91 protein-coding genes, 1 tRNA gene and 3 rRNA genes (2 of these 95 running past the window's edge) are annotated in these 115,343 nt (G+C 59.1%); 37 read left to right on the top strand and 58 right to left on the bottom strand.

Annotated features, from left to right (window positions below; genetic code table 11):
- A protein-coding gene (locus D3Z90_RS01055) for a dihydrofolate reductase (RefSeq protein ID WP_136474013.1) crosses the window boundary here: on the bottom strand, nt 1–335 show its 5' portion. The gene continues 184 nt to the left of window position 1, outside the view; only the first 335 of its 519 coding nucleotides appear in the window; the start codon lies at nt 333–335; the stop codon falls past the left edge of the window.
- A gap of 63 nt (nt 336–398) precedes the next feature.
- On the opposite strand from D3Z90_RS01055, the gene D3Z90_RS01050 reads away from it, so the two are divergent.
- Together D3Z90_RS01050 and D3Z90_RS01045 are read left to right on the top strand one after the other, a co-directional pair.
- The gene (locus D3Z90_RS01050; RefSeq protein WP_136474012.1) at nt 399–1,790 is read left to right on the top strand and encodes a DUF2868 domain-containing protein; all 1,392 of its coding nucleotides are present in this window, start codon (nt 399–401) and stop codon (nt 1,788–1,790) included.
- Nucleotides 1,783–3,147, top strand: a complete 1,365-nt coding sequence (locus D3Z90_RS01045) for a GTPase/DUF3482 domain-containing protein (protein WP_136474011.1) — start codon at nt 1,783–1,785, stop codon at nt 3,145–3,147. Before D3Z90_RS01050 ends, D3Z90_RS01045 begins: the two co-directional genes overlap by 8 nt.
- 65 nt (nt 3,148–3,212) lie before the next feature.
- Here D3Z90_RS01045 and D3Z90_RS01040 read toward each other — a convergent pair whose 3' ends face one another.
- The 7 genes from D3Z90_RS01040 to D3Z90_RS01010 all read right to left on the bottom strand — a co-directional run bounded on the left by D3Z90_RS01040 (nt 3,213) and on the right by D3Z90_RS01010 (nt 12,129).
- Nucleotides 3,213–3,767 carry a phosphonate degradation HD-domain oxygenase gene (locus tag D3Z90_RS01040; RefSeq protein ID WP_136474010.1) on the bottom strand — a complete coding sequence of 185 codons (555 nt, stop codon included), beginning with the start codon at nt 3,765–3,767 and terminating at the stop codon, nt 3,213–3,215.
- A gap of 10 nt (nt 3,768–3,777) precedes the next feature.
- Nucleotides 3,778–4,905, bottom strand: a complete 1,128-nt coding sequence (locus D3Z90_RS01035; protein WP_136474009.1) for a TIGR03364 family FAD-dependent oxidoreductase — start codon at nt 4,903–4,905, stop codon at nt 3,778–3,780.
- Nucleotides 4,906–4,991: 86 nt separating this feature from the next.
- Nucleotides 4,992–6,017, bottom strand: a complete 1,026-nt coding sequence (locus D3Z90_RS01030; RefSeq protein WP_136474008.1) for a putative 2-aminoethylphosphonate ABC transporter substrate-binding protein — start codon at nt 6,015–6,017, stop codon at nt 4,992–4,994.
- A gap of 41 nt (nt 6,018–6,058) precedes the next feature.
- The gene (locus D3Z90_RS01025; protein ID WP_136474007.1) at nt 6,059–7,783 is read right to left on the bottom strand and encodes a putative 2-aminoethylphosphonate ABC transporter permease subunit; all 1,725 of its coding nucleotides are present in this window, start codon (nt 7,781–7,783) and stop codon (nt 6,059–6,061) included.
- A gap of 1 nt (nt 7,784) precedes the next feature.
- Nucleotides 7,785–8,849 (bottom strand): putative 2-aminoethylphosphonate ABC transporter ATP-binding protein, encoded by a 1,065-nt coding sequence (locus D3Z90_RS01020; protein WP_136474006.1) that lies wholly within the window; start codon nt 8,847–8,849, stop codon nt 7,785–7,787.
- A 144-nt stretch (nt 8,850–8,993) separates the two neighbouring features.
- Entirely contained in the window at nt 8,994–9,878 is an 885-nt protein-coding gene (locus D3Z90_RS01015; RefSeq protein WP_136474005.1) for a LysR family transcriptional regulator, read from the bottom strand.
- 7 nt (nt 9,879–9,885) lie between these two features.
- Nucleotides 9,886–12,129, bottom strand: coding sequence for a heavy metal translocating P-type ATPase (locus D3Z90_RS01010; protein WP_136474004.1), 2,244 nt, complete (start codon nt 12,127–12,129; stop codon nt 9,886–9,888).
- A gap of 82 nt (nt 12,130–12,211) precedes the next feature.
- Between D3Z90_RS01010 and cadR the strand changes: the two genes are divergently transcribed.
- Nucleotides 12,212–12,655 (top strand): Cd(II)/Pb(II)-responsive transcriptional regulator, encoded by a 444-nt coding sequence (cadR, locus tag D3Z90_RS01005; RefSeq protein WP_136474003.1) that lies wholly within the window; start codon nt 12,212–12,214, stop codon nt 12,653–12,655.
- A 95-nt stretch (nt 12,656–12,750) separates the two neighbouring features.
- Here cadR and D3Z90_RS01000 read toward each other — a convergent pair whose 3' ends face one another.
- From D3Z90_RS01000 to D3Z90_RS00990, 3 genes are read right to left on the bottom strand one after another with little or no spacing between them, the layout of a single operon-like run.
- The gene (locus D3Z90_RS01000; protein WP_136474002.1) at nt 12,751–13,722 is read right to left on the bottom strand and encodes a thymidylate synthase; all 972 of its coding nucleotides are present in this window, start codon (nt 13,720–13,722) and stop codon (nt 12,751–12,753) included.
- A 47-nt stretch (nt 13,723–13,769) separates the two neighbouring features.
- Nucleotides 13,770–14,579, bottom strand: a complete 810-nt coding sequence (gene lgt, locus D3Z90_RS00995) for a prolipoprotein diacylglyceryl transferase (RefSeq protein WP_136474001.1) — start codon at nt 14,577–14,579, stop codon at nt 13,770–13,772.
- Nucleotides 14,580–14,593: 14 nt separating this feature from the next.
- A complete protein-coding gene (locus D3Z90_RS00990) occupies nt 14,594–15,376 on the bottom strand; it encodes a sulfite exporter TauE/SafE family protein (protein ID WP_136474000.1) in 783 nt (260 codons plus the stop codon).
- A gap of 129 nt (nt 15,377–15,505) precedes the next feature.
- Here D3Z90_RS00990 and D3Z90_RS00985 point away from each other — a divergent pair, with 129 nt between their 5' ends.
- Nucleotides 15,506–16,252 carry an NRDE family protein gene (locus tag D3Z90_RS00985; protein WP_136473999.1) on the top strand — a complete coding sequence of 249 codons (747 nt, stop codon included), beginning with the start codon at nt 15,506–15,508 and terminating at the stop codon, nt 16,250–16,252.
- A gap of 32 nt (nt 16,253–16,284) precedes the next feature.
- Here the strand turns inward: D3Z90_RS00985 and ptsP are convergent, their stop codons facing one another.
- Together ptsP and D3Z90_RS00975 are read right to left on the bottom strand one after the other, a co-directional pair.
- On the bottom strand, nt 16,285–18,564 hold the full coding sequence (gene ptsP / locus D3Z90_RS00980) for a phosphoenolpyruvate--protein phosphotransferase (RefSeq protein ID WP_136473998.1): 2,280 nt from the start codon (nt 18,562–18,564) through the stop codon (nt 16,285–16,287).
- Nucleotides 18,565–18,586: 22 nt separating this feature from the next.
- Nucleotides 18,587–19,066: an RNA pyrophosphohydrolase gene (locus D3Z90_RS00975; protein WP_010222140.1), complete on the bottom strand. Its 480-nt coding sequence runs from the start codon at nt 19,064–19,066 to the stop codon at nt 18,587–18,589.
- Between the two features lie 140 nt (nt 19,067–19,206).
- Between D3Z90_RS00975 and D3Z90_RS00970 the strand changes: the two genes are divergently transcribed.
- A complete protein-coding gene (locus D3Z90_RS00970) occupies nt 19,207–19,863 on the top strand; it encodes an HAD family phosphatase (protein ID WP_136473997.1) in 657 nt (218 codons plus the stop codon).
- Nucleotides 19,864–19,952: 89 nt separating this feature from the next.
- On the opposite strand, the gene D3Z90_RS00965 is transcribed toward D3Z90_RS00970, so the two are convergent.
- Nucleotides 19,953–20,381, bottom strand: coding sequence for a DUF2269 family protein (locus D3Z90_RS00965; protein ID WP_136473996.1), 429 nt, complete (start codon nt 20,379–20,381; stop codon nt 19,953–19,955).
- A gap of 38 nt (nt 20,382–20,419) precedes the next feature.
- Entirely contained in the window at nt 20,420–21,934 is a 1,515-nt protein-coding gene (ilvA, locus tag D3Z90_RS00960) for a threonine ammonia-lyase, biosynthetic (protein WP_136473995.1), read from the bottom strand.
- A gap of 136 nt (nt 21,935–22,070) precedes the next feature.
- On the opposite strand from ilvA, the gene rpiA reads away from it, so the two are divergent.
- On the top strand, nt 22,071–22,742 hold the full coding sequence (rpiA, locus tag D3Z90_RS00955) for a ribose-5-phosphate isomerase RpiA (protein WP_136473994.1): 672 nt from the start codon (nt 22,071–22,073) through the stop codon (nt 22,740–22,742).
- Nucleotides 22,743–22,761: 19 nt separating this feature from the next.
- Here rpiA and D3Z90_RS00950 read toward each other — a convergent pair whose 3' ends face one another.
- The 4 genes from D3Z90_RS00950 to D3Z90_RS00935 all read right to left on the bottom strand — a co-directional run bounded on the left by D3Z90_RS00950 (nt 22,762) and on the right by D3Z90_RS00935 (nt 26,928).
- Nucleotides 22,762–23,673: an SdiA-regulated domain-containing protein gene (locus D3Z90_RS00950; protein WP_136473993.1), complete on the bottom strand. Its 912-nt coding sequence runs from the start codon at nt 23,671–23,673 to the stop codon at nt 22,762–22,764.
- A gap of 68 nt (nt 23,674–23,741) precedes the next feature.
- Nucleotides 23,742–24,674 (bottom strand): SdiA-regulated domain-containing protein, encoded by a 933-nt coding sequence (locus tag D3Z90_RS00945; RefSeq protein WP_136473992.1) that lies wholly within the window; start codon nt 24,672–24,674, stop codon nt 23,742–23,744.
- A gap of 148 nt (nt 24,675–24,822) precedes the next feature.
- On the bottom strand, nt 24,823–25,488 hold the full coding sequence (locus tag D3Z90_RS00940; RefSeq protein WP_136473991.1) for a fumarylacetoacetate hydrolase family protein: 666 nt from the start codon (nt 25,486–25,488) through the stop codon (nt 24,823–24,825).
- Nucleotides 25,489–25,530: 42 nt separating this feature from the next.
- Nucleotides 25,531–26,928, bottom strand: a complete 1,398-nt coding sequence (locus tag D3Z90_RS00935; RefSeq protein ID WP_136473990.1) for an FAD-binding oxidoreductase — start codon at nt 26,926–26,928, stop codon at nt 25,531–25,533.
- 172 nt (nt 26,929–27,100) lie between these two features.
- Here D3Z90_RS00935 and serA point away from each other — a divergent pair, with 172 nt between their 5' ends.
- Nucleotides 27,101–28,330, top strand: a complete 1,230-nt coding sequence (serA, locus tag D3Z90_RS00930) for a phosphoglycerate dehydrogenase (protein ID WP_136473989.1) — start codon at nt 27,101–27,103, stop codon at nt 28,328–28,330.
- Nucleotides 28,331–28,421: 91 nt separating this feature from the next.
- Here serA and D3Z90_RS00925 read toward each other — a convergent pair whose 3' ends face one another.
- Nucleotides 28,422–28,898 (bottom strand): DUF4399 domain-containing protein, encoded by a 477-nt coding sequence (locus tag D3Z90_RS00925; protein ID WP_136473988.1) that lies wholly within the window; start codon nt 28,896–28,898, stop codon nt 28,422–28,424.
- 239 nt (nt 28,899–29,137) lie between these two features.
- On the opposite strand from D3Z90_RS00925, the gene D3Z90_RS00920 reads away from it, so the two are divergent.
- The gene (locus D3Z90_RS00920; protein ID WP_136473987.1) at nt 29,138–29,905 is read left to right on the top strand and encodes a transporter substrate-binding domain-containing protein; all 768 of its coding nucleotides are present in this window, start codon (nt 29,138–29,140) and stop codon (nt 29,903–29,905) included.
- Nucleotides 29,906–29,967: 62 nt separating this feature from the next.
- Here D3Z90_RS00920 and D3Z90_RS00915 read toward each other — a convergent pair whose 3' ends face one another.
- Nucleotides 29,968–30,465, bottom strand: a complete 498-nt coding sequence (locus D3Z90_RS00915; RefSeq protein WP_136473986.1) for a DUF523 domain-containing protein — start codon at nt 30,463–30,465, stop codon at nt 29,968–29,970.
- Nucleotides 30,452–31,087 (bottom strand): 2OG-Fe(II) oxygenase, encoded by a 636-nt coding sequence (locus D3Z90_RS00910; protein WP_136478859.1) that lies wholly within the window; start codon nt 31,085–31,087, stop codon nt 30,452–30,454. Before D3Z90_RS00910 ends, D3Z90_RS00915 begins: the two co-directional genes overlap by 14 nt.
- A gap of 113 nt (nt 31,088–31,200) precedes the next feature.
- On the opposite strand from D3Z90_RS00910, the gene D3Z90_RS00905 reads away from it, so the two are divergent.
- Entirely contained in the window at nt 31,201–31,950 is a 750-nt protein-coding gene (locus D3Z90_RS00905; protein ID WP_136473985.1) for a DUF2059 domain-containing protein, read from the top strand.
- Here D3Z90_RS00905 and D3Z90_RS00900 read toward each other — a convergent pair whose 3' ends face one another.
- Nucleotides 31,951–32,892: an alpha/beta hydrolase gene (locus tag D3Z90_RS00900; protein ID WP_136473984.1), complete on the bottom strand. Its 942-nt coding sequence runs from the start codon at nt 32,890–32,892 to the stop codon at nt 31,951–31,953.
- A 99-nt stretch (nt 32,893–32,991) separates the two neighbouring features.
- Between D3Z90_RS00900 and D3Z90_RS00895 the strand changes: the two genes are divergently transcribed.
- Nucleotides 32,992–33,561, top strand: a complete 570-nt coding sequence (locus D3Z90_RS00895) for a DUF6436 domain-containing protein (protein ID WP_136473983.1) — start codon at nt 32,992–32,994, stop codon at nt 33,559–33,561.
- On the opposite strand, the gene D3Z90_RS00890 is transcribed toward D3Z90_RS00895, so the two are convergent.
- On the bottom strand, nt 33,558–34,106 hold the full coding sequence (locus D3Z90_RS00890) for a sugar O-acetyltransferase (RefSeq protein ID WP_136473982.1): 549 nt from the start codon (nt 34,104–34,106) through the stop codon (nt 33,558–33,560). The two genes, D3Z90_RS00895 and D3Z90_RS00890, sit on opposite strands and share 4 nt — an antisense overlap.
- Nucleotides 34,107–34,190: 84 nt before the next feature.
- Between D3Z90_RS00890 and D3Z90_RS00885 the strand changes: the two genes are divergently transcribed.
- The gene (locus D3Z90_RS00885) at nt 34,191–36,560 is read left to right on the top strand and encodes a penicillin acylase family protein (RefSeq protein WP_136473981.1); all 2,370 of its coding nucleotides are present in this window, start codon (nt 34,191–34,193) and stop codon (nt 36,558–36,560) included.
- Nucleotides 36,561–36,704: 144 nt separating this feature from the next.
- Here D3Z90_RS00885 and D3Z90_RS00880 read toward each other — a convergent pair whose 3' ends face one another.
- The 13 genes from D3Z90_RS00880 to dibA all read right to left on the bottom strand — a co-directional run bounded on the left by D3Z90_RS00880 (nt 36,705) and on the right by dibA (nt 50,438).
- Nucleotides 36,705–37,490: a MetQ/NlpA family ABC transporter substrate-binding protein gene (locus D3Z90_RS00880; protein ID WP_136473980.1), complete on the bottom strand. Its 786-nt coding sequence runs from the start codon at nt 37,488–37,490 to the stop codon at nt 36,705–36,707.
- Nucleotides 37,491–37,664: 174 nt separating this feature from the next.
- On the bottom strand, nt 37,665–38,606 hold the full coding sequence (locus D3Z90_RS00875) for a sigma 54-interacting transcriptional regulator (RefSeq protein WP_136473979.1): 942 nt from the start codon (nt 38,604–38,606) through the stop codon (nt 37,665–37,667).
- Nucleotides 38,607–38,671: 65 nt separating this feature from the next.
- Nucleotides 38,672–39,253, bottom strand: a complete 582-nt coding sequence (locus tag D3Z90_RS00870; protein WP_136473978.1) for an alpha/beta hydrolase — start codon at nt 39,251–39,253, stop codon at nt 38,672–38,674.
- 201 nt (nt 39,254–39,454) lie between these two features.
- Nucleotides 39,455–39,856 (bottom strand): biopolymer transporter ExbD, encoded by a 402-nt coding sequence (locus D3Z90_RS00865; protein WP_136473977.1) that lies wholly within the window; start codon nt 39,854–39,856, stop codon nt 39,455–39,457.
- A 1-nt stretch (nt 39,857) separates the two neighbouring features.
- Nucleotides 39,858–40,580 carry a MotA/TolQ/ExbB proton channel family protein gene (locus D3Z90_RS00860; protein ID WP_136473976.1) on the bottom strand — a complete coding sequence of 241 codons (723 nt, stop codon included), beginning with the start codon at nt 40,578–40,580 and terminating at the stop codon, nt 39,858–39,860.
- Between the two features lie 28 nt (nt 40,581–40,608).
- Entirely contained in the window at nt 40,609–41,403 is a 795-nt protein-coding gene (locus D3Z90_RS00855; RefSeq protein WP_136473975.1) for an energy transducer TonB, read from the bottom strand.
- Between the two features lie 244 nt (nt 41,404–41,647).
- A complete protein-coding gene (locus D3Z90_RS00850; RefSeq protein ID WP_136473974.1) occupies nt 41,648–43,990 on the bottom strand; it encodes a TonB-dependent receptor in 2,343 nt (780 codons plus the stop codon).
- A gap of 331 nt (nt 43,991–44,321) precedes the next feature.
- A complete protein-coding gene (locus tag D3Z90_RS00845; protein ID WP_136473973.1) occupies nt 44,322–45,311 on the bottom strand; it encodes a sulfate/molybdate ABC transporter ATP-binding protein in 990 nt (329 codons plus the stop codon).
- Between the two features lie 3 nt (nt 45,312–45,314).
- On the bottom strand, nt 45,315–46,187 hold the full coding sequence (gene cysW, locus D3Z90_RS00840) for a sulfate ABC transporter permease subunit CysW (protein ID WP_136473972.1): 873 nt from the start codon (nt 46,185–46,187) through the stop codon (nt 45,315–45,317).
- Nucleotides 46,188–46,201: 14 nt separating this feature from the next.
- The gene (gene cysT, locus D3Z90_RS00835; protein WP_136473971.1) at nt 46,202–47,020 is read right to left on the bottom strand and encodes a sulfate ABC transporter permease subunit CysT; all 819 of its coding nucleotides are present in this window, start codon (nt 47,018–47,020) and stop codon (nt 46,202–46,204) included.
- Nucleotides 47,021–47,107: 87 nt separating this feature from the next.
- Entirely contained in the window at nt 47,108–48,115 is a 1,008-nt protein-coding gene (locus D3Z90_RS00830) for a sulfate ABC transporter substrate-binding protein (RefSeq protein WP_136473970.1), read from the bottom strand.
- Between the two features lie 75 nt (nt 48,116–48,190).
- Nucleotides 48,191–48,373 carry a sulfur starvation response protein OscA gene (gene oscA, locus D3Z90_RS00825; RefSeq protein WP_007941032.1) on the bottom strand — a complete coding sequence of 61 codons (183 nt, stop codon included), beginning with the start codon at nt 48,371–48,373 and terminating at the stop codon, nt 48,191–48,193.
- 169 nt (nt 48,374–48,542) lie between these two features.
- Entirely contained in the window at nt 48,543–50,438 is a 1,896-nt protein-coding gene (gene dibA / locus D3Z90_RS00820; RefSeq protein ID WP_136473969.1) for a phosphodiesterase DibA, read from the bottom strand.
- 148 nt (nt 50,439–50,586) lie between these two features.
- Here dibA and desA point away from each other — a divergent pair, with 148 nt between their 5' ends.
- Both desA and D3Z90_RS00810 read left to right on the top strand, forming a co-directional pair.
- Nucleotides 50,587–51,771, top strand: coding sequence for a delta-9 fatty acid desaturase DesA (gene desA, locus D3Z90_RS00815; protein WP_136473968.1), 1,185 nt, complete (start codon nt 50,587–50,589; stop codon nt 51,769–51,771).
- A gap of 96 nt (nt 51,772–51,867) precedes the next feature.
- On the top strand, nt 51,868–52,896 hold the full coding sequence (locus D3Z90_RS00810; protein ID WP_371922237.1) for a diguanylate cyclase: 1,029 nt from the start codon (nt 51,868–51,870) through the stop codon (nt 52,894–52,896).
- Between the two features lie 39 nt (nt 52,897–52,935).
- On the opposite strand, the gene D3Z90_RS00805 is transcribed toward D3Z90_RS00810, so the two are convergent.
- The 3 genes from D3Z90_RS00805 to gabD all read right to left on the bottom strand — a co-directional run bounded on the left by D3Z90_RS00805 (nt 52,936) and on the right by gabD (nt 57,191).
- The gene (locus tag D3Z90_RS00805) at nt 52,936–54,144 is read right to left on the bottom strand and encodes a response regulator (protein WP_136473966.1); all 1,209 of its coding nucleotides are present in this window, start codon (nt 54,142–54,144) and stop codon (nt 52,936–52,938) included.
- Between the two features lie 140 nt (nt 54,145–54,284).
- Complete coding sequence (gabT, locus tag D3Z90_RS00800) at nt 54,285–55,565, bottom strand: 4-aminobutyrate--2-oxoglutarate transaminase (RefSeq protein WP_136473965.1); 1,281 nt, start codon at nt 55,563–55,565, stop codon at nt 54,285–54,287.
- A gap of 183 nt (nt 55,566–55,748) precedes the next feature.
- A complete protein-coding gene (gene gabD / locus D3Z90_RS00795) occupies nt 55,749–57,191 on the bottom strand; it encodes an NADP-dependent succinate-semialdehyde dehydrogenase (protein ID WP_136473964.1) in 1,443 nt (480 codons plus the stop codon).
- A 261-nt stretch (nt 57,192–57,452) separates the two neighbouring features.
- Here gabD and D3Z90_RS00790 point away from each other — a divergent pair.
- Both D3Z90_RS00790 and D3Z90_RS00780 read left to right on the top strand, forming a co-directional pair.
- A tRNA-Arg gene (locus tag D3Z90_RS00790) sits at nt 57,453–57,529 on the top strand.
- 366 nt (nt 57,530–57,895) lie between these two features.
- Nucleotides 57,896–58,234 (top strand): hypothetical protein, encoded by a 339-nt coding sequence (locus D3Z90_RS00780; RefSeq protein ID WP_136473963.1) that lies wholly within the window; start codon nt 57,896–57,898, stop codon nt 58,232–58,234.
- A 256-nt stretch (nt 58,235–58,490) separates the two neighbouring features.
- Here the strand turns inward: D3Z90_RS00780 and D3Z90_RS00775 are convergent, their stop codons facing one another.
- Nucleotides 58,491–59,402, bottom strand: a complete 912-nt coding sequence (locus tag D3Z90_RS00775; protein ID WP_136473962.1) for a hypothetical protein — start codon at nt 59,400–59,402, stop codon at nt 58,491–58,493.
- A 413-nt stretch (nt 59,403–59,815) separates the two neighbouring features.
- Between D3Z90_RS00775 and D3Z90_RS00770 the strand changes: the two genes are divergently transcribed.
- From D3Z90_RS00770 to D3Z90_RS00695, 16 genes are all read left to right on the top strand, one after another.
- Nucleotides 59,816–60,133: a DUF3077 domain-containing protein gene (locus tag D3Z90_RS00770; protein WP_136473961.1), complete on the top strand. Its 318-nt coding sequence runs from the start codon at nt 59,816–59,818 to the stop codon at nt 60,131–60,133.
- Between the two features lie 270 nt (nt 60,134–60,403).
- Nucleotides 60,404–61,858: an SrfA family protein gene (locus D3Z90_RS00765; RefSeq protein WP_136473960.1), complete on the top strand. Its 1,455-nt coding sequence runs from the start codon at nt 60,404–60,406 to the stop codon at nt 61,856–61,858.
- Nucleotides 61,859–61,875: 17 nt separating this feature from the next.
- On the top strand, nt 61,876–64,953 hold the full coding sequence (locus tag D3Z90_RS00760) for a virulence factor SrfB (protein WP_136473959.1): 3,078 nt from the start codon (nt 61,876–61,878) through the stop codon (nt 64,951–64,953).
- On the top strand, nt 64,950–67,646 hold the full coding sequence (locus tag D3Z90_RS00755) for a virulence factor SrfC family protein (protein WP_136473958.1): 2,697 nt from the start codon (nt 64,950–64,952) through the stop codon (nt 67,644–67,646). The genes D3Z90_RS00760 and D3Z90_RS00755 overlap by 4 nt, the downstream gene beginning before the upstream one ends.
- 4 nt (nt 67,647–67,650) lie before the next feature.
- Nucleotides 67,651–68,679, top strand: a complete 1,029-nt coding sequence (locus D3Z90_RS00750) for a hypothetical protein (RefSeq protein WP_136473957.1) — start codon at nt 67,651–67,653, stop codon at nt 68,677–68,679.
- On the top strand, nt 68,679–70,634 hold the full coding sequence (locus D3Z90_RS00745; RefSeq protein ID WP_136473956.1) for a vWA domain-containing protein: 1,956 nt from the start codon (nt 68,679–68,681) through the stop codon (nt 70,632–70,634). The genes D3Z90_RS00750 and D3Z90_RS00745 overlap by 1 nt, the downstream gene beginning before the upstream one ends.
- A 5-nt stretch (nt 70,635–70,639) precedes the next feature.
- The gene (locus D3Z90_RS00740) at nt 70,640–71,338 is read left to right on the top strand and encodes an ABC transporter ATP-binding protein (protein WP_136473955.1); all 699 of its coding nucleotides are present in this window, start codon (nt 70,640–70,642) and stop codon (nt 71,336–71,338) included.
- Complete coding sequence (locus D3Z90_RS00735; protein ID WP_178084168.1) at nt 71,322–72,545, top strand: ABC transporter permease; 1,224 nt, start codon at nt 71,322–71,324, stop codon at nt 72,543–72,545. Before D3Z90_RS00740 ends, D3Z90_RS00735 begins: the two co-directional genes overlap by 17 nt.
- Nucleotides 72,546–72,636: 91 nt before the next feature.
- The gene (locus tag D3Z90_RS00730; protein ID WP_136478857.1) at nt 72,637–74,085 is read left to right on the top strand and encodes an SUMF1/EgtB/PvdO family nonheme iron enzyme; all 1,449 of its coding nucleotides are present in this window, start codon (nt 72,637–72,639) and stop codon (nt 74,083–74,085) included.
- Between the two features lie 70 nt (nt 74,086–74,155).
- Complete coding sequence (locus D3Z90_RS00725; RefSeq protein ID WP_136478856.1) at nt 74,156–74,842, top strand: hypothetical protein; 687 nt, start codon at nt 74,156–74,158, stop codon at nt 74,840–74,842.
- A gap of 9 nt (nt 74,843–74,851) precedes the next feature.
- On the top strand, nt 74,852–75,355 hold the full coding sequence (locus tag D3Z90_RS00720) for a hypothetical protein (RefSeq protein ID WP_136473954.1): 504 nt from the start codon (nt 74,852–74,854) through the stop codon (nt 75,353–75,355).
- 45 nt (nt 75,356–75,400) lie between these two features.
- Nucleotides 75,401–76,828: a VWA domain-containing protein gene (locus D3Z90_RS00715; protein WP_136473953.1), complete on the top strand. Its 1,428-nt coding sequence runs from the start codon at nt 75,401–75,403 to the stop codon at nt 76,826–76,828.
- Between the two features lie 12 nt (nt 76,829–76,840).
- A complete protein-coding gene (locus D3Z90_RS00710; protein WP_136473952.1) occupies nt 76,841–78,106 on the top strand; it encodes a VWA domain-containing protein in 1,266 nt (421 codons plus the stop codon).
- Between the two features lie 107 nt (nt 78,107–78,213).
- The gene (locus D3Z90_RS00705; RefSeq protein ID WP_136473951.1) at nt 78,214–78,567 is read left to right on the top strand and encodes a DUF4190 domain-containing protein; all 354 of its coding nucleotides are present in this window, start codon (nt 78,214–78,216) and stop codon (nt 78,565–78,567) included.
- A 15-nt stretch (nt 78,568–78,582) separates the two neighbouring features.
- A complete protein-coding gene (locus D3Z90_RS00700; RefSeq protein WP_136473950.1) occupies nt 78,583–79,047 on the top strand; it encodes a DUF805 domain-containing protein in 465 nt (154 codons plus the stop codon).
- Nucleotides 79,048–79,227: 180 nt separating this feature from the next.
- Entirely contained in the window at nt 79,228–79,668 is a 441-nt protein-coding gene (locus tag D3Z90_RS00695; RefSeq protein ID WP_136473949.1) for a CBS domain-containing protein, read from the top strand.
- Between the two features lie 16 nt (nt 79,669–79,684).
- Here D3Z90_RS00695 and D3Z90_RS00690 read toward each other — a convergent pair whose 3' ends face one another.
- From D3Z90_RS00690 to D3Z90_RS00680, 3 genes are all read right to left on the bottom strand, one after another.
- Nucleotides 79,685–80,323 (bottom strand): NADH:ubiquinone oxidoreductase subunit N, encoded by a 639-nt coding sequence (locus tag D3Z90_RS00690; RefSeq protein WP_136473948.1) that lies wholly within the window; start codon nt 80,321–80,323, stop codon nt 79,685–79,687.
- 71 nt (nt 80,324–80,394) lie between these two features.
- Nucleotides 80,395–80,637 (bottom strand): DUF2789 domain-containing protein, encoded by a 243-nt coding sequence (locus D3Z90_RS00685; protein ID WP_136473947.1) that lies wholly within the window; start codon nt 80,635–80,637, stop codon nt 80,395–80,397.
- A 61-nt stretch (nt 80,638–80,698) separates the two neighbouring features.
- Nucleotides 80,699–81,157, bottom strand: coding sequence for an aminoacyl-tRNA deacylase (locus D3Z90_RS00680; RefSeq protein WP_136473946.1), 459 nt, complete (start codon nt 81,155–81,157; stop codon nt 80,699–80,701).
- Between the two features lie 102 nt (nt 81,158–81,259).
- On the opposite strand from D3Z90_RS00680, the gene D3Z90_RS00675 reads away from it, so the two are divergent.
- Nucleotides 81,260–82,645 (top strand): nodulation protein NfeD, encoded by a 1,386-nt coding sequence (locus tag D3Z90_RS00675; RefSeq protein WP_136473945.1) that lies wholly within the window; start codon nt 81,260–81,262, stop codon nt 82,643–82,645.
- A gap of 2 nt (nt 82,646–82,647) precedes the next feature.
- Nucleotides 82,648–83,400, top strand: coding sequence for a slipin family protein (locus tag D3Z90_RS00670; RefSeq protein WP_136473944.1), 753 nt, complete (start codon nt 82,648–82,650; stop codon nt 83,398–83,400).
- Between the two features lie 34 nt (nt 83,401–83,434).
- On the opposite strand, the gene D3Z90_RS00665 is transcribed toward D3Z90_RS00670, so the two are convergent.
- The 6 genes from D3Z90_RS00665 to D3Z90_RS00640 all read right to left on the bottom strand — a co-directional run bounded on the left by D3Z90_RS00665 (nt 83,435) and on the right by D3Z90_RS00640 (nt 89,382).
- A complete protein-coding gene (locus D3Z90_RS00665) occupies nt 83,435–84,853 on the bottom strand; it encodes an efflux transporter outer membrane subunit (RefSeq protein WP_136473943.1) in 1,419 nt (472 codons plus the stop codon).
- Entirely contained in the window at nt 84,850–85,725 is an 876-nt protein-coding gene (locus D3Z90_RS00660) for an HlyD family secretion protein (protein WP_136473942.1), read from the bottom strand. The genes D3Z90_RS00665 and D3Z90_RS00660 overlap by 4 nt, the downstream gene beginning before the upstream one ends.
- Nucleotides 85,722–85,934, bottom strand: a complete 213-nt coding sequence (locus D3Z90_RS00655; protein WP_136473941.1) for a DUF1656 domain-containing protein — start codon at nt 85,932–85,934, stop codon at nt 85,722–85,724. Before D3Z90_RS00655 ends, D3Z90_RS00660 begins: the two co-directional genes overlap by 4 nt.
- Nucleotides 85,931–88,021 (bottom strand): FUSC family protein, encoded by a 2,091-nt coding sequence (locus D3Z90_RS00650; protein WP_136473940.1) that lies wholly within the window; start codon nt 88,019–88,021, stop codon nt 85,931–85,933. Before D3Z90_RS00650 ends, D3Z90_RS00655 begins: the two co-directional genes overlap by 4 nt.
- A complete protein-coding gene (locus D3Z90_RS00645) occupies nt 88,018–88,470 on the bottom strand; it encodes a MarR family winged helix-turn-helix transcriptional regulator (RefSeq protein ID WP_136473939.1) in 453 nt (150 codons plus the stop codon). The genes D3Z90_RS00650 and D3Z90_RS00645 overlap by 4 nt, the downstream gene beginning before the upstream one ends.
- Before the next feature lie 87 nt (nt 88,471–88,557).
- Nucleotides 88,558–89,382 carry a tetratricopeptide repeat protein gene (locus tag D3Z90_RS00640; protein ID WP_136473938.1) on the bottom strand — a complete coding sequence of 275 codons (825 nt, stop codon included), beginning with the start codon at nt 89,380–89,382 and terminating at the stop codon, nt 88,558–88,560.
- A 206-nt stretch (nt 89,383–89,588) separates the two neighbouring features.
- Here D3Z90_RS00640 and D3Z90_RS00635 point away from each other — a divergent pair, with 206 nt between their 5' ends.
- Complete coding sequence (locus tag D3Z90_RS00635) at nt 89,589–90,608, top strand: YafY family protein (protein ID WP_136473937.1); 1,020 nt, start codon at nt 89,589–89,591, stop codon at nt 90,606–90,608.
- 51 nt (nt 90,609–90,659) lie between these two features.
- Here D3Z90_RS00635 and D3Z90_RS00630 read toward each other — a convergent pair whose 3' ends face one another.
- From D3Z90_RS00630 to D3Z90_RS00620, 3 genes are read right to left on the bottom strand one after another with little or no spacing between them, the layout of a single operon-like run.
- The gene (locus tag D3Z90_RS00630; protein ID WP_371922302.1) at nt 90,660–92,021 is read right to left on the bottom strand and encodes an HlyD family type I secretion periplasmic adaptor subunit; all 1,362 of its coding nucleotides are present in this window, start codon (nt 92,019–92,021) and stop codon (nt 90,660–90,662) included.
- Between the two features lies 1 nt (nt 92,022).
- On the bottom strand, nt 92,023–94,179 hold the full coding sequence (locus D3Z90_RS00625; RefSeq protein WP_136473935.1) for a type I secretion system permease/ATPase: 2,157 nt from the start codon (nt 94,177–94,179) through the stop codon (nt 92,023–92,025).
- A gap of 40 nt (nt 94,180–94,219) precedes the next feature.
- Entirely contained in the window at nt 94,220–95,557 is a 1,338-nt protein-coding gene (locus D3Z90_RS00620; RefSeq protein ID WP_136473934.1) for a TolC family outer membrane protein, read from the bottom strand.
- 344 nt (nt 95,558–95,901) lie between these two features.
- Here D3Z90_RS00620 and D3Z90_RS00615 point away from each other — a divergent pair, with 344 nt between their 5' ends.
- On the top strand, nt 95,902–110,127 hold the full coding sequence (locus D3Z90_RS00615; RefSeq protein WP_136473933.1) for a retention module-containing protein: 14,226 nt from the start codon (nt 95,902–95,904) through the stop codon (nt 110,125–110,127).
- Between the two features lie 159 nt (nt 110,128–110,286).
- Nucleotides 110,287–110,628 carry a tryptophan synthase subunit beta gene (locus D3Z90_RS00610; protein ID WP_136473932.1) on the top strand — a complete coding sequence of 114 codons (342 nt, stop codon included), beginning with the start codon at nt 110,287–110,289 and terminating at the stop codon, nt 110,626–110,628.
- 38 nt (nt 110,629–110,666) lie between these two features.
- On the opposite strand, the gene lapD is transcribed toward D3Z90_RS00610, so the two are convergent.
- Both lapD and lapG read right to left on the bottom strand, forming a co-directional pair.
- Entirely contained in the window at nt 110,667–112,613 is a 1,947-nt protein-coding gene (gene lapD / locus D3Z90_RS00605; RefSeq protein ID WP_136473931.1) for a cyclic di-GMP receptor LapD, read from the bottom strand.
- A 10-nt stretch (nt 112,614–112,623) separates the two neighbouring features.
- Nucleotides 112,624–113,316 carry a cysteine protease LapG gene (gene lapG / locus D3Z90_RS00600; protein WP_136473930.1) on the bottom strand — a complete coding sequence of 231 codons (693 nt, stop codon included), beginning with the start codon at nt 113,314–113,316 and terminating at the stop codon, nt 112,624–112,626.
- Nucleotides 113,317–113,622: 306 nt separating this feature from the next.
- Between lapG and D3Z90_RS00595 the strand changes: the two genes are divergently transcribed.
- The gene (locus tag D3Z90_RS00595; RefSeq protein WP_256658297.1) at nt 113,623–114,312 is read left to right on the top strand and encodes a GntR family transcriptional regulator; all 690 of its coding nucleotides are present in this window, start codon (nt 113,623–113,625) and stop codon (nt 114,310–114,312) included.
- 76 nt (nt 114,313–114,388) lie between these two features.
- Here the strand turns inward: D3Z90_RS00595 and rrf (D3Z90_RS00590) are convergent.
- The 3 genes from rrf (D3Z90_RS00590) to D3Z90_RS00580 all read right to left on the bottom strand — a co-directional run.
- Nucleotides 114,389–114,504: ribosomal RNA gene (gene rrf / locus D3Z90_RS00590) — 5S ribosomal RNA — on the bottom strand.
- A gap of 108 nt (nt 114,505–114,612) precedes the next feature.
- Nucleotides 114,613–114,728: ribosomal RNA gene (gene rrf, locus D3Z90_RS00585) — 5S ribosomal RNA — on the bottom strand.
- 138 nt (nt 114,729–114,866) lie between these two features.
- Nucleotides 114,867–115,343: ribosomal RNA gene (locus D3Z90_RS00580) — 23S ribosomal RNA — on the bottom strand; it runs 2,413 nt beyond the window's last position.

The following is a 115,343-nucleotide window of genomic DNA, read 5'->3' as shown; positions in this document are numbered from 1 at the left end:
TAGAGTTGCGCGCCGCCAATCAGCATCAGCTCATCCACGCCCTGTTCCAGCGCCCATTGCTCGGCCCGCAGCATGGCCGCGTCGAGTGAGTCGAACACCTGTGCGCCTTCGAGCTGCAGCCCTGGCTGGCGGCTGACCACCAGGTTCAAACGTCCAGGCAACGGCCGGCCGAGCGAATCCCAGGTCTTGCGCCCCATGATGATTGGCTTGCCCAGGGTGGTAGCTTTGAAATACTTGAAGTCCCCCGGCAGGTGCCAGGGCATGCTGTTGTCGATGCCGATCACACGGTTCTCGGCGAGCGCCGCGATCAGGCTGAGGGGAAGTGATGTTTTCATGTCCGCGAGGATAGCAAAGCCCGTTCTTCCGCGCCTGGGTTATGCTTTGGGCTGACTTGATCAATGGAAGACCGCGTGACTGCACTGACTGACCTGGACAAACGCTGGCTCACTGAAGCAGTACGCCTGCGTGAGGAACATGCAGGCCTTCTGGACGACCAGGAAGCCAACCGCCACGCCCGCCAAGCGGGCGGTGACCTGCCAACACGCATTGAGCATCGAGCCTTGTGGCTGGCCGAGCGCGATGGCATGCGCAGCGCCCTGCAACGCTGGAAGCAAGGTGCCCGCTTGGCACTGGCGCTGTTGCTGCTGCTGGCGATACTCAGCGGTGCCGGCCTGGCCCTGGCCGCCCTGGGCGATAGCCAGCGCCCGGTGAATGTGTTCTGGGCGCTGGGTAGCCTGCTGGGCTTGAACCTTCTGTTGCTGGGCGGATGGGCGCTCGGCTTCTTCTTCGCTGGGGAACAAGGGGCAACCCTGGGCAGGCTGTGGCTGTGGCTCAGTGAAAAATTTGCCCGTGATGCCCAGGCGGTACATTTGGCTCCCGCCCTGTTGGTATTACTGCAGCGGCAAAAACTCAATCGCTGGTTGCTGGGGCTGTTGGTCCATGGCCTGTGGCTGGTGGCCCTGGGCACGGCCCTGGTGATGCTGCTGATTCTGCTCGCCACTCGGCGCTACGGTTTCGTTTGGGAAACGACCATTCTCGGTGCCGATACCTTCGTAGCCCTGACCCAAGCCCTCGGCGCCTTGCCTGCCCTGCTCGGTTTCAACGTACCGGACATTGCCATGATCCGCGCCAGTGGCGACAGCCAACCCGCCGTGGAACTGGCCCGTCAGGCCTGGGCTAGCTGGTTGCTCGGCGTGTTGTTGGTGTTCGGTATTGCGCCACGGCTGCTGCTGGCCGCGCTGTGCCTGTGGCGTTGGCGCAGTGGCCGCAAGCGTTTGAGCCTGGACATCAACCTCCCAGGCTATAGCCAATTACGTGAAGCGCTGATGCCCAGCAGCGAGCGCCTTGGCGTCAACGACGCGGCCCCGGATGCCCTGCCGCAGATTGTCCGTGGTGTGGGTGACGAGCACACCGACGGTGCCTTGCTGGTTGGCCTGGAGCTCGACGACCAACGGCCGTGGCCACCCGCCCTGCCCGCCACCGTCAACAATGCCGGAATACTCGACAGCCGTGAGTCGCGCAACAAGTTGCTTGAGCAACTGAGCCGCTTTCCCCCGGCACGCCTGGTCATTGCCTGTGACCCGCGGCGCTCGCCGGATCGTGGCAGCCTGGCGTTGCTCGCCGAACTGGCCCGCAATGCCGGTGCTACACGCATATGGTTGCTGCAAGCGCTGCCTGGGCAGGCGTTGGATGCCGATCGCCTCGGCGATTGGCATCAGGCGCTGGACCAACTGGGGCTTGTGCATTCCGACAGCGCCCCGCTGAACTGGCTGGAGCATGGCCATGACTAAGCCGCTGAAACTGGCCGTGGTTGGCCACACCAACGTCGGCAAGACGTCGTTGTTGCGTACCCTCACCCGTGATGTCGGCTTTGGCGAAGTATCCCATCGGCCCAGCACTACTCGCCATGTGGAAGGTGCGCGACTATCGGTGGGCGGCGAACCGTTACTGGAGCTTTACGACACCCCAGGGCTGGAAGACGCTATCGCCCTGCTCGACTACCTCGAACGCCTGGAGCGTCCTGGCGAGCGCCTGGACGGCCCGGCGCGGCTGGAACGCTTTCTTCAGGGCAGTGAAGCGCGCCAACGCTTTGAGCAAGAAGCCAAGGTGGTACGCCAACTGCTCGCCAGTGATGCCGGCCTGTATGTAATCGATGCACGTGAACCGGTGTTGGCCAAGTACCGCGACGAGTTGGAAGTGCTTGCCAGCTGCGGCAAACCGCTACTGCCGGTGCTCAATTTTGTCGCCAGTAGCGACCATCGCGAGCCCGCCTGGCGTGAAGCACTGGCTCGGCTTGGTTTGCATGCGCTGGTGCGTTTCGACAGCGTCGCGCCACCGGAAGATGGCGAGCGGCGGCTTTATGAAAGCCTGGCACTGATGCTGGAGAAATCTCGCCCCGCGCTGCAACGCCTGATCGACGATCAGCACGCCCAGCGCCTGGCCCGTCAGCACAGCGCCAAACGCCTGATTGCCGAACTGTTGATAGATTGTGCCGCGTGCCGCCGTAGCGTGGTGGCCGAACCTGGCGCGCAAGGCGTGGCGATCGAGGCGTTGCGCAAGGATGTTCGCCAACGTGAACAACGTTGCGTCGAGGCCTTGCTCAAGCTGTATGCCTTTCGCAAGGACGATGCCAGCGCCAGCGATTTGCCGCTGCTCGACGGACGCTGGGGCGATGACCTGTTCAACCCCGAGACCCTCAAACTTCTGGGCGTGCGCCTGGGCAGTGGCGTGGCCGCAGGGGCTGCTGCCGGTGCCGGCGTCGATCTGCTGGTAGGCGGTTTGACCTTGGGCGCCGCAGCGCTGGCCGGTGCCATTGCCGGTGGCGCTTTACAGACTGCGCGTAGCTACGGCTCACGCTTGCTGGGTAAGCTTAAGGGACAGCGCGAATTGACGGTCGATGACAGTGTTCTGCGCTTGTTGGCGTTGCGCCAGCACCAACTGATCCAAGCCCTGGATAGCCGCGGTCATGCCGCGATGGAAAGGATCAAGTTGAGCACACCACAAGAGCAGAGCTGGCGTGAGGGCAAGTTGCCGGAGGCCTTGAGCAAAGCGCGAGCGCATCCACAATGGTCGTCATTGAATCCAGGGGCGCGAATCAATCAGCCTGAGCGCCAGGAGCAGATCGACAGCTTGGTCCAAGAGCTTTAGGACCCTATCGCGGAGCAAGCCAGCTGCCACTGGGATAGTGGTCATCAAGCTTGCCCCACGATGTATCAATGCAACAGCGCCAATGCCTTGGACTTGAGCATATTCAAGTCAATCACTGGCACATGCATCTCCTTGGCCAACTCATCCCACTCGCGCATGCGCAGGCTTACCTTGCACAACGGGTCACGCTCGAATGCATCCGCCTCGGCCTCGCTCATTACCCCACCCTGATACTCCAGGGTACGGCGGCTGGCCTCACTCAATCGCTGGTAGTAGCCCGGCTTGCGCAATGTAAGGTAGCGCTTGGCTTCAACGTGGTATTGCACCAGCTTCGTCAGGCGCTCGCTGAACCCACAGTTGCGCAGGTAATTGGCGCCCACCTGTTCATGGCTGACCACGCCATAGCCGCCCATATTGCCCTCGGCACCACCGCAGATATGACCGATGTCGTGGAAGAACGCTGCCAGCACCACTTCATCATCAAATCCCTCGTCCAGCGCCAATTGAGCGGCCTGGGACATGTGCTCCAACTGCGACACCGGCTCGCCGATGTAGTCCTCATCGCCATGCTGCTGATACAGGGCGAAAATCTGGCTGACAACCTGTTCGGCTGTTCTCATCGTCATCCCCTCAAACGGTTTCGTTGAACAGCCGAGCGATATGTCGCTCGGCCAACGCCGGCCCAACGCTCATGCCGACACCGCTGTGCATAAGCGCGGCATTGACCCCTGGCGCCACCTGCAGCAACGAAAATGGTCCCGGCCCGCCAGAACCATAGACGCCCTGCCAGCGTTCGACCACTTCGATACGACCACCGAGGGTGTGCTCTGCCAGTTCGATCATCCAATCATCGATTTGCTCTGCATTGAACGGCGAGGCATCGCTGCCGTAGGCATGCGAGTCACCAATGATCAGCTCACCATGGGGTGTGGGGCTGATCAGCAAGTGAATACCGTGCTCCATCAGGTGCGGGCTATCGGCCTGCAATTGTGCCTTCAGCGCCGGGGCCTGGGGCAGATCGGCAAAGGCACCGTAGTGCACACAGCTCAGTCCAGTGAGCAAGGCATGCTGCAGGTCGAGACTGAAACGTGGGCGGGCTCGCAGCATCTGCAACCGACAGATCTGCGGTTGCAATTTGGCAATGGGTTCAGCCAGCAAGGTCTGGTAGTCGTGCCCGGAACACACCACGATTTGAGCGGCGCTGAACTCCCCGGCAGTGGTCGACACCTTTCCAGGCTGGATATCGCGCACTAGGGTGGAGAAGTGGAATGTCACTCCCAGCTCGTGCGCCAGGAAGCGGATCAGCGCGGGAATCGCTTCGCGGGAGTACAACTGCTGATCTTCCAACCCGCGCAAGGCTGCACGGTGATGACGAAAGCGACCGTCGTACAGATCGTTGAGGGCCGCGCCCGACAACAACTCGACCTGATAACCCTGATCCACCGCGCGCTCGGCGCAGAAGGCTTCCAGCAATTCTTGTTCAAGCGCCGTGCGCGCAAACAGCAGCGAACCATTGCTCCTTACTTCAAAACCGGCGTGACGCGACCAGTGTTTCCAGAGACCGCGACTGGCTTTGGCCAACTCGAGCATTTCACCCGGAGGTTGGCCCGTTACCAGCGCCTGGCCGAAGTTACGCACCGAGGCGCCCAAAGGCGTGGCGGTGCGCTCGAAAACCGTGACCTTGAGACCGCGGCGCGCGGCAGCATAGGCGTGGGACAGGCCGAGTATGCCGGCGCCGACAATCAGTAGATCGGTCATTGCTATCTCCTTGAGGATCGCCGGCCAAGCCCACCCCAACAGGTTTGCTTTCACCCCAAAGGATGGGCCTGTCCCGCGATAAGGTATTACTGCTGCGCAACCTTCTCCGACTTGCCGTCATAGCGCTTGCGCCATTCCGCCAGGATGGCGTCACGGTTTTTCGAAGCCCAGGCAAAGTCGTTCTTGATCAAACGCTGTTCGTAGTCAGCGGGCAGTTCGGTCTGTGGCTTGGCGATCCCCGGCTGGGCGAGTACGGCAAAGTTTTCCTTGTACAGTTCCATGGCCGCAGGGCTTGCCGAGAAGTCGGCCAGGCGCTTGGCGGCGTCTTCATGCTTGCTGCCCTTGAGTACGGCAGTCGCTTCGATTTCCCAGCCCAGGCCTTCCTTCGGCAGCACGATGTCCAGCGGTGCGCCCTGACGCTTGAGCTGTACAGCCGGGTACTCGAACGAAATACCGATCGGGAATTCACCTGCCGCAGCCAACTTGCATGGCTTGGATCCGGAGTGAACATACTGGCCGATGTTCTGGTGCAGGCCGTCCATGTAAGCCCAGCCTTGCGCTTCACCGAAGGTCTGCAGCCAGGCGCTGACATCCAGGAAACCAGTGCCGGAAGACGCCGGGTTAGGCATCACGATCTTGCCCTTGTACTCGGGCTTGGTCAGGTCCTGCCAGCTCACCGGCTTGGTCAGGCCCTGCTTTTCGGCTTCGATGGTGTTGAAGCAGATAGTCGCCGCCCAGACATCCATGCCAACCCAGGCCGGTGGGTTGGCAGCGTCGCGGTAGTTGCCGCCGATCTTGTCCAGATCCTTGGGTGCGTAGCTTTGCAGCATGCCTTGTTGATCGAGGATCGCCAGGCTGGAAGCGGCCAATCCCCACACTGCGTCTGCCTGTGGACGGTCTTTTTCAGCCAGCAACTTGGCGGTGATGATGCCGGTTGAATCACGTACCCACTTGATCTCGATATCCGGGTTGGCTTTTTCGAAGGCCTGCTTGTAGCTCTTCAGTTGTTCAGCTTCGAGTGCGGTGTAGACCGTCAGCTGAGTCTCGGCAGCAGTCGCCTGCAGGCTGAACGCAGTGAGGACGGCAGCGGCAAGAGCAAGTGGCTTGAACATGATGCGGTTCCTTTGAACGGTACGAGGGTTGGGTAGGGCAATCAATTACCTGGGGCACGCTGGCGCCAGGCTTGTGAACGTTGCAGCAGGCCACGCGAAGCCCAGGCCAGCAGCAGTGATACGGTGGCGCTGGTGAGCAGGATCAGGGTCGACATAGCGGCGGCGCCGCCAACATTGCCGGCATCGTCCATGTTCAACACGGCGACGGCGGCGAGAATGGTGTCCGGGCTGTAGAGGAAGATCGCCGCCGACACGGTGGTCATCCCCGAGACAAACAGATAGCGAACGATATCCAGCAGTGCCGGCAGACAGATCGGTACCGTCACCCGCAGAAAGTGCCGGTACAGCGGCGCCTTGAGTGACAGCGCAGCGGCTTCGAACTCGCCGTCGAGCTGGCGCAACGCAGTGGTCGCGGTCATCTGTGCAGTGGTCAAATAGTGAGCAATAGTGCACACCACCAGCAGCGCCATGCTGCCGTAGAACACATGCAGGGGGTTGCTGGCCAGGTTGAAGAAAAACACATAGCCCAGGCCCAGAACCAAACCCGGCACCGCCATCGGAATAAAGCTGAGCAAGCGCAGCACCAGATTCAGCGCGCGTTGGCCCTTGGTTTTCTCCATCAGGTAGGCGCCAGTGAAAATCACCGCACTGCCGATCAATGCTGTGGCCAGTGCCATGGTCAGGCTGTTGCGGTACGCCAGCCATCCTCCACCTGCGGTTTCATCGAACTGATAGTGTTTGAGCGACAAGGTCATGTTGTACGGCCAGAAGGTGACCAGCGACGAGTACACCGCCATGCCCACCACCAGCAAAAGCACGGCGCAGACCACTACCACCACCGCCAGGAACCAGGCATCACGTCGACGCGACGGCTGCGGCACAAACACTTGGGCACGGCCACTCATCGAATCGCCCTGACGACGGCGCAACCAGGCATCGACGCCAAAGCTGAGCAGGGCCGGTACCAACAGGACCATGCCAATCAACGCACCGCGACCGAATTGCTGCTGGCCGACCACGGCCTTGTAGGCTTCCAGAGCCAGTACCTGGTAGTCACCGCCGACGACGACCGGCACGCCAAAGTCGGTGATAGTCAGGGTGAACACCAGACAGAAAGCGGCGAACACAGCCTGGCGCGTGGCGGGCCAGGTGATGCTGTGGAAGGCGCGCCACGGCCCCGCCCCCATGCTTGAAGCAGCATCGAACAGACGGGCATCGGCTAGCGACAATGCCGACAGCAAGATCATCAAGGCGTGCGGAAAGGTGTAGATGGCTTCACCCAGGACGATGCCCCAGAAACCGTAGATGTTGTCGCTGAGCAGCCCGCGCAACAGGCCCTGGTTGCCGAACAGGTACACAAGGGCAATGGCCGGCAGCATGGAGGGCGCGAGTAAAGGTAGCAAGGAGATGCCGCGCCAGATGCGCTTGCCAGGAATCAGCGTGCGCTGCAGGGCATAGGCAAACAGATAAGCCAAGGGTACGACGATGGCCGCGACGCTCACCGACACTTTCAGGCTATTGCCCAGCAGCCAGTGAAAGTTGGCACTGGCAAACAGCTCACGTGCAGCGACCAGCCCGCCACCCTGCCCGGCATCACCGCTGAAGCCGCGCCAGAAGATCGCCAGCAGCGGCATCAACACCGCAATGCTCAGCAGAAGCAGCAACAGCCATTTGCCGCCCACTACAAACAGTCGATCACCCAGGGATGCGCCGGAGCGCTGTGCTGCCTTCGCCTGCGCGACCGGCATGGCCATTGGCGCGGCCATCTCAGGCAAACACCTGCAGGCTGCGCGGCGGCAACGCTACCCAGATATCCTGCGAGCCCAGGCGCGGCATCGACTCAGGCGCGACTTCAGCGAGCAATGCATGACCGGGCAACGCGTTGAGCTCGAAACTCATCCGGCAGCGATTACCCAGAAAAGTGATTTCACGTACCCGCGCCGGAAACAGGTTTTCTTCATGCACCGGCGGGTTGACGCTGATGGCTTCCGGACGGCAGAACAAGCGTCCGCTGTACGCCTGGCTGGCACCCTCGGCCAGACGCATGTTCAGGGCACCGACCTGAGCATGACTGGCGCTTTGACGCTGGAACGGCAACCAGTTGCCCTGCCCCACGAACTCAGCCACGAACGGGGTAGCCGGCTTGTCGTAGATTTCCTGAGGCGTCGCATACTGCTCGACCTGCCCGTTGTTCATCACGGCGATACGGTCGGCCATGAGCATGGCCTCGTCCTGATTGTGGGTCACCATCAGGGTGGTGATGCCCAGCTGGCGTTGCAGCTGGCGCAGCTCGGTACACAGATGCTCGCGCACCCGCGCATCGAGGGCCGACATGGGTTCATCGAGCAGCAGCAACGAGGGCGCCGGGGCCAAGGCGCGAGCCAGGGCCACCCGCTGCTGCTGACCGCCGGAAAGCTGACCCGGGTATTTCTTTTCACTGCCGGCCAAGCCCACCAGCTCAAGCATCTGGTTTACACGCTGACGCACTTCCTCGCGCCCGCTGCCTGCCAGGCCGTAGGCAATGTTGGCTTCGACGGTGAGATTCGGGAACAACGCATAGGACTGAAACAGAATGCCGTAGTCGCGAGCCTGCGGCGGCAATTCGGAGATATCACGATCGCCGATATACAACGTGCCGCGATCCTGTCGCTCCAGGCCTGCGATGCACCGCAGCAACGTGGTCTTGCCACAACCGGAAGGGCCCAACAGACACACCAACTCGCCGGCGGCGATGTCGAGCGAAACATCCTGCAGGGCGGTGAAGGCACCAAAGCGCTTGTGGATGCCGCGCACTTTCATTTGTGCGCCTGGGGTTGCGACTGGAGTGTTCATGGCAAGACCTCATTGAACGAATGAGGGCCATGCTAGGGGCGCAATGCGAAGGTTCTGTGGCGGCTAAGCAAAAGATGGTGATAGTGATATAGGCAAATTTTGGTGTTGCGCCAGCGGGCTTGCCCTGCGATTGCAGCCTGGCGGTTATCCCCCGTCGCGGGACAAGCCGGCGCCGACCGCTTCCTGCGCCAATCCCAGGAACGCCGCAGGCAAGCGCGCCTGGCGCCGCTCTTTCAAGCAATACAGGTACTCATGCATGACCGGGGCATTCTCCAGGCTCAACACCCGCAGCTCAGGGTTATGCGGTACTTCATGACGGGCAATGATGCTGATGCCGATATTGCGCAACACCGCTTCACGAATCGACTCGCGACTGCCTATTTCCAACATCGAACCGACCTTGATCCCAGCCTCGACAAGCATCTGCTCGGTCAGTTTACGTGTGCTCGACCCCTGTTCGCGTACCAGCAAACAGTGCCCGGCCAAGGCCGACAGCGGCAGTGACTCACGGCTGGCCAGGGGGTGGTTACGGTGTACAGCCACCACCAGCGGGTCAGTGCCCAGCACCCGTCGCACTAGTCGTGCGTCTTCGAGCAGTTGCGAGGACGCGGCAAGATCAACCCGGTAGTCCTCCAGCAGTTCCAGCACTTGCTGGGAGTTGCCAATTTCTACCGACACCTCGACCTGTGGCAGACGCTCGCGGAAAATCTTCACCAGATCGAGAATGTAGTACGGCGCCGTCGCCGCGATCCGCAGGCTGCCCTGGCCTTGGCCACTGTTGCGCAGGAAGAACTCGATATCGGCCTCTTGCTGCAACAGTGTCTTTACCATCGGCAGCAGACGCGCGCCGTCATCGCTAAGTGTCAGGCGCCGGCCGCCGCGAAAAAAAAGCTCGACTGAATACTGGCTTTCCAGGTTACGGATCTGCGTCGTCACCGTCGGTTGGCTGAGCCCGAGTTTCTTTGCCGCCAGGGTAATGCTGCCCAGGCGGGCGACCATGTAGAAGGCTTTCAACTCGGAACTCAACATACATCCTCTATTTTCTCAACAGACGCAGGCCGTTGAAGACCACCAACAAACTTACGCCCATGTCGGCGAACACCGCCATCCACATGGTTGCCATACCGGCGAAAGTAATCGCCAGAAAGATCGCCTTGATCGCCAGGGCCAGCACAATGTTCTGGGTGAGGATCGCCGCGGTCTGACGTGAGAGCCTGACGAAGGCTGGAATTTTGCGCAAGTCGTCATCCATCAACGCAACGTCGGCAGTTTCGATGGCCGTGTCGGTACCGGCGGCGGCCATGGCAAAACCAATCTCCGAGCGCGCCAAGGCTGGGGCGTCGTTGATGCCGTCACCAACCATGCCGACCCGGTGCCCTTTGGCGTACAGCTCTTCAATGGTCTTGAGCTTGTCGGCGGGCAACAGATTGCCATAGGCCTTATCGATACCCACCTGGGCGGCAATGGCTCGCGCGGTGTGAGGATTGTCCCCAGTGAGCATGACAGTCTTGATACCCAGCTCATGCAACTCGGCGATCGCTTCGCGGCTGCTGTCCTTGACGGTATCGGCCACGGCAAACAGGGCCAGCGGACCAGACTTGTCGAGCAACAGCACCACGGTCTTACCCTGACGCTCAAGCGCATCGAGTTGCGCCTCAAGCTGCGGCGAGCACAGGCCAAGCTCTTCGACCAGACGGTGGTTGCCCAGGTGATACAACTCGCCCTCGATTTCGCCACGTACACCACGCCCGCCCAAGGCTTCGAACGCCGCTACATCCTTCAGGGCCAGCTGCTTTTCAGCGGCGTAGACGGCAATGGCACGCGACACCGGGTGATCGGAGCGGTCACCAAGACTGGCAGCCAGTGCTTGCGCGCGGCCCTCGAACAATGGATCGAGCACGACATGATCGGTCTGTACCGGCTTGCCGTGGGTAATGGTGCCGGTCTTGTCCAGTGCCAGGAAGTCGAGCTTGCGTCCACCCTCAAGGTAAACCCCACCCTTGACCAGAATGCCTTTGCGCGCAGCTGCAGCCAGGCCACTAACAATCGTCACCGGGGTGGAAATCACCAGCGCACAAGGACACGCAACCACCAGCAGCACCAGGGCGCGATAGATCCAGTCGAACCAGGCGCCGGCCATGAACAGCGGCGGAATCACCGCCACCGCCAGAGCAATGGCAAACACAGCCGGGGTGTAGATCCGCGAAAACTGGTCGACGAAACGCTGGGTCGGCGCACGGGCGCCTTGCGCCTCCTCCACCGCCTTGATGATGCGCGCCAGAGTCGATTGCCCGGCCGCCGCCGTCACCCGATACTCGAGGGCACCCGCCTGGTTGATGGTGCCAGCGAAGACCTTGTCGCCCGGACCTTTCTCCACCGGCAGACTTTCACCAGTAATCGGTGCCTGGTCGATGCTCGACTGGCCACTGACCACTTCGCCATCCAGACCAATGCGCTCACCGGGACGCACCCGCACCAGCGCACCCAGCGCCACCTGCTTGACCTCGACTTCGTGCCATTGACCATCGGCTTGTTGCACCGTGGCCATGTCCGGGCTCAGTTGCATCAAGCCGCCAATGGCGTTGCGCGCGCGATCCAGCGAGCGTGCCTCGATCAGCTCAGCGACCGTAAAGAGGAACATCACCATGGCCGCTTCCGGCCATTGGCCAATCAGCACCGCACCCGTCACGGCGATACTCATCAGCGCGTTGATGTTCAGGTTGCGGTTCTTCAGGGCGATCCAGCCTTTTTTGTAGGTGCCCAGGCCACAGCTCAGAATCGATACCAACGCCACTAATGCTACAACCCAGTCCGGACCCAGCGCGGCAAAGTGAATGCCCTCGGCAGCCAATGCCGCGACACCCGACAGCGCCAACGGCCACCAGTGCTTCTTGGCCGGCGCCGGTGCGACCGCCGCTTCCTCGCTGGAGTCGGTTAGCGGCTCGGCCTGCATCCCCAGCGAGGCTACCGCCTGCTCGATGGCCGAGGTGTCGGCATGGGTGTGGCGAACCCCGAGGATGCGGTTGATCAGGTTGAATTCCAGTTGCTCGACACCCGCAAGCTTGCCCAGCTTGTTCTGGATAAGGGTTTGCTCGGTCGGGCAATCCATTGCGTCGATCCGAAAACGACTCAGGCGCGCATCGTCGCTGGCCGCTTCACTCAGTTGCACCAGAGACGGGGCCACCTCATGGGAGCAGCAGCTATGAGCGTGTTCGGCATGGTCATGGCTGGCGTGATCATGGGTGTCTTCACCCGGCTTGTGGCTTACAGGCTGGTTCATGGGCTCATCCTTAAATGTCCTGTTGCCAAGTGAACACCCTGTAGCCACTATAGGGTCAAGCAACCTGCCGAGGTATTTTCAGATGAAGATCGGAGAACTGGCCAAAGCCACCGACTGCGCGGTAGAGACCATCCGCTATTACGAGCGGGAAAACTTGCTGCCAGAGCCTGCGCGCAGCGAAGGCAACTACCGGATGTACACCCAGGCCCACGTCGAGCGCCTGACCTTCATCCGCAACTGCCGCACCCTGGACATGACCCTCGAAGAGATCCGTAGCCTGCTGCGCCTGCGCGACAGCCCGGACGACCAGTGCGAAAGCGTCAACGCCCTGATCGACGAACATATCCAGCATGTCAGTGCACGTATCGAAGGCCTGCAGGCTTTGCAGGCCCAACTGCTGGACCTGCGCCAGCATTGCCTACCCAAGGAAGTGCAATGCTCGATCCTGCAGCATCTGGAGGTCAATGGCGCGGTGACTGCTCCGGAAGCGGAGCACTCACATGTCGGCAGGAGCCACGGTCACTGAGTCACCGGGATTAACGGGCGCGGAGCTGCAGATCGTGGGGCAAGCAAGGCCCGCCGCCGTAGTTTTCATCGCGCTGCGCCCGCCAACAATGCCGATCAGACCGCCATCGGCGCAGTCATTGGCGCGTGGTGTTCGTAGCCTTCAAGGGTGAAGTCGCTCGGTTCGACCTTCTCCAGCCACTCCGGCTCATACACGCCAGTCTTGGCGTATTCCGGTACGCGGTCATTGATCACCAGCTTCGGCGCGGCCAACGGCTCGCGCTTGAGCTGCTCGTTGAGCATGTCCAGATGGTTCTCGTAGACGTGCGCATCGCCGATGAAGTAGGTGAACCAGCGCGGTGTGTAGCCCGTCAGGCGGCCAACCAGCGACAGCAATGCAGCGCCTTCGGTCAGGTTGAAAGGCGTGCCCAGGCCCAGGTCGTTGGAACGAATGTAGAGGGTCAGGGAAATTTCCTTGGTCTCCACGTTCGGGTGGAACTGGTACAGCAAGTGGCACGGCGGCAAGGCCATTTCATCCAGCTGGGCGCAGTTCCAGCCGTGGAACAGAATGCGGCGGCTGCCTGGGTCCTTATGGATGGTGTCGATGCACTGGCGAATCTGGTCGATGGCCTTGTACAGCACCACAAAGGCTTCGCCATCTTCTTCAGATTCGGCGATTTTCTCGAAGCCCTGGCTCTGCGCCAGTTCGATTGCTGCAGGGTTGCTCAGCGGGATACGCTTGTAGGCCGGCCATTGGCGCCATTGCACACCGTAGATCTCGCCAAGGTCGTCATGCCCCTGGCGGAACGGGTTGGCCAACCATTGGGCGTTTTCGTTGGCGTTCTGGTCCCAGACCTTGCAGCCCAGTTCACGGAACTCACCAGCATTCTTCACGCCACGCAGGAAGCCGACCATTTCACCGACCGCCGACTTGAATGCCAGCTTGCGGGTGGTAATAGCCGGAAAGCCTTTCTGCAGGTCGAAGCGCAGCATGGCGCCGGGCAGGCTGATGGTGCGGATACCGGTACGGTTACCCTGCAGGGTGCCGTTTTCGATCACGTCGCGGACCAGATCTAGATACTGTTTCATGGCTTACCTGTAGCAAAGACGGCAGGGGATTGCCCTGCCGTGGAAAATCAAACGGCGGCCTTGGCCGAGGGTTTACGGTTGTAGGCCCACCAGATCAGGAAGATGCCACCGACAATCATCGGCACGCAGAGCAACTGACCCATGGTCAACCAGCCGAAGGCAATGTAGCCAAGCTGGGCATCGGGTACCCGCACGAACTCCACGATGAAGCGGAAGATCCCGTAGAACAGCGCGAACATGCCGGATACGGCCATGGTCGGGCGCGGCTTGCGCGAGTACAGCCAAAGAATCAGGAATAATGCCACACCTTCCAGGGCGAACTGGTAGAGCTGCGACGGGTGACGCGGCAACTGCGCCGGATCACTGAATGGCGGAAAGACCATGGCCCACGGCACATCGGTAGCCTTGCCCCACAGCTCGGCGTTGATGAAGTTGCCGATACGCCCTGCTCCAAGGCCAATCGGCACCAGCGGTGCGACGAAGTCCATGAGTTCGAAAAACGACTTGTTGTTGCGCTTGCCGAACCACAAGGCCGCAAGCATCACCCCGATAAAGCCGCCGTGGAACGACATGCCGCCCTTCCACACTTCAAAGATCAGTGTCGGATTGGCGAGGTAGGCATGCAGGTCATAGAACAACACATAGCCCAGGCGCCCACCAACGATCACACCCATGGACAGCCAGAACACCAGGTCCGAAAGCTTTTCACGGCTCCAGGTTGGATCGAAACGGTTCAACCGACGCGAGGCCAGCAGCCAGGCGCCGCCGATGCCGATCAGGTACATCAACCCATACCAATGGATTTTCAGCGGTCCCAGGGCAACGGCCACGGGATCAATCTGCGGGTAAGGCAGCATGGTGACTCCTCTCGTTAAAGCAAAAAGCTTAAGCCGACGCAGAACAGCAGCGCAGCGAACAGCCGCTTGAGCAAGCGTGGCGACAGTTTGTGCGCCAGACGCGCGCCGAAGCGGGCAAAAAACATACTGGTCAGGGCGATCCCGAGCAGTGCGGGCAGGTAGACAAAGCCCACGCTATGCGCGGGCAAGTGCGGGTCGTGCCAGCCCAGCCAGATAAAACTCAGGGCGCTGGCCGCTGCAATCGGAAAACCACAGGCCGACGAGGTTGCCACAGCTTGCTGCATGGGCAGGCTTCGCCAAGTGAGAAACGGCACGGTCAATGAACCACCGCCAATACCGAAAATAGCCGACGCCCAGCCCACCACGCTACCGGCGGCGGTCAGTCCGACCTTGCCGGGAACACCGCGGCTGGCTTTGGGTTTGAGGTCCAGGGCCATTTGCACGGCGATCACCAGGGCAAACACACCAATGATCTTCTGCAACATCGGTCCCTGGATCAGCGAAGCTGTCTTGGCGCCGATACCGGCGCCGACCAGGATTCCCAGTGTCATCCAGACAAAAATCGGCCACTGCACCGCACCCTTGCGATGATGCTCGCGGATGGCATTGATCGAGGTAAAGACAATGGTTGCCAGCGACGTACCCACCGCCAGGTGAGTCAGCACCGAGGCATCGAAACCCTGCAGCGTGAAACTGAACACCAGCACCGGCACGATGATGATGCCGCCACCCACCCCAAATAGCCCGGCCAACACGCCCGCACAGGCTCCCAGCAGTAAATAGAGTACGAATTCCATTGTCGCCCCCGTCAATTCAGTCCGGCATGGTAACGGAAGGGAGGCCTATGGCTCTAGTGAAGACACATTTGGAAGATGGATCAGCGCTGGCGCTATCGGTAGAGTGAACAAAAACACAGAGGACAACCTATGTGCTTGATCGTCTTCGCCTGGCGGCCTGGGCATGCCCAGCCGCTGATTGTCGCGGCCAACCGCGATGAGTTCTACGCCCGCCCCAGCCGCATGCTGGCCGCCTGGGACGATGCGCCAGGGGTGTATGCCGGGCGCGATCTGGAAGCCGGCGGTACCTGGCTGGGCGTCGGTCCATCCGGGCGGTTTGCCGCGCTGACCAATATTCGCGACCCGCAGGCCGCCCTGGGCACACGCTCGAGGGGAGAACTGGTGGCTGCCTTCCTGCGCGGTGAGCTGGGTGTTGCGGCCTACCTGGATCAGGTGGCCAGCCGCAGCCAGCAATACTCGGGGTTCAACCTGCTGGTCGGCGATAACACCACACTGGGCTACCTCAATGCCCGTGAGGCGCAGGTACAACTGCTGGAGGCCGGCGTCTACGGTTTGTCCAACGCCGGGCTGGACACGGCCTGGCCGAAGCTGGTCAAGGCGCGTGCCGGCCTGCAGCAGCACCTTGCAGATCCACAACCGGAGCCACTGCTGGGATTGCTCGGCGACAACGTGCAAGCAACAGACGGTGACCTGCCTGAAACCGGTGTAGGGCTCGGCACCGAGCGTTTACTGTCGAGCGTGTTTATTGCCAGTCAGAACTACGGGACGCGGGCCAGCACGGTGTTGATCGTCGAGGCGGACGGTCGACGGCGCCTGGTGGAGCGCAGTTTCGGGCCGTTTGGAGGGCATTTGGGAGAGGTGGATCTGCAGGTGTAATGCTATCGCGGGACTTGCCCCGCGCTAGCATCTCAAAGGCTCTTCGCCGACCCCGGATTGATCATCCGCGCCAGCCCCAGGTTTTTCAGGGCCAGTTGCAATGAGCTGTGGATAACTTGCGGGTTGTCGATACCCATGGCCTGGGCCAGCAATTCCCTGGATTTGCTCAGGCTCACCTGGCGCAGCATCCACTTGACCTTCGGCAGGTTGGTGGCGTTCATCGACAAGCTGTCAAAGCCCATCGCCATGAGCAGCACTGCAGCCGCCGGATCACCGGCCATTTCGCCACAGATGCTCACAGGCTTGCCTTCGGCATGAGCATCGCGCACCACAGACTGCAAGGCTTGTAGCACAGCCGGATGCAGATAGTCGTAGAGGTCGGCAACACGCGGGTTGTTGCGATCGACCGCCAGCAGGTACTGGGTCAGGTCGTTGGAGCCGACGGAGAGGAAATCCACCTGGCGGGCCAGCTCACGGGTCTGATACACCGCAGCCGGAATTTCGATCATCACCCCAACAGGCGGCATTGGCACGTCAGTGCCTTCATCACGCACTTCACCCCAGGCGCGGTGGATAAGGTGCAGGGCTTCTTCGAGTTCATGAATACCGGAAATCATCGGCAGCAGAATGCGCAGGTTGTTCAAGCCTTCACTGGCCTTGAGCATGGCGCGGGTCTGCACCAGGAAGATTTCCGGGTGATCCAGGGTTACCCGGATACCCCGCCAGCCAAGGAAGGGGTTGTCTTCCTTGATAGGGAAATAGGAAAGTGCCTTGTCGCCACCGATGTCCAGGCTACGCATGGTCACCGGCAAAGGATGGAAGGCCGCGAGTTGCTCGCGGTAAATCGCCAGCTGCTCCTTTTCACTGGGGAAGCGCTGGTTGATCATGAACGGCACTTCGGTACGGTACAGGCCGACGCCCTCGGCGCCACGCTGCTGAGCGCGGGCCACATCGGCGAGCAGGCCAGTGTTCACCCAAAGCGGCATGCGGTGCCCATCGAGGGTAATGCACGGCAGTTCGCGCAAGGCATCAAGACCCTGGGCAAGCTGGCGTTCTTCTTCGACGACTTCAGCATACTGCTTGCGCAGCACGTCGCTGGGGTTGGTGTAGACATCGCCCTTGTAGCCATCGACGATCATGTCGATGCCGTCGACCTTCGAATACGGCAGATCGACCAAGCCCATTACGGTGGGGATACCCATGGCCCGAGCCAGGATCGCCACATGGGAGTTACCCGAACCCAGAACCGAAACCAGACCCACCAGCTTGCCTTCCGGCACTTCGCCAAGCATCGCCGGGGTCAGTTCTTCACTGATAAGAATGGTGTTGTCGGGATAGACCAGCGTCTGCTGCCTTGCTTCCTGGAGGTAGGCCAGCAGACGCCGGCCCAGATCCTTCACATCGGAAGCCCTCTCGCGCAGGTAGGCGTCATCCATCAATTCGAAACGGTTGACGTGCTCGCCCACCACCTGGCGCAAAGCGCCCTGGGCCCATTGGCCGGTCTTGATCACCTGCACCACTTCGCCGCCCAGGGCCGCGTCTTCGAGCATCATCAGGTAGACGTCGAACAGCGCACGCTCTTCGGGGCGCAACTGTGTGGCAAGTTTGGCGGAGAGGTTGCGCATATCGGCGCGCACCCCTTCCAGGGCGTTATTGAAGAGCTTGAGTTCGGCGTCGATATCTTCGACGGTTTTGTCCGGCACCACGTCCAGATCGGCCGGTGGCAGCATGACCACCGCCTTCCCTACGGCGGCGCCGGGCGAACCGGGCACACCGACAAACTTTGCTTCCTGAATACCCTTGCCCTGACGACCCAGGCCGCGGATAGAGCCGGTAGCTTCGGCATGGGCAATTACCCCGGCCAACTGCGCGCTCATGGTTACCAGGAAGGCTTCTTCGCCCTCATCGAACTGACGCCGCTCTTTTTGCTGAATGACCAGAACCCCAACCACACGCCGGTGGTGGATGATCGGTGCACCAAGAAACGAGGCAAACCGCTCTTCACCGGTTTCGGCGAAGTAGCGGTAACGCGGGTGGTCGGCGGCGTTCTCCAGGTTGAGCGGCTCTTCGCGCGTGCCGACCAGACCGACCAGACCCTCGTTGGGGGCCATGCTGACCTTGCCGATGGAGCGCTTGTTCAAGCCCTCGGTTGCCATCAACACGAAACGATTGGTTTCGGGGTCGAGCAGGTACACCGAACAGACCTGACTACCCATGGCTTCTTTGACGCGTAACACAATGATCCCCAACGCCGTCTTGAGATCCTTGGCGGAGTTAACTTCCTGGACGATCTTGCGCAGCGTATTGAGCATGGCTCGGGGTCGAACTCCGTGGTCAGTCGCGCGCCAACAGGCGCGGGGCAAGCTCTTTGAGAGCGCGGCGGTAAACCTCGCGCTTGAATGTCACCACCTGGCCCAGCGGATACCAATAGCTGACCCAGCGCCAGCCATCGAACTCCGGCTTCCCGGTCAGGTCCATCCGCACCCGCTGCTCATTGGAGACCAGGCGCAGGAGAAACCATTTCTGCTTCTGGCCAATACACAGCGGTTGGCTGTGAGTACGGACCAGACGTTGGGGTAAACGATAACGCAACCAGCCGCGGGTGCAGGCAAGAATTTCAACATCATCTCGCTCAAGCCCTACTTCTTCGTTCAGCTCGCGGTACAAGGCATCTTCCGGCGTCTCTTCAGGGTTGATTCCACCCTGGGGAAACTGCCAGGCATCCTGGTTGATCCGCCGAGCCCATAGCACCTGTCCAAGATCATTCGTCAGAATGATCCCGACATTGGGGCGAAAACCATCGGGGTCGATCACGGCAGCAACCTCGTAAACGCATGTCACGGCATTGTTCCACAAAGGTCACAAGGCCAGCAACGCGCCTGTTTACCTTATGTGCACCGATGTGAAAAGTCCGTATTCTGTGGGACTTTTCAGATGTTATGCGAGTGACTTAAATGCGCCTGGCTTTATTCGATCTGGACAACACCCTACTTGGCGGCGACAGCGACCACGCCTGGGGCGACTATCTGTGCGAGCGCGGCATTCTCGACCCGGTGGCCTACAAGAATCGTAATGACGAGTTCTATCAGGACTACCTGGCCGGCAAGCTGGACCTCAATGCCTACCTGGAATTTACCCTGGAGATCCTGGCCAATACCGAAATGGCCCAACTCGACGAATGGCATCGCGACTTCATGCGCGACTGCGTCGAGCCAATCGTCCAGCCCAAAGCCCTGGCCCTGCTGAAAAAGCACCGTGATGCAGGCGACAAGCTGGTCATCATCACCGCCACCAACCGTTTCATTACCGGGCCGATTGCCAAACGCCTGGACGTGGAAACCCTGCTGGCAACCGAATGTGAGATGGCAGACGGTCGCTACACAGGCCGCAGCACCGACGTGCCGTGCTTCCGTGAAGGCAAGGTTACCCGGCTCAATCGCTGGCTGAAGGAAAATGACCTGAACCTTGAGGGCAGCTACTTCTACAGCGACTCGATGAACGACCTGCCGCTACTGGAGCAGGTCGCCAACCCGGTTGCCGTCGATCCAGATCCCAACCTGCGCGCAGAAGCCGAAAAACGCGGATGGCCGGTGATCAGCCTGCGCGATTGATCACACCGCAGAAGCAGGCTTGCCCCGCGATGTGTTCAGGCAGTGAAAGCCTTTTCGCGCGGCAAGCCTGTGTCTACAGGGTTACCTGATCAGACCGGCTTGGCGCCCATCAGACCGGCGATGGCAATGAAGCAAACACCGCTGAACACTGCCAAGGCTACGGTGAACTTCGGGTTACCCGCAGTTGGCGCAGTGCGCAGGCGATTGACCCGGGCCAGCAGCCAGAACCAGCTGAAGGCGCCGAAGGTATAGATCACGCTGGAGCCCAGTACCCAGGTCTGGCCCAATGGCCAGCCGATCAGGTGAACCAGCCACCAGCCAGTGAACGGCATGTTCACCAGGCAGATGCCCATCAACAGCCAGACAAACACCAGCGGGCGCTGCATCAGCCGGCTCGCGGCTGCGGTGTCGCCTTTTCGGCGCGCAAGCCACGTCCATATCGCCAAGCCAAGGGCACTGCCCAGCAGCAGCACGGTGGCCGCGACGTGCAGGGCCTTGAGAGTCGTCAGGTATTCCATGTCATTGCTTCCTTGTGGGCTGTTCTGAGCGTAGCCGCTCAGCCCAGGAACAGCCGGTACGCAGGGTTATCAGTTTCGTCCCAATACGGGTAGCCGATCTTGGCCAGGGCGGCTGGGACCAGGTGGCGCTCATCATCCGGAACTTGCAGGCCGGCGACCACGCGACCATCGGCCGCGCCATGGTTGCGATAATGGAACATCGAAATATTCCAGCGCCCGCCCAGCTTGTTGAGGAAGTTAAACAAGGCGCCTGGGCGCTCAGGGAACTCGAAACGCAGTACCAGTTCATCACTGACCCGCGCCGCATGGCCACCGACCATATGGCGGATATGCAGTTTAGCCAGTTCGTTATCGGTCAGGTCGAGTACCGGGAAGCCTTGCTCGGTCAGGCTTTGGATCAGGGCGCTGCGCGGGTCGGTGTCTGGGTGGGTTTGCACGCCGACAAAGATGTGCGCCTCGCCATCGGCGTGGTAACGGTAGTTGAATTCGGTGATCTGGCGCTTGCCGATGGCCTCGCAGAACGCCTTGAAACTGCCCGGCTGCTCGGGGATGGTCACCGCAATGATCGCTTCGCGACCTTCCCCCAACTCGGCACGCTCGGCGACATGACGCAAGCGATCGAAGTTGACGTTGGCGCCGGAGTCGATCGCCACCAGGGTCTGGCCAGTGCTGCCGTTGAGCTCGACGTATTTTTTGATCCCAGCCACGCCCAAAGCACCGGCAGGTTCGGTGATCGAGCGGGTATCGTCGTAGATATCCTTGATGGCGGCGCAGATCTCGTCTGTGCTGACAGTGATTACTTCATCGACATAGGATTTGCAGATGTCGAAGGTGTGCTGACCGATCTGGGCCACCGCCACGCCATCGGCAAACAGCCCGACCTGCGGCAGAATTACGCGCTCACCGGAAGCCATGGCGGCTTGCAGGCAGTTGGAATCATCTGGCTCGACACCGATGACTTTGATTTCAGGACGCAGGTATTTCACATAAGCGGCAATACCGGCAATCAAGCCGCCGCCGCCTACCGGAACGAAGATCGCATCCAGTTGGCCTGGGTGCTGGCGCAGGATTTCCATGGCCACCGTACCCTGGCCGGCAATGGTGTGCGGGTCGTCATAGGGATGGATGTAGACAAAGCCCTTCTCGTCCACCAGCTTGAGCGAGTAAGCCAGCGCCTCAGGGAACGAGTCGCCATGCAGCACTACCTTGCCACCGCGGGAACGGACGCCTTCGATCTTGATCTCAGGGGTGGTCTTGGGCATGACGATGGTCGCTTTGATCCCCAACTCCCGCGCCGCGAGGGCTACACCCTGGGCGTGATTGCCAGCCGAAGCGGTGACCACACCACGGGCCAGCTCTTCAGGAGAAAGCTGCGCCAGCTTGTTGTAAGCACCCCGAATCTTGAACGAGAACACTGGCTGCAAGTCTTCGCGCTTGAGCAATATGTTGTTGCCCAGACGCTTGCTCAGTTGGCCGGCGGTGTGCAATGGGGTTTCGACGGCAACGTCGTAAACGCGCGAGGTGAGGATCTTCTTGACGTACTGTTCGAGCATCGGGAAAGCATCACTGGGCGGTTGGGCGGGGTTTGCGAGTCTACCCCAGCGCCCTGTCGGGCGACCACAGCAAGTCCGGGGTTTTAGCCGCTATACTACGCGCCTTCACGATACTCCTCCCCGCTTCGGAGCCCGCATGACCCAGGACCAACTCAAACAGGCTGTCGCCCAGGCCGCTGTCGATTTCATTTTGCCCAAGCTCGACGACAAGAGCGTCGTCGGCGTTGGCACTGGCTCGACCGCCAATTGCTTCATCGACGCCCTGGCCAAACACAAGACAGCCTTCGATGGTGCGGTTGCCAGTTCCGAAGCCACCGCCGCGCGCCTGAAGGGCCATGGTATTCCGGTCTACGAGCTGAACACGGTCAGCGACCTGGAGTTCTATGTCGACGGCGCTGACGAGAGCGACGAGCACCTGAACCTGATCAAGGGCGGCGGCGCGGCCCTGACCCGCGAGAAAATCGTCGCGGCAGTGGCCAAGACCTTCATCTGCATCGCCGACGCCAGTAAGCTGGTACCGGTACTTGGCGCTTTCCCGCTGCCGGTCGAGGTCATCCCAATGGCCCGCAGCCATGTGGCGCGCCAGTTGGTCAAGCTGGGGGGGGACCCGGTGTATCGCGAAGGTGTAGTCACCGATAACGGCAACATCATTCTCGACGTCTTTAACATGCAGATCACCAACCCGGTAGAGCTGGAAAGCCAGATCAACGCCATTGTCGGCGTGGTCACCAACGGCTTGTTCGCCGCCCGCCCAGCCGACCTGCTGCTGCTCGGCACCGCAGAAGGCGTCAAGACCCTCAAAGCCTGAGGGTCAGCTCAAAGATTCGTTACTCGGTCGGCTTCTTGAACACGTAAAACAGGTTCGGTTCGCTGACCAGGTAAATGGTCCCGGCATCGTCCATGGCGATACCTTCGGCTTGCGGCACGCTGCGTTTCAAGCCCTGGAAGCCCTTGCGCAACGACAGTGTGCTCAAGGGTTTACCCTTCACATCGAGCTCCAGCACCAACTGCGACTCATCCGACAGCGCCAGCAAATGCCCGCTGCGCTCGTCGAACTGCAGGCTCGACAGGTCGCGCACAAACAGCCGCGAGTCCCGTTTCTGGTCCTGCACTACATGCACGGCGTAAGGCTGCTCCGGGTTGTCATGGGGGAATCCATGCACCTCGTAGATCAACATCGGGTCGCGTTCCTTGGCTACGAACAGACGCTTGCCCGCCGAGTCGTAGGCCAGCCCCTCGAATCCTTTATTACCGTTCAGGCCGATACCCAACGTGAGTTGCTCGGCATCCTTGGCATCCAGAAACAAGGTGTTCTCGCTCAGATGGACGCGTATCAGGCGCTGCTCACGCTCATCCGTGATCACGTAACTGCCGGGGCCGACATATTCCACCGCCTCCGGATCACCAAAACCGGTCAACGGCACACGGCGCAGAATGCGCCCGTCGAGCGACAGCTCGATCAGCTCTGAACGCTTGTTGGTTACGGTAAACAGGCTTTTGCGGTCGGGATCGAAGGTCAGTGCGGAAATATCGTCATCCAGACCTTCAACGGTCTGTGCTTCGATGGTCACGCGGTACTGGTCCAGGCCAATACTCTGCTCGAATGGCTGCCACCAGGTCTTGAGGTTGAACCAGCCACGTTCGAACAAACGGTACTGTTGGCCCGCAAGCGCAAGCACGAGCAAGGCCAACAGACTGGCAACCAGGAAAATCAGCGGTAGACGGATGTAGCGGCGCATTCAGGGGGACTCTGTAGATGACTGCCTGAATCTAACCACATGCAACTGAAGCCAAGCTTAAATCCTGATCAGGGCTTCTTGAAACGATAGAACAAGTCTGGCTCGCTGACGATGTACAGAGTGCCATGCTCGTCCATGGCCACGCCTTCAGCGCGCGGAATACGCTTGTTCAGACCATTGAAACCACCCAGCAGGGTCATGAAGCTGACTTGCTCGCCCGCCTCGTTCAATTCCAACAGCATATTGGAGTCGGCAGACAGCACCAGCATGTGCCCGGTACGCGGATCAATGCCCAGGGCCGAAAGGTTGCGCAGGTCTAACTCGTCGTTTGGCAGCGGCTTCTTATCCCCCGTTAACGGGCTGTGTCCGTCGCTGTTCCAGGTAAACAAGGCAGGCGGGCGCTCTTCACCAAGCACAATGCGCTGCTGGCGCGGGTCCCAGGCCACTGCCTCGAAAGCCTTGTTCTGGTCTTCCGACGGCCCCAGGTCATATTGCGGGAAATCAGCAATATTCAGCGAACGGGTATCGGCGTTCAAGGTAACGACGGTCATTTTGTGATCACGTTCGTCGACAATCGCCAAGCGCCCACCCTCGAGCGCAGCAACACCTTCGGGATTGCTCCAGCCAACCAACGGTATTTTGCGCAGTACATCGCCGTCGAGGGTCAGTTCGACCAGGAAGGGGTTCTTGCCCATCACCGCGAACAAGGTCTTGCTGACCGGGTTATAGGTCAGATCGGAAGCTTCATCATCTTCCATGCCAGGCAACACCTTGGCATCGATGTCGACCTTATAGTCCGGTAACCAAATGCTGGCTTTTTGCTCGACAGGACTCTCGAAACCTTCTTGCAACCACAGCAGCCCGCGATCATCCCAGTGCATGGCAATTGCCACGCCGTAGCCAATGACGGCTGCCGCAGCCAACCAGGTCGACCAACGCAAGGCGAGCCCGCGCTTTCGTGCAGACGGCACCGATTTACCGGAAGGGAGGGGAGTGGCCATGGGATCTATGCTCTTTTTTTGCCAGTTAATATCACATTACTGGCACTTCGTAGAGCCAGACCGGCGAGCATTATCCGGATTGATTGTGAAAAAAATGCCAAAAGCTGACAGAGCGTGGGCAGCCAGCGTGACTGGCTGCCGCGAAGGACTACAACACTTTGCTTTCGAAGCGGCACGCATCCGGCAGTTCCAGGACCAGTTCGTCGCCCGGATTGAGGGGGCCAACGCCAACTGGCGTACCGGTGAGAATCACATCTCCCGCCTGCAGGCTGAACTGCGAGGCCATATGCTGAATCATAGGCACGATCGGGTTAAGCATCAGGGCACTGTTCCCATCCTGACGCACCTCACCGTTAATGGTCAGGCGAATACCGACGTCAGCGAGGTCTTCGAAGGTACTGCCAGAAACGAAAGGCGGCAGCACACAAGCACCGTCAAAACACTTGGCGCGCTCCCACGGCAGCCCCTTGGCTTTGAGTTCGGCCTGGAGGTCGCGCAGGGTCAAGTCGAGTGCCGGGGCGAAACCGGAAATGGCGTCGAGTACTTCTTCTTCGCTAGGGTCGGGAGACAACGACTTGCCCAGCAACACGGCGATTTCCGCCTCGTAGTGCACCGAGCCACGCTCGGTGGGAATTTTAAAACCGCCCTCCAGCGGCACCACGCAGCTGCCTGGCTTGATGAACAGCAGCGGCTCGCTGGGGATTGGATTGTCCAACTCTTTGGCGTGCTCGGCATAGTTGCGCCCGATGCACACCACCTTGCCCAGGGGAAAGTGAATACGCGTGCCGTCTACATACTGGTGCTGATAGCTCATTACCGACTCCTGGCGCTATTGGAAGCTCTTATTGCCTTTGACTTACTCGACAGCGAAAATTTTGCCCGGGTTCATGATCCCGTTCGGATCGAACACCGCCTTCACCGCTTTCATGTATTGAATTTCCACAGGCGAACGGCTGTAGGTGAGGTAATCACGTTTGGTCATGCCTACACCATGCTCGGCGGAAATCGAACCGTTATACCGCTGGACGATCTCAAACACCCATTTGTTCACCGTAGCGCACTTGGCAAAGAACTCATCCTTGCTCAAGGTATCGGGCTTGAGAATGTTCAGGTGCAGGTTACCGTCACCAATGTGGCCGTACCAGACCACTTCAAAGTCTGGGTAGTTTTCTTCGACGATCGCATCGATATCCCGTAGAAATGCCGGCACTTTCGATACAGTGACCGAAATATCGTTCTTGTACGGTGTCCAGTGCGAGATGGTTTCGGATATGTACTCGCGCAGCTTCCAAAGGTTCTGCAACTGCTGCTCGCTCTGGCTCATCACCCCATCCAGCACCCAGCCCTGCTCCACGCAGTGCTCGAAGGTGGCCAAGGCAGCGTTGGCGACCTCTTCAGTGCTGGCTTCAAACTCCAACAGTGCGTAGAACGGACAGGGTGTGTCGAACGGCGCGGGAACATCGCCGCGACCCATGATCTTGGCCAGCGCCTTGTCGGAAAAGAACTCGAAAGCAGTCAGGTCGAGCTTGTCACGGAAGGCATGCAGTACCGGCATGATCGAATCGAAGTCCGGGGTGCCCAGCACCATGGCCGTGAGGTTGTTCGGAGCGCGATCCAGACGCATGGTCGCTTCGACCACCAGGCCCAGTGTTCCTTCGGCACCGATGAACAACTGGCGCAGGTCATAGCCGGTAGCGTTCTTGATCAGGTCTTTGTTCAGTTCCAGCACGTCACCGGCACCGGTTACAACCTTCAGGCCCGCGACCCAGTTACGGGTCATGCCGTAGCGAATCACCTTGATTCCGCCGGCATTGGTGCCGATATTGCCGCCAATCTGGCTGGAACCTGCCGAGGCGAAGTCCACTGGATAGTACAAGCCCTTGTCTTCGGCGAAATTCTGCAATTGCTCGGTAATCACCCCCGGCTGGCAAACCACAGTGCGGTCGAACTCATCGAAAGCCAGGATCTGGTTCATATAGTCGAAAGACACGACTACTTCGCCGTTGGCTGCCACCGCTGCCGCCGAGAGTCCCGTACGCCCGCCCGAAGGCACCAGCGCAACCTTGTGCTGGTTGGCCCAGCGGACAATGGCCTGAACCTGCTCGATACTCTTGGGGAACACGATTGCCCGCGGCGCCGGGGCGAAATGCTTGGTCCAATCCTTACCGTACGTCTCGAGGGATGCGGCATCGGTCAACACCTTGCCAGGCGCTACCAGGGTCACCAGCTCATCAAGCAATGCAGAATCGGTCATCGACAGAACTCTCGAACAATTCATAGTCACCCTGAGCACACTTCACGTGCCAGGGGCTGGGCGTATAAGGGGGTACTCATGCTAGCATACGCCCCCGCTGATCGTGCTTTAGGCCGATGCTGCGAGAGCTTCACTTCCCTGCCATTTTTCTCCGGGACACAGGTTTACGCAGATGAGCAAGACTTCTCTCGATAAGAGCAAGATCAAGTTCCTTCTACTCGAAGGCGTCCACCAATCCGCCGTGGACGTCCTCAAGGCCGCCGGGTATACCAACATCGAGTACCTCACCGGTTCTCTGCCCGACGCCGAACTGAAAGAAAAGATCGCTGATGCCCACTTCATCGGCATCCGCTCGCGCACCCAACTGACCGAAGAGGTTTTCGACTGCGCCAAGAAACTGGTCGCTGTCGGCTGTTTCTGCATCGGTACCAACCAGGTCGACCTGGACGCGGCCCGCGAGCGCGGCATTGCCGTGTTCAACGCCCCGTACTCCAACACCCGTTCGGTTGCCGAACTGGTACTGGCCGAAGCGATCCTGCTGCTGCGCGGCATCCCGGAGAAAAACGCTTCCTGCCATCGTGGTGGCTGGATCAAGAGCGCGGCCAACTCCTTCGAGATTCGCGGCAAGAAACTGGGCATCGTCGGCTACGGCTCGATCGGTACTCAACTGTCGGTCCTGGCTGAAAGCCTGGGCATGCAGGTGTTTTTCTACGATCCACTGACCAAGCTGCCGCTGGGCAACGCCACCCAGGTCACCAGCCTGAACGAACTGTTGGGAATGGCCGACATCGTTTCGCTGCACGTGCCTGAGCTGCCGTCCACTCAATGGATGATCGGTGAGAAAGAAATTCGCGCGATGAAGAAGGGCTCGATCCTGATCAACGCCGCTCGCGGCACTGTGGTAGAGCTGGATCACCTGGCCGCCGCGATCAAGGACAAGCACCTGATCGGCGCCGCCATCGACGTGTTCCCGGTAGAGCCTCGCTCCAACGACGAACAGTTCGAAAGCCCGCTGCGCGGCCTGGACAACGTGATCCTGACACCGCACATCGGTGGTTCCACCGCCGAAGCGCAGGCCAACATCGGTCTGGAAGTTGCCGAGAAACTGGTCAAGTACAGCGACAATGGTACGTCCGTATCGTCGGTCAACTTCCCTGAAGTTGCCCTGCCGGCGCACCCAGGCAAACACCGCCTGCTGCACATCCACGAAAACATTCCTGGCGTGCTCAGCGAAATCAACAAAGTCTTCGCCGAAAACGGTATCAACATCTCCGGTCAGTTCCTGCAGACCAACGAGAAAGTTGGTTATGTGGTAATCGACGTTGACGCCGAGTACTCGGACCTGGCGCAAGAGAAACTGCAACACGTCAAGGGCACTATCCGTTCTCGCGTACTGTTCTAAGTTCCTCTAGCGTGACATCGCGGGGCAAGCCCGCTTCCACAGGTTGGTTAAACCTTGTGGGAGCGGGCTCGCCCCGCGATCGTTTCAGCCCTTACTTGACAGTAACGGTGATTTTCTTCGATTCGACGCTTGGCTTGAATGGCACATGGAACTTGTCGCCCAGTACCAGTTGCAAGGTGTGTTTGCCTGGGGTCAGGGTCAGCTCAACTTCGGTTTGAGCCTTGCCAAAGTGCAGCACTTGCGGACCGGCAGGCAATGCGCCCTTGTTTTCCGGCAGCAGGCTGGTTGGCAGGACTTGGTCTGCAGCAGGCTCTTTGTCCACATCTACCAGCAAGTGGTGATGACCGCTATGCGGGGTCTGATCACCCGCAGGCTTGAGCGCCATGCCCTCGATGCCGAATTTGACGGTAAACGTCTTGTCGACCGTTGCGCCATCAGCCGGGGAAACGATGTAGACCTTGGCGTCTTTCGGCGGCTCCTGGCTCTTCAGGCCTTCGGCTGCTGCGGCGAACGCCGAAACTCCCATCAACAGGCCGACAACGGCTGCACGCGATACTAGGCTTTTCATTCACTTCTCCTGTGATTCTTTTCTTCAGTAGCTTTTAATAACCTTTGCCAGTGAAACAAAAGGCAATGGCTTGTAACCATAGATCAATTGATTCAGGACATATCCGAAATTTCGCACAGAAATTTTTTATCCGCGGGCCTAACATCCAAGCGCCGATGCTGTCCTAAGCTGCGTTCGACCGTGGCATCATCATAAAGCTCCGGCGATTTTTTCACTGCCAATGAATTCAAGGGATTTAAATGCGTTTAACCATAGGGATACTAGTTGCCGCCCTGTTCAGCCCCTGGGCACACGCTGAACTGATCGATGATGTGAACGACCGTGGCGAACTTCGCATTGCCGTTGAAGCCAACATGCCGCCATTCAACTTCAAAGATGACGGCAAGCTCGCGGGCTTTGAAATCGAACTTGGCCAGGCCTTGGCAAGTGAACTGGATATTCGCGCAGAATTTGTGGTGACCACTCGCGACGACTTGCTCCAAGGTGTCGAAAGCGGCAAGTACGACATTGCCATGAACCAGATTGCCGCCACTCCCGAGCTCAAGGATCGCCTGGATTTCAGCGAGCCCTATAGTTATTCCAGCGCGCAACTGATCGTGCGCAAGGAAGAGAAACGCCCGTTAAGCAACCTCGAAGCGCTCAAGGGGCACAGCCTGGGCGTAGTTCAGGGCAGTCAGTTCGCCGAACAAGCCCGTGGGGTCGAGGGCGTTGACCTGCGCAGCTATCCAGATGCCACCCAGCCAATCAAGGACGTGGCCAACGACCAGATCGATGCTGCCATCAGCGACCGCCTGCTAGTGCCATATGCCATCCGCGACAGTCAGCAAGCCGTTACCGAAGGTGCAACTGTCGGGCCGATCCTGAGCTTGGCAATCCCTTTCCAGAAAGGCAATCCCGCATTCCACAGCGCCGTGGACAACGCCCTGCAACGCATCAAGGCTGATGGCCGGCTTGCTGCGATGTCGCAGAAATGGTTTGGCCTGGACGCCAGCAAGCCGCCGAAGTGATTTTCCCGGGGCAAGGCCTGGTAAACCTGTGGGAGCAGGCTTGTCCCGCGAAAACTCAAGCCTCAGAGCTGCTTCAATGCCAGCTCTGCCGCCTCAAGTTCAAGCTCGCTGAATACCAGCACGCCTTCGCGTCGTAAAAGCGCTGTGGTCACCCCTTCACCGCTCACTTTGCTACCACTGAACGTGCCATCGTAGGTCTGCACATTCCCGCACGACGGGCTTCCCGACTTGAGCACGGCGATGCCTATGCGGTGACGACGAACCAGTTCCAGCGCCCGCTGTGCACCGGCCAGAAATTGCGCACTGACATTTTCGCCATCGACCGTGATTACCTGCGTGTCGCCATCGAGCACGGCACTGCCTTGACCACCGGGAATTTCAGCCGGCGCTCGTGGTGTTGCTAGACCACCTGCCACTTCCGGGCACAAAGGCACGACGCGGCCTTCGCTCTGCCAACGCAGCAGCAGGTCCGGGTGACCGCTGCTGCGGCCGTCATAGCGTACCGGCTGGCCCAGCAGGCAAGCGCTGACCAAAACCTTGGGCACTTCAGAACGGCTCATTGCCACGACGGCGAAACCACCCGGTGACCGACAAGCGCTCGCGCCGGGCCGGCAGCACTTCATGCGGAATGTCACCCGAGAGGAACACCACCAGGCAACCACCGATGGGCTGCACATCGTGTTCCTCGCCGCCCTTGAGACTCATGCGCAACTGACCGCCATCGTCGGGCGTCCAATCTTCGGCATTCAAATAGATGACCGCCGATACCGTGCGTCTATCGTCATCTCGGAAGCGGTCCAGGTGCTTGCGGTAAAACGCGCCTGGCGGGTACAGGGCAAAGTGACATTCGAAATCCTCAAGGCCCAGGAACAACCCACGATTGAGGGCTTCGCGCAGGCCATCCATCAGTTCCAGGTACTGGTCGCACGACTCGGCCTGACCCGGTTCCAGCCACTGGATATGATCGCCTCGAATTCCCTCGCGAACCTCCTGGGTAGCCCCTCGCCCTACCGCTGCAGGTGCCAACTCGCCCTCCGCAGCGCGGGCACGACATTCAGCCGCCAGCGCCAGGGTCAGGGACGCTGGAAGAAAGATGTCCTGCTGAGACCAGCCATGGGTGGCCAGGTCGTCGACAATGCGCAACAGCAGCGGGTGTTCAGGAGATAGAGGCATGCCGCGCATAGTATCCATCTGCTGCGAAAACCGACAGCGCCACTTAGCTGAGAGTATGCAATGGCTTCTCGACAAAGCCCGGCAACGCCAAGACAATAGCGCCCTGCCGACAGGAGTCCTGAATGCGCCGTTTGTTTTTTCTGCTTGTAATGATCAGCACCACGCCTGTCTGGGCAGACAGCCTCGACCAACTCTACAAGGTCGCCGGCTGGCCCGAGCAGCGCGCCCACTTTACCGATGCCCTCGATGCCGCCCAGCAGCGCTATCGCAATAGCCTGCCGCCTGCCGTTTACCAAGCCTTGGTCAACAATAGCAACCAGCGCTTCCAGGCCCAGGCGGTGGACAAGCGTGCGCAGACTCAACTGCGCGCCAACCTCAGCAACCCCTCCCCGGCGCTGGCGTTCTTCCAGTCGCCACTGGGACGCAAGATCGTCGCCGCCGAGCTGTTGGCCACTCGCCGCGATCAATTGGCCAAAAATGCCAAGGGCTTGCCCAAGATCGAAGCCAGCGACAATCGCCTGCTGATCATTGGCCACCTCGCCCAGGCCCTGCCTGCCCGTGAAGCGGGTGCCGAAGTCAGCCTGGCGATTGCCGGGGTGGCGGCAGACAGCCTCAGCCAGATGATCCCCGGTCTGCTCGGCGGTGGCCAGGCGCAAGGGCTGCTGGATGGTCAACGCCAGCGCTTGATGCAACAGATCGGCAGCGAGCTGAACAATACTCTGCTGTATGTGTATCGCGACCTGTCGGATGAAGAGCTGGACGAGTTCGCCACCTTTGCCGAATCGGCTGAGGGCCAGGCTTACTACAAAGCCGCGCTGGCTGCCATTCGTGCGGGCCTGGCGGTCGGCCAGAGCACCTCCGAACTGAAGTGATCAGCCCAGGCGCTGATCGATAAAGTCGAAATAGCGTTGGCGGATTGCTGGCAACTCGTTGACCAGATGATGGCGCGCTTCAGGAATCAGCAGAATCTGCGGCGCGGCGAATTTCTCCTGGAGTACCTTGAGGTTGTGCGGCCAGTCCACGGTCATGTCTGACTGCCCCTGGATAATCAACGGACAACGCATACTGGCCGGCGCCGCTTCTATACGTTTTACCCACTCCACCAACGCCCCCACCCATGCCGTTGGCAAACGCCGTGGCTGCAACGGGTCCGCCTGTAAAAATGGCAAGAAGGTCGGATCGTTGCTGTTTTCACTGAAGCGCCGGGCGATGCCGTTGACGAACGGGCGCAACAGTCGATAACTGAGTTTCGACCACCGCCAGGCGCGAGGCCGCACCAAAGGTGCCAGCAGAATCACCTTGCCTTGAGCCGGGCTTTGCCCTCCGCCGTAAAGCAGATGATCAATGACAATCGCCCCACCCGTGCTTTGCCCACATAGATGCCAAGGTTGCGGCAGATCAAGCGCACGCCCCTGCTCGAACAGTGCCAGCAGCACCTGTTGATAATCTGCGAAATCACCGATGCTGGCGCGCTCGCCGCCAGACAGACCATGCCCAGGCAGGTCACAGGCAATGACCGCGTAGTCCTGATCCAGGGCCCAGTCGATTACGTGACGGTACAAACCCATGTGGTCGTAGAAACCATGCAGCAACACCAGTGTTGCCACCGGCGCCGCTGGCTGCCAGACCTGCCCCACCAGCTCGTAACCGGCGGCCTCGAAGCGGCCAAGCCAGCGCTGCGGTGCCTCCTTGCGAGCAGGCAGATCCAACCCATAGAAACGCTGATAGGCCTGAGCCTGGGTCGACAACGGCTGGCGCGCACTCAGCGGGAGCAGGCTGGCGCGTAACGAGTCGGGTTGAAATGACGCAGGCATAGTGAATTTCCAGACAGCAGAGGCGGGATATTGACCTGTGATATTCAGCTGTCGCCAGCGGCATGGCAAGCTAGGCGACTTCTTCTGGAACCTGACCTCATGCGCGCCGCCCGAAAACGCACACTGCTCAGCCTGATAATCGCGGCGATCTGCGCCGCTGGTTTGTGGTGGGCCTACGACAACTTCCAGAGTCGCTACCTGCGCACCTTCGACAACCACACCGCACTGTTTTCTGGCGACCGCCTGCAGCTACCCCCGGCCATCGCCGGGCCTGGCGCAATCCGCCTGGTGCATTTCTGGGACCCGTCCTGCCCGTGCAACGTCGGTAATCAGCAGCACCTGGCCGAATTGATCGAGCACTTTGCGGCGCAGGGTGTGGAGTTCTATGCGGTACAGAAGCCCGGCAGTCGTGGACAGTTACCGAGCACACTGAGTGCACTCAAGCCCCTGACAGCACTGCCTGGAGCCGAGCACTTGCCTGCCAGCCCCGCCGTTGCAATCTGGGACCGCCAGGGCAACCTTGCCTATTTTGGCCCGTACAGCGAGGGGGCCACCTGCAATTCGAGCAACAGCTTCATCGAGCCGATTCTGCTGGCCTTGAGCCAAGGCCGGGCGGTCAGCGCCACCCATACCCTGGCAGTGGGTTGCTACTGCCCGTGGAGCAATTAGCGCAAGCGCGCCGGGTTACCCACCACCGTTGCCCTGGCGGGTACATCGCGCGTCACCACGCTACCCGCACCGATCACAGCGTTGTCGCCGACAGTCACCCCGGGCAGGATGATCGCCCCGCCACCAATCCACACATTGTTGCCGATCTTCACCGCACGCCCACTCTCCAGGCCGCTACGGCGGACCTTGGGGTCTAGTGGGTGATCGGCGGCATAGATCTGCACTGCCGGACCAATCTGGCAATCATCACCGATGCTGATCGGGCAAACGTCGAGCACAACACAGTTGAAGTTCATGAACACGTTACTGCCAATACTGATGTTGTAGCCGTAGTCGCAATAGAACGGTGGACGAATCACCACACCTTCGCCGACCACGTTGAAATGCTCCTCCAACAATGCATGGCGCTGTTCGTTGAGTAGATCGACGCTGGTGTTGTAGCGCTGCATCCAGTGCTTGTTGGCAACCTGTTCGGCCTGCAGCTCTGGACAATTTGCGTGATAGAGCTGACCGGTGAGCATCTTCTGTTTTTCGCTGAGCTTCATCTTGCCTCCTTTCGGGCTATCTTCTGTCCAGGTTTACCCCGATGATCGGACCACAAAATCCGCTAAAAAGTACAAGGAGTTCTGATGAAACGCAGCCTGACTGTTCTCGCTGTGGTCATTGCCGCGGTAGCTGGCGGTGGTTACTGGTATGTGCACGGCAAGATGCCGCAGCGCGATGGCCAGGTGACCCTGGCCAGCCTGCAAGCCCCGGTCAGTGTGCGTTACGACACCCGCGGCGTACCGCATATCCAGGCCGCCAACGAAATCGACATGTATCGCGCCCTGGGCTACGTACATGCTCAGGATCGGCTGTTCCAGATGGAAATCATCCGCCGCCTTGCGCGTGGCGAGCTGGCCGAAGTGCTCGGCAGCAAACTACTGCCCACCGACACGCTGTTCCGTAGCTTGCGTATTCGCGAACAAGCCGAACGCTATGTCGAGCGCCAGGACAAACAAGCACCTGCCTGGCTCGCCCTGCAGGCCTACCTCGACGGCGTCAACGCTTGGCAGGCCAGTCACCCGAAACCCATGGAATTCGATGTACTAGGCATTTCCCCACGCCCCTTCACCGCCCAGGACACCGTCAGTATTGCCGGGTATTTGGCCTACAGCTTTGCGGCGGCTTTCCGTACTGAACCGGCGTTGACCTTCGTGCGCGACCAATTGGGTGGCGAGTACCTGAAAATCTTCGACCTCGACTGGAATCCCGAAGGTGCTCTGCACAACCGCCTACCGCTGGCCGCTGCCGACTGGAAAAGTCTGGAGCAGTTGGCTCGGGTCAGTCAGCAAGCCCTGAGCGAAGCAGGTATTCCCCAGTACGAGGGCAGCAACGCCTGGGCTGTATCCGGCAGCCGTACCCGCAGTGGCAGGCCGTTGCTGGCTGGCGATCCGCATATCAGCTTTGCTGTGCCCGCAGTCTGGTATGAAGCCGAACTGTCGGCACCCGGCTTCAATCTTTACGGTTATCACCAGGCGCTCAACCCCTTCGCGTTGTTGGGACACAACCGTGAATTCGGTTGGAGCCTGACCATGTTCCAGAACGACGATGTCGACCTGATCGCAGAACAGGTCAACCCGGCCAACCCCGATCAGGTGCGTATCAATGGTCAGTGGCAGACCCTGGCCGTCACCCATGAGCAAATCGCGGTAAAGGGTGAAGATCCGGTAACCATCACGTTACGCCGCTCGCCCCACGGTCCCATCGTCAACAATGTGCTAGGCGAAAATGCCGGACCCACGCCGATTGCCATGTGGTGGGCGTTCCTCGAAAGCGAGAATCCGCTGCTCGACGGCTTTTACCAGATCAACCGCGCCGACACACTGGACAAGATGCGCGCCGCCGCAACAAAGGTTCAAGCCCCCGGACTCAATCTGGTTTGGGCCAACGCCCTAGGCGACATTGGCTGGTGGGCAGCAGCGCAGCTTCCGATTCGCCCGGATGGCGTCAACCCGGCGTTCATTCTTGACGGCAGTACACCAGAGGCTGACAAGCTCGGTTTCTATCCCTTCAGCGCCAACCCGCAGCAGGAAAACCCAACTAGCGGCTATATCGTCTCGGCCAACTATCAGCCACCTGCGGCCATGCCGATTCCGGGTTACTACAACATGCCCGACCGCGGTCAACAACTGGACCGCCATCTGGCGGATCCACTGACCAAGTGGGATACACAGAACAGCCAAGCGCTGCAGCTCGATACCTCTACCGACTACGGACGACGTACCTTGGCGCCGCTGTTGGGCACCTTGCGCGAAATAGCCTCTGGCGAGCAGGAGAAGGAGTTGGTCGAGCAGTTGGCGAGCTGGAATGGCGATTATCCGCTGGATTCGGTCAGTGCCACCTTGTTCAACCAGTTCCTCTACGACCTGGCTTACGCAGCCCTGCGTGACGAACTCGGTGATGCCTGGTTCCAGACCATGATCAACACTCGCGTCATTGATGCGGCCATGCCACGCCTTGCCGCAGACGCTCAATCGCCCTGGTGGGGGCAACATGGCAGCAGCGAGCATGGCGATCGCACTACGACGGTGAAACGGGCGTGGCAGGCGAGCCTTGCGCATCTGCGCGAAACGCTTGGTCAGGACTCGGCCAATTGGCAATGGGGCAAAGCGCACACCTTGACCCACAATCACCCGCTAGGCTCGCAGAAACCGCTGAACCTGCTGTTCAACGTCGGCCCCTTTGCCGCACCGGGCAGCCATGAAGTGCCGAACAACCTATCGGCGAAAATAGGCCCGGCGCCCTGGCCTGTCACCTATGGCCCCTCGACTCGGCGCCTGATCGACTTCGCCGATGTAGGTCAAGCACTGACCATCAACCCGGTCGGACAAAGCGGCGTGTTGTTCGACCCGCACTATGCCGATCAAGCCAAGGACTATATTGCAGGGAAATACCACAAGGCGCAGACGGGGGTGATTCCGGCGCAGAGCACCTTGCGGTTGTTGCCCGGTAAATAGAACATGGAAAAACCGAGGCCCGATCAATAGGGCCTCGGTTTACATACCATGCAACGCCAACTCGATCGCAGCGTGTCAATCACACCGCACTGCGGAGCAAGCCCGCTTTCATAGAGAAGGGCCAGTCGTTGGCTCAGATGGCAATCAGAACGCCGGCAATACTGCGCCGCTGTACTTCTTCTCGATGAAGGTTTTCACTTCCGGGCTGGTCAACGCCTTGGCCAGTTTCTGGATGGCATCGCTGTCCTTGTTGTCCGGACGCGCTACCAGGAAGTTCACGTATGGCGAGTCGGCACCTTCAATTACCAGCGCGTCCTTGGCAGGGTTCAGGCCAGCTTCCAGCGCATAGTTGGTGTTGATCATGTCCAGGTCGACCTGATCCAGTACCCGCGGCAGCATGGCCGACTCAAGTTCGCGGAACTTCAGCTTCTTCGGGTTCTCAGCGATGTCTTTTGGCGTTGCCAAGGCATTCTTTGGATCTTTCAGGGTGATCAGGCCAGCCTTTTGCAACAGCAGCAGGGCGCGGCCACTGTTGCTGCCTTCGTTAGGAATGGCAACCGTGGCGCCGTCCTTCAACTCGCTCAGGCTCTTGACCTTCTTCGAGTAACCACCGAAAGGTTCGACATGAACGCCGATCACTGTTTCCAGGTGCGTGCCTTTACCTTCATTGAAGTTCTTCAGGTAGGGCAAGGTCTGGAAGTAGTTGGCGTCCAGGCGCTTCTGATCAACTTGAACGTTTGGCTGCACGTAGTCGGTGAATACCTTGATCTCAAGGTCGACACCTTCTTTTGCCAGGGTCGGTTTGATCAGCTCAAGGATCTCGGCATGCGGTACAGGGGTAGCAGCGACCACCAGTTTTTCGCCAGCATGGGCAAAACCTGCAACCGACAGAGCGGCCGCCAGAGCAGTGAACAACAGAGCCTTTTTCATGCGCAGTCCTTATTCGAATACAGCGCCATCGGTCGACGGCAAAAAATAGGTTGCCAGTATTTTGATAGCTGGCGTGATGCGGACAATACCGATAATTTTTATACCAGAACAATATCTTTTAATTCAGCGCTTATTCCAAATAAGCATTGATCGAGCATGTTGGCTCGGCAAGACTTACACCGCACCATTGGTTAATCGCGACAACGCCTGCTCCAGCAAGGTCTGCAAGGCATGGCGCTCGCCTGCCAGCGCTCGATTGCACAATTGGTCGAGCTGGCTGGCCAGGGTTTGCAGCGGCGTTGGCAGGTTCAGGTGTTGCGGCAAAATCTCCTCGCCACTGTGCACCAGCAAGGCGAAGTGAATGACGTTTTCCAGCTCCCGGGTGTTGCCGGGCCAGCTGTGCAACTCCAGCACGCGCTGGGCCGCTTCGCTGATCAACGGCACCGCAAGGTTCAGCCGCGGGCTGTAGATACCCACGAAGTACTCCGCCAGCGGCAGAATATCGCCGACTCGCTCACGCAGCGCCGGCAGCTCCAGATGGCCCTCGCGCAAATAGTGATACAGACGGTCATGAAACTTGCCAGCACTGACCGCTTCATCCAGATCGATGCTCGACGCAGCCACCAGACGTACATCCACAGGGTTCGGTTGCTGGGCACCCACGCGGGTAACTTCGCGGTTTTCCAGGGCGGCGAGGAGCTTGGTCTGAATCGCTAGCGGCAAATCGGCTATTTCGTCCAGGTACAAGGTGCCGCCGTTGGCCGAGCCAAACCATCCAGCCCTGCTGCTGGCCGTACCGCCATGGGTGCCGGCGGTGTAACCGAACAGCTCGGCATCGGCATAGGTCGGGCTGATCGCCGCACAACTGACCGATACGAACAAGCCGCCCCGATCACTGGCACGGTGAATCTGCCGGGCCAACAACTCCTTGCCAGTGCCCGTCTCGCCGCGAATCAGCACGGGTAGCGCCAATGGCGCGAGCCGTTCAAGCTCCTCACGCAATTGCCGCGAACGCTGATCGACAAACACCAGCGCCTTGGCGCGAATGCTCAGCGGGCTTTTGTCCAACTCGGGAAAGGTCAGCAGCGGCTGACCGAAGGTGTCGTGACTACTCATGGCAAGCTCCCGCCGTCAGCATCTGGGGCCGGGCGTTGAATCTGGAGAAATGACAGGACCCGGAATCAGGCGCGGCGCAGCGCGTGCTGCTCCAGGCGATTCTGCAGGCGATACAGATAGGCGAAACCCTGCGCCCAGCGACGGTGCCCGGACTTCACATTGATATGCCCGGCGCCAGCAAGAAAGCCAACTTCGGCGCCCCAGGCACGCGCCAACTGCATCGCTCGCGGGGCGCTGATTGCCGGGTCGTTGTCGGAACTGACCACCTGGCTTGGAAACGGCAATACCTGCTGCGAAATCGGTGCAAAGTTGCGCAACGCCGGTGCACAGGTCGGACGCTCGACATCCGCTGGTGCTACCAACAACGCCCCGCGCACCCGACGCAGCAAGCTGACGCTGGCCTGTGCGGCCCAATGCGCAACCGTGATGCAGCCCAGGCTATGGGCAATCAGAATGACCGGCGAATCCTCCGCGGCCACGGCGTGCTCAAGTGCAGCAACCCAATCCTGACGCTGCGGAGTAAACCAGTCGTGCTGCTCGACCCGCGCACTGTTGGGCAGGACCTGCTGCCAGTGACTCTGCCAATGATCTTCTGGCGATCCTTGCCAGCCCGGCACAATCAGATAACGGATAGAGGTGTTGCGCATGGGGCGCCTCCTGCTGGGTTTCGCTTGCTTGAGGCTAAGTATAGGGCCGTGGTTATATCAGTAAAGGAATAAGAAGCTATTTATTAATAACCAAAAAACCATGCGTATACCCTACTTTTGCCGCTTGAAGCGTGTCACTAAAAAAAAGAGGCCATCCCCTGCCGAGGAATGGCCCCTGAAGACTTGCCTGACATATGTTGCTTAGCGAGCAGTGATCACCGACAGCTTGGTGATGCCCGCACGTTCGATCGAGGCCATGGCTCGCGCCACTTCGCCATAGTTCACGCCGTCGTCTGCCTGCAGTTGCACGCGCAGCTCCGGATCTTTGGCCTTGGCGGTCTGCAGACTGATTTCCAGTAGGTCCGGCTGAGTTTCGTCCTTGTTGATGAACAACTTGCCTGCGCCATCGATACTCACCACCAACGGGTCCTTCTGTTCGACCGGGGCCACCGCCTCGGTTTTTGGCAGGTTGATGGGAATGGCGTTGGTGAGCAGTGGCGCGGTTACGATAAACACCACCAGCAACACCAGCATCACGTCTACCAGCGGCGTTACGTTAATCTCACTGAGTACTTCGTCACTGTCCTGGGTTGAGAAAGCCATATCAGGAGGCCTCCTTCACTTTTTGCGGGCTGGCGTTGGCTGGCTTGTAGGCGGCTGGGTGAACCAGAACCCGGAAAGCGCTCTTCTGCGCCAGGCTGTAGAAGTCATGGGCGAAGTCATCGAGATCGGCAGCGGTGAGCTTCAAGCGGCGCAGAAAGTAGTTGTAAACCAGCACGGCCGGAACGGCGACGGCGATGCCCACACCCGTGGCGACCAGCGCCGCACCAATCGGACCGGCAACGGTTTCGAGGCTGGCAGAGCCTGCCGCGCTGATACCCTTCAGTGCTTCCATGATGCCCCACACCGTCCCGAACAGGCCGATGAACGGTGAGGTGCTGCCGATACTGGCGACCACGGCCAGGCCAGTTTCCAGGGAGCGTCGCTCACGCACGATCTGCTGGCGCAAGGCACGCTCCAGACGGTCCTGATGGTTGATGGCCTGGCTCAAGTCACTGGCTTGACCAGGCTCACCAACGGCAATCGCCGCGTAGCCTGCCTGTGCTACTCGAGCGGCGGCGCCGGGCTGGTTTTCACTCAGCTCTGCCGCCGCGTCCAGGCTGGAAGCGGCCCAGAATTGCTTGTGAAAGCGCTTGTCCTGGTTTTTCAAGCGTACAAACTGCACGCCCTTGACCAGGGCCAGGGCCCAAGTGACGACAGAAAAGCCCACCAGCAGCCAGATCACCGCGCTTTCGATGGATTCGAGGGGGGATGCCAATAACGTCATGATCAATACTCTCTCTATTTAGCGCGAATTAGTGGATCTTGAATTCGATGGGCACGCTCACCCAGCCATCGAGGGCCACGTCCCCCTGCTTGGCCGGAACAAAACTCCAGCGTTTGACCGCTTGCAATGCCGCCTCGTCGAGCTGCTGGCGACCGCTGCTTTTTTGCAGTTGAATGTCCCCGGGCTTGCCGCTGGCCAGCACATGCACCCGCAACAGAACCGTGCCTTCCCAACCCCGTCGGTGCGCCAGTGGCGGATATTCCGGTGCCGGATTCTTCAAGTAACCCGCGTTGGCTGAGGCCGGCGTCACCGGTGCAGGTGCCGGTGGTGCTGGCGGTTGTGGCGGCGCGGGCGGTTGCTCGACGGCCTTCGGTGCAGGCGTGGGTGCAGGCTTGGGTTGAGGTTTAACAACCGGCTTGGGCTTGGGTTTAGGCACCGGCTTAGGTGCAGGTTTGGTCGCCTGCTCATCGACCACTGGTGGCGGTGGCTCCACCACCGGTTGCGCAGGCGCAGGCGGTGGTGGCTCGGCCACAGGCGGCGCCGGTTGCGAAAACTCGATGGTCATCGGCGGAATTTCCGGCGGCACCACGGGCAGCTCCGGCGTAGGTGCCTGGCTGAGCCAATAGGCCACTGCGCCGTGCAGCGCCAGAGCAAAAACGCCCAAGAGCACTTTTTCTCGACGACCCAAGGTGCTTTTTGGCGGCCGCTGCAAACGCTGGTAAGCCAGAGGTACACGGTGTGGCCGGCCGAGGTCGACCAGCTCGCCGCTTGGCGTCTGGCGCCAAAGCACATCAAGCGTGGCGGCGGTCTGGACATTACCCATTGATCAGCTCCTGGAATCTCTGTGTGTTTCACCGATGGCAGCTCGACTGCCTTCGTTGGGCGAATCATCACTGCCCAATGCTTATTTCTTAAAGTAACTTTTATTTAAATAATTAGACTTAAAATGCATATATGAATGTACTACTTACCCCAACGCCCCGCCGTTCAAGGCTTTGCCTTAGCCATCGATTGGGTCATGCCTGCCACGCATTGAAAGTATTCGCGGCAGGCATCGGAAAACGTGCTCAGAAGTCGTAGCGTCCGGTCACCCCAAGGGTTCTCGGTGTACCCGCCAAGCCCTCATAACCGCCATTGGCAGCGCTCCAGAGGGTGGTGTAGTACGTCTTGTCAAAGGCGTTTTTCAGCCACAGCGAAACATCCCACTGCCCCTGACCGAGGTCGCCACGCAAACCGGTAGAGAAGTTGACGACGGCGTAGCTGGGAATCTGCGCGAAATCGGAGTCCTCGACCGTGCCCACTGCCTTGGAGCGGAATGCATAGCTGGCAGTGACGTAGGGCTGCAGGCCGTTATCCAGGTCCCACTGGTACTGGCCGTTGGCATTGCCGATCCACTTCGAGGCGCCGACTACCTGATGACCGGACAAATCACAGGCGGCAGGAGCGCCTGGCTGCAGGGCGACCTCCGGAGCGCATGGAGCGTCCTTGTAGGAGAGGTACCGAACATCGTTGTAGGAGCCGTTCAGGTTCAGTGTCAGGCCACGAATCGGCACCAAGGTACTTTCCACTTCCACCCCACGCGAGCGCACCGAGCCTGCGTTGGTCAGGTATTGCACGCGGTTGGCTTCGTCGTAGGCGTTGGTCTGGTAGCCATGTACCTCGGTCCAGAACAGGTTGGCGTTAAGTTGCAGGCGGCGATCCCAGAGGGTGCTCTTGAGGCCGAGCTCGGCATTGTTGGCGCGCTCGGTACCGACCAGCAGCGAATCGGCGCCTGCCACCGGCGCGGTCGCTACCGCCAGGTTGACCCCACCGGACTTCTCGCCATGGGACAAGGTGGCGTAGCCGAGAAGATCCTCGGTAAAGCGATAACTCAGGTTCAACAGCCCCGATGGGCTTGAGCTGTACTGGTTGAGATCGCCCGAGTTATAAGCACCCACCCGGCCCTGGCGGGCAGCTGCCGCCGCACCGCTCACATCAGCGCCACCCACAGGTGCGTCACGATTGACCCAGGCGCTTTTTTCTTCGTACGTGCCACGTACGCCAGCGGTAAAGTCCAGGCGCTCGGTAAGGTGCCAGGTGCCCTGAGCGAACAAGGCAAAGCTGTCGGTCTTGATATGTCCCTTGCCGAGGGTGGTGACATTGGCCAGGGCACCTGCCGGGGTACCGTTCCAGATGTCGGCTTGCGGCCCGTAATAGACAAAGGAGTTGTTATCCAGATCGGAGCCGAAGTAATACGCGCCCAGTACATAGTCGAAGAAGCCGCCGGTGGGCGACGCCAGGCGAAATTCCTGCGAGTACTGCTTGTCGCGAACGGACACCCCGGAGTTGTAAGCGGCAGGCACATTCAGGCCTTCGTCGTTGCGCGGGGTGAAATCCCACCAACGGTAGGAACTGACCGAGGTCAGGGTGAAGTCGTTGTCCAGGGTCCAGTTGGCTTCCAAGGAAGTGCCGCCCTGGAACACCGTTACCTGCTGGTCACTGTCGAGGTTGACCTTGCGCTTGCTGCCGTCGATCAGCGTTGCACCTGCCGCCTTGGCCCGCGTTTCGTAACGGTTGACGCCATTGATGGTCGGCCCGGTGCTGTACAGCAAGCGGGTGCCGGCACTGGAGTCTTCTTCGTTGTAATCGCCAATCCAGCGCAGGTTGAACTGCTCGTTGGGCTTGTACAGCAACTGACCACGAAAGCCCTGGCGTGAGCCGCCATTGAGAGTGTGGCCGTCATATTCGTTCTTGATGTCGCCATCGCTGCGGGTGCGGTAAGCCGAGATTCGTCCGGCCAGCTCATCACTCAATGGCCCGGACAAGGTGCCCTTGGTCTGGAAGTAACCATCCTCGCCCACCGAAGTTTCGATGCTGCGCTCAGGCGTGAAGCTGGGTGCACGAGTACTGATGTTGATGACCCCCGCGGTGGTGTTCTTGCCGAACAAGGTGCCTTGTGGGCCCCGCAGTACCTCAAGCTGCTCGATGTCCATGAGGTCGAACACCGCCATGCCCGGGCGACCGAGGTAAACGTTGTCCAGGTACAGGCCCACGCTGCCTTCCAGGCCATCGCTTGCAGGATTGTTGCCCAGGCCGCGAATCGACACGCTGGACTGGCGAGCATGCATGTAGGCGACGTTGACGCTCGGCACCAGTTGCTGCAAATCCTGAATACGGTAGACACGCTGGCTTTCCAACGCCTGGCCGTCGAGAACACTCATGGGTGTCGGCACGTCCTGGGCGCTTTCTTCGCGGCGCCGGGCGGTTACGGTAACAGTCTGGAGCTGGCTGTCACTGGCTTTCACGGCGGTGGTTTGCGTCTCGGCGGCCTGGGCCGGCAACCAGTGCGCGCTACTGGCCAGCAGCAGTGCAAGGGGCAGGCGCTGAAGCCGTCGTGACGAAAGCGGTACAAGGCGATGGGACGGGCTCATGGGCGGCTCCTGGCCAGAAATGTATATTCCTGACAGATATTTACTTATGGATTTAAATAGTTATTTCGAATAAGAGAGTGCCTTTATAAGGAGTCCGACACGGGCGGGGCAAATGCCTTTGGCCGATATTTTTCATGTGCAAAATGCATGGCAGACAGGCACACGAACGCGCTCGAAGACCGAGGCGTCGAGTGTCTAAACAGGAAGGTTTTGTCGCGCAGAAAAGACGCAGGAGCCAGCCTTGCTGGCGATCAGATCCGCGCAGTTTCAGGTGCGCGGTGTCTGGATCGCTGGCAAGACCAGCTCCTGTACATTTCTCGCAGAGAGGGTGTTAGATGTTGGCGACTTTCTGCCAGACCTTAGGCTTGAAGAACAACGTCTCGCCACGCGCCAAGCCACTCAGGCTGTCATGATCCTTGACCACCTCGGCTTCGATCAGCTCGCTCTGCCCTTCGACTTTCAACGTCACCCGAGTCGTTGCGCCCAATGGGCGGATATCACGCACTTCAGCTGCGTGATGACCTTCGACTTCATGGCGCGACAGCGACACTTCGTGGGGCCGGAACAAAACGTGGTTGCCTTCACTCAGGTGCAGGCGGTTGGAATCACCAAGGAAGTGATAAACGAAATCACTGGCCGGGTTCTCGTAGACATCACCCGGTGAACCGATCTGTTCGATTACACCCTTGTTCATCACCACGATACGGTCGGCGACTTCCATGGCCTCTTCCTGATCGTGGGTTACGAACACTGAGGTCAGATTGATGTCTTCGTGCAGGCGCGCCAGCCAGCGGCGCAGCTCTTTACGTACCTTGGCGTCGAGCGCACCGAAAGGTTCGTCGAGCAGCAGTACTTTGGGCTCTACCGCCAGCGCGCGTGCCAGGGCGATACGTTGGCGCTGGCCACCGGAAAGCTGTTCAGGGTAACGATCGCTGAGCCAGTCCAACTGGACCATGTTCAGCAACTCGTGAACCTTCTCGGCAATTTTGCTCTCGCTCGGACGCTCCCCCTTGGGCTTCATGCGCAGACCAAAAGCAACGTTGTCGAACACGCTCATGTGGCGGAACAACGCGTAATGCTGGAACACGAAGCCGACATTACGATCTCGCACGTCGTGCCCGGAGACATCTTCACCATGGAACACGATGCTGCCCTGATCCGGGGTTTCCAGCCCGGCGATGATCCGCAGCAACGTGGTTTTGCCGCAGCCCGAAGGACCAAGCAACGCCACCAGCTCGCCACTGTGGATATCCAGGTTGATGCTGTCCAGGGCCTGGAAAGCGTTGAAGCGCTTGCTGACATTACGAACTTCGATCGACATGAATTATTCCTCCGCGGCGCTATGGCGCAGGCGGTTAATGCGGGACTCGCTCCACTGCTTGAGCAGCAGGATGAAGAGCGCCAGGATCAGCAACAGGCTGGCCACGCTGAAGGCCGCGACATGGTTGTATTCGTTGTAAAGGATCTCGACATGCAGCGGCAAGGTGTTGGTCACCCCGCGAATGTGGCCGGAGACCACCGACACGGCACCGAACTCACCCATTGCCCGCGCAGTACAAAGCACCACGCCATAGATCAGGCCCCATTTGATGTTAGGCAGCGTTACATGCCAGAACATCTGCCAGCCATTGGCCCCCAGCAGGCGCGCAGCCTCTTCTTCCTGGGTTCCCTGCTCCTGCATCAGCGGGATCAGTTCACGGGCAACGAAGGGCACGGTGACAAAGATGGTTGCCAGCACAATGCCCGGCAAGGCAAACACGATCTGGATGTCATGGTCTTGCAGCCATGGCCCGAAAAAGCCCTGGGCACCAAACATCAACACATAGACCAGACCGGCAATGACCGGCGATACCGAGAAGGGTAGATCGATCAGCGTTACCAGAATGCTCTTGCCGCGAAAGGTGTATTTGCTCACGCACCAGGCAGCGCTGACGCCGAACACCAGGTTCAACGGCACCGAGATGGCCACGGCAATCAGCGTCAGTTTCAAGGCTGACAATGCGTCAGGCTCGAAGATCGCTTCAAAAAATGTACCCAGGCCCATTTTCAGGCCTTGAGACACCACGATAACCAGCGGCAGCAGCAGGAACAGAGCAAAGATCAACCAACCAAGGCTGATCAAAATGCGCCGTGAGGTGGAACTGCCACGGCGAGCGGCATTGGCCGAAGCGGCCGCGCCAAGGGTAGATGCAGACATGGACGTGGCCTCCTTCAAGGGGTTTCGATGCGCCGCTGCAGCAAGTTGATCAGCAGCAACAGAATGAAGGAAACCACCAGCATCATCACGCCGATGGCGGTAGCGCCGGTGTAGTCGTACTGGTCAAGTTTGACCATGATCAGCAGCGGCAAAATCTCGGTTTTCATCGGCATGTTACCGGCGATGAAAATCACCGAGCCGTACTCGCCGACACCGCGTGCAAACGCCAGGGCAAAGCCGGTCAGCCAGGCGGGCAACAGTGCCGGCAGTAGCACATAGCGAAACACCTGCAACGGCTTGGCGCCCAGGCAGGCAGCAGCTTCTTCGACTTCCCGAGGAATGTCAGCGAGTACCGGCTGCACCGTGCGCACCACGAACGGCAAGGTCACAAAGGTCAATGCCAGGGTGATGCCCAATGGGGTGTAGGCAATCTTGAAACCCAGATCGGTGGCGAACTGGCCGACCAGCCCTGCAGGGGCATACAACGCCGTCAGGGCGATACCGGCTACGGCAGTCGGCAGTGCAAACGGCAAGTCGATCATCGCCTCGATGATCTTGCGGCCCGGGAAGGTGTACCGCACCAGCACCCAAGCCAGCAACGTACCGATGATGCCGTTGATGATGGCGGCGAAGAGGGCAGTACCAAAGCTCAGCTTGAGAGCAGCGATTACTCGCGGCGCACTGATGATGGCCCAGAACTGCTCCCAGGTGAGCTGGGCGGCATGCACAAACATGGCCCCCAGCGGTATGAGCACAATCAGACTGAGGTACACCAAGGTGTAGCCCAGCGTCAGCCCGAAGCCGGGTATGACGGGGGAGATACGACGTGACATAAAGGTCCCTGGTTGAACGCACGAAGCCCGGGACAGATCCCGGGCCCATGCTGGCTACTGAACGGCGACTATCCTATCGGCCACGTTTCACTGCGCGGTGTAGATCTGGTCGAACACGCCACCATCATTGAAAAACTTGGGCTGGGCAGTTTTCCAGCCGCCGAAGTCTTTGTCGATAGTTACCAGGTCCAGTTTCGGGAACTGCTTGGCGTATTCGGCGGCGACTTTCTCATCACGCGGACGATAGAAGTTCTTTGCGGCGATGGTCTGCCCGGCTGGGCTGTACAGATGCTTGAGGTATTCCTCGGCAATTTTCTCGTTGCCCTTCTTCTCGGCGTTCTTGTCGACTACGGCCACAGGTGGCTCGGCGAGAATCGAAAGCGACGGTACAACGATGTCGAACTTGTCAGCGCCGCCGTCTTCCTTGAGCGCCAGGAAGGCTTCGTTTTCCCAGGCCAGCAACACGTCGCCCTGACCGTTGTTGACGAAGGTGATGGTCGAGCCACGAGCACCGGTGTCCAGTACCGGTACGTGCTGGAACAACTGCTTCACGTATTCCTGGGCCTTGGCTTCGCTACCGCCGGCTTTCAGGCCATAGGCCCAGGCGGCGAGGAAATTCCAGCGAGCGCCGCCGGATGTTTTCGGATTAGGGGTAATCACCGACACGTCTTTCTTGATCAGATCACCCCAGTCCTTGATGCCCTTGGGGTTGCCCTTGCGCACCAGAAACACGATGGTCGAGGTGTATGGAGTGCTGGCATCAGGCAGGCGGTTCTGCCAGCTGTCTGGCAGGGCCTTGCCCAGCTTGGCCACTTCGTCGATGTCACCGGCCAGCGCCAGGGTCACCACGTCGGCACGCAGCCCATCGATCACCGCTCGAGCCTGCTTGCCCGAACCGCCGTGGGACTGCTGGATCTTCACCTTGTCGCCCGGGTGAGCCTGTTGCCAGTGCTTGATGAACTCGGCGTTGTACTCCTGGTACAGCTCACGGGTCGGATCGTAGGAAACGTTCAACAACTCGTAATCCTTGGCGATAGCGGAACCGGCAAAAACGGCGCTGGCGAGTGCTGCCAGGGCATAACGGCGGATTGACATGGTGAAGCTCCCGATTGGCGTATTTTTCTAATTAGGCGGCGCATTCATCGCGGGGCATGCCCGCTCCCACCGGTATCAGCTGGGCTTGTTGCCGGGGTTCTGCAGGCGGAACTTTTCCTTACGTTCTATCTGCACGACCTGGGCGTTGTGCACGGTAATTTCTACCGCGCCAAAGCGCAGGTCGCGCAGCGCGCTCTGAATTTCGCGCAGGATGGTGGCTTCGTCCTGACCGTCAACGCTACGCAGAGATGCGCTCATGCTCGTGCTCCTATGAATAAAGGGACCCGTGCAGTTGCGTAACAGAAGGCGACTGCGCCTGGCTTGAGGGCAATCTTAGGGGGGCTTGATTATTCTTAAAAATACTATTTAAGAATTTTTATATAACCAAAAAACCTTTTGGCGGGACGTGGCCCCGCCATCAGGCCGGTCATTGCCAACGCAATTGCTGCGCTGGAACCGGTCGTCCAAACCAGTAGCCTTGCCCCAGCAGGCATTGATGCTCCAGCAAGAACTGCGCTTGCTCGGCCTGCTCAATACCTTCGGCAAGTACTTGCATACCCATGCTGTTGCCCAGTGCGATGATCACCCGGACAATCGCCGCATCATCCTCATCGCAGGGCAAGCCCGCCACAAAGCCCTGGTCGATCTTGAGTTTCTGTACCGGCAAACGCTTGAGCCGCAGCAATGACGAGTAACCGGTACCGAAGTCATCGATGGCCAAGCGCAGCCCCAGTTCACGCAAGCGATGCAACTGCTCCAGAGCGACCTCGGGGTTTTCCATTACCGCGCTTTCAGTTACTTCCAGCTCCAGCATGGCGGGGTCCAGACCGGTTTCATGCAGCACCCTGGCCACTTGCTGATACAGGTCTCGATGGCCAAAGAGGCGGCTGGAAATGTTCACTGCGACAAATTGCATTGGCTGCCCGCTGGCCTGCCACTGCACCATCTGCAAACAAGCCTGTTGCAGCACCCAGGTATCGATTTCGGCAATCAGCCCTGTGCGCTCGGCAATCGGTATGAACTCACCCGGCGCCACCAATCCGCGCTGCGGGTGCTGCCAGCGCACCAAGGCCTCAACGCCGATCATTGCGCCGCTGCTCAACTCGTGCACGGGCTGGTAATACACGCGCAGTTCTTCCTGCTCCAGTGCCCGGCGCAGTTCACCAGCAGTTTCGACGCGCTGTTGGGCATGGGCGGTCAGCTCTTCGGTATACAAGGCATAGTCGGCGCGACCACTGGCCTTGGCCTTGAACAACGCCGAGTCGGCATTGCGCAAAAGCTGTTCTGCGCTCAGGGCATCGCTTGGGAACAGACTGATGCCGATACTGACACTGACGAACAGGCTCTGGTTTTCGACCTCGAAGGGCTGCTTCATCACATCGATAATGCTTTGCGCCAATGCTGCAGCCTGTCCGACCTGCGGGCATTGCTCGGTAAGCACGGCAAACTCGTCGCCCCCCAGGCGCGCCAGGGTCACGCCGCTCCCCAGCAGCGTCCTGAGGCGCTCACCTACCAGCTTGAGCAACTGGTCACCTACATTGTGTCCAAGGCCATCGTTGATGCTCTGGAAGTGGTCCAGATCCAGCAGCAGCAAGGCACACCCGCGCTTGTTGGCCTGCGCTGCGGCCAGCGCCTGCTCGGCGCGATCGTTGAACAACATGCGGTTGGGCAAATCGGTAAGCGGGTCGTGATGAGCCAGGTAAGCCAGCTCCCGCTCAGAGTGCTTGATCGCGCTGATGTCACTGAACACCGCCACGTAGTGACTGAGTTCTCCGCTGTCGTCGTGAATGGCGCAGATGGTCTGCCATTGCGGGTACACCTCACCGCTCTTGCGCCGGTTCCAGATCTCTCCGCTCCACTCGCCTTTTTCAGCCAGCGTCGAATAGATCTCTTGGTAAAACTCCGGAGCATGGCGGCCTGATTTGAACTTGCTCGGTCGCTGACCGAGAACCTCGTCCTTTTCGTAGCCGGTAATGCGCATGAACGCGCGATTCACATGCACGATCACACCTTGCCGATCAGTTACCAGTACACCTTCGAGGGTACTGTCGAAAACCGCAGCGGCCATGCGCAGCCGCTCCCGGTCTTCGCGACGCAAGCGCGCACCAAGACCAATGAAACTCAACAAACGCGCACGGGAAGAGAAGATCAACAACGCACTGCACAGCACCCAAAGGTGAGAACTGAACAACTGCCAACGCGCCAGTTGCTCCGGGTTATTGATCAGGCTGACCAACAGCTGATCAGAAAGCGCCAGCCAGAGCACGGACAACACCAGATAAAGCGCAGCCATGCGCATGGCGTCTCGAACGGAAGCAGACATAAGATCCTGACAAGCCCACAAAAAATAATGGGGGATTATAGGGTAGAAACATCCCGTGACCTCCTATCTAAAAGGCCGACTGGTTTTATTTGTCCGTGCAGGGATAATGCTTGCGCTGTTCCCTAAGTTTTCGAGGGCCCAATCGCCTATGTGGTACCAAGGTTTGCTCAACTTGTCGGCTTGGCAACTGCTGGCAGTTACCCTGGTCATGACCCATGTGACCATCGTCAGTGTCACGGTCTACCTGCACCGATACTCAGCCCACCGTTCGCTGGAGTTGAACGCCGGGCTCAAGCACTTTTTCCGCTTCTGGCTGTGGTTGACCACCGCGCAGAACACTCGCGAGTGGACTGCCATCCACCGCAAGCACCACGCCAAGTGCGAAACCGTTGACGATCCGCACAGCCCGGTGATCCTGGGGCTGTCCACCGTGCTGCGCAAGGGTGCCGAACTGTATCGCAAAGAAGCGACCAACCCGGAAACCCTGCGTATCTACGGCAAGAACTGCCCTGAGGACTGGATCGAGCGCAACCTCTACTCGCGCTACAAGCTGGGCGGCATTGCCTTGATGGCGGTTATCGACTTGCTGTTGTTCGGCACCATCGGCATCACCATCTGGGCGGTGCAGATGATGTGGATTCCATTCTGGGCAGCCGGCGTCATCAATGGCCTTGGCCATGCCGTCGGCTACCGCAACTTCGAGTGCCGCGACGCCGCCACCAATCTGGTGCCCTGGGGCATCATCGTCGGTGGCGAAGAGCTGCACAACAATCACCATACCTACCCGAACTCGGCCAAGCTGTCGGTCAGACGCTGGGAGTTCGACATGGGTTGGGCATGGATCAAGCTGTTCTGCTTCCTGCGCCTGGCCAAGGTGCAGCGCGTTGCCCCTATCGCCCACCGCGTCGAAGGCAAGGGTCAGTTGGACATGGACACGGCAATGGCGATCCTCAACAACCGTTTCCAGATCATGGCCCAGTACCGCAAGCTGGTCATCGCGCCCTTGGTCAAACAGGAACTGGCGCGTGTCGATGATTCGGTTCGCCATCAATTCCGCCGCGCCAAGCGTCTGTTGTCACGGGAGACCAGTCTGCTGGAAGACCGTCATCACGCCCGCATCCAAACCATGCTCGAGCACAGCCAGGCACTCAAGACCATCTATGAGAAACGCCTGGCCCTGCAGCAAATCTGGCTGCGCACCAGCGCCAACGGCCACGACATGCTGGCGGCCATGAAAGACTGGGTACACGAGGCCGAAGCCAGCGGTATCCAATCGCTGCGCGACTTCGCCGCCCAGCTCAAAACCTACTCCCTGCGCCCGGCCTTGAGCTGACGCCGTTGATCGGCGCGCCCCATTGGGGGGCGCGCCTGTCGGAACTTCACCGCTTATTTTCACTCTGACTGGCACTACGCCCCTGTGGCGGGCCAGGTGATGGCCGCCCGCCTCTGTGTGAGAAGTTCCGCGCAAATGGTCAATAAGAAACCGTTGTCTCAACCCCACAGCACACCCCCTGAGTTCGCCCAGACTCTCCTGGCACTCATGCATGCGCAAGGCGAAGTGGCGCGCCTGAGCGAGCGAGAACAACTCTTCAGCTCGCTGCTCGATAGTGTCAATGCCGTGCTCTGGGCGTTCGACTGGGAATCGCGCCAGGTGCTTTACGTAAGCCCCGCGTACGAACGAATTTTTGGTCGCTCGGCGGGCCTGTTGCTGGCTGATTTCAACGAATGGCGCGACAGCATCTACCCTGACGACCTCGACTACGCAGAACGCAGCCTGGCCGAGGTGCTGGTCAAAGGCGCCGTGGAAGATCGCGAGTACCGCATCATCGATGCTGAAGGTCGTGTGCGCTGGATCAGTGACAAGTGCTTTATCAATCAACAGTCCGACAACAATGATCGACTGATCGTGGTTGGCATGGCAGAAGACATTACCGAGAAAAAGTTACTCGAAGGCGAACTGCAGCGCATGGCCACCACCGACGTGCTGACCCAAAGCAGCAACCGCCGACACTTCTTTGACTGTGCCGAGCAAGCCTTCGAAACCGCTCGTCGGGAGCAAACACCGTTGTCGTTCCTGTTGCTGGATATCGATGACTTCAAGCAAATCAACGACTCCTATGGCCATCAGGAAGGCGATGCAGTGCTTCAACGCATCGCCGACATTGGCAAAGCGGTGCTGCGCCGTGGCGACCTGTTTGGGCGCATTGGTGGAGAAGAGTTTGCGGCGGTGTTTCCGGGTTGCGGTCCGCAAATCGCCCAACAGATTGCCGAGCGTTTGCAGCGAGAGATTCAGCGCTTGAGCTTCAGTTATGAAGACCAGGCGTTCGGCGTAACGGTTAGCCAGGGGCTGACGGGCATCACCGGCCCAGACGCGTCACTGGACAGCCTCTTTGCCCGGGCGGATGCGGCGATGTATCAAGCCAAGCGGCAGGGCAAGAATCAGATCGTGATTGGCTAACTCCACGCTGAACAACGCACTCCCGGCGCAGGCGGCTGCTCAACCTTTGCGCAGGCGCATCAGCTCCGGCATTCCTACCTTCAACAGCCGCGCCGTCCTGCTTTCAGCCAACGCCTCCAGGCCCTGATCTGCCGGCAAGCGCGCCAACTGCCCAGCCAGGTTCATCACCAAGGCTTCGCGCGAATACACACCGCCGCCCAGTTGATAGATCGCAGCGATCAACTCACGCAGCTCCAGCGGCAAGCGCCAGCGAGTACGAAGCGCCGAGCCAAAAGCCGCCCCGTATTCATTGAGCGACAACTCGATACCATCCTCATCCAGCTCCCCGCCGGACAACCGCCATTCCTGCAGGCAACGTAGCAACGCCAGATCCCCCAGGCAATGCAACAGGCCTGCGCAGTAGCAACGTTCCTGGTCCAGCTCAAGCATGCGTGCCAGGGTGCGTGCGTATTCGGCAGCGTGCAATGACAGCGCCCAGAAATGCTCGGCGTGTTGCGACAGCAAAGGGTCGCTGAGCTTGGCACTGCGCTTGAGTGCCAGCCCCAGGATCAGGTTCATGCTCTGGGTGGTGCCCAGCTTGTTCAGTGCCTGCAACAACGTCTGCACGGCGCCATCACGGTGCAGCGCGGCGCTGTTGGCTGCCGCGATCAGTACCGCGGTTATTTGCGGGTCATTGCGGATTTCTTCTTCCAGCGTTTTCAGGTTGAGCCCCTGCGGGTTCAAGCTGCGCTTGATTGCCTGCTGCACGTCCGCCAGCAATGGTCCACCATCGGCCGTAGCCCGGCGCCCTTCGAGAAAGCGTGGCAAAGTCATGCCCGGCTGCAACGGTGGTACCGGACAGGCGATTTGCCCCCCAACCTTGATCAACAGCTCTTCCAGCCGATGGCGCAAGGAATCCATATTCAGCGGCTTGCTCAGGTAAGCCGTGGGCGCGAACGGCAACGCCTCGCGCACGCTGGCGCTGTCGCTACGGTTGCTCATGAGAATGAACGGCAATGCCGGTTGCCGACCTTTTGCTCGCACGTTGCGCAGCAGGTCGAGGCCATCGCCACCGGGCAACTCGCGCGCGGCAATAATCAAGTCAGGTTGGCAGGATAGCGCTGCCAATGCTTGCGAGCCGTCGGCACACACCTGTAAGCGCGCATCACAGCGCACACTCAAGAGCATCTGACTCAACATCTCCCGCACCCAGGGGTCGCCTTCGGCAATTAGCACACACGGTGCCGTGGGGGGGGTGGCAACGCTCATACTCAACTCTCCAATAATTCTCTACACGCAATCCAGCGCACCTTCCAGGGTGTCTCCTTGCAAGCAACCTTAGCTTCCTTGCATTCCTTTGGGCGAAAAAAAACCCGCCGAAGCGGGCTTTTCTTCTACTGCGTCACAGTTTACGCGAGTTCAGCAAAGCACTCTTCGATGATTGCCAGACCTTTGTCCAGTTGCTCATCAGGCGAGGTCAGTGGAACCAGAATACGCAGGACGTTGCCATAGGTGCCGCACGACAGCAGGATCAGACCCTTGTCGCGAGCCTTGGCTACAACCGAGGCAACTGCAGCAGCGTTAGGGGTCAGGGTACCGGCTTTTTCGACCACTTCAATGGCGATCATCGAGCCCAGGGCGCGCACTTCACCAATGATTGGGTGCTTGTCCTGAATCTTCTTCAGGCCAGCGACCAGGCGCTCGCCAACAGCCTGGCTGCGTTCCAGCAGCTTTTCTTCCTCGAACACTTCCATGACAGCCAGGGCCGCGGCGCAAGCGATCGGGCTACCCGCGTAGGTGCCACCCAGGCCGCCTGGAGCGATAGCGTCCATGTACTCGGCCTTGCCGCAGACACCGGCCAGTGGGAAGCCACCAGCGATGGATTTGGCGAAGGTAGTCAGGTCTGGAGCAACACCCATTTGCTCCATGGCAAAGAAGGTGCCGGTACGGCCAGCGCCAGTCTGCACTTCGTCAGCGATCAGCAGAATGCCGTGCTGGTCGCACAGTGCGCGCAGACGCTTCATGAACTCTTTAGGCGCGACGTAGAAACCACCTTCGCCCTGTACTGGCTCGAGGATGATTGCGGCGATGTCGCGCGCTTCGGCGTCGTTCTTGAAGATGCGCTCGATCGAAGCGATCGAGTCATCAACGCTGACACCGTGCAGTTCGTTCGGGTACAGAGCACGGAAGATGCCGCCTGGCATCAGGCCCATGCCAGCCGAGTAAGGAACGACTTTACCGGTCAGGCCCAAGGTCATCATGGTGCGACCGTGGTAAGCGCCAGTGAAGGCGATCACGCCGGCACGGCCAGTAGCGGCGCGAGCGATCTTGATGGCGTTTTCAACAGCTTCGGAACCGGTGGTAACCAGCAGGGTTTTCTTGGCAAAGTCGCCTGGCACCTTGGCGTTGATCTTTTCGCACAGTTCAACGTAAGGCTCGTAGGCCAGCACCTGGAAGCAGGTGTGAGTCAGCTTGTGCAGTTGGGCTTCAACGGCAGCGATGACCTTCGGGTGCACGTGACCGGTGTTCAGTACCGCGATGCCGCCGGCAAAGTCGATGAACTCACGGCCTTCGACGTCAGTGACGGTGGCGTTTTTTGCCGACTCGGCGAAGATCGGGTGGATCTGGCCAACACCGCGTGGAACAGCGGCGACACGACGTTGCATCAAAGATTCGTTGGTCTTGCTCATAATGTCCTCAATTCGCCACACGCAGGGTGGCGCGATTCAAGTCAGGGTGGTCGGTATTCAACTGCAGACAGCATGCGTTGATCGACTGCTGCAGGGGCCCAGACCACTGGGTGTACGGTGTAAAAAGGCCAGCGGGACGTCGCTCTCGCGCCCCGCTGGCAGAGGTAAAGCCTTACGCTGCGATCAGATGCTGATGCACAGGTATTTGATTTCCAGGTAGTCCTCGATGCCGTACTTGGAACCTTCGCGGCCCAGGCCCGAGGCCTTGATACCGCCGAACGGCGAGACTTCGTTGGAGATCAAACCGGTGTTGATGCCGACCATGCCGTACTCCAGCGCTTCAGCGACACGGAACACACGGCTCATGTCACGGGCGTAGAAGTACGAGGCCAGACCAAACTCGGTGTCGTTGGACATGGCAATAACTTCAGCCTCGTCCTTGAAACGGAACAGGGGTGCCAGCGGGCCAAAGGTTTCTTCCTTGGCGACTGCGGCGTTGTTCGGCACGTTGATCAAAACGGTTGGCTCGAAGAAGTTACCGTCGATCAGCTTGCCGCCGGTCAGTACCTGGGCGCCTTTGCCAACGGCGTCGGCAATGTGTTCCTGGACCTTGGCAACAGCCTTGCCATCGATCAGCGGACCGGTGGTGGTGCCGTCTTCCAGGCCGTTACCGATTTTCAGCTTGGCCACAGCAGCCTTGAGCTTCTCGGCGAAAGCATCGTAGACGCCGTCCTGAACGTAGATACGGTTGGCGCAGACGCAAGTCTGGCCGTTGTTGCGGTACTTGGAGATGATCGCGCCTTCAACGGCCTTATCCAGGTCAGCGTCGTCGAACACAATGAACGGTGCGTTACCGCCCAGCTCCAGGGAAACTTTCTTGATGTCCTTGGCGCATTCGGCCATCAGTTGGCGACCGATTTCGGTCGAACCGGTGAAGGACAGCTTGCGCACAATCGGGTTGCCAGTCAGCTCGCTGCCGATATCGCCAGCGCTACCGGTCACCACGCTCAGCACGCCAGCCGGGATACCGGCACGGTGGGCCAGCTCAACCAGGGCCAGAGCGGAGTACGGCGTTTGCGACGCAGGCTTGAGCACCATGGTGCAGCCAGCGGCCAGGGCCGGGCCGGCTTTACGGGTGATCATTGCCGCCGGGAAGTTCCACGGCGTGATCGCTGCGGTCACACCGATTGGCTGCTTGATAACGATCAGGCGCTTGTCTGGCTGATGGCCAGGAATGGTGTCACCGTAAACGCGCTTGGCTTCTTCAGCGAACCACTCGATAAAGGAAGCGGCATAGACGATTTCGCCCTTGGCTTCGGCCAGTGGCTTGCCTTGCTCGGTGGTCATCAGGCGGGCCAGGTCTTCCTGGTGCTCGATCATCAATTCGAACCAACGACGCAGCTTGCCAGCACGTTCTTTGGCGGTCAGCGCACGCCAGGCCGGCAGCGCCTTGTCGGCGGCCTCGATGGCGCGACGGGTTTCGGCAGCGCCCATCTTCGGCACAGTGCCGATGATCTCGCCGGTAGCCGGGTTATTAACCTTGATGGTCTGACCGTTGTCCGCGTCCAACCACACGCCATCGATGAAGGCTTGCTGGCGGAACAACTGGGCGTCTTTAAGCTGCATGTCGGCTTCCTTAACGGCACCGTACAGACACGGCGCGAATTATTGATTGTAGAAAAAGGAGAGCGTTTGAAATCTCAAACGAATCCTAGGAGCAACGGGGGAAAAGGACAATAGGGTGTTCGAAAAAAAGAACAAAAAGCGCTACATGGCGACCTTTTTCAGATCAACGTTACCTTTAAGCCCTAGCGTGTGCAAAATCGAACACAGCCCGTTACGGCGATGGACGCCGCCAGTCTAGATGGGTATCATGGCGCCCGCGTTGCACTCGTAGCTCAGCTGGATAGAGTACTGCCCTCCGAAGGCAGGGGTCGTGGGTTCGAATCCCGCCGAGTGCGCCATCTTCTTTCCCTTTGGTTCCAAGGGGTTGGCGCTTCTGCCGAAAACCAGTCCTAGTCCTGAAAGTCGTTTTTGCCACAAATTTGCCACACTCAAGCGTGGCGGGAATGGCGAAAGCGAAATCGACCGAGACATCTTTGTCTCTCGAGTCGAGGCGTCGCAACCCTCACCTCTTCCGATTTTGCCCGCTACCGTGATGAGGCGATTACCAGGTCGGGTTGTTAGTACCTTTTTATGGTCAATTTAACCTCGACTGATGAGGGTAAATTGTACCCAGCACCAATCTATGCATTGATTTAAAAGGGTTTTTACTCTGGCATGGTTTTTGAGAAGCCTAATCTGCTTCTTAGAGTCCATTGGAGAAACCTATGCGTTATGTGATTGCGTTCAGCTGCATGTTGCTATGTGCGTCGGCATTGGCTGACGAAGTTATTTCTGAGGTACCCGACAATACTGTAGGTGGTGGTTTCGGCGCCGGGTCAGGAGTGTTACTTGGAGGGGCGCTTGGAGGGCCAATTGGCGCTCTGGTCGGTGCAGGGATCGGGGCCTTGGGCGGTGCTGAGGTTCAAGAGGTGACCGGTGCCAGCGGCCGTGCGTATGTTGTGCGCGATGAGCAGGGGCACGAGCGAACTGTGCGCTCGCCAAATGGCAAATTCCAGATCGGCCAGCAAGTAAGTGTCAGAGGCGACCGTCTCAAGCCCCTCTAACGTGATACATAGACAAGAGTGCATGGATACTTGCTACGGGACCGTCATTATCTGCCGACGACGGTGCTGCGTTTTTCCAGTGTGAGGCCGTTCAGTTGAGCGTGATGAATCCAAAGCCGTTGCGCTGTTCCTGCTTCAACCAGACTTTTAGGACTCCGAAGGCAGGGGTCGTGGGTTCGAATCCCGCCGAGTGCGCCATATATATGAAAGGCCCAGGTAAAAACCTGGGCCTTTTTTTGTGCCTGCAACACCCTGTTCAGGCTTGTGCCTCGCCCTCAATCAACTGGCCCTGCGCCGGTACATTGCCGTGCACCGCCGAATACCTCGCCAACTGGCCCAGGCGCAAGTCCAACGCCTGCAGCAGACGGTTGCGGGTGTTGGTTACTTCCGTTCTGTTGAACAGCCCCGGCTCCACCGTGTACAGGTTGAATTTCTGGTTGATCTCGGCCGGCGAGAAGATGCTGAAATTGCGTTCCGCATTGTGGTTGTAGAGCGCAACCATGGTGCCGGTCTGGCTATCGGCCGGGCGCGCAAACAACATACTGATGTACTGCCCTTCACGAATGCGCACATCACTGTTGCTGAACTGGAAACACGCTTCCCGGTCGTCCTGCAGGCGAACCCAGAACTCGTGCTCCTGAATGTTGTGACTGCTGACATGCATCGATGACGAACTGCCACCCACCGAGCCGTAACCATTGATCATGTAGCCGCCACCGGAACTGTGCGAATGGCTGGCACTCATGTGCGTCTGGTTGCGTTTCTGGCTATCGAGCACGTGCCCGCTGAGCACGAAGAAGTGCAATTGGCGGTCGAAGTGGTTGAACGGCTCATCGATGAAGTTGGGGTCTTCGGCCGACAGGCTGACGTCGTACATGGTACGAATCATTTCATCGCGTGCGGCCTTGTCGTGCTTGGCACGCTCCTTGAGCTCGGCGCGATGCACCTTGGCATCATCTATCGCCTTGAGTGCCTGGGCCTTGAGGATGGGGGTCTTTTCACTGGCGTAGGCGGCGGCCTTCTCGCTGGCTTCCTTTAATACCGGCGCCGCCTTCTGGCCAGCTTCGACTGCAAGCTCCTTGGCTTTTGTCAATGCCTGAGCTGCTTTGGCAGCCAGTTCGGGGTTGGCGTCGACGGCTTTCTTTTTCAGGTCATCCCAGAGACTCATTCTCTATCCTCTCAACGCTTCATCAATGAACAGGCGCGCACGGCGCTGCGCCAGAGAGTCTACCTACAAGCCGTAAGTTTTCTTTGCTGTTGATGCATGAATGTCAGATTTTATTTCGAACGCTCGAAATTACTGGCTGTTTGGCCGTCCTAGGAAATACCCTACTCGGTCTGTCGATGTCCGTCTGATTGTCCCTAGGAACTCGTCCCTCTAGGCTCCAATCCGTCACCGAAAACTCGGTGATCGGGTGTGGTAACCCGGGTTTGCGATTTCTTGTGCAGTCTATGGCGGCTGTACGCGGGAGGCCTTCGGGCCTGCTGGGAGCTCGCACCCGGTTTACCACTCCGTGTACAGCTGCCACCCATTCGTGTGGTAACGGGTGATGGTGTCAGCTCCAACTAGCGAGTACTGACATGAAAAAAATCGTCCCCGACCCACCTTTAGGTCATTCCGTCGCCACCGCCAACACCATCTTTGGCAGTTGCCAGGCGGGACACTCTCCCCTGTTCGCCGTCTGCTCCGGCATCGCTGCCCATGATGCGCTGGTGCATGCTTCGCTGTACCTGAGCTGCGCTTACGACACCGGCTACAAAGCCTTCGACGACATCGATCCGGCCAACAAGAACTTCCTCTGGTCGACCCTGCATTCAGTGGAGATGGCCAAAGGGCTGGTTGAAGCCTTGCTTGATGGCATAGAAGAGCGGGCCTGCAGTAACCTTAACAATCCATGACCGGCAGGCGCGGGCCCTGCTCCGCGGTCGGCTGCGCAGCAGACGTATAACCTGAATGCGCGCTGCTTCTACCCCCACCAGACAGCCAGGTTTGATTGCTTGTTTACCCCGGATCACGGTGCAAGGCCTGCCATACGGAACACATAGCAATTTGCCATCCATTTGAATTGACGACTTCTGCGCATGTCGTTAGTGTTGCTCAACATTTCGGGCGCCTCTCTCACAGGGGGCGCCCGATGCTTATTGGAAGAGCGAAAGGGTAGGACAAGGATGCGCGGAGTACTGCTACGCAGCGGTAAAAGTGAACAATTCACTGCACTGGGAGAAACGGGTCAACCGGTCTACCGGGCTGCGCTACAACTTCGTGAAGCGATTCGGCGTAAAAACCCCGACCATCCCGAGCTGATCGAGCACCTTGCAATCCCTCAAACCGACGAGCTTGGCAGCAAGATCGATTGGTACAGCGATCGCCTTGGCGATGTTATTCCCTGGAGCAGCGCGACCGAAGAAGAACGCGCACCGGCTCGTGCACAGCTGGAACTGCTGCAAAGCAAAATTATCGACCTGAGCAACGACCTGCTGGGTCTGGACGCCAATGGTCAACCTAAACCGGGGACCAAACCTGGCGCTCAAGGTGACCGGACGGTGTTCGGCAAGCTGCTGACCTGTGTAGTGCCCTTCCCTGACGAAAATTTCGTTTACCTGGTCGATGGCAAGCCTGTTCTGACTTTCTGGGGTTTTATTCACGCTGGCGCCGAACGCAGCCGAGAGCCCCTGCACTGCCTCTATCCAAAAACAGCCAAAGTCGTCGAGCCTGTTTCGCCGCCGCCAGTACCGCCCGTGGTGCCACCCGTAGTGCCACCCCTACAGCCCGAAGTCGCACCGGTTATCAACGCAGTCGCCAAACGCCCCTGGTGGCGGTATTTGCTCTGGCTGTTGGCGCTGTTGCTGTTGCTGGCCTTGCTTTTCGGCCTACGTGGTTGCTGGCCAGGCTTGGGCTTTGGCGGGTTGCCGCTGGCCGAGCTGCCTAAACACGAGGTAAACATTCCCAGCGGAAAAACAATCGAGCCTTCAGTCAATGGCCAACAAGTGCCGGGCGCGGTAATAGGTACCAATACCGATACGGGTCTGATTCAAGGCCAAGGTGACGCTGGACGCATCGAGCCTGCTCCTGAGCCCGGCGTGCTTCAAGCGCCTGAGTCCAATAACTCGGAAACGGGTGACCCGCAGGCCGACGCATCGAAAACCGAAGCGCCTCAACCCCCGGACGACAAAGCGCCCACGCCGCCACAAATTGCTGAAGACCAACAACCTCAAACACCACCTGAGCTACCAGACGAGCCGCAACCTCAGTCGGCCCAATTGACCATTCCGCCCAATGCAGGCAACGGCGCTGCAGATTTCCTTAACGGCAACTACAACGGTGCCGGCATTCAGGAAGTGGGCACCGGCAAGCCGCTGAGCCTCAAGTACGACTTCCAGAACGGCAAGGGCCAGGCCACGGTAAAACGCCCCGACGGCGTGCGCTGCAATGCTCCGGTAGTAGCGGCAATGAATGGCGGCAACTTGTCGATTACCAGTGAAGCGCAAGCAGCTTGTGCTGACGGCAGCAGCTACGACCTCCCCCAAGTGAATTGCAAACCAGGCGCCAACAGCATCGCCGGCTGCACCGGTAACTACGGTGCGAGCGAGTTCGACATGCTGATGGAACAAGCCGGCCAATAACACGAGAAGCGCATACGATGTTGCCTGAAATCACTCAGTTCGAAGAAACGGTCACGCTGGTCAGCGATACCGGAATTCAGTTCATGGACTTCGCCTTGTACCTGGGGCCCGATGAACAGGCCGGCAAGTTCGTTCAGCTCAACAATGGCATGGTTCCGACCCGCCTGTTGTGGTCCAAGGAATACAAGGACTTCTACGAGCCCGAGCCCGACAAAGTGGTTCAGGTGGAGTTCGACTCCACCGAAGACAACCATTTCCGCTTGAGCATGGAAGAGAGCCTTAAGCTGTTCGACGGCATCTGGCTACCGGTTCCCTTCTTGCGCTTCATGCCGCCATACCGTTATGACGAAGGGCCGAACAACTGGTCGCGGATGCGGCTGGTCAAGTTGCCTGAGCCTGACCTCGACGGTAATACCCACCGCCTGACCCTGGCCTTCGACTGCCGCATCATGAAGAACGTCGAAGGCGCCGCCTACCTGGCGCCAAGCGAAGAAGACGTACGCTCCGGTGTGGCCTTCAAGGTGGCTTGCAGCGCACGCGAGTATGGCTGGTTTCTGACCAATAGCTGGATCCGTGAATGGTTGACCGAACTGTACACCGACGCTCGCGCCGAATGGACGCGTGAGCGCCTGGACCGAGAGCTGCAAGGCAACCGTCACATCGCCCACTACCTCAACCTGCTGAGCCTGCTACGTCGCCCTACCCCGGCCGAACAAAGCACCGAGAAGCCCAAGGTCGAGATCCCGGAAGTCAAAGTAGTCGCCAACGATGCCCAGGGTATCGTACTGCCGATCAAGGTTGACTTGGTGCTGGACGTCGGCAACTCGCGGACCTGCGGCATCCTGATTGAGGACCACGGCCAGGCCGGTGCAGGTATGCGCAACAACTATGTGCTGGAACTGCGCGATCTGACCGAGCCACACCATATCTATAACCAGGCGTTCGAAAGCCGGGTCGAATTCACTCGTGCCTCTTTCGGCAATGACCAACTGTCGAGCAAGAGCGGCCGCCACGATGCATTCCAGTGGCCGACTTTTGCTCGCGTTGGTGGTGAGGCAGCGCGCCTGGCCAGTCGCCGTCGCGGTACCGAAGGGTCCACCGGGCTGTCCAGCCCGAAACGCTATTTGTGGGACGAGAAGTCCTACGGTCATGGCTGGCGTTTCAATACCGCCTACTTGAAAGCCAGCGACGAACCAGAAGCGATCGCCGCACCTTTCTCGAACCTGATCAACGACCTCGGCCAGGCCCTGTACCTGCCGCCAAAAAACGATATGCAGGTATTCACCCCGCATTATTCGCGCAGCAACCTGATGACCTTCATGCTTGCCGAAGTCGTGACCCAGGCGCTGTCGCAAATCAACAGCCCGGCACAGCGTTCACGCCAGGGCCATGCCCGGGTACCGCGCTTACTCAACAGCATCACCTTGACTGTACCGCCAGGCATGCCCCAGGCAGAGCGCAGCATCCTCAGCAATCGGATGTTCGAAGCCGTCGGCCTGGTGTGGAAAAGCCTCGGCTGGCATGAAGGTGACAGCAACCCATTCAAGGACAAAAGCGTCGTACCGCGCACGCCGTTGCCGAGCATCCGTGTGGAATGGGACGAGGCCAGTTGCGGCCAGTTGGTCTACTTGTACAACGAGATCAGCGAGAACTTTGCCGGTCACCCGGAAGAGTTTTTCGCCACGCTGGCCCGTCCGGACAAAACCGAAAGCGAACAAGTAACCCTGGCGACCATCGATATCGGTGGCGGCACCACAGACGTGGTGATTACTGACTACCGTCTGGATCGTGGTGCCAATGGCGGTAATGGCGCCAACGTGCACATCGTGCCTGATCAACGCTTTCGTGATGGTTTCAAGATCGCTGGCGACGACATCCTTCTGGATGTGATCCGCGAATTCATTCTGCCTTCGTTCAAGCGCGCCTTGCAGCAAGCCGGTGTACCCGCCCCGGATGCGCTGATGTCGCGCCTGTGCGGTAACGGCGAAGCCAGTGCCCAGGAACGAGTTCTGCGCCAGCAACTCAACCTTCAGGTGTTCGTACCGCTGGGCCTGGCATTGCTCAAGGCCTATGAACAATATGATCCTGAAACACCCTTGCCCGTGGTCGAACAAAGTTGGCAACAACTGCTCGGCGAGGCGAAGGTCAACGACAGTGTGCTGGAATTCGTCAATGCTGCGGTTCGCCGTGAAGTCGGCCGGGATGGCACGCTGGAGCTGCTGAGTACGCCGCTCGCGCTGAACCTTGAAGAGGTGCATCTGGCCTTTATTGGCGGGCAGATCAACATCACCAAGGTGTTGAGCGAATTGTGCGAGGTGATTTCTCACTATCCGTGCGACGTCTTGCTGTTGACCGGGCGTCCGTCACGCCTGCCAGGTATCCAGGCATTCATTCGCCAACGCCTGCCCCTGCCTCCGGGACGCATTCTGCCATTGCAGAACTACCGCACCGGTGGCTGGTATCCGTTCCATAAGAACGGCCTGATCGACGACCCGAAAAGCACGGCATCGGTTGGCGCCATGATTTGCCTGCTGTGTGCCAAGCACAGTGTGCCGAACTTCTATTTCCGCACCGCTGCGCTCAAGCCGTACTCGACCGTCAAGCATTTCGGCCAGATCGATAACGCCGGCACCATCAAGCATGGCGATGTGCTCTATCACAACCTTACCTCTGACCGCGGCCGCATCGAGTTGCCGGTTGTCGGCGAGGGCGAAGAGCGTGGTACGCCATGGCTGGAAATGCGTGGCGATATGCACCTGGGCTACCGGCAACTGGCCGCCGAGCGCTGGTCAGCTTCGCCGCTCTATACCCTGCGATTCACCACTCGTGGCAGTCGAAATTTCTCCCAGGCTGTTGGCAAGGATGGTGAAGCGCCGGTGCTGCGCATTCGCCTGGCGGTAGACGAGCCTTCGGACCTGCTGCTCGAGCAAGGACTGATCAGCGACAAGCTGATTATTTCTGATCTGAAATCGAACATTCAGGATGCCGACTTCGATTTCGAACGGGATCTTGAGCTTTCACTCAACACCATGCCTACCGGCAACCTGAGTGACAGTGACTATTGGCTCGACAGCGGGAACGTCAAAGGAAAATGAGCAAACTAACGCCAAAGCAGCAACAACTGACCGGCGCTTGGGGCGCCGTCCACAAGGGTGCAGGCGAAGCACTGACGTGGATCGAACAGGTCCGTGGCAACGCCGCCAGTGTCGAGGCCGAGGCCGACGGCCTGAGCCTGCGCCTGCACCGCGCACGCAACCTGGCCAAGAACCTGCAACAGGCCGCTGAAACGCCGATGGTAATCGGCTTTTTCGGCATGTCCCAGGCTGGCAAGTCGTACCTGATTTCCTCTCTGGCTGCCGACACTGAGGGCAATCTGACGACAGACTTCGCAGGGGAGCCTTTCAACTTCCTTGAGCACGTCAACCCTCCAGGTTCGGGTAAGGAAGCTACCGGTGTAGTGACCCGATTCAGTTCCTCGGCGCAGCCTAGCCCTGATGCCAACTATCCCGTGGAATTGAAGCTGTTCAGCGAAATCGAAGTAGCGAAAATGCTCGCCAACACCTGGTTCGAAGACTTCAACCAGGACAAATTCGATTACGAGTTCGACGAGCAACGTATTCAGTCAGCCCTTTCGGGATTCGAGGGGCGTGAAACAGAAAACCTTCAGCCAGGTGTAAGCGCTGACGATGTGGTTGCGCTTTGGGACTATCTCAATGGCAACTATGAGAAGGCGGTACGCAAACTGGGCGAGACTTACTGGCCGCGCGTTTTGAAGCTGGCGCCGCGTCTGAATTACCGTCAGCGCGCCAAGTTGTTTTCGATCCTCTGGGGCGAGCAATCGCTGCTGACTGAAGTCTACGAGCAGTTGGTTGGCGCGCTGCACAAACTGGGGCACCCGCAGACGGTGTTCGCTCCAGTGAGCGCACTGGTCGAAAAAGTGGACGGAACCTACCTTCAGGTTCAGAACATCATGAACGTCGACACGCTGGGGCGTTTGGGCACCAGCCGCGACAATCCGATTACCATCCTGCCGATGCGTGACGGCAAGCCTCAGACACCTGTTGGGATAACCATCGGCCAATTGGCCGCGTTAACGGTGGAGATGACCTTCCGCCTGACCAACCAGCCCCAGGCCGACTTGCTCAAAGACGCGGACCTGCTCGACTTCCCTGGTTACCGCACCCGTTTTCAATTGATGAAAATCGAAGAAGCCCAAGGGTCCGGCATCCAGGAAACCAATCCTGTTTCGAACCTGCTCTTGCGTGGCAAGGTCGCCTATCTGTTCGAGCGCTACAGCGACACCCAGCAGATGAACGCCCTGGTCATGTGCACCAGTACCAAAGTACAGGCGGATGTGGTCACCATCGGCCCGGTGCTGACACGCTGGATTCAAACCACTCAAGGTGCAACACCCAAAGAACGAAGCCACCGAGCACCGGGACTTATCTGGGCGCTGACCATGCTCGATGTATTCATCGGCACAACCCACGACAAGAAGAAGCAAGCGCTGCCTGAGCTTTGGCAGAACATGATGACCATGACGCTGATCGAGCGCTTCGGCAATCTGGAATGGATGAAAGACTGGTCGGGTGCGCCGTTCAACAACACCTTCCTGGTGCGCAAGCCCCGATTCGCCTGCACCTTCATTGACAGGGATGCCAACGGCGATGAATGTGCTTTCCACAGTGAACAGCACGTGCAGGATTTGACCGAGACCTTCGTCGGCCACCCTACCGTTCAACGTCATGTGAAAGATCCGCAGGAAGCCTTCGCGGCGATGCTGGGCCTGAACAACGGCGGCATTACTCGATTCAGTGACAACTTCAAGAATGTGGCCAACATTGACTTCAAATTGAGCCGCATCGAGGAACAACTACATCAGTGCCGAACCGACCTTCTGGAACACGGCATGCACGTCTGGCGCGAAGAGGACTTCGAGCAACTGCTGAACAAGAAACGCCAGAAAACCCAATACCTGCTCGATAACCTGGGCGCCGACCCGGATGTCATCGGGGATTTGATCCATGCGCTGCAATTGCCTGTCGAGCAACTGCGCGAGCTGTACCTGGGTGGCGTGTACGACATTGATGGTTTGGACGCCGAAGCGGAGTCTGAACCAGAGCCGGCACACAGGGCGCCCGCCAACAAGGCACCTGCGTTGAACTTCGGCAACATGTTTGCCAACTCTCAGGCTGAGTCTGCCGCAGCCGCGAAGAAACCCCTGGCCCAGCGCCTGACACCTGAGCAACGCTTCGCCCGCGCCGCGCTGAAGGCCTGGATCAAGCATATGCGTGATGTCGGCACACGCATTCTGCTGCTCAACAGCCTGCGCATGAGCAAAGAACTGGTCGATGCCCTCACCGAAGAGCTGATCAGTGCTGTGCGCAGCAACGCCTTCATGGCGGAACTGGATCTTGCGGTATCGCGCCGTGCGCAAGGTGGCATTCACCGTGACCAACTGGTGCAGCGTCAGGTGCTGTCCGTTCAGTTGTTGATGCGTGACTTCCTTTCCTGGTTCGGCTTGCTTGCCAAGCCTGAAGCCGAGCGGCCCAACAGCCTGTTGGGCGACCGGACGCCAGTGTTCAGCTTCTATCGCTCGGTACCGGCGGGCGACCTGCCGCAATTGTCAGAGCAGCCGACCCACCAGGAACAACGCTACCAAGTGGATTGGTTGTCGGGCCTGGCTTGGCTCACTCAGGAAAACGCCAAAAGCGGCGCCGACCCCGAAATTACCACTGAGCAGCGCCGCCAACTGGCTGTTCTGTTGAACACATTCGAAGCGAGTTGATTGCATGAGTATCAAAGTTGATGTGCTGCCGTTGGACGACAACACGCCGGGCATGGGGTGGCTGCGGCTCAGCGGTTGGACAGGCGCCAGCGAAGGGCTGGAGTATTCAGTGCAAAGCAGCCAGTCCCGTGAGTTTTTGCAGCCAGGCAAACAGTGGACAACCGTTGCCCATTGGTTCGCCCTGCCGGGGCTGACACCTGCTGAAGGTACGGACGCCCTACAGGTTCAGGTTGGCCCGGATCTGATCGACCCGCTGCTGGCTGCCAGCGGCAATGCCAACTTCCGCATCACGCTGAATCACGCGGGTCAGACTGAAGCAACCATGGTGCGTTTGGACAAGCACTTGCTGGCTTCCATCGCTTCGACTGGGGCGAAAAAGCCCGAGCTAACACCGCCACCTGCACCAGCTCCAGCTCCAGCTCCAGCTCCAATTCCCGTACCGGAGCCGGAGCTCTCTGACGCTGCACCGGAACCTCTGATCGAAACGCCCATCACTGCAGAACCTATTTCTGAACCTGTGTCGGCTAACGCTGCGTCAGTGAAGAAAAGTCGCTGGATGCCGGGACTACTGCTGTTGTTGATCGTGCTGCTGGCAGTTGCTGCTGGTCTGTGGTGGTTCAAGCAGCAGCCCGAGCCAGTGGCCAGCTTACCGCCAGCGCCTGAACCTGATACGACGACAACGGCGCCAGCACCAGCGTGCTCCTTGGAAAGCATGCAGAGCCTGCAGGAACTGGCCTTTGTCCAAAGCTGTATTCAGAAGGCCCCAGGTAGCGCAGCGCTGTTGGAAGTGATCAACGTGGCCAAGGCCAACAACAACTGCAACGTGGCTCAGCGTCTGTACGCCAACCGCGCGCAAAGCGGCGATATTCTGATCGCCACCGCCTACGCCCACGAGTACGACCCCAAGTTTCACCAGCCAAGTGAATGCTTCAAGGCGCCAGACAATGCCACTGCGGCGTACTGGTACGAGACCATTCTCGGTTTCGATGCAACCAACGCCGACGCCAAGCAGCGTTACGAGGAGCTCAAGTAATGGCTTTGCACTTGCGCACCCTGAGCGCCGCTCTGCTGGCCTTGAGCCTGAGCCCGGTTTTGCAGGCGGCTGATCAGCCGTTGCTGCAAGCCGGCAAGAAGACCCTGTTCCAGCGCGTGCTGACCACGCCCACCTGCAAACTCGGTACCGCCGCTGGTGATGCAGCTGGCACCGCGCAGCCCGCCTTCAGCCGCTTCTACGTGTACGAACGCAGCACGCTTGGTGCGCAGGAATGGCTTCGCGTCGGCCCTGATACCCAGGGCAAGAGCATTGGCTGGTTGCCAGGTGATTGCACCGTCGAATGGAAGATGCAACTGACCCTGGCGTTCACCAACCCGGCCAACCGTGACCGTCTGATGTTCTTCAAGGAACGCAGCCAGCTCGAAGGCATTCTTGACGCGCCAGACCCGGTCAGCCAAGTCGCGCCATTGCGTGCCCAGCTCAAGAAGGGTGTCGATGCGCCAGGTGTGCTGGCCCAGGAACCGGAATACTTCGTCGACCTGCAGAAGAACTTCTACCTGCTGCCAGTGCTGAGCGGCGAAGAAGTCATGACAGAAGAAGGCTTCCGTACCCGCATTCTCAACGTCGCCTCGGTGAGCAAGGCTGACGCGGCCAGCACACCGACCGCAAACACGGCTGCTGCCACCAAGACCCAGATGAAGGCCTTCAGCGCAGCAGTGGTTTTTGTCATCGACTCGACGATTTCGATGGATCCCTATATCGATCGTACCCGCGAGGCGATCAAGCGGGTGTATGCACAGATCGAGAAGGAAAATCTCGGCAAGCAGGTCAAGTTCGGTCTGGTCGCCTACCGTTCCAGCACCAAGGCCGTGCCTGGGCTTGAGTACGTCAGCAAGATGTACGCCGACCCGAACACCGTAACCGACGGTGCTGACTTCATGGCCAAGGTCGCTGACCTCAAGCAGGCCAAAGTTTCCAGCAGCACCTTCGATGAAGATGCCTACGCGGGCGTGATGCACGCTGTGGATAAGGTGGAATGGAGCCAGTTCGGCGCCCGCTACGTGGTGCTTATCACCGACGCTGGTGCCATCGATGGCACCGACAAGCTTTCGGGGACCGGCCTGGGTGCCGAGCAGGTCAAGATCGAAGCCAGCAACCCTGGCGTCGCCCTTTATACCTTGCACCTGAAAACCCCCAGCGGCATGAAGAACCACAGCAGTGCCGAAGCCCAGTATCGTGCGTTGTCCAATTACCCTGGAACCAGCACTTCGCTCTACTACCCGGTGAACGCCGGCGACGTGGAAGCGTTTGGCCGCAAGGTCGACGGCCTGGCCGCCGCTATCACTCAACAAGTGAAGTCGGCCTACATGGGTGAAGATGCCATTGGCAGCGCAACCAATGCCAAGGTTGATCCCGCCGAGAAGAAGATGCTCGAAGATGCCGCGCTGATCGGGCATGCCATGCAACTGGCCTACCTCGGCAAAACCACTGGCACTCAGGCGCCACCGGTATTCCAGGCCTGGATCAGCGACCGCGACCTGATCAAACAGAACCTGCCGACCACCGATGTGCGGGTTCTGCTGACCAAGGCCCAGCTCAGTGATTTGAGCGATGTACTCAAGCAGATCGTCGATGCAGCCAACGAGGGCATGATCTCGCCGAGCGAAATGTTCACCCGCCTGCGTTCGGTGGCCGCCACCATGGGTGCCGATCCTAACCAGCTCAAGCAAGGCTCGACCACCCGTGTCGCGGACCTCGGCGTGTTGGGTGAGTACCTGGAAGACCTGCCTTACCAGAGTGAAGTGCTCAATCTGGATGAAGAAACCTGGAAAGGCCTGGATGGTCTGGCCCAGGAAAAATTCATTCGCAACCTGAGCACCAAGCTTCGCCACTACCAGCGCTACAACGCTGATGTGGATCGTTGGGTGGCGCTGGCGCCCGGCAGCGACAGCCGCGACAACGTCTACCCTGTTCCGCTTGAAATGATGCCCTGAGTTCCATGCTAGATATCAAGGGACTGTTGGTAGAACGCGGACAAGGACCTCAGTCGCACAAAGTGCGACTTGAGACGTTGCAGTTACAGCAAGGCGAGATCTACGCAATAACCGGTGAAAGCGGCTGTGGCAAGAGCACCCTGCTCGAAGCTATCGGCCTGCTGCTGGCCCCACAATCGCTGGAGCGCTATCAATTGGGCCCTGAGGCCCTGGATGTGGCGCGGTTGCTCGCCGACGACCAACAGCCAGCGCTGGCAGCAGTGCGCTCGCGGCAGTTAGGGTTCGTTTTGCAAAATGGTGGCCTGCTGCCGTTTCTCAACGTGCGCGACAATATTCGTCTGCCTCGACGCCTGCTCGGCTTGAACAGTCGCAGCGATGCCGTGGATATGGCCGTCGATGCGCTGCGTCTTGGCCCGCTGCTCGACAAATTGCCCCAGGCTTTGTCCATTGGTGAGCGCCAGCGTGTCGCTTGCGTCCGCGCGATTGCCCACGAGCCGCGCCTGCTGTTGGCCGATGAGCCGACGGCTGCCCTTGATCCAAACAATGCTCGCCGCTTGTTCGAGCTGCTGCTCAGTCTGGTCAGTAAGCTGGGCCTGAGCGCATTAGTGGTTTCGCACGACTGGGCCTTGATCGAACACTTCGGATTGCCGCGTCTGGGTGCTGTCAACGGGGAAGGAGAAACACGCTTTGAACCCCTGGTATAAGCGCCTTGCCCTGCTGGCCCAGCTATCCCTGGCGGACCTGTGGCACGACCGCAAGGTTACATTGTGCATGGCTGCGTCGCTGGTGGCGGTGATCGCCCCGCTGCTGCTGTTGTTCGGCCTCAAACATGGCGTTGTCAGCCAACTGCAGGAAGAGTTGCTGAGCGACCCGCGCAACCTTGAAATCAAGATGCTCAGCAGCGGTCATTACGACAATCAATGGTTGGATAATCTGCGCCAACAGCCCCAGGTTGCTTTCGCCATCGGTCAGACTCGCTCGCTCAATACCCAGGCTGACTTGCTGGGTGAGCGAGGCCGTTTTGCCGACAACGTTGAAGTTATCCCTACACAGGCCAACGACCCTCTACTCAAATCGCCGTTGAGCGCATTGCAAGGCAATCAGGTGATTCTCAGTGCGCGTGCTGCCGAGCGTCTGGCGGCCAAGGCCGGCGACACTGTGCGCCTGCGCGTGGCCCGGCGTATGGACGGCATCAACGAACGCGGTGAACGCACCCTGCAAGTGCAGGCGGTACTGGAACCCGCACGATTCGCGCGCCCGGCAGCGTTCGTCAGCCCGCAGCTTCTGCTTGAGCTTGAGTATTACCGGGATGGCTATCAGGTCGCAGGTCTGGGCGGCGTCACGGGCAAAGCCATGGATGGCGTGAAGGTCGGCTATGCCCGCGCGCGCCTCTACGCTCGCGATATCGATAGCGTCGAACCGCTGGAGCGCTGGCTCAACGGGCAACGCATCGAGACCAGCAGCCGCCTGGCCGAAATCGACAGCGTCAAAGCGATCAACCACGTATTGGGGCTGATTTTCGGCGTGATTGCCGGCGCTGCGCTGATCGGCTGCATCGCCTCGCTGGTGGGTGCCTTCCTGGCCAACATCGATCGCAAGCGCCGCAATCTTGCCGTGCTGCGCCTGCTCGGCTTCGGCACTGCGGCGGTGGCCGGTTATGTGGTGTTGCAAGCATTGTTGTTGAGTGTGGTCGGCTACCTCGGCGGGCTGGCCAGCTACTTTGTCGGCAGCCTGCTGTTCGACCACCTGCTGGGCAGCAGCCAGGCCACGGGCACGTTCGTTTGTCACATCACTGTCTGGCATGGCCTGGTTGCCCTGTTCCTAGCCTTCCTTGTCGCTGCCCTGGTCGCCCTGATCGGTGCCCTACGGGCGATAAACATTCAACCTGCGGAGAGTCTGCGTGAGCTTTAAAGCCTGCTGCCGTCTACTACTTGTGCCCCTGAGTTTCGGCTACCTGCTTAACGCTTCAGCCGCTGCCTGGGAAGAAAAACATTTCAACCCGATGCCCGACGCCGATGACGTGGTGCTGCCGATGCCCTGCGAAGGCTCGATGGTGTTTCGCAAAGTGCTGATCCCGTTGGCCGGGCCGCTGGATGACTACCCGATCAACATTGGTCAGGACAGTGCCGAGTGGGGCTATGTAGAACAGACTCGCCCAGCCTTTATCTCGGGCAGTTTCACCACGGCCAAGGGCGAAAAGTCTCGTTACTACCTGATGGCCAAGTACGAGATGACTCAGCTTCAGTATCAGGCTTTGACTGAAGACAACTGCCCGACGCCGTCGAACAAACTACGCCTGCCGGTGGTGTCGATCAGTTGGCTGGATGCACTGCAGGCTGCGGACAAGTACAACCGCTGGCTGCGCACCAACGCCGCCAGCAAACTACCAAGTGAAGACGGCGCCCAGGGCTTCCTGCGCCTGCCCACCGAAACCGAGTGGGAATTCGCTGCCCGTGGCGGCCTGCAAGTGAGTACCGCGGAGTTTCGTGATGGCCGCTACCCTATGCCGGAGGGCCTGAACGCCTACGAATGGTTTGCCGGCGCGCAATCGTCCAACGGCAAGTTGCAGTTGAGTGGTTTGCTCAAACCCAATCCGCTGGGCTTGCACGACATGCTTGGCAACGCCAGCGAGATGATGTTCGAACCCTTCCGCCTTAACAAGCTCGACCGTCAGCATGGTCAAGCCGGCGGTTATGTCGTTCGCGGTGGCAACTTCCTGACCGCTGAAGGTCAGTTGCGCACGGCGCTGCGCCAGGAAGAACCCTACTACAACGCTCAGGGCCCGGTAACCAAGAAAACCAACGGCGTGCGCCTGGCCATGGTCTCGCCGACCCTCACCTCCCGCGAACGGGTCAGCAGCATCGAAAAAAGCTGGAGCAAGCTGGGTAACGATCAGCCGTCCGCCGACCCAAAGGACAAAGGCACCGTCAAAGCGCTTGAAGAGCTGGCATCGAGCGTTGAAGACCAAGGCCTCAAGGACCAGCTCAAGACTGTGGAAAACCAGCTGCGTGCCAGCAACCAGCAGCAACAGGAAGCCCGCGACCAAGCGATTCGCGCCAGCCTGAACCTGGGTGCCTTCCTGTGCACCAAGATGCTCGATGACGGCCAGTACCTGGACTTCCTGCAGAAAAACTATGCCGCCAACTGCAAGGCTGGCGAGGAAGATCCTACCTGCGGCATGCGCAAATCCAAGCTCGACGAGCAGAGCGATCGCCTGCACAAGCTCAGCCGTTACTACGCCAGCTCACTGGTGGACTCCGGCTCGCTCTACGGCCAATCACTGCTCGAAGCCCAGGTGCCGGTGCTCGAAGGCGTGTTGACGGCCAACAAGAATCTTTCGGAACTCAAGCCTTACCTGACGACACATTGGGCCAACCAGTCGGCGTTCCTGAAAACCCAGAAGATCGACATCAACGCCTGGCTCAAGAGCTGCAAGGCCGTAACTCACTAATCAATAGCGCACAAGGAAAGCCAACGTGAACACAAACAAGCCGGGTATTTCGCGGGTATGGATCGGTCTGATGGTTGCATTCAGCCTGGTGCTGAGCGGCTGCGCCAGCACAGGCAGCTCGCTGCTCGGCGACAGCGGCGCCGACCCGCGCTTGACGTCGGGTAACGACGCCAAGTTCTTCAGCGCCTCCGGTTATCAGGCCTGCGCGGTAGCCGCTGCAGGTGGCATTTTGGTTTGCACGCTGTCCAACTCGGGCAACAAGGCGGTCTGCGCCGTGGCTGCGGGACTGGCCGCTTGTGGCGTGGCCATGGGTGCCAACTACTACCTGGATGATCGTCGTGCCAAGTATGCCGACACCACTCAACGTCTGAACGTGATGAGCGCCGATGTGCAGAAAGAAACTGCCAAGGTGGCTGAACGTACCAACACCCTGCAGCGCGTTATCAATGACGACAAGCAACAGATCGCCGACATCCAGCGCGATATCAAGGCCAAGACTGTCGATAAGGCCAAGGCTCAGCAGAGCATCGTCACCATCGACAAGAACCTCGATCTGATGCGCAAAGACGTCAAGAATATGCAAACCCGCATCACTGAGTTCGAGAACGTCGCCAAGCTCGAGCGTGAAAGTGGTTCCGACCAGGTTGAAGTACAGAAGGTCGAATCCGAGATCGCCAAGATGAACACCAAGGTTGCATCGCTGCAAAAAGAGGTCGATGGCCTCTACGACCAGCGCTCGGCAATCACTCTGGGCTGAGGACAAGGCATGTTGGTAAGAATCGGTTTTTGCGCACTGCTGCTAGGTACCCTCGCCGGCTGCGCAACCACAGCGTCACAGTGCACGGCCTCCGACAGCAGCGCCAGCCTGATCAGTAAGCTCAACTGCGACTACGGCGGCGGTTACGCCGAGCAAGTGCGTAACAGCGAGCAGGATCTGGTCGCAGCCCGTGAGCAGAATCGCCAGTTCAACCAGGTCTATGACGAGCTCAGCGCCCTGCAAGCTTCGACGCGCCAGGACCTGGCCACTCAGCAGCGCCAACAGGCAAACCTGCAAAAGTCGCTCAATGGACTGCTGGCCACCCTCAAGGCGCGTCACGGCAACAAGAGCGATGTGCAACAGCAGATCGCCGGGCTGGAACAGCAGCTCAAGGCAGGCCAAGGCGCTCCGGCAAAAAACGCCAGCAGTGCCCAGATCGAAGCCCGCAAGCAAGAACTCAAGGCCCTGCAGCAGCAGGTTAGTCGCCTGCAGTTGAGTTTGGGTTACGAGTAAGCCCCATCGGCAGCTTCGGCTGCCGTACTTTTTCAGGATTTCATCATGCAGCGGGTTACCCGTGATGCCGGGCCGGACCATTCCGGCCTGGCCGATCTCGTCCAGACAGTCGCGATCATTACCAAGCATTTTCCTGCAAGTGTCGCCCAACTCTACGCCAAGCCCCGTGCAGGCCGTGACGGAGTGCGTGAGTGGTGGACGGAGCTGGAAGGACAGCCACGCTTGTACCACGAGCTCAATGCCGAGCAACAAACGGCTTTGTTGGGCGTGTACGAGCAGCGCCAGGATGCTATTGGACAATTGGCCGCTGAACTGGAGCAACGCGGGCAAACCAGCGACGCGTCGGCACTGCGCCGCCTGATCGGTCCGGCGAATCTGGATAACCTCTACAGCGTCAATGGCTACCCGTTGCTGGTACGGTGGGATGCGCCTGTGGTGGTGGCCACTCCACCGCAACCCTTGCCACCGGTCGTGCCGGCAGCCAAGCCTCGGCGGCGCTGGATTTTCTGGCTGCCGTGGTTTCTGTTGCCCTTGCTAGCGCTGCTGGCGCTCCTGGCAGCGCTATGGTTCGACTGCCCGTTCCTGCGCCAATGGTTCGGGCATAACCTACAACCGAGCGCAGTGGAACAGCCGGTGATCAACAGCGAATCTGCGATAACGCCGACACCTGAGTTGCCAGTGCCGACTCCAGAACCTGAACCTGAACCTGAACCTGAACCTGAACCTGAACCTGAACCTCCCGTGGTGCCCGAGCCTCCGCCGGTTGCCAAGCCCAAACAGGCCGAGGCAAGCGCATCGGCAAAGCCTGCTGTATGTCGCAAGTACACGAACACTCAGCCCCCTCAGTTGGCGGTCGTATTTGATACCTCGGGGTCTATGAACCTCAGTGTCGATGCCTCTTTGAAGGATGAGAGGTGGTTCTTCAGGAACCTGGACAACCCCTTCGCCGACCCTGCGATCTTCGCCAGAATCACTCAACCACCTGTACGCATGGACGTGGCCAAGCAGTCTCTGACGCAAATGGTCAAGGACCTGCATCCGGCCATCGACATGCGTCTGGTGACATTCGATGGTTGCCGTACCCCCGTTGACCACGGCGTGTTCGGCAAAGCCCAGCGACCTGCGCTGATCCGCGGCATCCAGGGTCTTAAGGCCGACGATGGCACCGCGCTGAGCGCAAGTCTGGAGATGGCTGCCAGCAGCATGAACGGCCGAGATCGCGATGGGGTGATTGTCATGTTTGCCGACGGCGAAGATGGCTGCGGTCGCAACATCTGCGAAGTCGCGCAGCGCATTGCCCAGGACCAGCCGCGCCTGAAAATCAACCTGATCAACATCAGCACCAACAGCCTGGCCGACTGCGTCGCTCAGCGTACAGGTGGCCAGGTCTACTCGGTGAACAACGCTTCACAACTGGACATTGCTATCGAGCAGGCCAGCCAGGAAGTTTCCGCCAATACCAACTGCGAGTAGAGACGCACTCACATGCAGCGAGTCATACGTGATACCCAGGCCAGCCAGGAAGCAGCCGCAGCGCTGGAACAGACAGTCGCGCTGATTCGTCAGCACTTTCCACCCAGCATTGCCCACCTGTATGCCATACCGCGCCAAGCGCGCGACGGTGTGTTGGAGTGGTGGTCGGAGCTTGAAGGCCAACCTCACCTCTATACCAGCCTTGAGCGCCAGCAGCAGGCCGAACTGCTCAGGCGCTATGAAGAGCGCCAGGCAGCGGTGAAGCAACTGGCCCACGAACTCGAACGACGTGGGCAGACTGCAGCCGCTCAAGCGCTGACCAAGCTGGTTGGCGAACCCGACTTGAACAATCTGTACAGCATCAATGGCGAACCGCTGGTGGTGCGCTGGGGGCAGCCACAGCCACAGCCGGTGCCTGCGGCGGCCGTGCCGAAGGTTGCTGCGCCTGCGCCTCGGCCGGCATCAGCGCCACCTCGACCGACAGCGCCGCGTCGACCGTTGGTACTTTGGCCGTGGCTGCTGGGGTTGCTTCTGCTTGCCCTGCTGTTCGCGTTGTATCTGTGGTGGCCTTCCTTGCGCCAGTTGTGGGCGACAGTTTCATCGCAGAACCAGATCTGCACCCCGACAACGAACTTTCAGCCTTCGGAATTTACCGTGGTACTCGACACGTCGGGTTCCATGGATGAACGGATCAGGGTCAAACGTGAAGGCGAACAGTGGTACATCACATTGCTGCGCAAGGTCCCCTTGGTCGAAGAGTTTCTGCCGTATGACAGTAAGCAGCGAGTTACACGCATGGACGTGGCCAAAAGCTCATTGAGCACCGTGATCCAGAATCTGGAGCAGGGAATCGATATGCGCCTGGTCACCTTCGATGGTTGCCACTCGCCTCAGGACCATGGCGTATTCGACCCCGGCCAACGCAGCAATCTGATCGAGCGCATCAACAGGTTGCAGCCTCAAGGCGGAACCGCATTAGGCACCAGTCTGGAAGCCGCTGCTTCCCACATGAACGGCCGCGACCGCGACGGCGTGATCATCATGTTCGTCGATGGTAGCGACAGCTGTGGTCAGAGCGTGTGCGCAGTTTCGCGCCAGATTGCTGAGCAGCAACCACGCCTGCGGGTCAACATCGTCAACATCAGCGCCAGCACCGGCTCCAACTGTGCCGCAGAGAACACTGGCGGCCGTGTGTATACCGCCAACGATGCCGCCGCCGTGGCCGCCGCATTGCAGGAAGCCAGCCTGGAGGTTTCAAACGTGTCCGGCTGCAATTGAGCGTCGAATTATCATCGCCATTATTTCGCCACCACGGAAATAATTGGTAAACTTTGCTTCCAATTTCTGCTGCCGATACGCAGCAGAAACCCGCAAAAGGATTTGTCATGACAATGGTTTTTTGTCGCGGTTGCGCCAAGGAAATACATGAAACGGCGCCCACCTGCCCTCAATGCGGTGCATCTCAGTTCCTGCAAGCCCCAACCTCAGCGGCCACTGAAGTGTCGCCGTGGATGGGCATTGTTTCGCTGATTCTCGGCATTCTTTGCGTCCTGTCCTTGTTCGATATATCTGACTGGGACAGTGACACCGTCGCTGGACTCTCGGTGTTTGCCATCGCCAGTCTGGTTTTAGGCGTCATCAGCATTGCCCAGCGACAGCCCGGCAGCAACATGGGCATTGCCGGCGTGGTCATGTCGGGCATTTCGCTGTTTGTGTTTATTGGATATTCAATTAATTAACGTGAGGGATAACAAATGAGTATGGTTTTTTGCCGGGGCTGCGCCAAAGAGATCCACCAAAGCGCCGTCGCCTGTCCACAGTGCGGCGCGCCGCAAGCTTTCAACCGCAGTACGCCGGCTTCGACAGCAGCAGTTGCGCCTGAGCAAACAGGTAACTGGTACATCGCCGTACTGAAGAAGTACGCCGTATTCGCCGGCCGCGCGCGCCGCAAGGAATACTGGATGTTCTTCCTGATCAACTTTTTGATTGCCTGTGGTATTGCCACTGTCGAAGCGCTGCTGGGAATGAACGCAACCCTCTCCAACGTGTACTCGCTGGCGATGTTCATACCCGGCATCGCCGTTGGTGTTCGTCGCATGCACGACAGCGACCGTAGCGGCTGGTGGTTGCTGCTGCCATTCGTCAATATCGTCTTCCTGTGCCTGGACAGCACCCCGGGCGCCAACCGTTTCGGCCCGAACCCGAAGGGGATCGCATGATCATTTAATGATCAGCTTGTCGACTAAAAGCGGCCTTTCCTGGGTCGCTTTTTTGTTTGTGCGCCGACCAATGACGTTTTTCAATCGCCTCGATGCCGCTTTCTCCCTTGCCCTGCGGCCATCTGTACACGATTCTGTAGGTATCTGCCGTCAACAACTCCCAGCATTGCAGAGGCCTCTATGAAAACCGTGGCACAGCTCCTGAAAACCAAAGCCCAGCAGCATCATCAGGTTCATACCATTGGCCCGAATCACATGGTGCTCGATGCGCTGAAGTTGATGGCCGAAAAGAACGTCGGTGCCCTGCCGGTGGTCGAGGGAGGTCAAGTGGTGGGTATCGTCAGTGAGCGTGACTACGCACGCAAAATGGTGCTCAAAGGCCGCTCGTCGGTGGGCACGCCGGTCAGCGCGATCATGAGCGCCCCGGTGATTACGGTTGATCCGCACCAGAACGTCGAGTTTTGCATGAACATGATGACCAACAGCCACTTGCGCCACCTGCCCGTAGTGGAAAACGGCGAGTTGCTGGGCCTGCTGTCGATTGGTGACCTGGTAAAAGAGGCCATCGCCGAGCAGGCCAATATGATTCAACAGTTAGAACAGTACATTCGCGGCGACTAATGGGTCGCGACACCGATCAGCGGTACTCGCCCTCCAGCTCATCGAGCTGGTGGTCGAAGCTGCGCAGGCGTGCCGACCAGGTGTACACCAGTACTTCCAGATCGCGGTTAAGCACCGCCGCACCGCGTCCGCTGCTTTGCTGGGAGTCGCACAGGTCCAATTGATAGCGCTCACGGGCCATGGCGGTGGCCACGGTAGACAGCTCGCGGGCGTTGTCCAACCAGTGACGGCGCAGATCGTGGGTTTCCTTGTCCAGCTCCCGGCACTGGCTCTTCAGGGCTTCAAGACTTTGCTCCAGCGGTGTGCCTTCCAGCTCGCCCATAACCTCCTGGAAAGTGCGCCCCGGCTGCCAGTAGCTGCCCCAGAAGTAACGGTCGAACACTGTTTCAACGCGACGCAGGGCAACTTTGGTATTCCAGATAGCTACCAGCGTGCGACCCTGTGCAAGCTGGCGCCTGCTGACCCGCAATTGCTGCCAGGCGATCCAGGCCAGGGCCGTAAGCGCGAGGGCACCAATTACTCCACCTGCTGCGTATAGAAATACCAGTGCCTGATTGAGTTGGTAGGCCTCTTTGACACCATAGAAGTAACCGACGGTCAGCAGTCCCAAGGCGCTCAAGGCGCACCAGAAACCAACTGTGTAGGGATCTTTCATTGGCACTATCCCCTTGTTGTTTTTTTCTGAGCATAGCAACGCCGAACGTCGGTATCAGTGCCACTGAGCGTTTATTTTTTCGGTCGCCGAAGCGCCTCGTTCAGTTGGTCGAAAGGCACCGCCCAATCGGCGTCCTCAATGACACTTTCTTGCAGAAAAGCCTTTTGCGCCGGGGTCCAGAACGGTGCATCGACCAGCTTTACATCGCCCTTGAGTGGTGAGTGACTGGTGATGAACTGGTCGATTCCGACGGGATCGTCTGGTAGCCCAAGTTGTTTGAACAGTTCCGAGAACTTGTGGTTAGGTGCTTCCATGGGGCACTCCTGTTAGCCAGGCTGGTCGTCTACGACGCCAGGTCTGGCAGTGGGTTGATCATCAACAAACCTCACGCACTTCGGCGTTCGGCACCAGTTTCAGATACTGCGACATGTTCATGTGGATCAAATGATCGTGATCCCCCGCCTCTACGTAGATATCGCCTTGGCGGGTGAGCGTCGGGTCAACCAGCATCTTGATCGAGTAGGCGTCTCCCATTGCCGGAATGGCGCCTCGCTCACAGTCGCCGAACAAGTGTGGCAGGTTGCTTTCCGAGGTCATGTGCCACTGACCGGTGGCCTGCACCTTGCTCATGTCGAGGTGACGATTGGCCGGTAGCACGGCCATCAGATAGTTGCCGTGACGGTCGTCGAGCATGACGGACTTGGCCACCCTTTCCGCTGGCACACCAGCCATACGGGCCGACTCAAGGCTGGTGGATGAGTGGGCATGAGGAACGATGTCGTAATCGCAGCCCGCCGTGTCGAGGCAGCGCTGCAGGGTTTTTGCCATACGCATGATGCACCTCCAGATACAGCTCCCCCAGTGATGAAGTTTAGGCCCTGCTGCTGTGGGCCGCGGACTAAACTTATTGGACACGCACAACTCGGGTGAATTCAGGTGATCGCTCGCTGGTGTCGGCAGCTGCTTGTGCTGCTCTTGCTCGGCGCATTGCCTGGCGGACAAGCCGCGCCCGGCAACCCGGTGTTGGTATTGAGTATTAACGACGCTATAGGTCCGGCCAGTGCCGACTATCTGATACGTGGTTTCGCGCAGGCCAGGTCCGAGCAGGCCCAGCTTGTGGTGATCCGCCTCGACACGCCAGGCGGGCTGGACAGCTCGATGCGGGAAGTTATCAAGGCCATTCTGGCCAGCCCCGTGCCAGTGGCCACCTTCGTCGCCCCCGGCGGGGCCCGAGCGGCCAGTGCTGGCACCTATATTCTTTACGCTAGCCATATAGCAGCCATGGCCCCCGGCACCAATCTAGGCGCTGCGACGCCGGTGCAGATTGGCGGCCTGCCCGGTGCACCCAAAGACCCAGGCGCACCGCCTGCTACGCCGACCGGCGACAAGCAACCTGCGCCGAACGAACAAGACACCTTGACGCGCAAACAGGTCAACGACGCTGCGGCCTATATCCGCAGCCTGGCACAGTTGCGTGGACGCAATGCCGAATGGGCGGAGCAGGCGGTGCGCGAGGCCGTGAGCCTGCCAGCCAACGAAGCCTTGCGCCTGAAGGTAATCGACCGCGTCGCCAACGACCTGCCCGACTTGATGCGCCAGCTCGACGGCAAATCACTGGAGGCCGCTGGCCAGACCGTGCAATTGCACACCGCTAACGCTGCGCTGATCGAGCGCCAGCCAGACTGGCGCACACGCTTGCTGGCCGTGATCACCAATCCCAACGTCGCGCTGATTCTGATCATGATGGGTGTGTACGGTCTGATGTTCGAGTTCATGAGCCCTGGCACTGGGGTAGGCGGGGTTGTCGGCGGTATCTGTCTGTTGCTGGCGCTGTACGCCTTGCAGTTGCTACCGGTGAGCTACGCCGGGGCCGGTCTGATTCTGCTGGGCGTAGCGTTCATGATTGCCGAGGCATTCATGCCCAGCTTCGGCGTAGTCGGCTTTGGAGGCATCGTCGCCTTCGTCGTCGGTGCGGTGATCCTGATGGACACCGATGTGCCCGGCTACGGCATTGCGCTGCCGTTGATCCTGTTCCTGGCAATATTCTCGGCCTTGCTGCTTGGCGGCGTGCTGGGGGCGGCCATCAAGGCTCGAAAACGTGCGCTGGTGAGCGGCGATGCCGGGCTGATTGGAAGCCTGGCGACGGTCATGGCGGTCAACGACAGCGATCCGTTCATCGGCTCGGTACAGGCACAGGGTGAGCAGTGGCAGGCGCAGAGTCAGACACCGCTGCAAGTGGGGCAACACGTGCGAGTTATCTCACGCAAGGGCGTACTTTTGGACGTCAGCGCAGCAGCAGAAGCTGTGGCGCAAGGAGAGTGACTATGTTTTTCGAACTGGGCATTGGTGCGCTGCTGGCATTTACCGCCGTGCTGTTGCTATCGGCGTTTCGTATCCTGCGCGAATACGAGCGAGGGGTGGTTTTCCAGCTCGGCCGTTTCTGGAGAGTCAAGGGGCCGGGGCTGGTACTGCTGATCCCGGGTATCCAGCAGATGGTCCGGGTCGATTTGCGTACTGTGGTGCTGGATGTACCGCCGCAGGATGTGATTACCCGCGACAACGTATCGGTGAAGGTCAACGCCGTTATCTACTTTCGCGTGCTCGACCCGCAGAAGGCGATTATCCAGGTCGAAGACTTTCTCATGGCTACCAGCCAACTGGCCCAAACCACACTGCGCGCAGTGCTCGGCAAGCATGAGCTGGATGAGCTGCTGGCCGAACGCGAACGCCTGAACCTGGATATCCGCCAGGTGCTGGATGCACAAACCGATGCCTGGGGCATCAAGGTCGCCAATGTCGAGATCAAGCATGTTGACCTCAATGAGTCGATGATCCGTGCCATTGCCCGTCAGGCTGAGGCCGAGCGGGAACGGCGAGCCAAGGTGATCCATGCCGAAGGGGAGCTGCAAGCCTCGGAGAAACTGATGCAGGCAGCAGAAATGCTTGGGCGCCAGCCGGGGGCCATGCAACTGCGTTACATGCAAACGCTGGGAAGTATTGCCGGGGACAAGTCGTCGACCATCGTCTTTCCGTTGCCGATCGACTTGCTTAAAGGGATGGTGGAGAAGGAGAAGTAGTGAGTGGGGGCGGGATCGCAGGGCGAGCCCGCGCCTACCGGCCAGGTTCGGCTGACCAACCACCACCCAAGGCCAGGAACAGGCGGATTTGGCCCATCGCTACCTGGGTATTGGCCATTGCCAGTTGTGCGCGCATGTCGGTGTAGGTGCGTGTCGCTTCCAGGTCTGCCAGGAAGGATTCGCGACCGGCCTTGTAGAAGCGATGTGTCTGCTCTGCTGCCTGTTGCGCCGATTGTTCCGCTTCGAGCAAGGCATCACGCCGCTGCAGCAATGCACTGTATTGCGCCAGACTGGTCTGGGTTTCACGAATGGCGTTGAGCACCACGCCGTCAAAATGCGCCAGCGCCGCCTGGGTGGAGGCTTCAGCCTCACGGATTCGCGCCCGCGAGCCATTGGTTGGCACAGTCCAGGTCAGCAGCGGGCCAAAGCCCCAGCGATTGGTTTGAGGCTCTCCGAGGTTATCCAGGATACCAATGGTGCCAACTTGCGCTCCGATGCTGATATCCGGGTACAACTGGCCGGTAGCCACGCCGATGGTTGCAGTGGACGCTGCCAATTGGCGTTCCGCCTGACGAATATCTGGGCGACGCTTGAGCAATGCGGCGCCATCGCCTACGGGCAGAACCTGGGCGATATGCGGCAGCTCGGCACACTCGGCCGTACCTGTTGGCAACTGCGCCACCGGCTTGGCCAGCAACATCGACAGGGTATACAGACCCGCTTCGCGTGCGGCGTGGTAGCGTGGCAACTCGGCTCGCAGCGACTTGAACTGGGTTTGCGAACGCGTCACTTGGGTTTCGTCGCCTCGTCCGGCGTCACGCAAGCGTTGCGTCATGGTCACACTCTGCTCCTGCAAATCCAGAGATTCGCGCGCGATGTGGTATTCCTCGTTGGCCGCACAGACCTGGGTGTAGGCACGCACGACGTCGGCCACCACGGTGATGCGTGCAGTGTCGGCAGCGGCCTGGGTTGCATCGGCATTGGCCTGGGCCGCTTCCACCCCACGCTTGAGGGTGCCCCACAGGTCGAACTGGTATGAGGCACTGATGATTGCCTCACCGATATTCGCCACGGGTACTTTCTCTGGCAGCAAGAACGCTTCGCCAGACTCTTGCAAGCGCTGGGCGCCGAGCTTTACACCACCGTTGAGCCCGCCCTGGGACTGGGCCTGTTCGACCTGGGCGCGGGCACGGCTGATGTTGGCCGTGGCCACACGCAGTTCGGTATTGGCGGTCAGTGCTTGACTGACCAAGGTGTTGAGCCGCTGGTCGTGATACAGGTGCCACCAGTTTTGCGGCACCGGTGCAGAAACCACGCTGTCGGCGTCCTGGCGCAAGTTACCTTGCAGGTCAGCACGCTGGATTGCAGCGTCTTTGGGCAGTTGATAATCCGGCCCAACCATCTGGCAGGCCGACAGCATCAGGCTTAAACCCAGCAGTGGAAGGCACTTCATTGCGCGTTACCGTCGATGATGGAAACCGTGGCGGTACGTCCGGCAATCATGCGAAAGTCCGCGGGCACTTCGTCGAAGGCAATGCGCACCGGAATCCGCTGGGCCAGGCGCACCCAGCTGAAGGCCGGGTTGACGTTGGGAAGCAGGTTGGCACCGCTGGTGCGGTCACGGTCTTCGATACCGGCAGCAAAGCTCTGCACATGGCCACGCAAGCGAGTGTTGTCACCCATCACCCGAATGTCCACCGCCTGGCCAATTTTGATGCCTCCCAGTTTGGTTTCTTCAAAATAGCCATCGACATGGTAGGAAGCGCTGTCGACGACGGCCAGCACCGGCTTGCCGGCACTGACGAACTCGTGCGCACGCGGCGCGCGGTCATTCAGATAACCATCCACCGGACTGCGCACTACCGAGCGATCGAGGTTGAGTTGAGCGGCGTCCACCGCCACTTGCGCCTCGGCCATTGCCGCCTGCGCACGCGCTTCCCGGGACTGGCTTTCCTCGAGCTGCTCCTGCGCCACCAAGTTGCCCAAACCACGGTTGCGCCGCGCCTCGCGCTGGGCCTGGGCCAAGGTTTCCTTACGTTCAGACAGGATGGCCTGGGCATGACGCAGCGCCAGCTTGAAGCGGTCCTGGTCGATGGTGAAAAGCACGTCGCCGCGCTTGATCATCTGGTTGTCGCGCACCTCGACCTGTTGGATTAGCCCGGAAACGTCTGGAGCAATCTGGATGACATCGGCACGGATATGCCCATCGCGTGTCCACGGGGCGAACATGTAGTACATGACCATCTGCCAGACCAGTACGGTCGCCAGTGTCACAACCAGCAGGGTCAGGACCACACGGCCCAAGGTCAATAAAGGTCTTTTCATGGCAGCATCAGGTTTCGGCAAAAGTGATCGACCGTGCCGAGCAGCACGGCGTATAGCGCAACGTTGAACAACGCCCGGTGCCAGACCAGGCGGTAGAAATGCAAACGGGTGAGCAGCGCGTGCACCCCAAGAAACAACAGGTAGGTGAGGACCATCATCACCAGCAACGTGGGCAGAAATACCCCGCTGATATCCAGTTCACCGATCACAGGGGGGCTCCATCGATGCCATAAGGCAGTTGCGGCTTGTCATCAGACGGCTCCAGCACCACTTCCACACCAGGCAGCAGAGCCAGGCGTAAGCCGCTCAAGGCGTGCAACAGGTGAATTCGGGTTTCGCCACTGTCGGCCAGGTCGTTGAGATTGAGAGCCCTGCGGGCGCGTTCCATGCTCTGCAGCAGTACTTCGGGCGCATGCAGACGGCGGCGAGCATCCAGACAACCCTGAAAGTGCTCGCCCACCTCCTCCACGACCTGCTGCAGCAAATGCCGCGGCCCCACGTCAACCCGAGGCATGTAGGCAAGCAAATCGAGCAGGTTCAAACCCACGCGCAGATCACGCAACGCTGACCCCGTGTCCTGACCGGTCTGGATTAAACGTGGCAGGTGTTGCATCAAGCGGTCGAGCATCTGTACGCCCAAATAACGATGTTCGGCCAGCGTCGCTGGACGGGTCATGCCAACGATGTCCCTCCAACTGAAGCGCGTCAGCCGCTTGGCCGCCAGTTCCACTCCGAACGGGCGCATCACCAACGTCCAGATAAACGCGAACAGCAACCCCACGGGCCCGGCCAGGTTGGAGTTGATGAAGGTCAGGAAGTTGGCATCGTAAGCGCCCTGGATACTGATGAACGAGGCTGTGTTCACAATGGTCAGCAAGGTGCCAAGGTAGAACTGCGGTTGTACCGTCAGGGTTCCGACGCAAATGAAGGGAATGGCGAAGGCCAGCACCAGCATCGGAAAGTCATGCAGGTTGGGCAATACCAGAAACAGGTAAAGGCTAGCGAACACAACAGACAGGGCGGTCCAGAAGAAAAACCGGTAAATCTGTGGAGCAGGATCGTCCATCGCCGCAAAAAAGCTGCAAGCGACGGCAGCGAGAATCACCGCACTGCCGCCATCATTCCAGCCTGAAAGTATCCACAGCGTGGTCGCCGCAATAATTGCCGTCACCGTGGAAAACACTGAATAGAGCATCAGACCACGGTCGAAGAACGGCGTCAGGCGACCCAGGCGCCAATGTCGGTACACAGCCCGCCACGGCGACAAGTCTTCGTTGCGAATGGCGTGTTGCAGGCTGCAGCAGTCTTGCCACAGGTCGACCCATTCGGCCAGGCGGTAGAGCGCATTGGACAGCAACAACGCCGGGCGCTCATCGAGGTCCGCGACACTGGGCTGCAGGTGTTCAAGTTGAGCCCGAAGAGCCGACCAACGGCTGGGGGACGCGTCGCTGGAAGTGCTTTTCAGCCATTCACGGGCCTGCTCCAGTAACGGCTGCAACTGCTCGGCCTGGGCCGGTGCGCGGGCCTCCAAGGCCAGCAAGGCATCGTCCAGGGCGTCGACCACGGGCAGTAGGTGGATCATGCGCCCGCGCAGCTCACGAGCATTCTTCACCGTCTGCGGGCGCGCGCCCTCATGCGACAGTTGCCCGATCATCAGCTCCAGCGTGTTGAATGTGGTCACCATCGAAGCGCGCAAGGTGCCGACCGTGTCGGTGGACGCGGTGCGGGCAAGAAAGGTATCGCTATAGCGGATTGCTTCGTTGAACCAGTTACCTGTGGCGCCAACGACTACCGGGGTTAAACGCCGTGGCCAGAAAATAGCGCCAACCACTGCAGCGCAGACAATGCCCAGACAGATTTCCTGGGCCCGGGACGATGCGATATCGAACACCCGCAACGGATCGTCGACTACGGGCAGGGCAATCATCGGCAAGGTGTAGCCCGCCAGCATCAAGGCATAGCTGTTGGCGGTACGCAGGTGCAACGAGAGAAACAACAAGGTGCCAGTCCACAAGGCAATGGCCACAGTCAGCAGTAGTGGTGTCTGTACCAGCAGCGGGACCATGAACACTGCACCTGCAGCACCCAGCAAGGTGCCCATTGCGCGGTACAACGCCTTGGAGCTGGTGGGGCCGACAAAGGGGCTGGAAACGATATACACCGTGGCCATGGCCCAATAAGGCCGGGGCAACTGCAACAGCAAAGCGATGTACAACGCAATCATCGAGGCGGCGAACGTACGCACACCATAGAACCAGTCGCGAGCAGGCGGCAGGGAACTGAAAAAGCCCTTCACACCAGCACGCCCGGCGTGCGTTGCGCTGCCTGTTCGAAGGCACGGATGACGCGCAGGGCTGACAACAGATCGGCCTCATCGATACCCTGCAGCACATCGCGACGCAGTCGCACCAACTCATCTTCGATGGTTTCGGCCAGGGCGCGGCCACTTTCAGTCAGGCTCAGCGCTTTGGCGCGGCGATCGACAGGGTCTTCAGTGCGACAGATAAGCCCAGCGCTGCACAGTTGATTGAGCAGGCGTACCAACGAGGGGCTTTCAAGGCCAGCTGCATGGGCCACCGCCACCTGATGCACGCCATCACCCAGGCGCACGATCATCAGCAACGGGATGGCGCAGGCTTCGGAAATACCGTAGCCAGCCAGGGTCGCCTGACAGATCCGCCGCCAGTGCCGACCGGCCACCACCATTCCGCTGCTGATAGTGCGTTGCAGTGCATCGAGAGTCATGAAGGGAAGGCCTTCGCATATTCATAGTTTGCTAACTATCTATATTCTTCGATCGACGCCCTCATCGTCAAGTGCGGCTGACCGGCGTCAAGCTCCGGGCTGAAGTTGATCGTCCAGCTTCATGGTCAAGGCAAGCGAGCTTCCCATATGGATGGCTTGATCACGCCAAAACAAGTAGCGCAAGGCATCATGAGAAACACTGAAGTGCACCGCCAGCTCTTCTGCGGCCTGCATGACCCCAGCCACTGCTGCCAGCTCCAACCAGTACACGCCAGCCTTGTGGTCGGCTGCAACGCTCTGCCCGTGCAACAGCCGATAGCCCACTTCAAAACGGCAACGCGCATCGCCGCTCTGGGCGCCGCGCGAAAACCAGCTGTACGCCATTTGTAGATCAACGCTCCAGGTCTGCAAGTCGCCGTCGCAGATCTCCTCTTCATAGAGATCACCCAAGGCCGCAGCCGCCTGTTCCAGGCCGCGCTCGAACGCATGCTGGTAGTACTCGGCCGCGCTGGCATAGGCGACCTCGACCCCCTTGCCGAAGTAATACTGCTGGCCGAGGTTGAACCAGGCCACAGCGCTGCCTTGCAATGCCGCCATACGCAACAGATGCCCGGCCAGTGGGGTGTCGGCGCGCCAATATTTTCCATTCAGCCAGATCCAGCCCAGATCGTTGAGCGCCGCGACACTGCCGTCCAACGCCTGGCTGCGCAGATCGCTGTACAGCGCCTGCAGATCCGAGGCTTCTTCGAGGCGACTGATCAGGAGGAAGCTTTCGCCCAACGCTGCCCGCTGACTGGGCATGCCCACGCCAGCGTACATCCGCTCCAACTGGCCGGTTCGACCCGACACAGGAGTGATTCGCTCAGGCAGCAGACGCTCGAGCAGTGGGTAAATATTGCTGGCAGCCGACATGTTCATCCTCGTTGAACAACCCTCCCAAACGCTGGCGGGTGTAATGAGGCGTGATTCTGCGCAGAGCCACGACAAAACCTGTCGCGAACGATTCGGTTGAGGCAAATCAACGGCTTCATCCTTGATCTAATAGTTAAATGGCCAATTGCCATAACTCGCCACTGAGACCATGCTACAACCGCAAGCCTAGACAAGGACGTTATCTTTTGCCCTCCGCAACCACCCGTGCCACTCTCAGCCGTCAATGGGAGTTACTGCGCCAACTGCCCAGCCGCTCACCAGGCATTACCAGCGCCGAGCTGGTAGCTCGCCTGCAAGATGCCGGTTTTCCCATCAGCAAACGCAGTATCGAGCGCGACCTCAACGAGTTGTCGCTGATCTTTCCGCTGGAGCGTAATGACAAGAGCATTCCCTACGGCTGGCACTGGGCAGCCAACGCCTGCATCGAACTGCGCGGCATCAGTATCAGCGAGGCTTTAAGCCTGGCGCTGGTCGAAGAAGCCGTGCGGCCCTTGCTGCCAAGCAGCATGCTCAAGGTGCTCGATCCACGCTTCAGCCATGCTCGGCAGAAGCTTGAACATCTTTCCGGTGCCAACAAGGCGGCACGCTGGCTGGACAAGGTCGCCAGTGTACGGGCAGACATGAATATGCAGGCCCCGGAAGTGCCGGACAGTATTCTGGAGACCCTGCAACAAGCGCTGCTCGAGGAGTACCAGTTGCACTGCCAGTACTACTCAGCGCACACCGATAAGGTCAGCGAGTTGACCCTCAATCCACTGGCATTGATCCAGCGTGGCCAGATCAGCTACCTGATCGCCACCGCTGCGCCCTACAGTGATATTCGCCAATTCGCAGTACATCGCTTTCGCCATCTGCGCGTGCTCGGCAGCGCAACCGAAGGCTTGCGCGACTTCGACCTGCAGGCCTACTTGCGCAGTGATGCTCTGCAGTTCGGGGATACCGACAAGATCGAGTTGCAGGCCTGGATCAGCGACAACCTGGCACGCCTGGTACGTGAGACCCCGCTGTCAGCGGATATGCAGCTCATCAAGCTGGAACAGGGTCATTGTCTGCGAGCCACCGTGAGCAACAGCTGGCAACTGCGCTGGTGGCTACTGAGCCAAGGCGACGGTTTGATCGTCGAGCAGCCCCCGACCCTGCGCCAGCAAATGGCTGAAACCCTGAGTAACGCGGCCGCCCAGTACCAGGCGGCGCAGCAGGCCTGATTCAACAAGCGCTCAGACTACTGCCGCGTTGCCCAAGATCGCGGGGCAGGCTTAGCGCTCGCGCAAGGCCTCGGCGCGGGCGCGGATGATGGGTTTGAGCAGGTAGCTCAGCACGCTTTTCTTGCCCGTGATGATATCCACCGAAGCAACCATGCCAGGGATGATCAACAAGGGCTTCTCGTCTGAACCCAGGTGACTGCGCTCCGTGCGCAGTTTGATCACGTAGAAGGTGTTGTTGTCTTCATCGGTGATGGTATCGGCGCCGATCTGTTCTAGCTTGGCTTTCAAACCACCGTAGATGGTGAAGTCGTAGGCCGTGAACTTGACCATGGCTTCCTGGCCCGGATGCAGGAACGCAATGTCTTGCGGACGAACACGGGCTTCGACCAGAAGGGTGTCGTCAAGCGGTACGATTTCGACCAGGTCACTGCCAGGCTGGATAACGCCACCGACGGTGTTGACCAACATTTGCTTGACGATGCCGCGCACCGGCGAAGTTACCAGGGTTCGATTGACGCGATCGTCCAGCGCCTTGCCTGTGGCCTTGGCCTTGTTCAGGTCGGTGCGCGCCTCGTTGAGCTGGGTAAGAGCATCGCTGCGGAACTTGCCGCGGGTCTCGTCAATCTTGCGCTCAACTTCCTTGATCGCCGACTCGGCTCGCGGAATGGCCAGCGAGGTGGCATCGAGCTGGCCGCGGTTTTCAACTTCAGCGCGTTTCAACCGCAATACTTCAACTTGAGAAATTGCGCCTTGGGCCACCAACGGCTCGGACATGCTGATTTCCTGGCGCAGGAGCTGCAGGCTGTTGCGATACTGGGCCTGCTTGGAACTGAACTCACGCAGCTCCTGTTGACGCTGTACCAGTTGCTCATGCATTCCGCCAAGTTCGTCCTGTAGCTGCTGACGCCGGCTCTGGTACAAGGCTTCTTCGTTGGCTGCCTGGCTGGGGACAGCTTTGCGAATTTCTTCGTCAATTTTCAGCGCACGGTCTTCGACCTCCGCGCTCAGGCGCTCAACACGCAGGGCCATCGCCAGGCGGTCAGCCTCGGTCTCGCCGACGTTGGAAACAAAACGAGTGTCATCCAGGCGCAGCAATGGCGCACCTTCTTCGACAATCTGGCCTTCTTTGGCGTAGATCTGCGCAACGATGCCGCCTTCCAGGTTCTGGATTTTTTGCAGTTTGGAGGAGGGAATTGCCTTGCCTTCACCGCGAGTGACTTCGTCAATAATTGCAAAGTGAGCCCACAACCCCAGAAACAGGAAGAATGCGATCACCCCCCAGATGGTCAGGCGCACGATACGCGGCGCATCTTCGATGAGCGCCTTGTTGACCTCGGGAAGCGGCTGGCCACTGAGGGATTCCGAGCCTTTGAAATATTTGCGCAGGCTTTCCTTGAACTGCCCCATATCCATCTTAAGCAACACTGATCTGCCCCTTCTTCAGCGCATCCATAACGGCGGCTTTCGGGCCATCCGCAACAATCTGTCCCCGATCAACCACAATCAAGCGATCGACCAGTGACAACAACGATGCCCGGTGGGTGACCAGGACCACGGTCTTGCTTTCGATAATGGCTTGCAGGCGTTGCTTGAGGCGCTCCTCACCGGTGTTGTCCATCGCACTGGTAGGTTCGTCGAGCAGCAGAATCTGAGGATTGAGCAGCAATGCACGGCTAAGTGCGACGTTCTGACGTTGCCCACCAGAAAGGTTCTGGCCGCGCTCCCCTACTTGCAGTTCATAACCTTGGGGATGCAAACGTGCAAATTCATGAACACCAGACAGCTCGGCCGCCTGCAGGACCATCTCGTCTTCGACGTAACGCGCACCACTGACCAGGTTGTCGCGCAACGTACCGGCCATCAATTGAATATCCTGGGGGACGTAGCCAATGTTGTGGCGCAGTTCGCTGACGTCGATCTGGCGGATATCCACGCCATCGATCAGCAGCGACCCTTTATCAGCTTCGTAAAGACCGACGATCAACTTGGCCAGCGAACTTTTACCCGAGCCGCTACGACCGATGATGCCGATTTTTTCACCTGGGCGAATCGTCATATTGACGCCCTTGAGGGCTTGGTTTTGCTGATTCGGGTAGGTGAAGTCAACGCCGCGGAATTCGATTGCGCCCTGCAGAACCTGACGGCTCAGCGGACGTTCCTCGAAGTTTCGTTCCTGGGGTAGCTCCATCATCTGGTCAGTTGAAACCATGGTGACTTTGGCCTGCTGATAACGCGTAAGCAAACCAGACAGTTGGCTCATCGGGCCCAGGGCGCGGCCACTGAGCATGTAGCAAGCGATCAGGCCACCCATGCTGAGGTTACCGGCGATAATCTGGTACACGCCGGCGCAAATCAGCGCCACGCCCGCCAACTGCTGGATAAGCAAGGTGATGTTCATCGCCAGGCCAGAGAGCACCTTGACCCGCATCTCCAAGCGACTGAGGGTGCCGATGGTCTGCTCCCACATGTACTGACGTTCGCTTTCGGCATTGTTGACTTTAACCGCGTCAAGGCTTGCCAGCGTTTCGATCAGGCTGGATTGACGCTCCGAAGCCAGGGCCATGGTCTGTTCCAGCGTCGCCACCAACGGCTTCTGCAGGGCATAGCCGATACCCAGGGCCAGCGGGAAGGCAATAATCGGAATCCACACCAGATGCCCGCCGATGATGGCAATGACCATCAAGATCAACAGCGTGAACGGCAGGTCAATAAGGCTGGTAAGGGTTAGCGAAGCGAGGAAATCGCGCAGGCCCTGAAATTCATGAATGTTCTGAGCAAAGCTGCCGACCCGCGCCGGACGGAACTTCATCGCCATGCCGACGATGCGCTCGAAAAGAGTCGCAGAAATGATCAGGTCGGTCTTCTTCCCCGCAAGGTCAAGGCACAGGCTACGCAGGCTCTTGAGTATCAGGTCGAAGACGTAGGCACCGCCAATGCCGATAGCCAGCACCCACAACGTCGAGGTCGCCTGGTTGGGCACCACGCGGTCGTACACGTTCATGACGAAAAGCGGTGCGGCCAAAGCAATCAGGTTGATCACCAGGCTTGCAGCGATGGCATCGATGTATAGCCAGCGGCTGCGCTTGAGCGTGTCACGGAACCAGGATCGCGCGCGCGGTATCAGGTTGCCGTGATTAACGTCGAACTTGTGCTGCGGTTGAGCGAAGAACACTCGACCGCTGTAGTCAGCCTGCAACGCATCACGGCTGACATGCACCTCGCCGCCGTCACTCTCACTGAGCAACAGCCGCGCGGTGTCATCATTCTCCCAGCCGAGCAACACCGTGCTGCGACCATCCTTGAGCAGCAGCATGGCCGGCATGGCAATGCTCGGGATCTGCTCAAGCTTGCGTTGCAGCAAGCGCCCCTGTAGGCCGGCACGGGCTGCTGCACGAGGCAGCAATTCCGGGCTCAGGCGCTGGGCGGGCAAAGGTAGACCGGTGGTCAACATCGCCCGGCTGGCAGGCTTTTGATGCAGAACGCAAAGCGAGAGCAGGCTGTCCAGCAACGGATCATCGTGCTGGCTGCGTGGATCATGACTGAGTTGAACTCGACTAACTTCTGATTCCACGCGGCTTCTCTTGGTAAATGCGGTTGGGGGTAACTGAGCCTCAGTTCATACCTGGCAGGCTCACTTGGGGCTTCAAATCGTTCTGCACAACAGTTGCCATTGGCGCTACAACACCCTGGCTCTTGAGCAGTTGGCCAATGGTCGCCTTGATTCGATACTGAGTAAACACTTGAATGTACTTCACCTCAGTCAGACGACGCTGGGCGGTGAAGAGTTCGTTTTCACTATCGAGCAAGTCGAGCAGCGTTCGCTCGCCAAGGCTGAATTGCTTCTGATACGCACTGCGCACGTTGTTGCTGTAATCGACATATTGCTGGGCAATCGGCAATTGCGCGTTGGCGTTATCCATAGCATTCCATGACAGGCCCAGTTCTTCATTGAGCTGGCGCAAAGCATTGTTGCGGATGTCCAGAGCCTGATTGGTCAGGTAGGACTTCGATTCCAGGTCGGCCTTGTTGCTGCCACCGGAATACAGGTTGAAGCTCATACGCAGCATAGCCTGCCATTCGTTATTGTGGCCGTTCGCACCATCAATATCGTTATCTGCCGTCCGTCCGAGTTCTGCATCGAAACGTGGATAGAACGTAGACTTGGCGGCTTCATATTGCTTTTCTGCCGCTGCGATGTCGGACTCAGCCGAACGCAGAATCGGGCTGCTTTCGACCATCTGATGGCGAGCTTCATCAAGGTTGGCTGGCAGCATGTCGATAAACGGTGCAGGTGCGCTCAACTCATCGGGCATTTCACCCACCACGCTCAGGTAGTTGGTTTTTGCATCCGCCAGGTTGGTTTGCTCGGTGATCAGGTTGTTCTTGGCTTGGGCCAGACGCGCTTCGGCCTGGTCGAGGTCAGCCAGACGCCCAACGCCGCGGGTGGTACGCAGTTTGATCTGATCATAAATACGCTCGTGACTGCGCAGGTTGTCTTCGGCCAGACGCACCATTTCGCGTCGAGTCAGGACATCGAGATAAACCTGAGCTACGGTCAATGCCGTGCGCTCGGACGAACCAAGCAAGGAATAGGCACGAGAGTTAACGGTGGCTTGTTGACGCCCTACTTCGCTGGAAGTAGCGAAACCGTCAAAAACCATTTGGCGCAGACGCACGCTTGATTCACCCCGGTTGAGAGTCTCCCAACGGTTGCCGGTACTTGGGCTATCGGTCCCTTCGCGGCCGTACCCTGCCAGCACATCGACCTTGGGCAGATAGCCGCCCTTGGCAGCGCGCAATTGGTAGTCAGCAGCGATACGGCTATTGACCCCAGCCTGGATTTCCGGATGCACTTCCAAGGCTTTCTGCATGGCCTCTGGCAGCGTCTGTGCCTGAACAAAGCTGGCAGCGAAAGCGAATGGAACAGCGGTGAACAATAACGCGCGCATTAGAATTTTTTCCTAGGGACCTCTTGTCCCAGATCACAGCAAAAGAACGTTGCTGCATTCGAAAATGGCAACCAAGTAGACGTTCTGTCGGAAACTTCCGAATGGGTACTCGAGCGTACGTAGGAAGGGTGGAAGCCGCTTAAATATCAATGTGACATTACGGTGGTGATTGTTTAGGATGGCAGCAGGAAGGTCAATAGTTTGGCATAAAGTTAATAGCCAAAAATTATAGACAAGTTTTTGACGCAATAAGCGTCAAAATAACATTTGAAGCATTCCAAAGAAGACGGCGTCGCACGCGCGCCGGCATGGAAGCCAACTGATTTGGTAAACCGGAGAGTCCAATGAGCAGTGTTGTTGCCATCGTCAAAAGCATTGTTGGTCAAGTTATCGCTGTATCTCCCGAAGGGGCTCGGCGCGTACTCATCGAAGGTGACCGCCTTTTCATTGGTGATCAGGTACTGACTGGCCTTGCGGGCGCAGTTACTTTGGAATTGGCCGATGGCCGCACCCTGGACTTGGGCCGGGACACTCAATGGAGCGCCGATGCGCCGGACAGCAGCACCGACCTCGCAGCGGCCACAGCTCAGGCTGCGCCCTCGGTTGAAGAGCTACAACAGGCTATCGCCGCCGGTGCTGACCCGACTACCGAACTTGAAGCCACCGCTGCCGGCCCCTCGGCAGCAGGCAGTGGTGCTGCCGGTGGCGGTCACAGCTTCGTCATGCTTGATGCCACCGCAGGATCGGTCGACCCGACCATTGGCTTCCCGACCGGGCCAATTGGTTTTGCCACCGGTGACGAGCGTGAAGAACTGGGCCGCCTGGACAACAGCAACAACCCGTTGGCTCCTACCCCGGACGTCGCGACCGGGCTGACTTTGACTGCCACGCCGTCGATCACCGAAGCGGGCGGGGAGATCATCTACACCGCCACCGTCGGTCAGCCGCCTCTGACTGACCTGACAGTGACCTTGTCCAATGGCCACACCATCGTCATCAGCGCCGGCCAGACTTCTGGTAGCGTCAGCGTGGTCATCCCGCCAAACGATACCGTGTACATCGATGGTAGCGAGATTTCAGCGACTATCACCGGTACCACAGGTGGTGGCGGATTGGTTGTCACCCCCGACAAGACGCCAGCGACTACCCAGATCACTGATACTGTCGACACGACTACGGTGAACCTGACGGCGAATCCGAGCGTCACCGAAGGGGGCGTGATCACCTATACCGCCACCCTGACCAACCCGGCGCAGACACCGGTAACTGTCACCCTGTCCAACGGCACCACCATCACTATCGGTGCGGGCCAAACGACCGGTTCGGTTGATGTACAGACGCCTCCGAACGACGTTTACAACAATGGCAGCAGTGTCAGCGCGACCATTACTGGCGCCACGGGCGGCAACTTCGAGAATCTGGTACCTAATCCGAATCCAGCCGTCACCAATATCATCGACTCGATCGACAACACCGGCCTGAGCCTGACGGCCACCGGTACGGTTGCCGAAGGTGGCCAGATCGTTTACACCGCGACGCTGACCAACCCGGCCGGCACCGCGATGACCGTAACCTTGAGCAACGGTGCGGTGATCAATATTGCCGCTGGTCAGACTCAAGGGACTGTCAGCGTAGCTGCACCTAAAGATGACGTGTACATCGATGCTGGCAATGTCGGCGCGACCATCAGCAAGACCGAAGGCGGCAACTTCGAAAACCTGGTGGCAAGCAAAGAGCCAGCGGTAACCAAAGTTACCGACACCATCGACACCTCGACGGTAACCCTTACCGCCACCCCAAGCGTCGCTGAAGGTGGCGTGGTTACCTACACCGCTTCGGTGACGGCACCTGTTACCGGATCGGCGCTGGTCATTACCCTGGCCAATGGGCAGCAAATTACTATTCCTGTCGGCCAGAGCACTGGCTCCGTCGAATTCGTCGCACCGAACAACGTCCACACCACCAACGAAGCCCTGACCAACAGCATTACCGGTACCACTGGCGGTAACTACGAGAAGCTGGACACTGCCGGCAAGCCAGTGACCACCGTTACCGATGGCCCTGGCTCGCAAGACACGACCGGCTTGAAACTGACCGCCACTGACTCTGTCGACGAAGGTGGCCAGATCACCTACACCGCGACGCTGACCCACCCAGCTGGCACGGCAATGACCGTGACCCTGAGCAACGGCGCCGTGATCAACATCGCGGCTGGTGGCACTTCCGGAACCGTTACCGTCGACGCGCCGAAGGACGACGTTTACCTCGATGCCGGTAAAGTTGAAGTCACGATCGACGGCACTTCCGGTGGCGATTTCGAGAAGCTGGCTGTGGATAACACTCCAGCGATTACCGACGTTGCAGACACCATCGACACCTCGACGGTGAAACTGACCACAGATGTCGGCACCATTGGTGAAGGTGGTGTAATCACTTACACCGCTACCGTTAGCGCGCCTGTCACCGGCTCGGACCTGGTTATCAACCTGGCTAACGGTCAGCACATCACCATTCCAGTGGGTCAAAGCACCGGTACGGTGGAGTTTGTTGCACCGGACAACGTTCACACCACCAACCCGGATCTGACCAACAGCATCACCGGCACTACTGGCGGTAACTACGAGGAGCTCGAGACCTCGGGTGAAACCACCGTCACCGTTACTGACGGTCCTGGCACCCAGAACGAAACCGGCCTGTCGTTGAGCGCCACTGGCAGCGTTGACGAAGGCGGTCAGATCACTTACACCGCCACGCTGACCCACCCAGCTGGCACGGCGATGACCGTGACCCTGAGTAACGGCGCCGTGATCAACATCCCCGCCGGGGAAACCACTGGCTCGGTCGACTTCGATGCGCCGAAGGATGACGTCTATATCGACGCCGGTACCGTTGAAGCCTCCATCGAAAGCACCACCGGTGGCGATTTCGAGAAGCTGGCCGTAGACGAGACTCCAGCTGTTACCGAAGTCAAAGACACCACCGACACTTCGACCGTGGAGCTGACCGCAGATGTCGGCACTATCGGTGAAGGCGGCGTGATCACTTACACCGCTACCGTTAGCGCGCCTGTCACCGGCTCGGACCTGGTTATCAACCTGGCCAATGGTCAGCACATCACCATTCCGGTTGGCCAGAGCACCGGTACCGTTGAATACACGGCGCCGGACAACGTCCACACCACCAACCCGGATCTGACCAATAGCATTACCGGCACCACTGGCGGCAACTACGAGAAGCTCGAGACCTCGGGTGAAACCACGGTCACCGTTACTGACGGTCCAGGTACGCAGAACGAAACTGGCCTGTCGCTAACCGCGACACCGTCTGTGGACGAAGGCGGCCAGATCACCTACACCGCCACACTGACCCATCCGGCTGGCACGGCAATGACCGTGACCCTGAGCAACGGCGCTGTGATCAACATCCCTGCCGGCGAAACCACCGGCTCGGTGGATTTCGATGCACCGAAGGATGACGTCTATATCGACGCCGGTAACGTTGAAGCCTCGATCGAAAGCACCACCGGTGGCGATTTCGAGAAACTGGCGGTAGACGAGACCCCAGCTGTTACTGAAGTCAAAGACACCACCGACACTTCGACCGTAGAACTGACGGCAGACGTCGGCACTATCGGTGAAGGCGGCGTGATTACTTACACCGCTACCGTTAGCGCGCCGGTCACCGGCTCCGACCTGGTTATCAACCTGGCCAACGGTCAGCACATCACCATTCCGGTTGGCCAGAGCACCGGTACCGTTGAATACACGGCCCCGGACAACGTCCATACTACCAACCCGGACTTGACCAACAGCATCACCGGTACCACCGGTGGTAACTACGAGAAGCTCGAAACCTCGGGTGAAACCACCGTCACCGTCACCGATGGTCCTGGCACCCAGAACGAAACTGGCCTGTCGTTGAGCGCCACTGGCAGCGTTGACGAAGGCGGCCAGATCACCTACACCGCCACACTGACCCATCCGGCTGGCACCGCGATGACCGTGACCCTGAGCAACGGCGCTGTGATCAACATCCCTGCCGGCGAAACCACCGGCTCGGTGGATTTCGATGCACCGAAGGATGACGTCTATATCGACGCGGGCACCGTGGAAGCCTCGATCGAAAGCACCACCGGTGGCGATTTCGAGAAACTGGCCGTTGACGAAACCCCAGCTGTTACCGAAGTCAAAGACACCACCGACACTTCGACCGTAGAACTGACGGCAGACGTCGGCACTATCGGTGAAGGCGGCGTGATTACTTACACCGCTACCGTTAGCGCGCCGGTCACCGGCTCCGACCTGGTTATCAACCTGGCCAACGGTCAGCACATCACCATTCCAGTGGGTCAAAGCACCGGTACGGTGGAGTTTGTTGCGCCGGACAACGTCCATACCACCAACCCGGATCTGACCAACAGCATCACCGGTACCACTGGCGGTAACTACGAGAAGCTCGAGACCTCGGGTGAAACCACCGTCACCGTTACTGACGGTCCAGGTACGCAGAACGAAACTGGCCTGTCGTTGAGCGCCACTGGCAGCGTTGACGAAGGCGGCCAGATCACCTACACCGCCACACTGACCCATCCGGCTGGCACCGCGATGACCGTGACCCTGAGTAACGGCGCGGTGATCAACATCCCTGCCGGCGAAACCACCGGCTCGGTGGATTTCGATGCACCGAAGGATGACGTCTATATCGACGCCGGTACTGTTGAAGCCTCGATCGAAAGCACCACCGGTGGCGATTTCGAGAAGCTGGCCGTAGACGAAACCCCAGCTGTTACCGAAGTCAAAGACACCACCGATACTTCGACCGTGGAGCTGACCGCAGATGTCGGCACCATTGGTGAAGGCGGCGTGATCACTTACACCGCTACCGTTAGTGCGCCTGTCACCGGCTCGGATCTGGTTATCAACCTGGCCAATGGTCAGCACATCACCATTCCGGTTGGCCAGAGCACCGGTACCGTTGAATACACGGCCCCGGACAACGTCCATACCACCAACCCGGATCTGACCAACAGCATCACCGGCACCACTGGCGGTAACTACGAGAAGCTCGAAACCTCGGGTGAAACCACCGTCACCGTTACTGACGGTCCTGGCACCCAGAACGAAACCGGCCTGTCGTTGAGCGCCACTGGCAGCGTTGACGAAGGCGGCCAGATCACCTACACCGCCACACTGACCCATCCGGCTGGCACCGCGATGACCGTGACCCTGAGCAACGGCGCCGTGATCAACATCCCTGCCGGCGAAACCACTGGCTCGGTCGATTTCGATGCGCCGAAAGATGACGTCTATATCGACGCCGGTAACGTTGAAGCCTCGATCGAAAGCACCACCGGTGGCGATTTCGAGAAACTGGCGGTAGACGAGACCCCAGCTGTTACTGAAGTCAAAGACACCACCGACACTTCGACCGTAGAACTGACGGCAGACGTCGGCACTATCGGTGAAGGCGGCGTGATTACTTACACCGCTACCGTTAGCGCGCCGGTCACCGGCTCCGACCTGGTTATCAACCTGGCCAACGGTCAGCACATCACCATTCCGGTTGGCCAGAGCACCGGTACCGTTGAATACACGGCCCCGGACAACGTCCATACTACCAACCCGGACTTGACCAACAGCATCACCGGTACCACCGGTGGTAACTACGAGAAGCTCGAAACCTCGGGTGAAACCACCGTCACCGTCACCGATGGTCCTGGCACCCAGAACGAAACTGGCCTGTCGTTGAGCGCCACTGGCAGCGTTGACGAAGGCGGCCAGATCACCTACACCGCCACACTGACCCATCCGGCTGGCACGGCAATGACCGTGACCCTGAGCAACGGCGCTGTGATCAACATCCCTGCCGGCGAAACCACCGGCTCGGTGGATTTCGATGCACCGAAGGATGACGTCTATATCGACGCCGGTAACGTTGAAGCCTCGATCGAAAGCACCACCGGTGGCGATTTCGAGAAACTGGCGGTAGACGAGACCCCAGCTGTTACTGAAGTCAAAGACACCACCGACACTTCGACCGTAGAACTGACGGCAGACGTCGGCACTATCGGTGAAGGCGGCGTGATTACTTACACCGCTACCGTTAGCGCGCCGGTCACCGGCTCCGACCTGGTTATCAACCTGGCCAACGGTCAGCACATCACCATTCCGGTTGGCCAGAGCACCGGTACCGTTGAATACACGGCCCCGGACAACGTCCATACTACCAACCCGGACTTGACCAACAGCATCACCGGTACCACCGGTGGTAACTACGAGAAGCTCGAAACCTCGGGTGAAACCACCGTCACCGTCACCGATGGTCCTGGCACCCAGAACGAAACTGGCCTGTCGTTGAGCGCCACTGGCAGCGTTGACGAAGGCGGCCAGATCACCTACACCGCCACGCTGACCCACCCAGCCGGCACGGCAATGACCGTGACCCTCAGCAACGGCGCCGTGATCAACATCCCGGCCGGGGAAACCACCGGCTCGGTGGACTTCGATGCACCGAAGGATGACGTCTACATCGACGCCGGTACCGTTGAAGCCTCGATCGAAAGCACCACCGGTGGCGACTTCGAGAAGCTGGCCGTTGACGAAACCCCAGCCGTCACCGAAGTCAAAGACACCACCGATACCTCGACCGTGGAGCTGACCGCAGACGTCGGTACCATCGGTGAAGGTGGCGTGATCACTTACACCGCGACTGTTAGCGCCCCAGTCACCGGCTCCGACCTGGTCATTAACCTGGCCAACGGTCAGCACATCACCATTCCGGTTGGCCAGAGCACCGGTACCGTTGAATACACGGCCCCGGACAACGTCCATACTACCAACCCGGACTTGACCAACAGCATCACCGGTACCACCGGTGGTAACTACGAGAAGCTCGAAACCTCGGGTGAAACCACCGTCACCGTCACCGATGGTCCTGGCACCCAGAACGAAACTGGCCTGTCGTTGAGCGCCACTGGCAGCGTTGACGAAGGCGGCCAGATCACCTACACCGCCACACTGACCCATCCGGCTGGCACGGCAATGACCGTGACCCTGAGCAACGGCGCTGTGATCAACATCCCTGCCGGCGAAACCACCGGCTCGGTGGATTTCGATGCACCGAAGGATGACGTCTATATCGACGCGGGCACCGTGGAAGCCTCGATCGAAAGCACCACCGGTGGCGATTTCGAGAAACTGGCGGTGGATGAAACCCCAGCCGTTACTGAAGTCAAAGACACCACCGATACTTCGACCGTGGAGCTGACCGCAGATGTCGGCACCATTGGTGAAGGCGGCGTGATTACTTACACCGCTACCGTTAGTGCGCCTGTCACCGGCTCGGACCTGGTTATCAACCTGGCCAACGGTCAGCACATCACCATTCCGGTTGGCCAGAGCACCGGTACCGTTGAATACACGGCCCCAGACAACGTCCATACCACCAACCCGGATCTGACCAACAGCATCACCGGCACCACTGGCGGTAACTACGAGAAGCTCGAAACCTCGGGTGAAACCACCGTCACCGTTACTGACGGTCCTGGCACCCAGAACGAAACTGGCCTGTCGTTGAGCGCCACTGGCAGCGTTGACGAAGGTGGTCAGATCACTTACACCGCCACGCTGACCCACCCAGCTGGCACCGCAATGACCGTGACCCTGAGCAACGGCGCTGTGATCAACATCCCTGCCGGCGAAACCACCGGCTCGGTGGATTTCGATGCACCGAAGGATGACGTCTATATCGACGCGGGCACCGTGGAAGCCTCGATCGAAAGCACCACCGGTGGCGATTTCGAGAAACTGGCGGTGGATGAAACCCCAGCCGTTACTGAAGTCAAAGACACCACCGATACTTCGACCGTGGAGCTGACCGCAGATGTCGGCACCATTGGTGAAGGCGGCGTGATCACTTACACCGCTACCGTTAGCGCGCCGGTCACCGGCTCGGACCTGGTCATTAACCTGGCCAACGGTCAGCACATCACCATTCCAGTGGGTCAAAGCACCGGTACGGTGGAGTTTGTTGCGCCTGACAACGTCCATACCACCAACCCGGACTTGACCAACAGCATCACCGGCACCACCGGTGGTAACTACGAGAAGCTCGAGACCTCGGGTGAAACCACCGTCACCGTTACTGACGGTCCTGGCACCCAGAACGAAACCGGCCTGTCGTTGAGTGCGACGCCGTCCGTGGACGAAGGCGGTCAGATCACCTACACCGCCACGCTGACCCAACCAGCCGGCACGGCGATGACCGTAACCCTGAGCAACGGCGCCGTGATCAACATCCCTGCTGGCGAAACCACCGGCTCGGTGGACTTCGATGCGCCGAAGGATGACGTCTACATCGACGCCGGTACCGTTGAAGCCTCGATCGAAAGCACCACCGGTGGTGATTTCGAGAAGCTGGCCGTTGACGAAACCCCAGCCGTCACCGAAGTCAAAGACACCACCGATACCTCGACCGTGGAGCTGACCGCAGACGTCGGCACCATCGGTGAAGGTGGCGTGATTACTTACACCGCTACCGTTAGCGCGCCGGTCACCGGCTCCGACCTGGTTATCAACCTGGCCAACGGTCAGCACATCACCATTCCAGTGGGTCAAAGCACCGGTACGGTGGAGTTTGTTGCGCCGGACAACGTCCATACCACCAACCCGGATCTGACCAACAGCATCACCGGCACCACCGGTGGTAACTACGAGAAGCTCGAAACCTCGGGTGAAACCACGGTCACCGTTACTGACGGTCCAGGTACGCAGAACGAAACTGGCCTGTCGTTGAGCGCCACTGGCAGCGTTGACGAAGGCGGCCAGATCACCTACACCGCCACGCTGACCCACCCAGCCGGCACGGCAATGACCGTGACCCTCAGCAACGGCGCCGTGATCAACATCCCGGCCGGGGAAACCACCGGCTCGGTGGACTTCGATGCACCGAAGGATGACGTCTACATCGACGCCGGTACCGTTGAAGCCTCGATCGAAAGCACCACCGGTGGCGACTTCGAGAAGCTGGCCGTTGACGAAACCCCAGCCGTCACCGAAGTCAAAGACACCACCGATACCTCGACCGTGGAGCTGACCGCAGACGTCGGTACCATCGGTGAAGGTGGCGTGATCACTTACACCGCGACTGTTAGCGCCCCAGTCACCGGCTCCGACCTGGTCATTAACCTGGCCAACGGTCAGCACATCACCATTCCGGTTGGCCAGAGCACCGGCACCGTTGAATACACGGCCCCGGACAACGTTCACACCACCAACCCGGATCTGACCAACAGCATCACCGGTACCACCGGTGGTAACTACGAGAAGCTCGAAACCTCGGGTGAAACCACCGTCACCGTCACCGATGGCCCAGGTACCCAGAATGAAACCGGCTTGTCGCTAACCGCGACACCGTCCGTGGACGAAGGCGGTCAGATCACCTACACCGCCACGCTGACCCACCCAGCCGGCACGGCAATGACCGTGACCCTCAGCAACGGCGCTGTGATCAACATCCCCGCCGGGGAAACCACCGGCTCGGTGGACTTCGATGCACCGAAGGATGACGTCTACATCGACTCCGGTACCGTTGAAGCCTCGATCGAAAGCACCACCGGTGGCGATTTCGAGAAGCTGGCGGTAGACGAGACTCCAGCCGTTACCGAAGTCAAAGACACCACCGATACCTCGACCGTAGAACTGACCGCAGATGTCGGCACTATCGGTGAAGGCGGCGTGATTACTTACACCGCTACCGTTAGTGCGCCTGTCACCGGCTCCGACCTGGTTATCAACCTGGCCAATGGTCAGCACATCACCATTCCGGTTGGCCAGAGCACCGGCACCGTTGAATACACGGCCCCAGACAACGTCCATACCACCAACCCGGATCTGACCAACAGCATCACCGGCACCACCGGTGGTAACTACGAGAAGCTCGAGACTTCAGGCGAAACCACCGTCACCGTCACCGATGGTCCAGGTACCCAGAATGAAACCGGCTTGTCGCTAACCGCGACACCGTCCGTGGACGAAGGCGGTCAGATCACCTACACCGCGACGCTGACCCACCCAGCCGGCACGGCAATGACCGTGACCCTCAGCAACGGCGCCGTGATCAACATCCCGGCCGGGGAAACCACCGGCTCGGTGGACTTCGATGCACCGAAGGATGACGTCTACATCGACGCGGGCACCGTTGAAGCCTCGATCGAAAGCACCACCGGTGGCGACTTCGAGAAGCTGGCCGTTGACGAAACCCCAGCCGTCACCGAAGTCAAAGACACCACCGATACCTCGACCGTGGAGCTGACCGCAGACGTCGGCACTATCGGTGAAGGCGGCGTGATTACTTACACCGCTACCGTTAGTGCGCCTGTCACCGGCTCCGACCTGGTTATCAACCTGGCCAATGGTCAGCACATCACCATTCCAGTGGGTCAAAGCACCGGTACGGTGGAGTTTGTTGCGCCTGACAACGTCCATACCACCAATCCGGACTTGACCAACAGCATCACCGGCACCACCGGTGGTAACTACGAGAAGCTCGAAACCTCGGGTGAAACCACCGTCACCGTCACCGATGGTCCTGGCACCCAGAACGAAACCGGCCTGTCGTTGAGTGCGACGCCGTCCGTGGACGAAGGCGGTCAGATCACCTACACCGCCACGCTGACCCAACCAGCCGGCACGGCGATGACCGTAACCCTGAGCAACGGCGCCGTGATCAACATCCCTGCCGGGGAAACCACTGGCTCGGTCGATTTCGATGCACCGAAGGATGACGTCTACATCGACGCCGGTACCGTGGAAGCCTCGATCGAAAGCACCACCGGTGGCGATTTCGAGAAGCTGGCGGTGGATGAAACCCCAGCGGTTACCAAGGTGACCGACACCATGGACACCACCACCCTTGAACTGACTGCTACCCCGTCGGTCGACGAAGGTGGCCAGATCACCTACACCGCCACCCTGAGCAATCCGGCAGGCACCGCGGTGACCGTGACCTTGAGCAACGGCGAGACCATCATCATCGATGCCGACGCAACCTCCGGCAGCATCACTATTGATGCGCCGCGTGATGACGTTTACGTCGATGCAGACGATGTCAGTGCGACCATTACCGGCGCTGACGGCGGCAACTTCGAGAAGCTGGACATTAGCGACACTCCAGCGATCACCCACGTTGCCGACACCACCGACACCACCACCGTCGGAATCAGTGGTACAGGTTCGGTTGCCGAAGGCGAGTCAGCCCACTACACCTTGACGCTGTCCAACAAAGCAGAAGCTACTGTCACCATTACGCTGAGCTACTCCGGCACGGCCAAAAACGGCGAGGACTTCACGGGTCAGACTACTGTCACTATTCAAAAAGGCAGCAGCACCGGTAGCTTCAGCGTGCCAATCCTGCGTGACGGTATCGCCGAAGGTGCTGAAAACTTCACCGTGAAGATCGACTCGGCCACAGGCGGTAACTTCGAAAAACTGGAAGTAGATGGCAGCGCTGGCAGCGTCACGACCACCATCCAGAGCAACGAAGCGCCAGTAGCTGCTGGCGGTGCCGTGACCGGCACCGAAGACAATGACCTGGTGCTGACCTGGGCCAATTTCGGCATCTCCGATGCTGACACCCCAGCCGCCAACCTGGGCCTGACCATCACTAAGCTGCCTGCCGATGGCGTGTTGCAGTACAAAGAAGGCAACGTCTGGAAGACCCTGACCAAGGCCGATGTCGATGCAGGCAAGGTCTTCAGCAAGGCCGACATTGATGGCGGTAAGTTGAAGTTCACTCCGGATCACAACGAGTCGGGTATCAACGCCAACGGTGGTAACGGCGTAGGCGATCAGAAGGCTGACTACGCACATATCCAGTTCAAGCCAACTGACGGCCAGGGCGTGGGCAACGAAGCGACCGTCAAGGTCGATATCACCCCAGTTGCCGATGCGCCAAACCTGACCATTGGCAGCAACAACGTGAACTCACTTGGTCTGGTCAAGGAAAACTGGAACACTCTGGTTGGCCTGGGTACCAATGGCAACGGCATCACCGGAGACGCACTGAAGAACGTCTTCGATAAGTCTGGTAACCCGAATAGCAGCTCTTTGGTCACCAACGTCGAATCCAACAGTAATGTCGCTGTAGGTTCGGGCTCGAAGACCTCTGGCTTGATCTTCCTGGAAGCAGGCAAGACCTACAGCTTTAGCGGTGTGGGTGATGACAGCGTACTGATCACGATCGGTGGCAACAACGTGGCGTCGGCCACCTGGGGTACAGGCGGCGCGATCAGCGGCTCGTTCAAGCCGACTATCAGTGGTTACTACACCCTGGATATCTACAACGCCAACCAGGCAGGACCGGGCAGCTTCGACGTCAATCTGTCGGTCGATGGCAGCACCCCGGTCGACCTGAGCAAAACCAATATCCCGATGTACCCGAGCGTCAACGACCTGACCAACGCGGGCGTCACTGTTGGTGAGCTGCATGGCGACAAAGGCGAAGGCTACTACCAGGGCTACAAGCTCAATGAGGGTGCGGAAAACGGTACAGTCAAACTAGTGGGTATCGCCGCCAATCTGACTGATACCGATGGCTCGGAAAAACTCAGCATCAAGCTCGGTGGTATTCCGGAAGGCTCGATCCTCAGCGATGACGCAGGTCACACCATTACCGTCGGCAAGACCGAAGTGGATGTCACTGATTGGAACCTGAACGGCCTGAGCATCAAGCCGCCGGCCTACTTCCAAGGCAAGTTCGACATCAGCGTTACCGCGACCGCGACCGAGAAGGCCAACAACGACTCCGCCTCCACCCCGGGCAAGATTACGGTTACCGTACACCCTGATAGCTACCTCCCTGGCAACTTGACGGAGTTGGACGACACCAAAACCCTGGGCACCGAGAACGACATCGTCGTTGCCGACGTAAACGGCCTGCATGTAACGCCTGGGCAGGACTACAACCTGGCGTTCATTGTCGATACCTCGGGCAGTATGGAAACTTCCGGCGTCAACGCGGCGAAAAAATCCCTTGAGTCGGTGTTCGCTACTTTGGCCAACAGTGTCAAAGGTGCGCAGTCCGGCACGGTGAATATCTTGCTGGTGGACTTCTCCGCCCAGGTCAACGCTACTGTTTCGGTCAATCTGGCTGACAAGAATGCCTTGAACAAGCTTCAGGAGGCGCTGGACAAATTCAGAGCCGGTGGTGGCACCAACTACGAAGACGCATTCAAAACCACGGCCAACTGGTTCCAGAATCTTGAAATAGCCGGTAGCAAAGGCGACAACCAGACGTTCTTCATCACCGATGGTCAGCCAAATATCTATCAGACGGGAGAGAAACCCAACCCAACGTTCTATGACTCCAACTACAAAATGGACACCGTGTTGGCAGGTCTGAACTACAAAATGGGTGACGTCGTCTCCAACTACATGGTGGGTAACTATAATCGGATCAGCATCAACAAGGATGGTTACCTCACGGCCCAGTACCGCACCAACAGCAGCAGCAACAACTGGCGGTCGGACAGCTCCGCCTCTGGTGAGTTGCACGCACAAGGCGACGGCACTTATGAGTTGTCCTATGCAAGCTCCGGTTGGTACCTCGACAGCAACACTAAAGAGTCTTTCCTGCTGCTGTCCAAGCACTCGAGCGTCGAAGCGATCGGGCTGAATAATGGTGTCAATGCCAATGACTTGAAACCATACGACACCGACGGCAAGCCACAGACCAACATCGACCCGAGCAAGCTGGCCGAAGCTATTCTCGGCCATACCGAAGCGACCAAACCGGGCAACGATGCGGTCAGCGGTGGCGACGGTAACGACATCCTGTTCGGCGACCTGGTCAGCTTTGACGGTATTGCCGGCAACGGTGTCGAAGCCATGCAAGCCTATGTGGCGGGCAAGTTGGGCGTACAGCTGGGCGAGGTCGATGGTCGGGTACTGCACAAGTACATTGCCGAGCACGTCAGCGAGTTCGATGTATCACGTGCCAATGATGGTGCCGATACCCTTCTGGGTGGCGACGGCAATGACATCCTCTTCGGCCAGGGAGGTGATGATTACCTCGATGGCGGCAAGGGCAATGACATTCTGCTCGGCGGCAGCGGCAAGGACACGCTGATCGGTGGTGCTGGCAACGACTTGCTGATTGGCGGCGAGGGCAACGATACCCTGCTGGGCGGTGAGGGCAATGACATCCTCTTCGGTGGCAAAGGTGACGATATCCTTACCGGTGGCAGCGGTGCCGACACCTTCGTCTGGAAAGCCGGCGACACTGGCAAGGACGTGATCAAGGACTTCAGCCGCGCCGAAGGTGACCGTCTGGACCTTAGCGATCTGCTTCAGGGCGAGAGTGCCAGCACTATCGATAAATTCCTGAAAATCACTACGGTCAACGGCGAATCGACCCTGCAGGTCAGCTCCACCGGCAAGCTCAACGATGCCGGCGGTATCAACAATGCCGATGTGACCATCAAGCTCGAAGGCGTCAATTGGGCCAACACCACGATCAACTCGCTGGTAACCGGTGCTGACCCAACCATCAAGATCGACCACTCCAACAGCTAACACCCATCGATTGCGGCAGCCCGATACCGGCTGCCGCAGTCGACGGGCTTGGCCTGTACCCCAATGACGCTGCATACTCGCTTGCCAGGCCCTAAGCCCGGCGAGCTTGGCCTATGCTGCTGACTGCGGTCACGGACTCAATTTAACGAGGGATACCCCATGTTCTACGTGCAACGTAATGCACAGGGCGAATTGCTTCGGGTAGAAGCGGCAGCCTTCGACGAGTACACGGAGGAGTTGCCGGCCGACCACGCCGAGATTCAGGACTGGTTTGCCGATGATGTTGTCGAGAACAGCCTCAAACAGCTCAAACAAAGCGACCTGGATATGATTCGGGTGCTCGAAGACTTGATTGAAGTACTGACCACCAAGGGGGTGATCAGCATCACCGACCTACCGCCTGGTGCTCAAGCCAAGCTGCTCAACCGCTCCAGCGCACGTGAAGCGCTTGGTGGTTTGAACAACTTGATCGATGACAGTGACGACGGTGGTCTGATCTGAGCCCAGCGGGCCGTCCTCTGGCCCGCTCAGCACGTTGTTCAGCGCCAGGGGGCGGGTTCGCCAATCAACCTGCCCTGCACGCCCTGAATACCCATCTCACGCAGTACTTTAAGCTCACCCTCGGTTTCGACGCGCTCAGCAATCAGCGGCAGATCGATACTGTGTGCCGCGCGCTGGATCGCCTCGATGAACAGTCGCTTGTGCTGCTCTTCATCAATAGCGCGGATGTAGCTGCCATCAATCTTAAGATACGCCAAGCCCAGGTGGGCCAGGTTGCCGATCATGCTGAAGCGTCCACCGAAACGCTGCAGGCTCAGGCTGAACCCGAGCGCATGCAGACGCCGGGTCAATTGCTCCAGTACCGCTTGATCCGGTAGCTGTTCTTCACCAATCTCCAAGGTCAGGCGGGGCCCCAGCGCCGGGTGCTGAGCGAGCAATGCGTAAACCCGTTGCAACGCATTGGAATCGGCCAGCGTAGCCGCAGACAGGTTCAGGGCCAAAGACTCGGTGTGGGTTTGCATGTGCTTGAGCACCTGCTCGAGCATTAATACATCAAGGCGTGCCGACCAGCCAAAACGCTCAAGCCACGGCAGAAAGCGTCCTGCAGCGATGGCTTGGCCCTGAGCATCCAGGACTCGTGAGATCACTTTGTAGTGCAAGACCTGCTCCGGCGCATTGCTGGCCACGACCGGTTGGAAAAACAGCTGGAAACGTCCTTGCTGCAGCGCGTCATCAAGCAGCTGATGCCAGACGTGATGAGATTCTCCGGCTTGAGGCGCGGAGCCTTGCTCAAGGCATACCCAGCCCGGCTCCACTTGGCCTTCTGCACGAGCCAGGGCCTCATCTGCGAGCTTCAGCAGGGACTGAGGGGAATCGCCAGGGCTGTAGGGCGCCATACCGATACAGGCCACTGGAGAGACGTCAGTAGCACCTGTATCCGCCAGGCTCTGCAAAGTCACTTCCAAGGCCTGCGCCAGTTGGACCGCCTCCTCGTGCACCAGGCCGGGTGCCAACACAGCGAACTCGCCACCACGGCTGCGAGTGATCAGATTGTTGGTTTCCGGATAGTTAGCGCAGGTGCGTTGCAATTGCTGACCAACAGCCTGCAGCAACTGGTCGGTGCGTTGACCGCCGAGGCGCTGGTTGAGGCCCGCCAAGTCCTTTACTCGCAACAGCAACAGGTAGCCTGGTCGAGCTTCCTCTATGTTGCTGACCTGTGCGTTGAGCTGCATTTCGAAATAACGTCTGTTGGCCAAACCGGTCAGGCTGTCTTGGTAGGACTCGACACGCAGTTTCTCACTACGCTCGGCTTGCTCCTTGAACAGCGCCTTGAGTTTCTCGACCATTTGATTCATCGCCTGGACCACCCGGCGCAACTCAGGCGTGCTCGGTAGATCCGGAAGGCTCAAGAACTCGCGACGGGCAATGGCGTGGGACTGCGCAACCATATAGTCGAGCGGTTTGAGCTGCCGACGCAGCAACAACGCGCCAAGCACGGCGCTCAGGGCTCCGCACAACAGCAACCAGCCCAAACTGCCCAACGCGCTCTGCCACAGCTTGCCCAGGGCGAACATCGGATGGCTGACTACTTCGACTCGGGCAGCCTGTTGCCAGCCACGACTGACAATGGCATCGCCTCCAGCCGCCTCTAAGCCGATCAGGCGAATAAACCAGCCAGGGACACCATTAGCATCAGCTTCGGCGTGGCGCTCCACCAGCACCGCGTTAGAGGCCAGGTCGACAACTTTGATACTCGAGTAATAACCGCTGTCGAAAATTGAACTGACCATCAGCTCGACCATCGCCGGATCGTCGATGTTCGGTGTCAGCGATAGCGCCAGTGCGGTAGCGGCATCCTGGGCATGCGAACGCAGCTGGTTGACATATTGGCTGCGCGAACTCTCGAGGCTGACCATAAAGCTGCCGCTGAACGCGACTACCAGAAACAGGCAGATGGCGAGCAGCAATTGTTTGAACAGTGACATCTGTGCTCCTTTAGTAAACCGGTTCGGCCGGGAAACCTTCGGCCTGCATCTTTTTCAATAGATCCTGCCAACGGGACAAGCGTTTGGTATCACCCACCTTCTTATTGCCTGATGCCCCCGTCAGCCACAGTCCCTCACCATTGAAGGAGTAGACCGGAAGCAGGTCGGTTCGCTCACTGGCAGGCTTGATAGCGTCCATCAGACTATCGAGCACCAGCGGCATGGCATTGGGGCTTGAGTAATACGTCAGCACCATGTGCGCACGGTTCTGGCGCAACGCTTTTACGTAGGTGATACGCAGCTTTTCGGCCGGGACCCCCATGCGCCGCAGGCTGAAGTACTTGGCGATAGCATAGTCCTCGCAGTCGCCCTGTCCCTTGATCAATGCCTGTATAGGTGTTGCCCAGTAATCGACTTCTCGCCACAGGTCGATATCTTCGACGTAGCGCAATTGGTGATTGAAGAACTGGTTGACGCGCTTGAGTTGCGCGGCTTCGCTGCCCTGTTTCTCCGTTGCCAGCATGTTCTGCCACGCGTCAATACGACCCTGCCCTGCCCCCAGCGGCCCATACAGTGACTGTGCACGACGACTGATCTGGGAAAAATCCCAATCAGCATGCAGGCTGCCCAGCAAAAGGCAGCCGAGTACACCGGCAAGGGCCAATCTGCGTATGGTCAAATGAAAAGTCCAACGTATCGCCACTGCGAAAACCCGCGCAGACCTATGGAAAAGCACCGATGGTGCGGCCTTACCTGCTAAAACACAATGGCACCTTACAATCGTGGTGACATCACTTTGCTTTCAGTCAAAAAGTTTTCCGCTATGACCGGTACGTAAGCCGGCTTCCATTGGATTTAGACTTCATTCACGATAGCAACTTGCACCGTGCCTGTTGGTTCACAGTGGATGGGGAGGAACACCCGCGCGGTTTGACAAGCAACACTGCGCTGACTAGGTTGATTGGATCCAATCACTAAAGCGTTTCGACATTTAAGGAAAGACTAAAGCGTGACCGAAAAAACCAGTTCTTTGGGCGAAATACTGGGCAGCGAGCAAGTCCCCGCACATCTGGCTCGTAGCGTTATTGAAGAACGGTTGCGCAGCGCCATCCTTGATGGTCGTCTGGCACCCGGCAGGGCTGTACGTCAGCAGGAGCTGGCAACGCTGTTCGGGGTCAGTCGCATGCCGGTACGCGAAGCATTGCGTCAGCTTGAGGCGCAATCGCTGCTACAAGTTGTCGCCCACAAGGGCGCTGTGGTAGCCCCGCTGATTGGCGAAGATGCCGTAGATGCTTATGCGCTACGAGTGATCCTGGAGTCAGAAGCACTGCGCCAATCCATTCCTCATCTTGATGCTGACGATATCGCTCTGGCGCGCAGCTACATAAGCCAATTGGAAAACGAAACCCGCCATGCCGAAATTGGCCGTTTGAATCGACTGTTTCATATGAGCCTTTACAGCAAGGCTTCCAACAAAAAGTTGTTGCGCCTGATAGAAATCGAGCTTAACGAGGAAGAGCGTTTTCTGCGCTTTCATCTGTCCTCTATGGGCCTGGGTAAACTGACCCAAGATGACCATAACCAGCTGGTCGATGCAGCCAGCGAGAAATCCGTCGAGGATGCTATCAGGGTTCTTGAGCGTCACCTGAACACAGGCGTGACAGCAATAAAAGCCTACCTGAGCAGGAGCACCGTCTAGGGCTCCCACAAGACTGCTCATATCCCAGAAAGACAAAACCCCTGTCTGCAGTGCAGACAGGGGTTTTGGAATTGAATCTTGACGATGACCTACTCTCACATGGGGAAACCCCACACTACCATCGGCGATGCATCGTTTCACTGCTGAGTTCGGGATGGGATCAGGTGGTTCCAATGCTCTATGGTCGTCAAGAAATTCTGTGTGCTGGTCCGTCTGTAGACGTGCCAACGAATTCTTGATGCTTCTACTCTAAAGACAAAACCCCTACCTGCATGTGCAGATAGGGGTTTCGGAATTTAATCTTGACGATGACCTACTCTCACATGGGGAAACCCCACACTACCATCGGCGATGCATCGTTTCACTACTGAGTTCGGGATGGGATCAGGTGGTTCCAATGCTCTATGGTCGTCAAGAAATTCTGTTGCCAGAAGGTCTTGTTCAGACACTCCAGCGAATCGGGTATGTGATGTTTGTGAGTTGCAAACTTTCGGTTCGTTTCGTCTTCACAACACCGCAATCTGGTCGTTCGACGCAAATTGCTTGGGTGTTATATGGTCAAGCCTCACGGGCAATTAGTATTGGTTAGCTCAACGCCTCACAGCGCTTACACACCCAACCTATCAACGTCGTAGTCTTCGACGGCCCTTCAGGGAGCTCAAGGCTCCAGTGAGATCTCATCTTGAGGCAAGTTTCCCGCTTAGATGCTTTCAGCGGTTATCTCTCCCGAACATAGCTACCCGGCAATGCCACTGGCGTGACAACCGGAACACCAGAGGTTCGTCCACTCCGGTCCTCTCGTACTAGGAGCAGCCCCTCTCAAATCTCAAACGTCCACGGCAGATAGGGACCGAACTGTCTCACGACGTTCTAAACCCAGCTCGCGTACCACTTTAAATGGCGAACAGCCATACCCTTGGGACCGGCTTCAGCCCCAGGATGTGATGAGCCGACATCGAGGTGCCAAACACCGCCGTCGATATGAACTCTTGGGCGGTATCAGCCTGTTATCCCCGGAGTACCTTTTATCC

Origin of the sequence: Pseudomonas sp. DG56-2 (assembly GCF_004803755.1) — a bacterium.
GTDB lineage: Bacteria > Pseudomonadota > Gammaproteobacteria > Pseudomonadales > Pseudomonadaceae > Aquipseudomonas > Aquipseudomonas auratipiscis.
This window is presented reverse-complemented; position numbering and strand designations above follow the sequence as displayed.

Excerpts from the sequence above, each read along its gene's own strand:
- D3Z90_RS01050 (WP_136474012.1), top strand. The coding sequence starts at position 399 with ATGGAAGACCGCGTGACTGCACTGACTGACCTGGACAAACGCTGGCTC.
- D3Z90_RS01045 (WP_136474011.1), top strand. The coding sequence starts at position 1,783 with ATGACTAAGCCGCTGAAACTGGCCGTGGTTGGCCACACCAACGTCGGC.
- D3Z90_RS01040 (WP_136474010.1), bottom strand. The coding sequence starts at position 3,767 with ATGAGAACAGCCGAACAGGTTGTCAGCCAGATTTTCGCCCTGTATCAG.
- D3Z90_RS01035 (WP_136474009.1), bottom strand. The coding sequence starts at position 4,905 with ATGACCGATCTACTGATTGTCGGCGCCGGCATACTCGGCCTGTCCCAC.
- D3Z90_RS01030 (WP_136474008.1), bottom strand. The coding sequence starts at position 6,017 with ATGTTCAAGCCACTTGCTCTTGCCGCTGCCGTCCTCACTGCGTTCAGC.
- D3Z90_RS01025 (WP_136474007.1), bottom strand. The coding sequence starts at position 7,783 with ATGGCCGCGCCAATGGCCATGCCGGTCGCGCAGGCGAAGGCAGCACAG.
- D3Z90_RS01020 (WP_136474006.1), bottom strand. The coding sequence starts at position 8,849 with ATGAACACTCCAGTCGCAACCCCAGGCGCACAAATGAAAGTGCGCGGC.
- D3Z90_RS01015 (WP_136474005.1), bottom strand. The coding sequence starts at position 9,878 with ATGTTGAGTTCCGAGTTGAAAGCCTTCTACATGGTCGCCCGCCTGGGC.
- D3Z90_RS01010 (WP_136474004.1), bottom strand. The coding sequence starts at position 12,129 with ATGAACCAGCCTGTAAGCCACAAGCCGGGTGAAGACACCCATGATCAC.
- cadR (WP_136474003.1), top strand. The coding sequence starts at position 12,212 with ATGAAGATCGGAGAACTGGCCAAAGCCACCGACTGCGCGGTAGAGACC.
- D3Z90_RS01000 (WP_136474002.1), bottom strand. The coding sequence starts at position 13,722 with ATGAAACAGTATCTAGATCTGGTCCGCGACGTGATCGAAAACGGCACC.
- lgt (WP_136474001.1), bottom strand. The coding sequence starts at position 14,579 with ATGCTGCCTTACCCGCAGATTGATCCCGTGGCCGTTGCCCTGGGACCG.
- D3Z90_RS00990 (WP_136474000.1), bottom strand. The coding sequence starts at position 15,376 with ATGGAATTCGTACTCTATTTACTGCTGGGAGCCTGTGCGGGCGTGTTG.
- D3Z90_RS00985 (WP_136473999.1), top strand. The coding sequence starts at position 15,506 with ATGTGCTTGATCGTCTTCGCCTGGCGGCCTGGGCATGCCCAGCCGCTG.
- ptsP (WP_136473998.1), bottom strand. The coding sequence starts at position 18,564 with ATGCTCAATACGCTGCGCAAGATCGTCCAGGAAGTTAACTCCGCCAAG.
- D3Z90_RS00970 (WP_136473997.1), top strand. The coding sequence starts at position 19,207 with ATGCGCCTGGCTTTATTCGATCTGGACAACACCCTACTTGGCGGCGAC.
- D3Z90_RS00965 (WP_136473996.1), bottom strand. The coding sequence starts at position 20,381 with ATGGAATACCTGACGACTCTCAAGGCCCTGCACGTCGCGGCCACCGTG.
- ilvA (WP_136473995.1), bottom strand. The coding sequence starts at position 21,934 with ATGCTCGAACAGTACGTCAAGAAGATCCTCACCTCGCGCGTTTACGAC.
- rpiA (WP_136473994.1), top strand. The coding sequence starts at position 22,071 with ATGACCCAGGACCAACTCAAACAGGCTGTCGCCCAGGCCGCTGTCGAT.
- D3Z90_RS00950 (WP_136473993.1), bottom strand. The coding sequence starts at position 23,673 with ATGCGCCGCTACATCCGTCTACCGCTGATTTTCCTGGTTGCCAGTCTG.
- D3Z90_RS00945 (WP_136473992.1), bottom strand. The coding sequence starts at position 24,674 with ATGGCCACTCCCCTCCCTTCCGGTAAATCGGTGCCGTCTGCACGAAAG.
- D3Z90_RS00940 (WP_136473991.1), bottom strand. The coding sequence starts at position 25,488 with ATGAGCTATCAGCACCAGTATGTAGACGGCACGCGTATTCACTTTCCC.
- D3Z90_RS00935 (WP_136473990.1), bottom strand. The coding sequence starts at position 26,928 with ATGACCGATTCTGCATTGCTTGATGAGCTGGTGACCCTGGTAGCGCCT.
- serA (WP_136473989.1), top strand. The coding sequence starts at position 27,101 with ATGAGCAAGACTTCTCTCGATAAGAGCAAGATCAAGTTCCTTCTACTC.
- D3Z90_RS00925 (WP_136473988.1), bottom strand. The coding sequence starts at position 28,898 with ATGAAAAGCCTAGTATCGCGTGCAGCCGTTGTCGGCCTGTTGATGGGA.
- D3Z90_RS00920 (WP_136473987.1), top strand. The coding sequence starts at position 29,138 with ATGCGTTTAACCATAGGGATACTAGTTGCCGCCCTGTTCAGCCCCTGG.
- D3Z90_RS00915 (WP_136473986.1), bottom strand. The coding sequence starts at position 30,465 with ATGAGCCGTTCTGAAGTGCCCAAGGTTTTGGTCAGCGCTTGCCTGCTG.
- D3Z90_RS00910 (WP_136478859.1), bottom strand. The coding sequence starts at position 31,087 with ATGCGCGGCATGCCTCTATCTCCTGAACACCCGCTGCTGTTGCGCATT.
- D3Z90_RS00905 (WP_136473985.1), top strand. The coding sequence starts at position 31,201 with ATGCGCCGTTTGTTTTTTCTGCTTGTAATGATCAGCACCACGCCTGTC.
- D3Z90_RS00900 (WP_136473984.1), bottom strand. The coding sequence starts at position 32,892 with ATGCCTGCGTCATTTCAACCCGACTCGTTACGCGCCAGCCTGCTCCCG.
- D3Z90_RS00895 (WP_136473983.1), top strand. The coding sequence starts at position 32,992 with ATGCGCGCCGCCCGAAAACGCACACTGCTCAGCCTGATAATCGCGGCG.
- D3Z90_RS00890 (WP_136473982.1), bottom strand. The coding sequence starts at position 34,106 with ATGAAGCTCAGCGAAAAACAGAAGATGCTCACCGGTCAGCTCTATCAC.
- D3Z90_RS00885 (WP_136473981.1), top strand. The coding sequence starts at position 34,191 with ATGAAACGCAGCCTGACTGTTCTCGCTGTGGTCATTGCCGCGGTAGCT.
- D3Z90_RS00880 (WP_136473980.1), bottom strand. The coding sequence starts at position 37,490 with ATGAAAAAGGCTCTGTTGTTCACTGCTCTGGCGGCCGCTCTGTCGGTT.
- D3Z90_RS00875 (WP_136473979.1), bottom strand. The coding sequence starts at position 38,606 with ATGAGTAGTCACGACACCTTCGGTCAGCCGCTGCTGACCTTTCCCGAG.
- D3Z90_RS00870 (WP_136473978.1), bottom strand. The coding sequence starts at position 39,253 with ATGCGCAACACCTCTATCCGTTATCTGATTGTGCCGGGCTGGCAAGGA.
- D3Z90_RS00865 (WP_136473977.1), bottom strand. The coding sequence starts at position 39,856 with ATGGCTTTCTCAACCCAGGACAGTGACGAAGTACTCAGTGAGATTAAC.
- D3Z90_RS00860 (WP_136473976.1), bottom strand. The coding sequence starts at position 40,580 with ATGACGTTATTGGCATCCCCCCTCGAATCCATCGAAAGCGCGGTGATC.
- D3Z90_RS00855 (WP_136473975.1), bottom strand. The coding sequence starts at position 41,403 with ATGGGTAATGTCCAGACCGCCGCCACGCTTGATGTGCTTTGGCGCCAG.
- D3Z90_RS00850 (WP_136473974.1), bottom strand. The coding sequence starts at position 43,990 with ATGAGCCCGTCCCATCGCCTTGTACCGCTTTCGTCACGACGGCTTCAG.
- D3Z90_RS00845 (WP_136473973.1), bottom strand. The coding sequence starts at position 45,311 with ATGTCGATCGAAGTTCGTAATGTCAGCAAGCGCTTCAACGCTTTCCAG.
- cysW (WP_136473972.1), bottom strand. The coding sequence starts at position 46,187 with ATGTCTGCATCTACCCTTGGCGCGGCCGCTTCGGCCAATGCCGCTCGC.
- cysT (WP_136473971.1), bottom strand. The coding sequence starts at position 47,020 with ATGTCACGTCGTATCTCCCCCGTCATACCCGGCTTCGGGCTGACGCTG.
- D3Z90_RS00830 (WP_136473970.1), bottom strand. The coding sequence starts at position 48,115 with ATGTCAATCCGCCGTTATGCCCTGGCAGCACTCGCCAGCGCCGTTTTT.
- oscA (WP_007941032.1), bottom strand. The coding sequence starts at position 48,373 with ATGAGCGCATCTCTGCGTAGCGTTGACGGTCAGGACGAAGCCACCATC.
- dibA (WP_136473969.1), bottom strand. The coding sequence starts at position 50,438 with ATGTCTGCTTCCGTTCGAGACGCCATGCGCATGGCTGCGCTTTATCTG.
- desA (WP_136473968.1), top strand. The coding sequence starts at position 50,587 with ATGTGGTACCAAGGTTTGCTCAACTTGTCGGCTTGGCAACTGCTGGCA.
- D3Z90_RS00805 (WP_136473966.1), bottom strand. The coding sequence starts at position 54,144 with ATGAGCGTTGCCACCCCCCCCACGGCACCGTGTGTGCTAATTGCCGAA.
- gabT (WP_136473965.1), bottom strand. The coding sequence starts at position 55,565 with ATGAGCAAGACCAACGAATCTTTGATGCAACGTCGTGTCGCCGCTGTT.
- gabD (WP_136473964.1), bottom strand. The coding sequence starts at position 57,191 with ATGCAGCTTAAAGACGCCCAGTTGTTCCGCCAGCAAGCCTTCATCGAT.
- D3Z90_RS00780 (WP_136473963.1), top strand. The coding sequence starts at position 57,896 with ATGCGTTATGTGATTGCGTTCAGCTGCATGTTGCTATGTGCGTCGGCA.
- D3Z90_RS00775 (WP_136473962.1), bottom strand. The coding sequence starts at position 59,402 with ATGAGTCTCTGGGATGACCTGAAAAAGAAAGCCGTCGACGCCAACCCC.
- D3Z90_RS00770 (WP_136473961.1), top strand. The coding sequence starts at position 59,816 with ATGAAAAAAATCGTCCCCGACCCACCTTTAGGTCATTCCGTCGCCACC.
- D3Z90_RS00765 (WP_136473960.1), top strand. The coding sequence starts at position 60,404 with ATGCGCGGAGTACTGCTACGCAGCGGTAAAAGTGAACAATTCACTGCA.
- D3Z90_RS00760 (WP_136473959.1), top strand. The coding sequence starts at position 61,876 with ATGTTGCCTGAAATCACTCAGTTCGAAGAAACGGTCACGCTGGTCAGC.
- D3Z90_RS00755 (WP_136473958.1), top strand. The coding sequence starts at position 64,950 with ATGAGCAAACTAACGCCAAAGCAGCAACAACTGACCGGCGCTTGGGGC.
- D3Z90_RS00750 (WP_136473957.1), top strand. The coding sequence starts at position 67,651 with ATGAGTATCAAAGTTGATGTGCTGCCGTTGGACGACAACACGCCGGGC.
- D3Z90_RS00745 (WP_136473956.1), top strand. The coding sequence starts at position 68,679 with ATGGCTTTGCACTTGCGCACCCTGAGCGCCGCTCTGCTGGCCTTGAGC.
- D3Z90_RS00740 (WP_136473955.1), top strand. The coding sequence starts at position 70,640 with ATGCTAGATATCAAGGGACTGTTGGTAGAACGCGGACAAGGACCTCAG.
- D3Z90_RS00730 (WP_136478857.1), top strand. The coding sequence starts at position 72,637 with ATGCCCGACGCCGATGACGTGGTGCTGCCGATGCCCTGCGAAGGCTCG.
- D3Z90_RS00725 (WP_136478856.1), top strand. The coding sequence starts at position 74,156 with ATGGTTGCATTCAGCCTGGTGCTGAGCGGCTGCGCCAGCACAGGCAGC.
- D3Z90_RS00720 (WP_136473954.1), top strand. The coding sequence starts at position 74,852 with ATGTTGGTAAGAATCGGTTTTTGCGCACTGCTGCTAGGTACCCTCGCC.
- D3Z90_RS00715 (WP_136473953.1), top strand. The coding sequence starts at position 75,401 with ATGCAGCGGGTTACCCGTGATGCCGGGCCGGACCATTCCGGCCTGGCC.
- D3Z90_RS00710 (WP_136473952.1), top strand. The coding sequence starts at position 76,841 with ATGCAGCGAGTCATACGTGATACCCAGGCCAGCCAGGAAGCAGCCGCA.
- D3Z90_RS00705 (WP_136473951.1), top strand. The coding sequence starts at position 78,214 with ATGACAATGGTTTTTTGTCGCGGTTGCGCCAAGGAAATACATGAAACG.
- D3Z90_RS00700 (WP_136473950.1), top strand. The coding sequence starts at position 78,583 with ATGAGTATGGTTTTTTGCCGGGGCTGCGCCAAAGAGATCCACCAAAGC.
- D3Z90_RS00695 (WP_136473949.1), top strand. The coding sequence starts at position 79,228 with ATGAAAACCGTGGCACAGCTCCTGAAAACCAAAGCCCAGCAGCATCAT.
- D3Z90_RS00690 (WP_136473948.1), bottom strand. The coding sequence starts at position 80,323 with ATGAAAGATCCCTACACAGTTGGTTTCTGGTGCGCCTTGAGCGCCTTG.
- D3Z90_RS00685 (WP_136473947.1), bottom strand. The coding sequence starts at position 80,637 with ATGGAAGCACCTAACCACAAGTTCTCGGAACTGTTCAAACAACTTGGG.
- D3Z90_RS00680 (WP_136473946.1), bottom strand. The coding sequence starts at position 81,157 with ATGCGTATGGCAAAAACCCTGCAGCGCTGCCTCGACACGGCGGGCTGC.
- D3Z90_RS00670 (WP_136473944.1), top strand. The coding sequence starts at position 82,648 with ATGTTTTTCGAACTGGGCATTGGTGCGCTGCTGGCATTTACCGCCGTG.
- D3Z90_RS00665 (WP_136473943.1), bottom strand. The coding sequence starts at position 84,853 with ATGAAGTGCCTTCCACTGCTGGGTTTAAGCCTGATGCTGTCGGCCTGC.
- D3Z90_RS00660 (WP_136473942.1), bottom strand. The coding sequence starts at position 85,725 with ATGAAAAGACCTTTATTGACCTTGGGCCGTGTGGTCCTGACCCTGCTG.
- D3Z90_RS00645 (WP_136473939.1), bottom strand. The coding sequence starts at position 88,470 with ATGACTCTCGATGCACTGCAACGCACTATCAGCAGCGGAATGGTGGTG.
- D3Z90_RS00640 (WP_136473938.1), bottom strand. The coding sequence starts at position 89,382 with ATGTCGGCTGCCAGCAATATTTACCCACTGCTCGAGCGTCTGCTGCCT.
- D3Z90_RS00630 (WP_371922302.1), bottom strand. The coding sequence starts at position 92,021 with ATGGATATGGGGCAGTTCAAGGAAAGCCTGCGCAAATATTTCAAAGGC.
- D3Z90_RS00620 (WP_136473934.1), bottom strand. The coding sequence starts at position 95,557 with ATGCGCGCGTTATTGTTCACCGCTGTTCCATTCGCTTTCGCTGCCAGC.
- D3Z90_RS00615 (WP_136473933.1), top strand. The coding sequence starts at position 95,902 with ATGAGCAGTGTTGTTGCCATCGTCAAAAGCATTGTTGGTCAAGTTATC.
- D3Z90_RS00610 (WP_136473932.1), top strand. The coding sequence starts at position 110,287 with ATGTTCTACGTGCAACGTAATGCACAGGGCGAATTGCTTCGGGTAGAA.
- lapD (WP_136473931.1), bottom strand. The coding sequence starts at position 112,613 with ATGTCACTGTTCAAACAATTGCTGCTCGCCATCTGCCTGTTTCTGGTA.